Origin of the sequence: Streptomyces sp. NPDC056222 (assembly GCF_042264065.1) — a bacterium.
Classification (GTDB): Bacteria; Actinomycetota; Actinomycetes; order Streptomycetales; family Streptomycetaceae; genus Streptomyces.
The window spans coordinates 1-84,240 of sequence record NZ_JBHJTL010000029.1 but is presented as its reverse complement, the minus strand read 5'-3'; the positions used below and the strand labels follow the sequence as shown (position 1 = coordinate 84,240).

The 84,240-nt window shown below is 71.3% G+C and carries 76 protein-coding genes and 1 pseudogene; 43 read left to right on the top strand and 34 right to left on the bottom strand.

The annotated features are described in order from the left end of the window. Positions 1–1,297 precede the first annotated feature (1,297 nt). Positions 1,298–1,990: an FG-GAP repeat domain-containing protein gene (locus ACFC0D_RS16500; RefSeq protein ID WP_376435675.1), complete on the bottom strand. Its 693-nt coding sequence runs from the start codon at positions 1,988–1,990 to the stop codon at positions 1,298–1,300. Positions 1,991–2,073: 83 nt separating this feature from the next. Here ACFC0D_RS16500 and ACFC0D_RS16495 point away from each other — a divergent pair. Next, a pseudogene (locus ACFC0D_RS16495) lies at positions 2,074–2,450 on the top strand (transposase family protein); the annotation flags it as partial. Between the two features lie 2 nt (positions 2,451–2,452). On the opposite strand, the gene ACFC0D_RS16490 reads toward ACFC0D_RS16495, so the two are convergent. Both ACFC0D_RS16490 and ACFC0D_RS16485 read right to left on the bottom strand, forming a co-directional pair. After that, on the bottom strand, positions 2,453–2,608 hold the full coding sequence (locus tag ACFC0D_RS16490) for a hypothetical protein (protein ID WP_376435672.1): 156 nt from the start codon (positions 2,606–2,608) through the stop codon (positions 2,453–2,455). Between the two features lie 313 nt (positions 2,609–2,921). Beyond that, positions 2,922–3,854, bottom strand: a complete 933-nt coding sequence (locus ACFC0D_RS16485) for a hypothetical protein (protein WP_376435670.1) — start codon at positions 3,852–3,854, stop codon at positions 2,922–2,924. Between the two features lie 533 nt (positions 3,855–4,387). On the opposite strand from ACFC0D_RS16485, the gene ACFC0D_RS16480 reads away from it, so the two are divergent. Continuing rightward, complete coding sequence (locus ACFC0D_RS16480; protein WP_376435667.1) at positions 4,388–8,647, top strand: CHAT domain-containing protein; 4,260 nt, start codon at positions 4,388–4,390, stop codon at positions 8,645–8,647. A gap of 156 nt (positions 8,648–8,803) precedes the next feature. Here the strand turns inward: ACFC0D_RS16480 and ACFC0D_RS16475 are convergent, their stop codons facing one another. From ACFC0D_RS16475 to ACFC0D_RS16465, 3 genes are all read right to left on the bottom strand, one after another. Next, positions 8,804–9,214, bottom strand: a complete 411-nt coding sequence (locus tag ACFC0D_RS16475) for a hypothetical protein (protein ID WP_376435664.1) — start codon at positions 9,212–9,214, stop codon at positions 8,804–8,806. Between the two features lie 204 nt (positions 9,215–9,418). Beyond that, entirely contained in the window at positions 9,419–10,564 is a 1,146-nt protein-coding gene (locus tag ACFC0D_RS16470; protein ID WP_376435662.1) for an ABC transporter substrate-binding protein, read from the bottom strand. A 122-nt stretch (positions 10,565–10,686) separates the two neighbouring features. After that, positions 10,687–13,353: a SpoIIE family protein phosphatase gene (locus ACFC0D_RS16465; RefSeq protein ID WP_376435659.1), complete on the bottom strand. Its 2,667-nt coding sequence runs from the start codon at positions 13,351–13,353 to the stop codon at positions 10,687–10,689. A 318-nt stretch (positions 13,354–13,671) separates the two neighbouring features. On the opposite strand from ACFC0D_RS16465, the gene ACFC0D_RS16460 reads away from it, so the two are divergent. The 5 genes from ACFC0D_RS16460 (at position 13,672) to ACFC0D_RS16440 (ending at position 18,779) form a co-directional block, all read left to right on the top strand. Then, positions 13,672–14,844, top strand: a complete 1,173-nt coding sequence (locus tag ACFC0D_RS16460; RefSeq protein WP_376435657.1) for a PP2C family protein-serine/threonine phosphatase — start codon at positions 13,672–13,674, stop codon at positions 14,842–14,844. Positions 14,845–15,612: 768 nt separating this feature from the next. Then, positions 15,613–16,038, top strand: coding sequence for an aspartate 1-decarboxylase (gene panD, locus ACFC0D_RS16455; RefSeq protein ID WP_376435655.1), 426 nt, complete (start codon positions 15,613–15,615; stop codon positions 16,036–16,038). 23 nt (positions 16,039–16,061) lie between these two features. After that, positions 16,062–16,406 (top strand): GNAT family N-acetyltransferase, encoded by a 345-nt coding sequence (locus ACFC0D_RS16450; protein ID WP_376435652.1) that lies wholly within the window; start codon positions 16,062–16,064, stop codon positions 16,404–16,406. After that, positions 16,403–17,044, top strand: coding sequence for an aspartate/glutamate racemase family protein (locus ACFC0D_RS16445; RefSeq protein ID WP_376435649.1), 642 nt, complete (start codon positions 16,403–16,405; stop codon positions 17,042–17,044). The genes ACFC0D_RS16450 and ACFC0D_RS16445 overlap by 4 nt, the downstream gene beginning before the upstream one ends. 379 nt (positions 17,045–17,423) lie before the next feature. Further along, complete coding sequence (locus ACFC0D_RS16440; protein ID WP_376435647.1) at positions 17,424–18,779, top strand: transglycosylase family protein; 1,356 nt, start codon at positions 17,424–17,426, stop codon at positions 18,777–18,779. On the opposite strand, the gene ACFC0D_RS16435 is transcribed toward ACFC0D_RS16440, so the two are convergent. Together ACFC0D_RS16435 and ACFC0D_RS16430 are read right to left on the bottom strand one after the other, a co-directional pair. After that, entirely contained in the window at positions 18,660–19,643 is a 984-nt protein-coding gene (locus ACFC0D_RS16435; RefSeq protein WP_376435645.1) for a DMT family transporter, read from the bottom strand. The genes ACFC0D_RS16440 and ACFC0D_RS16435 overlap by 120 nt on opposite strands. 117 nt (positions 19,644–19,760) lie before the next feature. Next, positions 19,761–20,477: a carbonic anhydrase gene (locus tag ACFC0D_RS16430; RefSeq protein WP_376435642.1), complete on the bottom strand. Its 717-nt coding sequence runs from the start codon at positions 20,475–20,477 to the stop codon at positions 19,761–19,763. 323 nt (positions 20,478–20,800) lie between these two features. On the opposite strand from ACFC0D_RS16430, the gene ACFC0D_RS16425 reads away from it, so the two are divergent. The 3 genes from ACFC0D_RS16425 to ACFC0D_RS16415 all read left to right on the top strand — a co-directional run bounded on the left by ACFC0D_RS16425 (position 20,801) and on the right by ACFC0D_RS16415 (position 23,549). Next, complete coding sequence (locus ACFC0D_RS16425; protein ID WP_376435639.1) at positions 20,801–21,553, top strand: (2Fe-2S)-binding protein; 753 nt, start codon at positions 20,801–20,803, stop codon at positions 21,551–21,553. 63 nt (positions 21,554–21,616) lie between these two features. After that, the gene (locus ACFC0D_RS16420) at positions 21,617–23,101 is read left to right on the top strand and encodes an SDR family NAD(P)-dependent oxidoreductase (protein ID WP_376435636.1); all 1,485 of its coding nucleotides are present in this window, start codon (positions 21,617–21,619) and stop codon (positions 23,099–23,101) included. Positions 23,102–23,378: 277 nt separating this feature from the next. Continuing rightward, on the top strand, positions 23,379–23,549 hold the full coding sequence (locus tag ACFC0D_RS16415) for a hypothetical protein (RefSeq protein WP_362355075.1): 171 nt from the start codon (positions 23,379–23,381) through the stop codon (positions 23,547–23,549). 73 nt (positions 23,550–23,622) lie between these two features. Here the strand turns inward: ACFC0D_RS16415 and ACFC0D_RS16410 are convergent, their stop codons facing one another. The 4 genes from ACFC0D_RS16410 to ACFC0D_RS16395 form a co-directional block, all read right to left on the bottom strand. After that, positions 23,623–25,044 carry a lipase maturation factor family protein gene (locus ACFC0D_RS16410; RefSeq protein ID WP_376435633.1) on the bottom strand — a complete coding sequence of 474 codons (1,422 nt, stop codon included), beginning with the start codon at positions 25,042–25,044 and terminating at the stop codon, positions 23,623–23,625. Between the two features lie 24 nt (positions 25,045–25,068). Next, entirely contained in the window at positions 25,069–25,242 is a 174-nt protein-coding gene (locus tag ACFC0D_RS16405) for a hypothetical protein (protein WP_376435631.1), read from the bottom strand. 65 nt (positions 25,243–25,307) lie between these two features. Continuing rightward, positions 25,308–25,853 carry a DUF1990 family protein gene (locus ACFC0D_RS16400; RefSeq protein ID WP_376435628.1) on the bottom strand — a complete coding sequence of 182 codons (546 nt, stop codon included), beginning with the start codon at positions 25,851–25,853 and terminating at the stop codon, positions 25,308–25,310. Next, positions 25,841–26,722 (bottom strand): YndJ family protein, encoded by an 882-nt coding sequence (locus ACFC0D_RS16395; protein WP_376435626.1) that lies wholly within the window; start codon positions 26,720–26,722, stop codon positions 25,841–25,843. Before ACFC0D_RS16395 ends, ACFC0D_RS16400 begins: the two co-directional genes overlap by 13 nt. A 193-nt stretch (positions 26,723–26,915) precedes the next feature. Between ACFC0D_RS16395 and ACFC0D_RS16390 the strand changes: the two genes are divergently transcribed. The 8 genes from ACFC0D_RS16390 (at position 26,916) to ACFC0D_RS16355 (ending at position 36,540) form a co-directional block, all read left to right on the top strand. Next, positions 26,916–27,404: a hypothetical protein gene (locus tag ACFC0D_RS16390; protein ID WP_376435623.1), complete on the top strand. Its 489-nt coding sequence runs from the start codon at positions 26,916–26,918 to the stop codon at positions 27,402–27,404. Positions 27,405–27,513: 109 nt separating this feature from the next. After that, positions 27,514–29,619 (top strand): SpoIIE family protein phosphatase, encoded by a 2,106-nt coding sequence (locus ACFC0D_RS16385; RefSeq protein ID WP_376435621.1) that lies wholly within the window; start codon positions 27,514–27,516, stop codon positions 29,617–29,619. A 62-nt stretch (positions 29,620–29,681) separates the two neighbouring features. Beyond that, complete coding sequence (locus ACFC0D_RS16380; protein ID WP_376435619.1) at positions 29,682–31,040, top strand: wax ester/triacylglycerol synthase family O-acyltransferase; 1,359 nt, start codon at positions 29,682–29,684, stop codon at positions 31,038–31,040. Positions 31,041–31,077: 37 nt separating this feature from the next. Continuing rightward, positions 31,078–31,950 (top strand): Fpg/Nei family DNA glycosylase, encoded by an 873-nt coding sequence (locus ACFC0D_RS16375; RefSeq protein ID WP_376435616.1) that lies wholly within the window; start codon positions 31,078–31,080, stop codon positions 31,948–31,950. Between the two features lie 50 nt (positions 31,951–32,000). Continuing rightward, positions 32,001–32,756 carry a LytR/AlgR family response regulator transcription factor gene (locus ACFC0D_RS16370; protein ID WP_376435613.1) on the top strand — a complete coding sequence of 252 codons (756 nt, stop codon included), beginning with the start codon at positions 32,001–32,003 and terminating at the stop codon, positions 32,754–32,756. 101 nt (positions 32,757–32,857) lie between these two features. Continuing rightward, positions 32,858–33,277 (top strand): hypothetical protein, encoded by a 420-nt coding sequence (locus ACFC0D_RS16365; protein WP_376435611.1) that lies wholly within the window; start codon positions 32,858–32,860, stop codon positions 33,275–33,277. A gap of 15 nt (positions 33,278–33,292) precedes the next feature. Continuing rightward, positions 33,293–35,326: a cation acetate symporter gene (locus tag ACFC0D_RS16360; protein WP_376435608.1), complete on the top strand. Its 2,034-nt coding sequence runs from the start codon at positions 33,293–33,295 to the stop codon at positions 35,324–35,326. Beyond that, complete coding sequence (locus tag ACFC0D_RS16355; RefSeq protein WP_376435605.1) at positions 35,323–36,540, top strand: sensor histidine kinase; 1,218 nt, start codon at positions 35,323–35,325, stop codon at positions 36,538–36,540. The genes ACFC0D_RS16360 and ACFC0D_RS16355 overlap by 4 nt, the downstream gene beginning before the upstream one ends. Here ACFC0D_RS16355 and ACFC0D_RS16350 read toward each other — a convergent pair. The 3 genes from ACFC0D_RS16350 to ACFC0D_RS16340 all read right to left on the bottom strand — a co-directional run bounded on the left by ACFC0D_RS16350 (position 36,522) and on the right by ACFC0D_RS16340 (position 38,238). Continuing rightward, positions 36,522–37,028: a hypothetical protein gene (locus ACFC0D_RS16350; protein WP_376435603.1), complete on the bottom strand. Its 507-nt coding sequence runs from the start codon at positions 37,026–37,028 to the stop codon at positions 36,522–36,524. The two genes, ACFC0D_RS16355 and ACFC0D_RS16350, sit on opposite strands and share 19 nt — an antisense overlap. Positions 37,029–37,247: 219 nt before the next feature. Beyond that, positions 37,248–37,661 carry a PaaI family thioesterase gene (locus ACFC0D_RS16345; RefSeq protein ID WP_376435600.1) on the bottom strand — a complete coding sequence of 138 codons (414 nt, stop codon included), beginning with the start codon at positions 37,659–37,661 and terminating at the stop codon, positions 37,248–37,250. A 4-nt stretch (positions 37,662–37,665) separates the two neighbouring features. Next, positions 37,666–38,238: a sigma-70 family RNA polymerase sigma factor gene (locus ACFC0D_RS16340; RefSeq protein ID WP_376435597.1), complete on the bottom strand. Its 573-nt coding sequence runs from the start codon at positions 38,236–38,238 to the stop codon at positions 37,666–37,668. 259 nt (positions 38,239–38,497) lie between these two features. Here ACFC0D_RS16340 and ACFC0D_RS16335 point away from each other — a divergent pair, with 259 nt between their 5' ends. Together ACFC0D_RS16335 and ACFC0D_RS16330 are read left to right on the top strand one after the other, a co-directional pair. After that, complete coding sequence (locus ACFC0D_RS16335; protein WP_376435594.1) at positions 38,498–39,694, top strand: CapA family protein; 1,197 nt, start codon at positions 38,498–38,500, stop codon at positions 39,692–39,694. Positions 39,695–39,812: 118 nt separating this feature from the next. Continuing rightward, positions 39,813–40,685, top strand: a complete 873-nt coding sequence (locus tag ACFC0D_RS16330; RefSeq protein ID WP_376435592.1) for a polysaccharide deacetylase family protein — start codon at positions 39,813–39,815, stop codon at positions 40,683–40,685. 66 nt (positions 40,686–40,751) lie between these two features. On the opposite strand, the gene ACFC0D_RS16325 is transcribed toward ACFC0D_RS16330, so the two are convergent. Then, positions 40,752–41,414: a class F sortase gene (locus tag ACFC0D_RS16325; protein ID WP_376435589.1), complete on the bottom strand. Its 663-nt coding sequence runs from the start codon at positions 41,412–41,414 to the stop codon at positions 40,752–40,754. A 368-nt stretch (positions 41,415–41,782) separates the two neighbouring features. On the opposite strand from ACFC0D_RS16325, the gene ACFC0D_RS16320 reads away from it, so the two are divergent. Continuing rightward, on the top strand, positions 41,783–42,334 hold the full coding sequence (locus ACFC0D_RS16320) for a hypothetical protein (RefSeq protein WP_376435586.1): 552 nt from the start codon (positions 41,783–41,785) through the stop codon (positions 42,332–42,334). A 125-nt stretch (positions 42,335–42,459) separates the two neighbouring features. On the opposite strand, the gene ACFC0D_RS16315 is transcribed toward ACFC0D_RS16320, so the two are convergent. Together ACFC0D_RS16315 and ACFC0D_RS16310 are read right to left on the bottom strand one after the other, a co-directional pair. Then, on the bottom strand, positions 42,460–43,020 hold the full coding sequence (locus ACFC0D_RS16315; RefSeq protein ID WP_376435583.1) for a hypothetical protein: 561 nt from the start codon (positions 43,018–43,020) through the stop codon (positions 42,460–42,462). A 167-nt stretch (positions 43,021–43,187) separates the two neighbouring features. Further along, the gene (locus ACFC0D_RS16310) at positions 43,188–43,952 is read right to left on the bottom strand and encodes a DUF4239 domain-containing protein (protein ID WP_376435580.1); all 765 of its coding nucleotides are present in this window, start codon (positions 43,950–43,952) and stop codon (positions 43,188–43,190) included. 69 nt (positions 43,953–44,021) lie between these two features. Between ACFC0D_RS16310 and ACFC0D_RS16305 the strand changes: the two genes are divergently transcribed. From ACFC0D_RS16305 to ACFC0D_RS16290, 4 genes are all read left to right on the top strand, one after another. After that, positions 44,022–44,441: a hypothetical protein gene (locus ACFC0D_RS16305; protein ID WP_376435578.1), complete on the top strand. Its 420-nt coding sequence runs from the start codon at positions 44,022–44,024 to the stop codon at positions 44,439–44,441. 305 nt (positions 44,442–44,746) lie between these two features. Then, entirely contained in the window at positions 44,747–45,733 is a 987-nt protein-coding gene (locus ACFC0D_RS16300) for an SCO0930 family lipoprotein (protein ID WP_376435575.1), read from the top strand. Between the two features lie 269 nt (positions 45,734–46,002). After that, positions 46,003–46,815: an SAM-dependent methyltransferase gene (locus ACFC0D_RS16295; RefSeq protein ID WP_376435572.1), complete on the top strand. Its 813-nt coding sequence runs from the start codon at positions 46,003–46,005 to the stop codon at positions 46,813–46,815. After that, a complete protein-coding gene (locus ACFC0D_RS16290; protein WP_376435569.1) occupies positions 46,812–48,974 on the top strand; it encodes a putative bifunctional diguanylate cyclase/phosphodiesterase in 2,163 nt (720 codons plus the stop codon). The genes ACFC0D_RS16295 and ACFC0D_RS16290 overlap by 4 nt, the downstream gene beginning before the upstream one ends. Positions 48,975–49,672: 698 nt before the next feature. Here ACFC0D_RS16290 and ACFC0D_RS16285 read toward each other — a convergent pair. Beyond that, positions 49,673–50,551 (bottom strand): LysR family transcriptional regulator, encoded by an 879-nt coding sequence (locus ACFC0D_RS16285; protein ID WP_376435567.1) that lies wholly within the window; start codon positions 50,549–50,551, stop codon positions 49,673–49,675. 72 nt (positions 50,552–50,623) lie between these two features. On the opposite strand from ACFC0D_RS16285, the gene ACFC0D_RS16280 reads away from it, so the two are divergent. The 3 genes from ACFC0D_RS16280 to ACFC0D_RS16270 are packed head-to-tail and all read left to right on the top strand — an operon-like array spanning position 50,624 to position 54,037. Further along, entirely contained in the window at positions 50,624–51,346 is a 723-nt protein-coding gene (locus tag ACFC0D_RS16280; RefSeq protein WP_329113211.1) for a succinate dehydrogenase, read from the top strand. Position 51,347: 1 nt separating this feature from the next. Further along, positions 51,348–53,291 (top strand): fumarate reductase/succinate dehydrogenase flavoprotein subunit, encoded by a 1,944-nt coding sequence (locus ACFC0D_RS16275; protein WP_376435564.1) that lies wholly within the window; start codon positions 51,348–51,350, stop codon positions 53,289–53,291. Continuing rightward, complete coding sequence (locus ACFC0D_RS16270) at positions 53,288–54,037, top strand: succinate dehydrogenase/fumarate reductase iron-sulfur subunit (protein ID WP_376435562.1); 750 nt, start codon at positions 53,288–53,290, stop codon at positions 54,035–54,037. Before ACFC0D_RS16275 ends, ACFC0D_RS16270 begins: the two co-directional genes overlap by 4 nt. 170 nt (positions 54,038–54,207) lie before the next feature. Here ACFC0D_RS16270 and ACFC0D_RS16265 read toward each other — a convergent pair whose 3' ends face one another. Then, positions 54,208–55,062, bottom strand: a complete 855-nt coding sequence (locus ACFC0D_RS16265) for a helix-turn-helix domain-containing protein (RefSeq protein ID WP_376435560.1) — start codon at positions 55,060–55,062, stop codon at positions 54,208–54,210. A gap of 101 nt (positions 55,063–55,163) precedes the next feature. Between ACFC0D_RS16265 and ACFC0D_RS16260 the strand changes: the two genes are divergently transcribed. Continuing rightward, positions 55,164–55,715 (top strand): YceI family protein, encoded by a 552-nt coding sequence (locus ACFC0D_RS16260; RefSeq protein WP_376435558.1) that lies wholly within the window; start codon positions 55,164–55,166, stop codon positions 55,713–55,715. A 14-nt stretch (positions 55,716–55,729) separates the two neighbouring features. Here ACFC0D_RS16260 and ACFC0D_RS16255 read toward each other — a convergent pair whose 3' ends face one another. Next, complete coding sequence (locus ACFC0D_RS16255) at positions 55,730–58,084, bottom strand: ATP-binding cassette domain-containing protein (protein WP_376435556.1); 2,355 nt, start codon at positions 58,082–58,084, stop codon at positions 55,730–55,732. A gap of 26 nt (positions 58,085–58,110) precedes the next feature. Continuing rightward, the gene (locus tag ACFC0D_RS16250; RefSeq protein WP_376435552.1) at positions 58,111–59,124 is read right to left on the bottom strand and encodes an LLM class flavin-dependent oxidoreductase; all 1,014 of its coding nucleotides are present in this window, start codon (positions 59,122–59,124) and stop codon (positions 58,111–58,113) included. 462 nt (positions 59,125–59,586) lie between these two features. Here ACFC0D_RS16250 and ACFC0D_RS16245 point away from each other — a divergent pair, with 462 nt between their 5' ends. After that, complete coding sequence (locus ACFC0D_RS16245; protein WP_376435550.1) at positions 59,587–60,075, top strand: hypothetical protein; 489 nt, start codon at positions 59,587–59,589, stop codon at positions 60,073–60,075. Positions 60,076–60,084: 9 nt separating this feature from the next. Here ACFC0D_RS16245 and ACFC0D_RS16240 read toward each other — a convergent pair whose 3' ends face one another. Genes ACFC0D_RS16240 through ACFC0D_RS16230 form a run of 3 tightly spaced genes read right to left on the bottom strand, consistent with a single transcriptional unit; the run spans position 60,085 to position 61,897 of the window. Next, positions 60,085–60,300: a dodecin gene (locus ACFC0D_RS16240; RefSeq protein ID WP_376435547.1), complete on the bottom strand. Its 216-nt coding sequence runs from the start codon at positions 60,298–60,300 to the stop codon at positions 60,085–60,087. Positions 60,301–60,333: 33 nt separating this feature from the next. Next, entirely contained in the window at positions 60,334–61,098 is a 765-nt protein-coding gene (locus tag ACFC0D_RS16235; protein ID WP_376435544.1) for a GntR family transcriptional regulator, read from the bottom strand. A 31-nt stretch (positions 61,099–61,129) separates the two neighbouring features. Next, positions 61,130–61,897, bottom strand: a complete 768-nt coding sequence (locus ACFC0D_RS16230; RefSeq protein WP_376435681.1) for a GntR family transcriptional regulator — start codon at positions 61,895–61,897, stop codon at positions 61,130–61,132. Between the two features lie 173 nt (positions 61,898–62,070). Here ACFC0D_RS16230 and ACFC0D_RS16225 point away from each other — a divergent pair, with 173 nt between their 5' ends. From ACFC0D_RS16225 to ACFC0D_RS16190, 8 genes are all read left to right on the top strand, one after another. After that, on the top strand, positions 62,071–63,330 hold the full coding sequence (locus ACFC0D_RS16225) for an extracellular solute-binding protein (protein ID WP_376435542.1): 1,260 nt from the start codon (positions 62,071–62,073) through the stop codon (positions 63,328–63,330). Beyond that, positions 63,327–64,232: a carbohydrate ABC transporter permease gene (locus tag ACFC0D_RS16220; RefSeq protein WP_376435539.1), complete on the top strand. Its 906-nt coding sequence runs from the start codon at positions 63,327–63,329 to the stop codon at positions 64,230–64,232. Before ACFC0D_RS16225 ends, ACFC0D_RS16220 begins: the two co-directional genes overlap by 4 nt. Next, a complete protein-coding gene (locus ACFC0D_RS16215) occupies positions 64,229–65,062 on the top strand; it encodes a carbohydrate ABC transporter permease (RefSeq protein ID WP_376435536.1) in 834 nt (277 codons plus the stop codon). Before ACFC0D_RS16220 ends, ACFC0D_RS16215 begins: the two co-directional genes overlap by 4 nt. A 9-nt stretch (positions 65,063–65,071) precedes the next feature. Continuing rightward, complete coding sequence (locus ACFC0D_RS16210; protein WP_376435533.1) at positions 65,072–66,574, top strand: beta-N-acetylhexosaminidase; 1,503 nt, start codon at positions 65,072–65,074, stop codon at positions 66,572–66,574. Beyond that, positions 66,571–68,013 carry a cellulose binding domain-containing protein gene (locus tag ACFC0D_RS16205; protein ID WP_376435531.1) on the top strand — a complete coding sequence of 481 codons (1,443 nt, stop codon included), beginning with the start codon at positions 66,571–66,573 and terminating at the stop codon, positions 68,011–68,013. Before ACFC0D_RS16210 ends, ACFC0D_RS16205 begins: the two co-directional genes overlap by 4 nt. A 203-nt stretch (positions 68,014–68,216) precedes the next feature. After that, on the top strand, positions 68,217–69,467 hold the full coding sequence (locus ACFC0D_RS16200) for an extracellular solute-binding protein (RefSeq protein WP_376435678.1): 1,251 nt from the start codon (positions 68,217–68,219) through the stop codon (positions 69,465–69,467). A gap of 138 nt (positions 69,468–69,605) precedes the next feature. Further along, positions 69,606–70,502 (top strand): GNAT family N-acetyltransferase, encoded by an 897-nt coding sequence (locus tag ACFC0D_RS16195; RefSeq protein ID WP_376435528.1) that lies wholly within the window; start codon positions 69,606–69,608, stop codon positions 70,500–70,502. Next, a complete protein-coding gene (locus ACFC0D_RS16190) occupies positions 70,499–71,383 on the top strand; it encodes a lysophospholipid acyltransferase family protein (RefSeq protein ID WP_376435525.1) in 885 nt (294 codons plus the stop codon). Before ACFC0D_RS16195 ends, ACFC0D_RS16190 begins: the two co-directional genes overlap by 4 nt. Here ACFC0D_RS16190 and egtD read toward each other — a convergent pair. The 4 genes from egtD to egtA are packed head-to-tail and all read right to left on the bottom strand — an operon-like array spanning position 71,278 to position 75,564. Beyond that, on the bottom strand, positions 71,278–72,243 hold the full coding sequence (egtD, locus tag ACFC0D_RS16185; RefSeq protein ID WP_376435522.1) for an L-histidine N(alpha)-methyltransferase: 966 nt from the start codon (positions 72,241–72,243) through the stop codon (positions 71,278–71,280). The two genes, ACFC0D_RS16190 and egtD, sit on opposite strands and share 106 nt — an antisense overlap. Then, complete coding sequence (gene egtC, locus ACFC0D_RS16180; protein ID WP_376435520.1) at positions 72,240–72,992, bottom strand: ergothioneine biosynthesis protein EgtC; 753 nt, start codon at positions 72,990–72,992, stop codon at positions 72,240–72,242. Before egtC ends, egtD begins: the two co-directional genes overlap by 4 nt. Next, positions 72,992–74,308 carry an ergothioneine biosynthesis protein EgtB gene (gene egtB, locus ACFC0D_RS16175; protein ID WP_376435517.1) on the bottom strand — a complete coding sequence of 439 codons (1,317 nt, stop codon included), beginning with the start codon at positions 74,306–74,308 and terminating at the stop codon, positions 72,992–72,994. Before egtB ends, egtC begins: the two co-directional genes overlap by 1 nt. Beyond that, complete coding sequence (gene egtA / locus ACFC0D_RS16170) at positions 74,305–75,564, bottom strand: ergothioneine biosynthesis glutamate--cysteine ligase EgtA (protein ID WP_376435515.1); 1,260 nt, start codon at positions 75,562–75,564, stop codon at positions 74,305–74,307. Before egtA ends, egtB begins: the two co-directional genes overlap by 4 nt. A gap of 132 nt (positions 75,565–75,696) precedes the next feature. Between egtA and ACFC0D_RS16165 the strand changes: the two genes are divergently transcribed. Further along, positions 75,697–76,527, top strand: coding sequence for a TIGR02452 family protein (locus ACFC0D_RS16165; RefSeq protein WP_376435512.1), 831 nt, complete (start codon positions 75,697–75,699; stop codon positions 76,525–76,527). 4 nt (positions 76,528–76,531) lie between these two features. Here ACFC0D_RS16165 and ACFC0D_RS16160 read toward each other — a convergent pair whose 3' ends face one another. Next, the gene (locus tag ACFC0D_RS16160) at positions 76,532–76,948 is read right to left on the bottom strand and encodes a type II toxin-antitoxin system PemK/MazF family toxin (protein WP_376435509.1); all 417 of its coding nucleotides are present in this window, start codon (positions 76,946–76,948) and stop codon (positions 76,532–76,534) included. Between the two features lie 115 nt (positions 76,949–77,063). On the opposite strand from ACFC0D_RS16160, the gene ACFC0D_RS16155 reads away from it, so the two are divergent. Further along, on the top strand, positions 77,064–77,228 hold the full coding sequence (locus ACFC0D_RS16155) for a hypothetical protein (protein WP_175439183.1): 165 nt from the start codon (positions 77,064–77,066) through the stop codon (positions 77,226–77,228). 117 nt (positions 77,229–77,345) lie between these two features. Here ACFC0D_RS16155 and ACFC0D_RS16150 read toward each other — a convergent pair whose 3' ends face one another. From ACFC0D_RS16150 to ACFC0D_RS16135, 4 genes are all read right to left on the bottom strand, one after another. Next, positions 77,346–78,764 (bottom strand): flotillin family protein, encoded by a 1,419-nt coding sequence (locus ACFC0D_RS16150; protein ID WP_376435505.1) that lies wholly within the window; start codon positions 78,762–78,764, stop codon positions 77,346–77,348. 82 nt (positions 78,765–78,846) lie between these two features. Beyond that, positions 78,847–79,065, bottom strand: a complete 219-nt coding sequence (locus ACFC0D_RS16145) for a hypothetical protein (protein WP_329113158.1) — start codon at positions 79,063–79,065, stop codon at positions 78,847–78,849. 14 nt (positions 79,066–79,079) lie between these two features. After that, positions 79,080–79,787 carry an alpha/beta fold hydrolase gene (locus tag ACFC0D_RS16140; protein ID WP_376435502.1) on the bottom strand — a complete coding sequence of 236 codons (708 nt, stop codon included), beginning with the start codon at positions 79,785–79,787 and terminating at the stop codon, positions 79,080–79,082. 32 nt (positions 79,788–79,819) lie between these two features. Beyond that, the gene (locus tag ACFC0D_RS16135) at positions 79,820–81,082 is read right to left on the bottom strand and encodes an MFS transporter (protein WP_376435499.1); all 1,263 of its coding nucleotides are present in this window, start codon (positions 81,080–81,082) and stop codon (positions 79,820–79,822) included. A 151-nt stretch (positions 81,083–81,233) separates the two neighbouring features. On the opposite strand from ACFC0D_RS16135, the gene ACFC0D_RS16130 reads away from it, so the two are divergent. The 3 genes from ACFC0D_RS16130 (at position 81,234) to ACFC0D_RS16120 (ending at position 84,053) form a co-directional block, all read left to right on the top strand. Then, the gene (locus ACFC0D_RS16130) at positions 81,234–82,256 is read left to right on the top strand and encodes a LacI family DNA-binding transcriptional regulator (RefSeq protein WP_376435496.1); all 1,023 of its coding nucleotides are present in this window, start codon (positions 81,234–81,236) and stop codon (positions 82,254–82,256) included. Between the two features lie 186 nt (positions 82,257–82,442). After that, entirely contained in the window at positions 82,443–82,712 is a 270-nt protein-coding gene (locus ACFC0D_RS16125; RefSeq protein WP_376435494.1) for a hypothetical protein, read from the top strand. Between the two features lie 153 nt (positions 82,713–82,865). Next, entirely contained in the window at positions 82,866–84,053 is a 1,188-nt protein-coding gene (locus ACFC0D_RS16120; protein ID WP_376435491.1) for a thiolase family protein, read from the top strand. Positions 84,054–84,240: the final 187 nt, after the last annotated feature.

The following is an 84,240-nucleotide window of genomic DNA, read 5'->3' as shown; positions in this document are numbered from 1 at the left end:
GGGGACGTGGTGTCCACGTCCCGCCCCGGGGCTTTCGATTACGGCTTCACAGAGGGTGGGCCAGATCCCGAGTTTCGACAGCCCTTGGGCCCACTGGACGTTTGACCTTGGACGCTGAGCCGCTCATGGCCCCGCAGCCGGGCGGGGGTCGCGCTGTGCTGGGTTACGAGTACACCTGCCACCAGCGGTCCGCCTCGGCGCATACTGACTCGCGTTGAAATGGAGCTCCGGTGGAGGGTAAGGGTTGACTGCGAGCGGGGAAGGCTGCGGCACCTCCCAGCCCAGCCTGTGCACTGCACGATCTCCCCGAACCGCTACACGACCACGGCCACGAAGCCGCATCAGTCACCGGTGCGGTCCGGTTTCCCCAGATCCAGGCGGCGCGCCTCACCCGTTGCCTGAAGAAGGCTGGGGCGGCCGGCCGACAGCGCAACAGTCGCGTACGGTCCGCGACCGCCTGCGCCGCGGTCTAACCCTCTCTTCCTCGTCCGCCGCCCAGGGCGAGCCGCGCGTCACGCGGCCCAGATCTCCGACCACTACGCAGCTCGACCCGCGACGACTGCGAACTTGCCGCAGAACAGCAGCCCTTTCCGGTCTCGAGGCGCCGCTTTCCCCGTCATGCTCCGTTTTCTTGATCTCGACCCGGAACTGGTCCCAAGAGCAGAGGACGCGGTCGCTCAAGCGGTACTAGCGCAGTGGCGCAATCCGGGCCCCCAAGATGGGATGCACGACGGCGACTCCGCGCGGGACCACCTTGTTCCCCGACGACGGCCTATTCCGCGTGAGCGGGACCGCTCGTTTCGTGTCAGCTCGGGGCCCACGCCTGGGCCACTTCGATCGAGATGCGGCCGAGCCTTCGGACAGGCTGTATGCGTAGACCTTGGCCCAGGCGCGAATGCTGACGAAGCCCGCGCACGTCAGTGGCCGTCAATGTCAGGCGGCCAGCACGCGGCAGTTGAGGCAGAGCTTTGCGAGGTGGATAAGCGGTTCCGCGGCCGGTTGGCGGGAATCTGCGTAGTCGGCCCTGATCGTCTTTGGCGGCGGAGGACTGTCCATCGCGCCTTGAACGATGCGATCTGCGGCGGCGTCAAATCCTGCGTACGATCCCGGATCCCAAGGATCAGCGGTCAACCGCTGAGGCCGCGGCACTGGGCCCTACTCGGACCTGGTTCCTGGAAAGCGTCCGCCCTGCCGACCGGAAGCCGGCAGGGCGGAGATGGCTGCCTGTCCCGGATTGACCAGCGGATCACGTGGTCTTCCGGGGCGTTGGTTTGTTCAGCTCACGGGATGGGTTGTGTCAGTAGGTGTAGGGCCGCAGGAAGGTTCCACGTGAGAACTCCCATTGGGCACCCGTCGAAGCCCAACTGCCCTTCGCTGTGCTGAACGAGGCTGTTCTGCTGGAGAGGTGGGTCCACATGCGGACTGTGCCGTCGGAGTAGCCGGCCTGGCTGCCGATGTCGTCACGGCCGTCGCCGTCGTAGTCGCCGGGCACGATCTTTATGCTCGAGTACGTCCAGTTTCCGGCGGCGGACTGCCAGGCGGGTGGGGGTGGCATGGTGCTGAAGCCGCCGTCGCGGTTGCTGTTGGCGGGCACCATGATCATGGCGTCGTGGCCGTCGGCGTAGTCGTACCAGAACGTGATGTCGTCCAGCCCGTCGCCGTTGAAGTCACCACCGTGTGGATAGGTACGGCTCCAGGATCCCCAGGTGGTCGCGTTGCCTTGCCAGGAGGTGGTGGATCCGTTGAATCCGCCGTTGGGCTGGGCGAGGAATGTGTGCTGTTTCAGGTCGCCGTTGGGGTATCCGTACAGCGCGGCGATGTCGTCGCGGCCGTCGCCGTTGTAGTCCCCGGTGGTGTACTTCGCATCCTTCACGTCCCACCAGCCCGCCTGCAGCTGGTACGCGGGGAACGGCGCGTTGAAGCCACCACGGACATTGGCCGTGAAGGTGAACATGGTGTCGTGGCCGGCCCAGTACGAGTACCAGGCCATGAGGTCGTCGCGGCCGTCGCCATTGAAGTCGCCTGATTGCAGGGTCGTGCTCGAGGAGTAGTAGCCCCCCTTGCCTGAGGACCATGCAGGTCATCGCCGATCCGCAGGGCCGGATGCTGTGGGCTTCGCCCACCCTGCCGGGCGCCGTCCACGACATCAAGGCCGCCTGCACCCATGGCGTCATCGACGCCCATACCGACGCGGGCTTGGCCTGCTGGACGGACAAGGGCTACCAGGGCGCCGGCGGGACTGTCCGGGTACCCTTCCCGGCAGGTGGGAGCGGCTTTCCGCAGTTCAGCGAGCCGCCAACTTGTCCCATGCGCGTATTCGCGCGTTGGGCGAGCAGGCCATGGTTGCCCTGAAGCAGTGGCGGCTGCTGCGGAAGCCCCGGTGCAGCACAAACCGTATTACCGACACCGTGAAGGCCGTCCTGGTCCTCCACCTCGCTACTGCGGGCTGAGCTCAGCCTGCAGCATTCACCAGGGCCATCAGGTCGGCCTCGGTGGTCCCGGTTGGCACATGCACGTCGAAGCTATATCCCTCATCGCAGAACACCAGGTCAAGATGCATGGGTGTCAGCCTGCGGAAGGTGATCGCCAACCAGATCGCGTCCTCCACGAACGTCCACGTGCAGGCAGGTATCGTCCTCGTGCAGAAAAGCCTCACCCGGACCGTTCTCCGTATCGAGTCCCCAGACGAGACTGCGTACTGCACTACGGGCCGACGAATCGATTCCAATCATCAGGTTTTCCTGTGGCATCACGTAGTGGAGTCCTCGTCGGGCGCTAGACACAGCTTGGCAAGCCGGTTGGGCATCGGCGAGTCTCCATGCGGTGCACCACGACCTGGTAGACGAAGCCCCACGCATGGCCGCGCGCATCCTCAAGATGCATGGGGCAGGCGGAGGTCTCCGCTCGGGAATCGGCAGTAATCAGTGCGCATCCCTCGCGTTGTCCCTACTGGAGCTGCCCCTCAGTTGGTCTGTGATGGCATGGCCTGCGGCGACACGCGAATGTGCGGTCGGCAATCCGAGTCGTTCGGACAGGTCCGCGCTATGCAGATCCACAGCCGTCTCGATCAGAGCGGCCAGGTTCTCGGTGGTGGAGCGGGCCCGTACCGTGGCCACGGCGAAGACGACAGCGCCGAGGAGAGCGGCGGGCCACCACCATGTCGAGATTGCGAGGTACAGCATGCTCCAGCCAAACAGCCGTGCGGCATCACTGGTGCCGCCCCGAGCACCGGCTATCTCGGTGCGCAGCGAATCTGGGAGCACCGTCCACAACCGGGGCCAGACCAGGGCCAGGTCGTCCAGGCCGTTGACACGGCGCACGCGCTCGGCAGTTCGGACGTAGCGGTCCCCGATCCGGCTGGGCCGCACCGGGCGGGCCAGGCCCAGGCGGACGCGTTGTCGCTGACGCCGCAGGGCCAAGGCGTCGGTGCGTCCTGTGTCGGCCCTCTGGGCTTCGAGTTCGACGGCGTGCAGAACAGTCGTCCGCAGTCGACGTGTTGCCCAGTCCCATCGGCGGCGGCGCGCTGCGAGCAGCCAGGCGGCGGGCGGCAGGGCACCGGGAAGTGCCCAACAGCGCTCGACCAGACCGCCCAGGGCTCCCGCGAGAAGGCCGACCGAGCCAGCGGCGAGCACGGTCGTAACGGCCAGGAGAATGACCACGGCTGGCGTCTGCAGGGCGGGTTGCCGGGTAAGCCAGTCCAACCAGTCGTTGATCTGGTCAAGTTCGAAGGGTGTGTCCTGGCCCAAACGTGTTCCTGCAACCAGGACCGCAATCCACAGCAGCCCCGGCGCCACCAATGCCGTGAGCCAACGGTCCATCAGCCTGGTGGCCAACTCCACCAGGAACGTGTTCACCGTGCTTCCGGGTTGGGTGCGTAAGGGGTCATGGTGTTCGCGCCGGGGTCGGCAGCCGCGCAGACCGGGGGGCCCGCGCTTTCTCCGGCGAGCACCACACGTGTGCAGCGCGCCAGCGGGCAAGTCCATCCCAGAGTCTCGGGTCCGGCGGACATTCCGTGAGGCAGTGCAGGGATGGGGCCGCGTACTCTGCTCGTCAGGCCCGGCAGCCCGCGCTCGGCGGCGGCCCGACCGATCATGTCGAGCAGTTCCTCCAGTCGAGCCCGGGCGGGCTCCTCAGGGCCTCTCAGCAGAGTCAGTAGTGCGTCGAGAGCGCCTTCCGCTGCGCCCTCGCGAATGGTCTCCCGTATTGAGGGCCAGCGGCTGAGTTGGCTGCACAGCGCCTCGACCCGTTCGCGAACCTCCGTGTCCACGTTCACGTGCCTCCCCGTTCGACCATGGCTTCTCACGTACGAACGGGCCGGAGCGTACACCGCGTTGCCCATTCGCCGGATAGGATTCTGGTGACAAACGCCGATCGCGGGGGATCTGCAATGCCGGACCGTCTGGCGGCACTCGCCGCTCTTCAGCAATGCCTTGACCGCTCCGTCACGGATCTTGCCACGATCTTGGAGCCTGAAGCCAAACGCGCCGCCGACGGCCTCATGGCGGTCGTCGAACCGGAAGTAGACCTCGAGGCGGCCCGGCTACTGGGCTCGTACTACTGGTTACGGTCCCTGGCGCTCGCCGAGAGCGGCGCCATTGGCGACCTGGGCGCGGTCCTCCGGTTCATGCTGCCCGTCTATTGGGCCGATCCGGGGCTTGTACCGGAGCTGTTGCGCACAGCCTTCCGCGAGGATCCCGGGCTGGCACCGCTCGTGCGCGAGGGCCCGGAGGCGCTGGGGCGTCGCGCCGCCGCCATGGTGTTCGCGTTCCACCGCTCCGGCGAGCTTCAGGACCTGCGCACCGCTGCCACCTATTTCCGTGCGTCGGTTGCGCGCACGCCGCAGGGCCATCGAGATCGCCTCGTGCGCCTGAGCGACCTGGGTGTGTGCCTCCGGGACCTGCACGCACGCACCCAGGACCAGGACGTGCTGGCGGAGGCCATCACGACCGAGCGTGCGGCGCTGCGGCTCGCGCATGGACGTCCTGGCTACGCCGTGCGGGTGAGCAGCCTGGAGCACGTTCTCATGCTCCGGGCCGAGCGCACCGGCGAGCCGCGCGCCTACGCGGAAGCGGTCCAAGTCGTGCGGGAAGCGCTGAACGCCCTGCCGCAGAACTCCCCAGAGCGCGCCTCCGTACTGAGCTGCCTTGCTGGTGCTCTCGGTCACGAGTACCAGGCCTTCGGCCGACTCCATGCTCTGGACGAGTCGCTGCGGGCGATCCGCGAAGCGGTGTCCCTCACCCAGCCGGGCCACCCAGACCGCACCAAGTACCTGGTCAACCTCGGAATCGCCCTGACCACCGCGCACAAGCGCACCGCACGGCCGGGCCTGCTCGAAGACGCAGCTGAGACCGCACGGGAAGTGGTGAGGTGCACCCCGCCCGACGACCCGGCACGCATCGACCGTCTGGCAGGCCTCGGTGCCGCACTCCTCGAACTGTCCATGCGTGATCGAGAACCCGGCCTGGTGAAGGAGATGGTACGCATCCGGCGGGAGACACTGGCAGCCGTTCCGCAGGAGCACCCCGATCGGCTCAAACACCTGAACCACCTGGCGCTGGCCCTCCACTTGAGTTACGCGTACTCTGGCCACGCCGACGATATGGACGCGGCGGCTGAGGCCCTGCGCGAAGTGGTGGCCGGGACCCCGCGGAAGCACTCCGGCCGTACCGACGCGCTCAACCTCCTGACCATTACCCTTGAGGCCCTTTTTCACGTCCACGACCGGATGGACGTGCTGGAGGAACTCGTCGAGGCCGCTCGGGAGATGGTGACGGCCCTCCCGCCCGAGGAGCCCGAACGCGCCCAGCGGCTGGACCAGCTCTGCGCCATGCTGCAGACGCTGTTCGAGCGCACCGGCGATCCGGAGCGGCTCAAGGAGGCGGTGCGGTACGGGCGGGAGGCAGTAGGCACCACCCCTCAAGACCACCCTCGCCGCGCTGGCCGGCTGACGAACCTCGGAGGTGCCCTCGCCCAACTGCACGGGCAGATCGGCGGTGCGGACTCCCCGCACGCCGACGGGACCGACCTGCTCCGAGCGGCAGTTGCCTGCGAGCGCGAAGCTCTGGCGCTCACCCTGGTCGGCGAACCCAAGCGACCGCAATACCTGAACAATCTCAGCACCGCTCTGCAGCGTCTGTTCGCACGCACCGCGCACATGGCCGACCTGGAGCAAGCCGTGGAGGCCAGCCGGGAGTCCGTGGTTCTTGCCGACCCGGACGATCCCAACCGGCCCATGTACCTGACGAATCTCGGCGGAGCGGTCCGCGCCCTATACCTCCACGTCAGCCGGATCGAGCTGCTGGAGGAGGCGGTACAGGCCGAACGGGAGGCTATGGCTCTGATCCCGAGCAAGCACCCCCGACGCGCCATGTATCTGAACAACCTGGCGAGCACGCTGCAGGTCTTCTGGATGCGTACGGAGCAGCCGGATGTGCTCGACGAGGCGATCGAAGTGCAGCGGGAGGCTGTTCAGACCACGCTGGGCAGCCACCCCGCACGAGCCGGACGTCTGATCGGCTTGGTGAGCCTGTTGAGGATGCATTACGAGCGCACCGAGCGTATGGAGGTGCTCCGAGAAGCGGTAGCACGTGCGCGGGAGGCTCTGGCGCTCATTCCCCGGGACCACCCGGATGCCGCGGGGCACCTCAGCAACTTGGCGACCGTCTTGCTGATCGGGTTCAAGAACGCGGTGTCGTCCGTCGACGTCCAGGACGTCGCGCAGTTTGAGAACCCCATCAGAGGCGCCATGTCCCAGCTGCTCTCCTCTCTGCCGTTTCTCGGGGCCGAAGTCTTGGACGAAGCCGTTCTAGCCGCGCGTGACGCGGTGCGGCTTACCGCCCGCGATCACCCACAGCGCGGGGAGTTCCTGATCAACCTCGGGCACTCCCTCGAGGCCAAGGCCGAGCATGGCGGCCCCTCGGACCTGCTCGACGAGACGCTTCGCTGCTACCGTGAGGCCGGCGACAATCAAGCTGCTTCCACCTTCCTGCGCATCTCGGGGTATCGGCGGTACGCGAGGGCGGCCGGGCCCGTGCCCGACCGTGCCAGGGCTGGGCTCCAGGCCATTGAGGATGCCATTGAGCTGGTGGAGACGTTCGCTCCGCGCAGCCTCGTCCGGCCGGATCGGCAGCATCAGCTGAGCCAGTTGAACGAACTGCCCGGTGAAGCAGCGGCAGCTGCCTTGCACGCGGATCAGGCCGTTCGAGCAGTTGAACTGCTCGAACGAACGCGCGGGATTCTCGCCGCAGACGTCCTGGCGCAGCGGAGCCCCGAGCAGATCCGCCTGCGCGCACATGCACCCGAACTGGCCGCACAGCTTGACAGGTTGCGTACCCGATTCGCCGAGCTCGATCCTCCGATACCGGCGGCGGAGCGGGGGTCCCCTGACCGCGGTGATGGCGTGCCCGCCGGGACGTCGGCGCGGCAGCTGTCTGAGGAGCGCATCGCAGCCCACCATGCCTGGCAGGATCTGGTCGGGCAGATCAGACAGCGGCCGGGATTCAGTGATTTTCTTCGCGCGCCGACCGCCTCGCGGCTGGCGCGCCAGGCCCAAGACGGCCCTGTCGTCTTTGTCAACACCAGCAGCACTCGCTGTGACGCCCTCATCCTGACCGTAGATGCCGACTCGCCTGTCCAGGCCGTCCCCCTGCCGGGGCTGACGCAGGCGAAAGCGTACGAACAGGCGGACCGGCTGCGCGCGGCTCAATTGAATGCCGCGGACCCAGGGATCGATCCTCAGCGGCGGATTACGGCCCAGCGCGAGATCCAGAGCGTCCTGGAATGGCTGTGGGACGTCGTCGCCGAGCCGGTCCTGACCCGGGTGGGTCACACGTCCTGCCCCTCCGCCGACGAGCCATGGCCCAGGCTCTGGTGGTGTCCCGTCGGCATTATGGCCTTCCTCCCGCTGCATGCAGCCGGGTACCACGTGGAGCACCGCGGCCCGGGTCCGCGGGGGGCAGCGGGCCCGCGCACGGTCTTGGACCGCGTCGTCTCGTCGTACACCACGACGGTCGGCGCCCTGGAGCACGCACGCGCCCGGGGTGCTTGCGCGGACGCGCCGACGACCGTGGTTGTACCAGTGCCCGATACTCCTGGCAGCCCACTACCGGGAGTCCGCGGCGAGACGCGTGCCATCAGCGCGCTCATCCCTGACGCTCATCTGCTGGCCGATCCGACCCGCGACATGGTTCTGGAGGCCCTGTACGGACACCGGATCGCCCACTTCGCGTGCCACGCACTGGCCGATGGAACCGACCCCGGGCGCAGTCGGTTGATCCTGCCCGACCATGACCGCGCACCACTTACCGTCATGGACATCAGCAACCTTCATCTGAACGCCGCGCTGGCCTACCTGGCAGCCTGTGAAACCAGCGTCACCACCGCCCGACTGGCCGATGAGGCCCTCCACATCACGGCCGCATTCCAGCTCGCGGGCTATCGACACGTCGTAGGTACCCTGTGGTCCATCGACGACCGTACTGCCATCGAGCTGGCGATGGACTTCTACAGCCGTCTGACCGACGACGGAGCGATCCCACCCCGGGTCGAGCGCAGCGCACACGCCCTGCACCACGCCACGCGGCGCCTGCGTGACCGGTACCCCAGCACCCCCACGTTGTGGGCAGCGCACACCCATTCCGGTCCGTGAGCGCAGGCCGTACTCTCCCTCAGTCTCGACCAGCGGAGCGAGACGGTCTGTGCCGGAGCTCGCTCGCACGCGGGTAGTACGCCATGACGCCAATTGCATGTACGCGAGCCGTCCGCCGGTGCGGACAGCGGCACGACGGGCTGATCATCCGTAACGTCAGCCGGACGTGGTGGGAGCCGGCGGCTGGGTCGAGGTCGGGAGCGTGCAGAACTCGGCCGAGACGACGTTCTTGCCGCCGCCGACCCAGTCGCCGTTGCAGTTCAGGGCGATCACGTGCCAGCCGTCCTTGGTGCCAAAGGCCTGGGTCGATGGGCCGTGGATGCCGCCGGAGTGTCCCCAGACCTTGATTCCGCAGCTCGTTTCGTACTCGATGAGGCCCAGGCGTAGCGCTGGCACGGAAGGATTGCCCTCGGTCGGGACCGTGGTCGTCAACTGCTGGAGCCGGGCGGGGCAGTATGCCACTGAAGAGAGGGCGGTGTAGAAGCGGTTGAGGTCGGAGGGGTTGGTGACCGTTTCGCCCGCCGCCCGGGCCCAGGACGGCGGGCAGGCCGAGGTCGGCCCGACCACCCGCCGCCCCGACTGACCGCCCCGGAGGGCTCCTGCCGTCGGACTGTCCGGCCGGGCGTACCTGTGCCGGAGGGCAGGCGGATTCCTATGGCTTGGCGCGGCAGGAAAGGTGCGCGCCTGGCCGTGTGGACGTCCGGGACCCGCTTCAATTGCATGCTCGTGGGCAGGTGCGGGCGCACGCCCGGCCAGGACCGCCCCCGGTCCTCAGCCCGGGACGGCCTCGGCCCAGCCGCGGTTGACGGCCTCTCTCGCCTTCTCTGTCTGCGCCTCTGTCGGAAACGTCGGCGTGCCCTCGACCGTCGGCAGTTTCTCCGCGGCGGCCTTGTCGAGTGTGCCGTCCTTCTCCATGGCGTCCATGAGGACGGGGCGCGCATAGGCGCCGAGCCGGATGTTCTGGCCTTCCGGGCTGAAGACGTACTCCTGCCACAGACGTGCTGCCGCGGGGTGCGGGGCGTCCTTGTTCACCGCGTGCGCGTAGTACTGGGCGAAGCTGCCGTCGAAGGGGATGGCGGTCCGCCAGTCGACGTCCACGCCCTTCTCGCGGAACTCGTCGGCGTATCCGAGGTTGAGGAAGTCCCAGTCGATGCTGATCGGGGTCCGGCCGTTCGCGATCGTGGCCGGGGTGGATTCGACGGGGATGAAGTTGCCGTTCTCGCTGAGCTCGGCGAAGAAGTCGATACCGGGCTGGATGTCGTCGAAGGAACCCCCGTTTGCCAGGGCCGCCGCATACACGCCGGCGAAGGCGGAGCCGGATCTGGTGGGGTCGCCGTTGAGCGCGACCTGGCCCTTGTACTCGGGCTTGCGCAGATCAGCGAAGGTCGAGGGGCAGGTCTTGACGCGTTTGGCGTCACAGCCGATCGAGATGTAGCCGCCGTAGTTGTTGTACCAGCGGGCCTTCGGGTCCTTCTGTTCCTTGGGGATCTGGTCGTACAGGGCGACCTCGTACGGAGCGAGCAGACCCTGCCGGGCCGCGGACTGCGCGAACGAGCCCCCCACGTCGATCACGTCGGGGGCGCGGCCTTCGCCCCTGCGCTCCTTCAGAGCGTTGATCTCGTCCTGGCTGGTGCCTTCCGGGTTCTCCACCAAGACCTTGATCCCGTACTTCTTCTCGAAGCCGTCGATCAGTGCGCCGTAGTTGGCCCAGTCGCTCGGGAGCGCGATCGTGTTGAGCGAGCCCTCTCTCTCCGCCGCTGCGGTGAGTGCTGCCATGCCCCCGGCGTCTGCGGCGGAGGTGGCCACCGCGGGTGCTCTGGGCCCGGCGGTGGGCTTGTCTCCGCAGGCGCCGAGGGGCGCCGCCGCGAGGGCCAGACAGGCGGCGACGGAGGCTGTCCGGAGACGGGGTACGGGCACAAAGGCTCCATAACGGGCGGTCGCGTACTGATCGAGACCAGCGTACGTTCGGTGGCCTCGGCAGCGCAGTCCCAGCCGGTGGTGCCAGCTGCCTTCCCTGCGGCTGCCGTATCGGCGCGTTCTCAGAACGCCTCGTCGTCCCACTCGGCCAGGAGCGCATCCCCCAGATCCATCACGGGCGGTGCGGCCCCGTCGTGGAGGGCCTGCTCGCTCCAAATGATCTTGCCTCGAGCGGTGTAGCGGGTGCCCCAGCGCTCGGCGAACTGCGCGACGAGGAACAGGCCGCGGCCGCCCTCGTCGGTGGCCTCGGCCCGGCGCAGGTGCGGGGAGGTGCTGGATCCGTCGGAGACCTCGCAGATCAGGCTGCGGTCGTACAGCAGCCTCACCCGGATGGGCTCGGTGCCGTAGCGGATGGCGTTGGTCACCAGTTCGCTGAGGATGAGTTCCGTGGTGAAGGCGATGTCCTCGAGGCCCCAGTCCGCCAGTCGGCGGGCGCAGGCGTTGCGCACCGGGGACACCGCCGCGGGGTCGGGGGATACGTCCCACTCGGCGATCCGCTCGGGGTCCAGTCGGCGGGTGCGCGCCACCAGCAGCGCGACGTCGTCGCTGGGCCTGGTGGGCAGCATCGCGTCGATCACCACGGTGCAGGTTTCCTCCGGGGTGCGCCCGGGCCCGGCCAGAGCGGCGCGTAGCGCTGCCAGGCCCGCGTCCGGATCGCGGTCGCGGCTCTCGATCAGCCCGTCGGTGAACAGTGCCAGCCGGGAGCCTTCGGGCAGGGTGACCGTCATGGTCTCCATGGGCAGGCCCTCGCCCAGGCCCAGCGGCGGGGAGACCGGCACCTCGGGGAAGGACACGGTGCCGTCGGGACGGACCAGAGCGGGGCCCGGATGGCCGGCGGTGGCGGCCGCTACCTGCCCCGAGACGGGATCGTAGATGGCGCACAGGCAGGTGGCTCCGGTGATCCCCTGCCATTCCTGCTCGTCGGCGTCGATGTGGGTGACCAGCTCGTCCAGGTGGCTCAGGAGCTCGTCCGGAGGCAGGTCGAGGGTGGAGAAGTTGTACACGGCGGTGCGCAGGCGGCCCATGGTGGCGGCGGCGTGCAGGCCGTGGCCGACGACGTCGCCGACCACCAGGGCCACCCGGGCGCCCGGCAGCGGGATGACGTCGAACCAGTCACCGCCCACCCCGGCCTGGGCGGCCAGATAGCGGTGCGCGACCTCGACGGCGGACTGCTCCGGCACGCCGCGGGGCAGCAGGCTGCGCTGCAGGGTGACGGCCATGGTGTGCTCGCGGGTGTAGCGGCGGGCATTGTCGACGGACAGGGCCGCCCGGGCGGTCAGCTCCTCGGCGAAGGACACGTCCTCCTCGTCGAACGGCGGGGAGTCCTGCCCCCGCCAGTAGCCGGCCATCCCCAGCACAACACCCCGGGCCCGCAGGGGTACGGCGATCAGGGAGTGGATGCCGCGCTCCAGGATCCGCACGGCGTTGGCCGGGTCCTGGGCCCGCCAGCCGCGGGTGGCGCGCAGGTCCGCCTCCAGGACCCCGTGGCCGCCGGCCAGCCCGGCGGCCATGGGACTGGTGGGAACGAACCGGATCAGCTTGCCGACGGGGTAGAGGGGGTGGGCGCCCTGAAGGCCGACGGCGGCGGTGCGGCGCATCTCGGTGCTCGCTTCGGGCGGCTCCTCGCCGCGCAGCACCGGTTCCAGGAGGTCGACCGTGACCACGTCGGCGAACCGCGGGACCGCCACCTCCGCCAGTTCCTCCGAGGTGCGCTCCACGTTCAGCGTCGTTCCGACCTGCATCCCCGCGTCGTAGAGCAACTTCAGCCGCTCGCGGGCCACCTCGGCCCTGCCCGTGAGTGCCCGCAGCTCGGTGGTGTCCCGCAGCGTGACGACGGTCCCGGCCTGCCCGTAGGGGGCGGTGGGCCGGACGTTCACCGCCAGCAGCCGATCGGCCGCCATGTGCAGCTCGTCGGTCGCGGAACGGCCCGATGCGATCGGCTCGGCGATCCCCTCCTCCAGACCCAGGTCCGTAATGGGGCGTCCTTCCGCGTCCGCCGGCAGATCCAGCAGACGCCGCGCCTCGTCATTGGCCAGCAGCAGCCGTCCGCCGTCGCCGACGATCAGTACGCCCTCCCGCACCGCGTGCAGCACCGCGTCGTGGTGCTCGTACATCCTCGTCATCTCGGCCGGTCCCAGGCCATGCGTCCGGCGCAGCAGCCGACGGCTCACCAGAGCCGTCCCGCCCGCGGAGAGGGCGAGCACCGCGGCCGCGCTGCCGAGGACGACCGGCAGCTGCCGGTTCACCATGCTCTGGACGTTCTGGACCGTGACCGGGGAGGAGACGATGGCGATGACGGAGCCGTCGGAGTCCTTGACGGGGACCACCGAGACCACGGACCGCCCCAGGGACCCCTCGAACGTCTCGGTGAAGGACGTGCCGGCCGCAGCCTTGGAGAAGGGGCCGACGACGTGCTTCCCGATCTGTTCCGGGTCGCTGTGGGTGAGGGTGACCCCGTCGAGCGTGTACACGTTGATGCCGTCGACCCCGGCGATCTTCCGGGCCGCCTCGGCGCTCGGCTGTAGCACCGCGCTCGGATGGGGGCTGCGCAGGGCCGCGACGATTCCCGGAGATTCGGCGAACGTTCCGGCGGCGGCGAGCGTACGGTGCCGGGCGTCCAGCATGCCTGCGCTCCGGGCCTGCACCACGAGCGCCACCACCGCGGCGGCGACGAGAAGCACTACGACGGCCAGCTGCAGAAGGAACACCTCGCCGGCCACGCTGCGCACGCTCAGCAGGGAGGACAGACGCTGCGGCCGCCGCGCCCTTCCCTTGGGGGACGGGGGGTGCTCCTGACGCTCCTGGTGGTGTCCTGAGCGAGGACGCCGAGGGGGAGAGGAAGAGCTCGTGGTCCAGCCGAGCAGCCAACGCCGGAAATGTTCAAGTAGGTTGCTCATACTCCATTTTCTAACCTCTCTGGGTCGTAGGCAGCGGGGAGCGACGGTCGCCGAGCAGGAGCGATCACCGATTCCGGCAGCGACCGGACGCCCACGGGGACCGGTGAACCGGAGTGGCGGCCATCCGTCCGGGCGAGGCAGGCTGTACTCATGAGAGCGCCTTTGCGCTCGCCCCCGGGACCGGGAGCTGACGGCCACCACCAGGTCCTTTTCGCCCTCGCGGAGTGCCTGCCCTTCGCGGTCGCCCTGCTGGTGCTCCTCGTCGAGCTCACGCCGGCGCACGTCGTGTACACCGGACCCCTGCTGGTGGCGACACCCGCTCTGGCAGCGGTGACGATGGGTCCCAAGGGCACGCTCGCGGCGACGGGAGTGGCCGTCGGCGTCAGCGTGACCACCGCCACCCACAACCATGCCTGGGGCGGTCAGCAGGTCTACACGAACTTCCTCGCACTGTTCCTGGTCTCGGTGGCGAGCTTCATGATGAGCCGCACCGCGCGCACGCGCCGAGAGAAAGAGCTCAACCAGGTCCGCCGGATCGCCACGGCCGCCCAGGAGGTCCTGCTGCGGCCCGTGCCGGCCGAGCTGGGCCCTGTAAGGGCGGCCAGCATGTACCTGGCGGCTGAGACGGGCGCGCAGATCGGCGGCGATCTGTACGACGCGGTCCAGACCCGGTACGGGGTCCGGATGGTCGTCGGGGATGTCCGGGGCAAGGGACTGCCCGCCGTACGGGCTGCCGCGGTCGTGCTGAGCGCATTCCGGGAGTCCGTGCACTACGAGGACGACCTCGTGGAGGTCGTCAACCACTGCGAAGCGGCCCTGCGGCGGGACGCCGCGGGCGCGGGCGTGGACGGCAGTGACGACGCCCTTCTCGAGGGATTCGTCACCGCGCTCGTGGCCCAGATCCCGGACAACCCCCACGTTGAGGTGATCAACCGGGGCCATCCGCCGCCGCTGCTGCTGCGCAACGGCACGGTCCGGTCCTTGATGCCCACCGCCCCCTTGCCGCCGTTGGGTCTCGAGGAATTCATCAGCGGTCCTCCCGGGCGGATGGACAGCTATCCGTTCGCACCGGGGGACCGGCTGCTGTTGTGCACCGACGGCGTCACCGAGGCCCGCGACCGGGACAGCACCTTCTTCGACTTGCCCGAGGCCATGATGACCATGCGGGAACACACCCGGCAGGCGTTCCTGGAGGGCCTGCGCCAGGCATTGGTCCGCCACACTCAGGGCCGCCTGGCGGACGATGTGGCGGTCATCCTTCTCGACCGGCGCGAAGACGAGGGGCTCGGGTCGACCGGAGGCCCGGCCCAGGGTCCGCGGTAGGCCCCGTCGTCACGTCAAGCCCGCCCTGTGGCAGGTGGGCCGGAACCGGCTGCCGCGCCGATGACCGTTTCGGCCGCGGCGGAATGGGCCGCCGGCACGGCAGCCTGACCGAGTTCTCGGTCGCGGCCGGTTCCTCCTCGAACCGGCGGTGCCGTACCGCAGCGAACGCCGCTATCTGCCCGGCACGAACGTCCGGCCGAACCGGAGGCCCGGAACATCGTCGACCTGATCGCCGAGCGCTTCCCCGGCCCGATGCCGGCCCTCGACACGGCAGGCCCCCCAGATGATCTCCTCCCAGGACACCCACGAAGTCCTGAGCAGAGTCCGTGCCCGAATGCGGTGGAGCTGCACCGGCCCGGAGGAGCTCAAGCGGTGGCTGCCCGGCGCGCGCTCGCCGGGCCACGCGCACCCTGGGGTAGGCGCCTGCTGGGCAAGCGGCATGGGCGTCCGCCGGGGCGAGGGCCCCGAGCGATCGAGCTCGGGGGCTTCGCCCTGTCTCCGTCGATATCGACGGAGACAGGGCGAAGGCCATGGCCGAGGACGCCGAAGACATGGGGGCCTGGAGGAAAGGGGCCGACGCGGAAATCACAGGGCGTGGAAGAGCTGCTGCACCGTTCTGACGGTACGTCGGAAGAGTCAGCAAGCGGTCAGCGTGAGCCCTGCAACACCTGGGGACAGCTGACCGGACATGCGATGCGTTGTACGCTCCGAAGACCGCCTTTGACCTGCAGGAAGCAGGCAGGGAGCAGACATTTCGGGAGTTTCTTCATGTTCCGGACAATGTTCAAGTCCAAGATCCACCGGGCCACCGTGACCCAGGCCGATCTGCACTACGTCGGCTCCGTCACCGTCGATGCCGACCTCATGGAGGCGGCCGATCTGCTGCCCGGAGAGCTCGTGCACATCGTCGACATCGACAACGGCGCGCGGCTGGAGACCTACGTCATAGAGGGCGAGCGGGGGTCCGGGGTGATCGGGATCAACGGGGCGGCCGCTCATCTGGTCCACCCCGGCGATCTTGTGATCCTCATCAGCTACGCCCAGGTCGAGGACGCCGAGGCCCGCGCGCTCGTGCCGCGCGTGGTGCATGTGGATGCGGACAACCGGATCATTGAGCTCGGGGCCGACGCCTCCGCGCCGGTGCCCGGGAGCGACACCCGGCGCAGCCCGCAGGCCGTGCCGGCAGGCGCCTGAACCGTACGAGGGAGACGCATCGCATGGCCGATCCGGAGATCAGGGACGACCGGGAGAAGGGGCGCCTCGAGGCGTTCGAGGACGGCACCTACGTCGGTGTGATCGTCTACTTCGTCCTCGACGTCGAGCCTCACGCGCTCGTCGCCGTCCACACGATCGTGGAGGAGGGCAACGAGGGCAAGGGCATCGCCGGGTCGCTCGTGCGGGAGTTCTACGGGATGGCCGCCCGCGCGGGCGTCCCCGTCGTGCCGCTCTGCCCGTACGCCGCCAAGTGGGCCGAGAAGCACCCCGATGAGGCGCCCGTGCCCCCGGAGGACGTCGTCCGCGCCGCCAAGCGGCAGCTGAAGGCCACCCCGGGGCTCTGGTGACGCTCGCGCTGCTGCACACCTCCGCCGTTCACGTGCCCGTCTTCGACGGTCTGCGCGACCGGCACCACCCGGAGCTCGGCCTACGTCACCTCGTCGTCGAGGAACTGCTCGTACGCGCCCGGGTCGAGGGGCCGGAAGCCGTGGCCGCCGCCGTTCGTGACGCCCTCGCCGAGGCCGTCGCGGACGGTGCCCGCGCCGTGCTCTGCACATGCTCGACCATCGGCGGCGTCGCCGAGCGGAGCGCCGCCGAACTGGGCGTGCCCGTCTTGCGGGTGGACCGGCCGATGGCTGCCGAGGCGGTCGGGTCGGACCGGATCGTGGTGGTCGCGAGCGTGGAGTCCACCCTCGCGCCCACGCTGGACCTGCTCCGGGAGGAGTCGGGAGACAGGACTTCCTTCGTCACGACGCTCGTCGTGGACGGTGCCTGGGAGCGGTTCGAGGCCGGCGACCGGGACGGCTATCTCGACACGGTCGCCGCGGCCGTCGACCGTATCGACCCCGCCGACGGCGGTGTCGTCGTCCTCGCCCAGGCGTCCATGGCGGACGCCGCCGAGCGGACCACGACCCCGCTGCCCGTCCTCTCCAGCCCCCGCCTCGGCCTCGCCGCCGCGGCCGCGGCGGTGCGCCGACACGGATGAATGGCCCCGGCGGGCGCGGGCAGACGCTCCGGGAGAGCCTGGAGCCGTACGGCCCCGTCGACCGAGAGGCCCGTCATGACCCACCCGTACCCCGATCCGGTGCCGCCCTCGCCGATCCCGCCGCCGGGGCCGGTGCCGTCACCGCCGACCCCGGTGCCGGAACCGCCTCCCGTGCCGCCGCCGAACCCGGTTCCGGAGCCCCCGGGGCCCGCTCCCGTACCGGGACCCGAGCCTCAGCCCGAGCCCGGGCCCGCACGCTCCGATTCGTAGGTGACACAAGGGACTTGGGGTTTCGCCCCGGCCCTTGTCACGGCCTGTGACCTTCCCTTACCTTGGGCGACTGCCGATGCGCTTCCGCTGACGCGTACGAGGGGGGCCCATGGCCGTACGGGGACGACACCGCCGGTACCAGCCGAGCCGGATCAACCGCGCCTCGCTGACTGTCACGGCGGGCGGCGCCGGAATGGCGTTACCGCTGGTCGGTGCCGGGACGGCGCAGGCCGCCTCGCTCGACGTCTGGGAGAAGGTCGCCGCCTGCGAGTCCTCCTCCAACTGGCGGATCAACACGGGCAACGGCTATTTCGGTGGACTGCAGTTCAGTCAGTCCACCTGGGAGCGGTACGGCGGTACGCACTACGCGCCCCGCGCCGACCTCGCCTCCAAGGACCAGCAGATCGCCATCGCGGAGAAGGTCCTCAAGGGGCAGGGCCCGGAGGCCTGGCCGACCTGCTCCTCGCGGGCGGGACTGGGGCAGGCGCCCGAGCGGGCGGACGCGCGACCCGCGTCGGTACCGGCGCAGCGTGACGCGACAGCGCAGCGCACCGGACAGGCCCAGCGCACCGGACAGGCCCAGCGGCCCCCCGCGGGCGAGCCCCCGGCCGCGACTCCGACCACCGTGCCGACGATCCGCGAGATGTACACCGTCACCCCCGGCGACTCACTCTCCCGGATCGCCCGGGAGGAGCGGGTCAAGGGCGGCTGGCAGCGGTTGTACGAGGCGAATCGGACCGTGGTCGGCGGCGACCCCGACCTGATCCACCCGGGCCAGAAGCTGACTCTCCGGATCAGCGCCCCCGTCAAGCCGCCCAAGGATCAGCCCCCGGTCGCCAAGCCCGCGCCCACCGCGAAGCAGGCCACGGCCAAGCCGCCCACGACCCGGCCGACTTCGGCCAAGCCGGCTCCGGAGGCCACCAGGCCTCCCGCCGCCGCGCAGGTCAAGCCGGCCACGAGGCCCGCGGCCAGACCTGTCGCGAAGGCTGCGGCCAAGCCCGTGACCAGGCCGGCGGCCAAGCCCGTGACCAAACCGGCGGCCAAGCCCGCCTCGCGGGCCGACGACTTCAGCGCCCCCGTTGCCGCCTCCGTCGGCACCCGCTACCGCGTCTCCGGCTCCTCCTGGTCCAGCGGGTATCACACCGGCGTCGACTTCCCCGTTCCCACCGGCACGTCCGTGAAGGCCGTGGCCACCGGCACCGTCGTCTCCGCAGGTTGGGGCGGCGCGTACGGGTACGAGGTCGTCATCCGCCACGAAGACGGGCGCTACAGCCAGTACGCGCACCTGTCCGCGCTCACCGTCCGCGAAGGCCAGCGGGTCAACTCCGGGCAGCGCATCGCCCGTTCAGGATCGACCGGCAACAGCTCGGGACCGCATCTCCACTTCGAGGTGCGCACGGGTCCCGGGTACGGGTCCGACATCGACCCCCTGGCCTACCTCAGGGCGCGGGGTGTCGCGATCTGACACCAGCCGTTTCTCTGACACCGAGAGCGAGTCGCCGGAGGCCGTCAGTCGGTCCGTCGTGAGCTGGATCAGACCGCCCGCCGCCACCGCACCGCAGATCAGCGCGGCGACGGTGCCGGCCGTTCCGTACCGGAAGCTCTCGCCGAAGAGCGTGAGGCCCACCGCGGCGGCGACCACCGGGTTGACGACCGTGACGGTGGCCAGCGGTGCCGCGAGGCCCGCGCCCCGATAGGAGGCCTGGGAGAGCAGCAGCCCGGTGACCGCGAGCGCCGAGAGGACCAGCAGGCTCGTCCACTGGGCGAACGGCGCGTCCGGCGACCACTCCACGGCCACGGTCTTGGTGAAGACCGATGCGATGCCGAACGACACACCCGCCGCGGCGGCGAGCACGATGCTGCGCAGTACCGAGCGGCCCAGGAGATGTGCGGCGGTGAACAGGCCGCCCACCACGCCGAAGGTCCCCGCGGCGAGCAGCCAGCGCTCGGCGCCGCCCAGTGCCTGGGATTCGGCGCTGCCCGTCAGGCTGAGCAGCCCGGCGAGTCCGACCGTGGCCATGAGCGCGCCGCGCCAGGCCGTGTGCCCGGCCCGGCGGCCCACGAAGAGGGCCGCCATGGGCAGGGCGAAGACGATCGTGAGGGCGCCCAGCGGCTGGACCAGGCTGAGCGGACCGTAGGCCAGCGCCGCGACATGGAGCGCCGCACCGAGACCGTTGAGCAGCACGGACCCCCACCAGGCCGGGCTGCGCAGTGGTGCGTAGGTCGGGCCGCCGGCGGCGGCCGCGACGCGCTCCTGCACGATCGCCGCGGCCGCGTAGGCGACCGCCGAGACCAGTGACAGGAGTACGGACAGCAGGAGGGGGTTCATACATACAACGATCTCTCTTCCGGGCGTTCACGTCGTCGTACCTGGGAACGCCTTCGGACGTACTGCTTTCGCAGTACGGGACCGTCACGTACGCCTTGGGACGTACACCCGCGCAGGTCAGGACGGGTGGAAAGCGACCTTTCCGGTATCCAGGTCGAAGCGGGCACCGACGATCCGGGCCTTGTCGAAAGCCTCATCCCGAGCCAGTCGCCGTCGAATCCGGTCCACATTGGCCCGCACCGTGTTCTCCACCCAGTCGCCCGGCAGATCGCGGGCGGCTCGCGCCGCGGGCGCGAGCTCCTCCACGATCCTGGCGAGGTGTCCTTCGACCGGCTTGCCCGTCCGTACGTACTCCACGGCAGCGGTCGCGGCACCGCAGCGCTCGTGCCCCAGGACGAGGACCAGCGGGACGCCCAGCTCGTCGACGCCGAACTGGATCGAGCCGAGCACCGCCTCGTCGAGGGCCTGCCCGGCCGACCGTATCGCCAGCAGGTCCCCGAGCCCCTGGTCGAAGACGAGCTCGGGCGGCACCCGGGAGTCGACACAGCCGAGGACGAGCGCGAACGGGTGCTGGGACACGGCGACGGCGGCGCGGCGTGCGGCGTCCTCGTGCGGGTGGATCTGCCGGAGCGCCGCGAACCGGGCGTTCCCGGCCCGGAGTTCGGCCAGGGCCGCGGCGGCGGTGAGCGGTCCCTCGGGCCGGGGCCGGCGGGTCGGGGGTGTGGCGGCCCGGGCGGAGGCGGGGATGGCCGCCGTCGCGGCCGCGGCGGTCAGAGCGAGCACCGCGCGACGGCCGGGAACGGCGGAGGAGAAGGGGTTCGTGGGAGGCGTCATGCGGTCGAGCGTTACGGTGATCAGCGGTCGCGGAGCCTCACTTGGAGCGATCATGACTCGGAGATGACCATCCATGACCCGACGATGACCATGTGTGACCCGAACACGACCGGGCTTTTGCCGGGAGCCGGTGAACCCCGCAACCATGCGCCCCGAGGCCGTGAACGGGACAACCATGTACGCGGCAGCCGTGCGCGGGACAACGCTGCGCGGCAGCTGGGCGGGACAACCACCCACCCGGCAGCCGTGCACCGAGCAGCCATGCACGCGACGGCCGTGCAATCGACGCCGTACCCCGGCGACCGTGTCAGGAGGCAGTGACCGTGGATCTTGGTGCGAGCGGAGCGAGGTGGGGGTACCCCCGGCCGGAGGCTGGGGGAGGGTCGGTCGGCGGCTTTTTCGCGCTGCGGACGACCGCGCCGGAGACGGACGGCGCGCATGTGCCGCTCGCCCGCCTCTACGCGGGGGAGACCGGCCCCCTCTCCGCCCGCGTCGATCGCGTGGGCGCCCGGCTCCGGGCCCCCGAGCGGCGGGTCGCGGCCTCGATCGCCCACCTCGGGCTCGCCGCCAGGCTCTGGTCGACCGCCCTCGGTCCTGCCGCCCTCCATGGCGAGTTCCCGGCCGTCGAACCGGCGGACCTGTACTGGGACGGGTCCCTGACCTCGCCCGACGACCTGTGGTGGGCGGGCACGGACACCCGTCCCGCGACTGTCGACGACCTCCGCGAGGCCGTCCAGCTCGCCCACCTCGTCCCGCTCCACGACGCCCTTCGCCGTGACGGGCGGATCTCGCCCCGGCTGCTGTGGGGGAACGCCGGCTCCGCGCTGGCCGGAGCGCTGCGCGAGCTGACCCGCTGGGCGCGCGCGCAGGGCCGGCCCGAGGTCGCCCGCCGCGCCGCCGAACTCGTGACCGGGCTCCTCGACCACCCCGACCTGGCCCGCACCGTCCAGGGGACAGGCCTGCGACGCACCAGCTGCTGCCTCTACTACCGCTGCCCCGGCGGCGGACTCTGCGGCGACTGTGTGTTCGACCACGCTCCCGCCACGGGTTTGGAGACACGGCCTCCCGCTCCGTAAAGTTTCTCTTTTGAGGACATGGGCGCGCGCGAGCGTACGAGCGATCGAGGAACGACAGAGGCCATGACGGTGACCGAAGAAACCCAGGAGTACGGGCCGGGTATCGACCCCGAGCGCCTGGCCGTCTGCCTGAGCGTGCTCGACGAGCTCGACGAGCTGGAGGTCGACCACCCGGACGCGATCGCCGTCCGGCGTGCCACCGCCGGTATCTACCGCACGGTCAAGCAGCGCCGCCGTCAGGAGCGCCGCGCCGCGAAGACCGCGCACGACAAGGCGGTCACCGAGGCCACCGCGACCGGCTCCGCGCAGCGGATCGACGACGAGACCGAGGGAATCCTGCCCTCCTCCGTCACCGAGGCCGGCCAGATCGCCGGGATACTCCAGCGCCCCCGCTCCTGCTACACCTGCAAGACGCGGTACGTCGAGGTCGACTACTTCTACCACCAGCTCTGCCAGGACTGCGCGGCCCTGAACCGGGCACGGCGCGACGCCCGCACCGACCTCGCGGGCAAGCGCGCGCTGCTCACCGGCGGCCGGGCCAAGATCGGCATGTACATCGCGCTGCGGCTGCTGCGCGACGGTGCCCACACCACGATCACGACCCGGTTCCCCAAGGACGCCATCCGCCGCTTCAAGGCCATGGAGGACTCGGCGGACTGGATGCACCGGCTCGACGTCGTCGGCATCGACCTGCGCGACCCCGCGCAGGCGGTCGCCCTGGCCGATCAGATCGCCGAGGACGGTCCGCTGGACATCCTCATCAACAACGCCACGCAGACCGTGCGTCGCCTGCCCTCCGCCTACGCCGCCCTGGTCGAGGGCGAGAGCGCCCCGCTGCCCGCGGGCGAGCTCCCCGCCCACCATGTGATCGGCGCCTTCAACTCCGGCGCGGTCGGTGATCTCGGCGGGCCTTCCGCGCTGCCCGCCGGCGTCAGCGGCCTGGACGCGCAGCAGGTCGCCGACCTCGCGCTGGTCGCGGGCAACGCCAGTGTCGAGCGACACCGTGACGGCAGCGCCATCGACGCGGGCGGCCTGGTGCCGGACGTCGTCGAGTCCAACACCTGGGTGCAGACCATCGAGCAGATCTCCCCGGTGGAGCTGCTCGAGACCCAGCTGTGCAACTACACGGCGCCGTTCATCCTGATCAGCAAGTTGCGGCAGGTCATGGCCGAGGCCGCCAAGAAGGCGTCCAGCGGGCGGGCCTACGTCGTCAACGTCTCGGCGATGGAGGGCGTCTTCGGCCGCGGCTACAAGGGTGCGGGGCACCCGAACACCAATGCGGCCAAGGCCGCGATCAACATGGTGACGCGGACCAGCGCCCAGGAGATGTTCCAGGCCGACGGCATCCTCATGACCTCGGTCGACACCGGCTGGATCACCGACGAGCGTCCGCACTTCGACAAGCTGCGCCTCGCCGAGGAGGGCTTCCACGCCCCGCTCGACCTGGTCGACGGCGCCGCCCGCGTGTACGACCCCGTCGTGCGCGGCGAGGCGGGCGAGGACCTGTACGGCGTCTTCCTCAAGGACTACGCGCCGGGCAACTGGTGATCGGCTCTCGGTAAACCGATTTCGGCAACCAAGCCTCGGTAAACCGCCCAGATGTCCGAAATTCACTCGATCGCGTCACACTTCTGGGCCCCATAGAGCGCCCAGGCGCTCATTTGGTTAGTCTGATGTCCACGGTCGGCCACCGGGGTTTCACAAAACCCCCACGGCTTGCCTGGGGACTGGCCTGCCACCAAGGCCGCGGTCCCGCCCGAAGAACGGCGCCACCGCGACCGAAACGGCCATGTCCTCATTGGTACGCGACACAAGGGAGTGCGCGGTGACACCAGAATTGACGAAGCAGGAACAGCGACCGGCCGAACATCCGGAGCGGCCACGCCGCTCCGGTGAGCTGGGCAGCCTCGACGTGTGGGCCCATGCGGCTCCGATCCGGCTGGCGGGCTACGAGGACGACCTCGCGGAGCCGCACATCCTGCCCGGTATCGACTGAGTCGTAACTGTCGCTTCGCCCTGTGCCCCCGGCCGCCCCGCGACCGGGGGCACAGGCATGTCCGGGCCCGGCTTCAGCGCCGCGCCACGCTCCGCAGCTCGACCGGCGGCAGGTACTCCCGTACGAGCGTGCGGTGCCACCACGCCCCGGTCTCCCGCAGCTCACGCCAGGTCGTGTAGCGGTAGCGGTACAGGCGGGCCCTGATCCGGGCCGGCGGCGCGTCCGGGAAGGGGTTGTGGCGCAGCAGCCGCAGCGTGTCCCGGTCCCCGTCGAGGAGCCGCTCGACGAACGGTCCGAACCAGTCGCGGGCGTACGCGGGGGAGAGCGCCGCGAACCACATCAGCCAGTCGAGCCGCAGATGGTACGGGGCGAACTGGCGCGGCAGCCGGCGTGGATCGCCGGGCTTGCCCTTGAAGCCGTACTCCTTCCACTCCGCGTCCCCGTCCCGCAGCGGGTCGGAGGTGCCCTCGATGACGATCTCGTCCCGGATCCGGCCGACCGTGCCGAACGCGCCGTACGTGTTGACCAGGTGGAACGGGTCGTACGAGCGATTCATCGCCTGCCGCCGCGACAGCAGGTTGCGCACCGGTCGGTAGCTGCGGAAGAGGACCAGTGCGGTCACGGCGACGACCACGACCACGTACCAGATCGGCGGGGAGGGCTGCGGGTGCTCGCCGACGAGGAGCGAGCCGTCCATGGCGGAGAGCGCGAGGACGATCGTCAGCCAGTTCAGCCAGGCGAAGTTGCCCGAGAGCACCAGCCAGAGCTGGGTCGCCACCATCAGGCAGGCCGCCACCGTCGCCACCGGCTGCGGGGTGAAGAGCAGTACCGGGACCAGCAGTTGGACGACATGGTTCGCGGCCACCTCGACCCGGTGCAGCGGCCGGGGGAGATGGTGGAAGAACCAGCTGAGCGGGCCGGGCATCGGCTGGGTCTCGTGGTGGAAGTAGAGGCAGGTCAGATTCCGCCAGCAGGCGTCACCGCGGATCTTGATGAGTCCCGCGCCGAACTCGACGCGGAAGAGCAGCCAGCGCAGCAGCCACAGCACGAGGACCGGCGGCGCGGTGTCGTCGTTGCCGAGGAAGACCGCGAGGAAGCCCGCCTCCAGGAGCAGCGACTCCCAGCCGAAGCTGTACCAGGTCTGGCCCACGTTGACGATCGAGAGATACAGCGCCCAGAGCACCGCCCACAGCAGCATCGAGACGGCGAGCGGCACGGCGTCGCCCGCGCCCGCCACCAGCGCGAGGGCCACGGCCGCGCCGCTCCACGAGACCGCCGCGAACAGGCGGTCGGAGTAGTGCCAGTGGAAGAGGCTGGGCGCCTGACGCGGCTCCACCCGGCGCAGGTACTCCGGGACGGGGAGCATTCCGCGCTCGCCGATCAGGGCCCGGAACTGGAGAGCGGCCGAGAGGAAGGCCACGAGATAGAGCCCGGCGAGCCCCCGCTGGAAGACGATCCGGCTCAGCCAGTAGTCCGGTGCCGTGAACCACTCCATTGCTTCCAGTATCGGCCCGGGAGGTCAGCCCTTCCTCTCCTCCTCGTCCTGAGAGCGCAGCCCCTCCGCCTGGGACGGCGTGGTGCGGGCGGTCAGGGGGTGGCGGTGGTCCCGCTGCAGCGTGTCCATGTCCTCTTCGAGGCGCTCGCCCTCGGCCTGCGAGGGAGTGCTGTAGGTGTACTCGTCGTACTGGCTCACGGCCGCCTCCTGGGTCGGAACGTATGCCTACAAAGGGAGCGTAACCCCGTGCGTGACCCTGGGCGTCATCCCGTGACGAGGCGCTGGAGCGTGCGGCCGAGGCGGCGTGCGTAGGCGTGCTGGAGGACGGGGACGAGCGGTCCCGCGAGGCGGGTGTACCAGGCGGCGGGGCGGCTGAACGCGGTGACCGTGAACCAGACCGAGCCGTCGTCGTGCAGGTCGACGACGAAGGACTCCTCGCCCCGTTCGGGGTGCCCGGTGCGGGTGCCGTAGGCGAATCCGGTGCGGTCCTTCTCGTACGCGGTCCAGATCACCTCGCAGGGTGCGGCGAACCGGACCGGGCCGAGGCCCATCGAGACCTCGACGAAGACGCCGGGCTCGGCGCGGTCCGCCTCGCTGCGGACCCGGGCGCCCGAAGCGCGGTGCATCCGCCAGGTGGTGACGGCGGTCCCGGCGGTCTCGAAGGCGTCCCGGCCCCGCCCGACGCGGACCGTGTGGTGGAGGTGGTGGTAGCCGGCCGGAAGACGGTCCCGGCCGGTGGCGCCGACGTCCCGGTAGTTCAGCGGCGCGGGGGCGCTGGACGTGGCGAGGTCACGGATCAGACGGGCCATGATGCGGTCTCCTTCTTCGGGGCGGTCGCCCGCAGGCGGCGCCGGGCGAGCAGCGAGCAGAGCGCGAAACCGAGGGCGTTGCCGAGGCCGTGGGTGGCGGCCATCCAGGTCAGGTTCGGGTGGGGGAGGCCGGTCGCCTCGCCGAGCGCCCAGCTCAGGGCGAGCAGCATGGTCGCCACGAGCCCCACGGCCGAGACGGCGAGGAGGGCGTGGGTGACCGGGTCGTGGGCGTCGGTGCGCAGCTCCCGCCAGGTCTCCAGGGCGACGGCCCACATCCCGGCGGTGAGGACGAGCGCCCCGGCGAGCTCGGCCCAGTCGTCGACGAAGTAGCCGACCAGTACCAGCAGGGTGCCGAGCGGAACGCTGAGCGCGGCGAAGCGCGTGGCGGGTCCGTCGGATGTATGGCAGACCAGACCGGCCACCAGCGCGGCGGCGAAGCCGGCGAAGTGGAAGTGGGGCACGGTCAGGGCCAGGATGTCGAGGTCGAAGCCGAACAGCTCGTGTCCCGCGCGTTCGGCGACCAGGGCGAGGCCCGCGACCGCTGGGGTCACGAGCGCCGTGAGCACGGCGATCTCGGAGGGCGGGAGCGAGGGGAGCGACAGGCCGGTCCTCGGCCGGGGGAGCGCCGCGAGCCGCGCCGGGGCGCAGAGCGCCAGCGCGAGGGTGGCCAGCGCGTAGACCGTGGCGAGCGCGGCGGCGGTGGGGGAGCGCGGGAGCCACAGGGCGAGGGCGCCGGGGGCGGCGAGCAGCGGCCAGGCGCGGCGGAGCCGCCGAAGTCCGCGCGGCCGAGGGGCGTCGATGAGCCCCAGGCCCATGGGGACGATGACGAACATGCCGAGCATCACGATGAGATCGACCAGCACGGACATACCCCCACCCCCTGATTGAACGTGTTCAAACCTCAACGGGGTCGAGCGTAGGGCTTTCCTTGAACGTGTTCAAGTGCGTCTCTCGTGCGCGGCCGCCGACCGTCCTCCGGTCGGCCGCACTCCGCTTGCGGGCCGCCGTGCGGTGCGACAGACATGAAGGAATGTCTCGGGTGGAAAGAGGCGGGAGATCCACGTGCGCTCACCCATACGCCGGCCGCGGCGCCCTCACGTCGCCGCACTCGCCGCGCTGGTCTCGACGCTGGTGCTCGCGGGCTGCTCGTCCGACGGCGGCGGCGGCGCCGGAACGGCCGCCGCCTCGCAGGACGCCTTCCTCCAGCCTCCCGCACCCGACCGCGGTGCCTCCGTGAGCCCCGACCGCTCCACCGTCCCCGGAGACGACGCCTCGCCCGACGATTCCACCCCGTCGCCGAGCGACTCCCAGTCCATGACCGCTTGCCCGTCGTCGCCGTACGAGAGCCCGACCGGCACACCGGACACGACGACTCCCGACCCGGCCTCCCCGAGCCCGTCCGTCCCTCCGGGCTGCCCCACCCCGACCTGGTCGGAGCCGGCCTCCCCGGATACGCCGGTCGAGCCGGATTCCGAGTCGGACCCGCCCTCCTACGAGGACCTGTTCCCGGGCGAAACCGGCGCCCAGCAGCCGGAAACCTTCGAGGGATGAGGCGTGTCCCCACCCGGACTCCCACCTGGATCCCGGGCCCGAACCTCCACCCGGATCCCCGGCTCCTCTCCGCCGTGCGGGCCGCCTGGCCTGCGCCTAGCGTGGCCCCATGAGCGCGGGCACGGGGGGAGGCGAAGCGGCGGACCCATGCCGCTGCGCATCAGGAGCAGGGGGTGTGACGTGCTGCTTCCTCCGTGACTACGGTCGTGCGTTCCGGATGGGAAGCTTCGACTGGGACCTGGTCGCCGGGACGCTGGCCATGGACGAGAGCGCCCTCAGGGTCTTCGACCTCAGGCCCGATGAGTACGACGGGAACCCGCTCACCCTCGCCCCCCGGGTGATGGCCGACGAAGGACGGCAGCTCGACACCCTGGTCTCCCACGCGCTCAAGGACGGCAGCGAACACTACGGCGCCTACTTTCGCGTCCGGCTGCGGGACGGGAGCCCGCGCTGGTCGCACACCGAGGGCCAGATCCAGCGCGACGAGACCGGCCGCCCCGTCCGGATCGTCGGCATCATCCGGGACGCCTCGGAGGAGGTGTCCGAGCAGGCCGCCCGGCTCGGCCTGGACGAGGGGCGGCGCAGACGCACCAGCGTCGTGGAGGGCACCACCGCGGCACTGGCGCACGCCCGGACCGTGCAGGACATCATCGATCTGCTCGGCGCCTCGCACGGCCTCCAGTACTTCGGTGCCACCAGCCTGGTCATGGGACTCCTGGAGGCCGGCCGGATCCATCTCGTCGCCGAGGGGCCCACCGGCGCCTTCGTGCCCGGCACGCGATTCACCCGGGTGGACGAGCCGTACCCGATGAGCGAGGTGGTCCGGACCCTGCGCCCGCGGTTCATCGAGTCGCCGAAGGACTTCGCCGAGTCGTACCCGATCCTGTGGCCGCACATCAGCGGACTCGGCATCACCTCGGCGGCCTATCTGCCGCTGATCGCCCAGGCCCGGCCGATCGGCGCGCTCGGACTGCTCTACAGCGACAAGACCGGCTTCAGCGCCGACGAGCGCAATCTTCTGGTGGCCCTCGGCAGCAGCATCGCGCAGAGCCTCCAGCGCGCCATGCTCTACGAGCAGGAGCACGACCTGGCCGAGGGGCTCCAGCAGGCGATGCTGCCGCGCCGTATCCCCGACGTGCCCGGCGCCCAGATAGCGGTCCGCTACCGCTCGGCCCGCCTCGGCCGCGACATCGGCGGCGACTGGTACGACGTCATCCCGCTGCCCGGCGGCCGGGTCGGCGCCATCATCGGAGACGTTCAGGGACACGACACCCATGCCGCGGCCGTCATGGGGCAGCTGCGGATCGTGCTGCGGGCCTACGCCGCCGAGGGGCACACGCCGGCGACCGTGATGGCCAGGGCCTCCGTCTTCCTCCATGAGCTGGACACCGACCGCTTCGCCACCTGCACATATGTCGAGGCGGACCTCGCCACCGGCGTCGTCCAGGTGGTGCGCGCCGGACATGTCGACCCGCTGCTCCAGGACAACGACGGCAGTTGCCGACGGCTGCCGGTGGAGGGCGGACTGCCCCTGGGTCTCTCGGCCGAGTTCGGTCGCCTCGACCATCCCGTGACCACCCTGGAGCTGTCCCCGGGACAGACCCTGCTGCTGTACACCGACGGCCTGGTGGAGAAGCCCGGCTCGGATCTCGACGAAGGGCTGACATTGCTCTCCTCGCTGGTCAGGAACGGGCCGCGGGACCTTCAGGAACTGGCCGACCACCTCTGCGAGGTCGTGGACGAGCGGGGCGGTGAGGACGACGTGGCGATCCTGCTGCTGCGTCGCCAGGGGTCGTACTATCCGCAGTCCGGCGGCCGGCTCCAGCAGCATGTGGCGCAGAGCGACCCGGAGGCGCTGAGCTCCGCGCGCCACATGATCCGGGCGGCGGTACGGGCCTGGGGCGCCGGGGAGCGCTCGGACGAGATCGAGCTGGTCTCCGACGAACTGATCACCAACGCGCTGATGCACACCGACGGCGGCGCGATCGTGACCCTGCGGATGCTGGCGGGCCCGGAACGACGGCTGCGGGTGGAGGTCGAGGACCGCTCCAGCGCGCTGCCGCGACGGAGAGAGGCGGGGGAGTCGGGCGTGTCGGGGCGGGGTCTGATGCTCGTGGACCGGATCTCGGACGTCTGGGGCGTCGAATCGCGCGGCAGCGGCAAATGCGTCTGGTGCGAATTCATTGTTAACCCTGCGTACATCGATCGTACTTGACCGTAACCGACCGTACGCGATTGACTGCGATCCCCTGCCATCCTCTGAGGACATGTGATCACTTGAGCAGTGAGCTTCTGGCGCCTCTTGATCTGGCGTTCTGGCACCTCGAATCCTCCGACCACCCCATGCACCTGGGCGCGCTCGCCCATTTCGGCCCGCTCCCCGCCCACGGCGATCCGTCCACCGTCCTGGACCTGCTCGCGCGCCGCGCCGCCGCGATCCCCCGGCTGCGCATGAAGGTCCGCGACGTCCTGCTGCCCGTCGGCGGCGCCGCCTGGACCACGGACAAGCAGTTCGACGTACGACGCCACGTCCGGGAGATCGCGCTGCCCGGCGCCGACTTCGCCGCCGAAGCCGCCGGGCTCGCGGGCGAACTCATGGAACGGCCGGTCGAACGCGGGCTGCCGCCCTGGGAGATGTATCTGCTCACCGGCGCCCCCGACGGCTCGTTCGCCGTCCTCGTCAAACTGCACCACGCCCTCGCCGACGGCATGAGGGCCGTCGCCATCGGAGCCGGGATCTTCGACGAGATCGCCGCGACCCGCAGGTACGGAGGGCGCCGCGCCCGCAACGTACCGCCGCGCTCCTGGCTCCCCGGTCCCGGCCGGATCATGGGCGCGGCCAGGGAACGCATCGAGGACATCGGCCGGGCCGTCGACGTCGGCGCCTCCGTCGTCGGCGCCTCCTTCCTTCGCGCAGGCCAGATCGACGTCCGGGCCCCCTCCGCCCTCGCCGCCCACTCCAGCGGAACGCGCCGCGTCGCCACCGCCGTCCTGGACCTGGAACGCGTCCACCAGGTGCGCCGCACCACCGGCGGAACCGCCAACGACGTGCTCCTCGCCGTCGTCGCCGGAGCCCTGCGCCGCTGGCTCGACGGACGCGGCGAACCGCTCCCCGCCGCCGATCCGCGCGCCCTCGTCCCCGTCTCCCGTCGGCGCCCCGGCTCACCCGCCGGCTCCGGCAACAGCCTCTCCGCCTACCTCCTCGCCCTCCCCGTCACCGAGCCCGACCCCGCGACCCGGCTGGCTTCCGTACGGCGGGCCATGGACCGCAACAAGGCCGACGGGCCGATGCGCGGCGCCGGAGCCGTCGCCGTACTCGCCGATCAACTGCCCTCGCTCGCCCACCGCTTCGGCGCGCCGCTGGCCTCCGGAGCCGCCCGGCTCCTCTTCGACGTCCTCGTCACCAACGTTCCGCTGCCCCGCTCGGCACTCTCCCTCGGCGGCGCCCCGCTGCGCGAGCTCTTCCCGATGGCCCCGCTCGCCCGCGGCCAGGCGCTCGCCGTCGCCATGTCCCCGTACGCCGGCCGGGTCCACGTCGGCCTGGTCGCCGACGGCAAGGCCGTCCCCGACATCGAGGCCCTGGCCGCCGCGATCGGCGACGAACTCGACCTGCTCGAAGACCTCGGGGGTGTCTGAACGCGCATCCTGACGGCCCGTGCGGGAAGGTGGAGTCATGCCCGAACTGCCCGAGGTGGAAGCGCTGCGCGAGTTCCTCGACGAGCATCTGGTGGGCAAGGAGATCGCCCGCGCGCTGCCCGTCGCGATCAGCGTGCTGAAGACGTACGACCCACCCCTCGGCGCCGTCGAGGGCGCCACCGTCACCGGAGTCGCCCGGCACGGCAAGTTCCTGGACATCACCACCGGCGGCGAGGCGGGCGAGCTCCATCTCCTCGTCCACCTCGCCCGCGCGGGCTGGCTCCAGTGGAAGGACCCGCTGCCCTCGGGGCCGCCGCGCCCCGGCAAAGGGCCGCTCGCCCTGCGCATCGCGCTCACCGAGGGCGACGGCTTCGACCTCACCGAGGCCGGCACCACCAAGCGGCTCGCCGTCCACCTCGTCCACGACCCGCAGGACGTGCCGGGCGTCGCCCGCCTCGGTCCCGACCCGCTCGCCGACGACTTCGACCTCGCCGCCTTCACCGCCCTGCTCGCCGCGGAACGACGCCAGATCAAGGGCGCCCTGCGGGACCAGAGCCTGATCGCCGGCATCGGCAACGCGTACAGCGACGAGATCCTGCACGTGGCGAAGATGTCCCCCTTCAAACCCACCCAGAACCTCACCGAGGAGGAGACCGCCGCTCTCCACGAGGCGATCCGCACCACCCTGAGCGAGGCCGTCGAGCGCTCCCACGGCCTGGCCGCGGGCAAGCTGAAGGCCGAGAAGAAGAGCGGCCTGCGCGTCCACGGCCGGACCGGTGAGAAATGCCCGGTCTGCGGTGACACCATCCGCGAGGTGTCCTTCAGCGACTCCTCCCTCCAGTACTGCCCCACCTGCCAGACCGGCGGCAAACCGCTCGCCGACCGCCGGATGTCGAAGTTGCTCAAGTAGCCGCCCGAGCTCGGAAAGCCGGTCGCGGCCGCTCGCATAGACTCCGCCGCATGGTGCGCGTACTGGCCGTCGACGACGAAGAGCCGGCCCTCGGAGAGCTGCTCTACCTCCTGCGTGCCGATCCGCGGGTCCGCAGCGCCGAGGGCGCCACCGACGCGACCGAGGCGCTGCGCAGGATCGGCCGCGCCCTCGACGCCGGGCCGGACGGCGACGACGCCATCGACGTCGTCTTCCTCGACATCCACATGGCCGGCCTCACCGGCCTCGACCTCGCCCGGCTGCTCGCCGGCTTCGCCCGGCCCCCGCTGATCGTCTTCGTCACCGCCCACGAGGGCTTCGCGGTCCAGGCCTTCGACCTCAAGGCCGTCGACTACGTCCTCAAGCCGGTACGGCGCGAGCGGCTCGCCGAGGCCGTCCGCCGGGTCCGCGAGCTGGTCCATGCCTCCGCCGTACCCGCGGCCCCACTCACGGCGCCGGAGCAGATACCGGTCGAACTCGGCGGGGTCACCCGCTTCGTGGCCGTCGACGACATCGCGTACGTCGAGGCCCAGGGCGACTACGCCCGCCTGCACACCGACGACGGCAGCCACCTGGTCCGCATCCCGCTGTCCACGCTGGAGGAGCGGTGGGCCGATCGCGGCTTCGTCCGTATCCACCGCAGCCATCTCGTCGCCCTCGGCCGCATCGACGAACTGCGGCTCGACGGCGGCGCCACCTCCGTCCGGGTCGGCAGCACCGAGCTGGCCGTCAGTCGCCGCCACTCCCGCCAACTGCGGGACCTCCTCATGCGCCGCGCGGGCGGCTGACGGCAGCGGGGCCGTTCCCCGGAAGCCGGCCGACGCCTCTACCCTGCGTCATCACCGCTGCGTAGACTCCGTTCCCTCCACAGCCCCTGCGAGGTCGACAGATGACGGAGCGGACACCGACGTCCGAGCAGCCACCGCCGCGCCGGCCCCGGCGCGAGACGGTCACGCGCGCCTCCGCCCTCCGCGACCGTGCGGGCGGCCCGCCCCCGCGGTACCCGCACGGTCGTCCGCCCGGTCATCCCCCCGCCCGCTCCGAGATCAGCGAGCAGACCAGCCTCGGCCACACCTATGTGCGCTCCCTGATGCGGAGCCAGCTGAAGGCCGCCCTCACCGCCCTCGTCGCCCTCGCCCTCCTCGTCGGCCCGCTGCCGCTGCTCCTCGCGCTCCCCGCACCCGAGGCCGTCGTCTGGGCGACGCTCGGCGTCGGCGTCTACCCGGTCATCTGGGCCGTCGCCCGCTGGTACGTCCGCCGCGCCGAACGCAACGAACGCGACTTCACCGGCCTCGTCGAGGGCCGCTGACCGCGGGGGCCGGACGTGAACCACACCTACGCGGTGGCCGCCGTCACCGTCGTCGTCCTTGCGACCGTGCTCATCGGCGCCCTCGGCCTGCGGATATCCCGCACCACCTCCGACTTCTACGTCGCCTCCCGCACCGTCCGCCCGGGTCTCAACGCCGCCGCCATCAGCGGCGAGTACCTCTCCGCCGCCTCCTTCCTCGGCATCGCGGGTCTCGTCCTCGTCCAGGGCCCGGACATGCTCTGGTATCCCGTCGGCTACACCGCCGGTTATTTGGTCCTGCTTGTCCTGGTCGCCGCCCCGCTGCGCCGCTCGGGTGCGTACACCCTCTCCGACTTCGCCGAGGCCCGGCTCGAGTCCCCGCCCGCTCGCCGGCTCGCCAGCCTCTTCGTCGTCGGCATCGGCTGGCTCTACCTCCTCCCGCAGCTCCAGGGCGCCGGGCTCACCCTGGAGATCCTGACCGGAGCTCCCGACTGGGTGGGGGGACTGCTCGTCGCCCTCGCCGTCACCGGGATCGTCGCGGCGGGAGGGATGCGCAGCATCACCTTCGTCCAGGCCTTCCAGTACTGGCTCAAGCTCACCGCCCTGCTGGTGCCGGCCCTCTTCCTCGCCGCGGCCTGGTTCGGCGACGACGCTCCGCGCGTCCGCTTCGACGCCCCCGCGGTCTTCCGCGAGCACACCGTCGTGCGCGTCGCCGACACCGTACGGATCGATGTCGACGCGCCGCTCACGCTCACCGTCACCGGCCGCGTCGACGACACCGCGTACGAGCGGCGGACCCTCACCCTCGACAAGGGCGCCCACCGCGTCGAGGGCGGCACCGAACTCGCCTTTCCCGCGGGCGCGCCCGTCCCCGCCCGGGCCTCCACCGGCGCCGACCCCCTCGGCTGGTCCCAACCGCTGGCCGGCGGGCGCGACGGCCATCAGCTCTACGCCACCTACGGACTGATCCTCGCCACGTTCCTCGGCACCATGGGGCTGCCCCACGTCGCCGTCCGCTTCTACACCAGCCCGCACGGCCGCGCCGCGCGCCGCACCACCCTGGTCGTCCTCGGCCTGGTCGGCGTGTTCTATCTGCTGCCGCCGGTGTACGGGGCCCTGGGCCGGATCTACGCGCCCGAACTGGCCCTGACCGGAGCCGCCGACGCCGCCGTGCTCGTCCTGCCGGACCGGATGCTCGGTGGGGTCCTCGGTGATCTGTTGGGTGCGCTGCTCGCCGGCGGTGCCTTCGCCGCGTTCCTGTCCACCGCGTCGGGGCTCACGATGTCGGTCGCCGGCGTCCTCACCCAGGACGTGCTTCCGTCCCGTGGGGTACGGCACTTCCGGCTCGCGGCCCTGCTCGCGACCGCCGTCCCGCTGGCCGTCGGGGTCCTCGCCTCGAAGGTGCCGGTCGCGGACGCCGTCGGCCTCGCCTTCGCCGTCTCGGCCTCTTCGTTCTGCCCGCTGCTCGTCCTCGGCATCTGGTGGCGACGGCTCACCCCGCCCGGCGCCATGGCCGGACTGCTGCTGGGCGGCGGTTCCGCGCTCGCGGCGGTGATGGCGACGCGTGCCGGGCTGCCCGAAGAGGGCTGGCCGCACACCCTGATGGCCTGGCCGGCGGTCTGGTCGGTGCCGCTGGGCTTCCTCACGATGATCCTGGTGTCGCTGGCCACCCCACGTCACATCCCGGCCGGCACCCCCGCCCTGCTCGCCCGGCTGCATCTGCCGGAGGAGTTCACCGGGCGCACGGTCCCGAGGGACGAGATCCCCGGGACGGAGCTCCGGACGGATCCGGAGCTCAGGGCGGAATCCGAGCCCGAGGCCGAGTTCCTGCGCGGGACGGAGTCCCCGCGTGGGGCGGAATCTCCGCGTGGGGCGGCCTCCGCGCGGGGGACGGAATCCGGGCACGGGGCGGAATCTCCGCGTGGGGCGGAATCCGCGCGTGGGGCGGAATCCGCGCGTGGGGCGGCCTCCCCGCGTGGGACGGAATCCGAGCGTCGGACGGAGGCCGTGCCGCGGCCCGACGAGCGGTTTCGCGCGGCCGATCACCGGCCGGGAGGGCGGGAGCGATGACCCCGATCGTGTACGCCGCGGCCACCGCCGCCGGGGCCGTTCTCCTGGCGGTCGGCTTCGTCCTCGGCCGACTCGCCGCCCGCCGCGGGGCCGCGGATCTCGACCTCGGCACCCCCGTCGAGCGGGCCACCTTCCACACCCTGCACGCCGCCTCGCTCGCCGCGCCGCCCCTGCGCGGCGGACTCACCGAGGACACCGCGCGCAAGGCCGTCCGACGGCTGCGCTCACTCCTGGGGACGGAGGCGCTCTGTCTGACCGACCGCTCCGCCCTCCTCGCCTGGGACGGGCCCGGCGAGGGGCACCACCGCGAGCACGTCATGGACCAGGTCGCCGGGATCCTCGACTCGGGCCGCAGCAGGTCGGAGCACACCGGCTGCACCGATGTCGCCTGCCCGCTGCGCTGGGCGGTGATCGCCCCGCTCACCGGCGAGGACGGGGTGCTCGGCGCGCTCGTCGCCTACGGTTCGCGGGAGTCGGCCGTGCTGGTGCGGGCAGCGACCGAGGTCGCCCGCTGGGTCTCCGTACAGCTGGAACTGGCCGAGCTGGACCGCTCGCGCACCAGGATCGTGGAGGCGGAGATCCGCGCCCTGCGAGCCCAGATATCACCGCACTTCATCTTCAACTCCCTCGCCGCCATCGCCTCGTTCGTCCGTACCGACCCCGAACGGGCGCGGGACCTGCTGCTCGAGTTCGCGGACTTCACCCGCTACTCCTTCCGCCGGCACGGGGAGTTCGCCCAGCTCGCCGACGAACTGCGCGCCATCGAGCAGTACTTGGCGCTGGCGGGGGCCCGCTTCGGCGACCGTCTCAAGGTGACGCTGCAGATCGCGCCCGAGGTGCTGCCGGTCACCCTGCCGTTCCTCTGTCTCCAGCCGCTGGTGGAGAACGCCGTCAAGCACGGCCTCGAGGACAGCGTGAACGTCTGCCGGGTCACGATCTCTGCGCGGGACGCGGGCGCGGAGGCCGTGGTCGTGATCGAGGACGACGGCGTGGGCATGGACCCGGCCGTCCTGCGCGCGATCCTGCTCGGGGAGCGGCCCACCGGCTCCGGGATCGGCCTGTCCAACGTCGACGAGCGGCTGCGCCAGGTGTACGGGGCGGAGCACGGGCTCGTCATCGAGACCGGGGTCGACGCGGGGATGAAGGTGACGGTACGGATCCCCAAATACCACTCCGGGGTGCACCGTACGACTCCTCAGCCGCCCGCGCCGTAGAGGTGCAGGGCCAGATGGCCCAGCGGGAGCCCCAACTTCCAGGCAGGCAGCCACACTTGCTCGGACTCGTCGACCTGGGGGAAGGACCCGGTCGACGTCAGCCCGCCCAGATCGGCCGCGCGGATCTGCGTCGCCTCCAGCAGGCGCCAGGTCTCCCTCGCCATGGCGAGGTCGGGGCCCTCCTCGCCCGCCCGGCTCCGCGCGGCGAGCCGCTCGCGGACCCACTGCGGCCAGGGGTGGTCGTAGGAGGTACGGGACAGCCACTCGTCGATGAGGCCCGCGGACCACGACCCGGAGGAGGCGTCCGCTTCGGCGCAGAGATGGATGGTGAGGGCCAGCGTCTGCCGGCCGGCCCGGTACTCCAGCGTGCCGGGCGCGACCAGGCACCCCGTACGCAGGAGATCGTCCGCGGTGAACTCGGCACACAACCAGGCCATCGGGACGGCGAGTCCCCCTCCGCTGGTGCCGTTCGTACTTTCGGGCAGCAACGCTCCCACCTTCTCCCGGACATGTCGGTCGACGACCCCCGACCACGAGCCTCCACCGAGGAAGACGCGTCCGGGTCGCACTTTGCTCAACTCGCCCGTGTGGTTTCGGATACGTTTCTCCGCCGGATCGGTGCCGGTGGGAAACATGAGGACACGGGAGGCGTCCGGGGAGGATGGGGCGGTCGCGCGCCGGGGGTGGGGACGGGGCGCGGACCGGCCTCAGCCGAGCAGCGCGTACACCGCCGTCGCGTGGGCGGCCGTCTCGTCCGAGCCCTCCGCCGTCATCGTGATGTCGGCGAACGCCATCCGCTTGCCCGCCTTGGTGAGCCGCGCCCGCACCAGGACGTCCGCGGCGACGACCGCCCGCTGGAAGCTGATGGACTGCTGCACCGTCGTCATCGGCACGAAGCCGCCGCGGGCCGCCGCGACCGCGATCACGGTCGCCGTGTCGGCGGCGGCCATCAGCGCCTGACCCGAGAGACCGCCGCCCTCCCGGGCGAGCCGATCGGACCAGGGCAGACGCAGGACCGCCTCCTGCCCGTCGAGCGCGACCACCGAGAGCCCCAGATCGAGCACCCAGGGGGCGAAGTTGTCGGCGAGAACCTTTTCCGCGGCGGTGAGAGTCAGCGTCACGCGGTCATTGTGCGGCCCTGGCCCGTGGACGGGCAACGGTACGGCGCCCGGTGCGGTAGCCCGGCAGGCAGTGCCCGAGCTGCCGCAGCGCATAGTGCGAGCGGGACTTGACGGTCCCGGCCGGGATGCCGAGATCGGCGGCGGCCTCGTTGACCGTCAGGCCGTGGAAGTAGAGCCGGACCAGGACCGCGCGGTGTTCGGGGCTGAGGCCCCGTACGGCCGCCCGGACGTCCACCGCCGCGACCGCGGACTCCGTGGCGTCGGCCGGGTCGGGGGTGGCGGCCAGCATCCCGTCGCCGATCTCGGTGGGCCGGGCTAGCCGGGAGCGCCGGGCGTCGATGGCCAGGCGCCTGGCCACCGTGAACAGCCAGGGGCGCATCGACTCGTAGGGCCCGTCGAACGCCTCCGGGTGCAGCCAGGCGCGGACCAAGGTCTCCTGCACCAGGTCCTCCGCGCGCTGCCGGTCACCGTAGGTCAGGCCGAGCAGGAAGCCGAGCAGGGCCTGACCGTGGTCGCGCTGCAGCTCCGCGAGGGCCCGCTCGTCCGTCGTCGTCGCCGTCGTCGTCGCCGTTGTCATGCTCCACACCTTCCTGCCGGCTCGTCGTCCCGGGCGTATCCGAACGCATGTGGGCGGCAAGGGACAGGGAACGCGCACCTGTCTGCGACGAGCGGTCGCACACTGCGGCGAATGGTGCGGCGAACGGTCAGGCGGAGGCCCTTCGTCCGTTTCGGCAGGGTTTGGCGTTTACTGCGGCTTTGACTCTTGACTGCGGCTTATATGCCCTGTGAATTCGTCTGTAGAGATGTTCATAGGACTAATTGGGCGGAGTCGGCGGATGACGCAGCGTACGAGACAAGGGGCGGTGACCTTCCTCGCCGTCCTGCTCACGGCGGCCACCGGCTGTGCCGGGGACGCCGGCACCTCCCGGAGCCCGTCCGGGGGGAGGGATCCGGCGAGCCCCGCATCCCCCTCGTCGGTCGGCGGCGCGCCGTCCGGGCGGACCGGCTTCACGCTCGTCGCCTCCGGCGACGTCCTGCCGCACGAGTCGATCATCCGCCGGGCCGCCATGGACGCGAACGGTCAGGGCTACGACTTCCGTCCCATGCTCTCCGGCGTGAAGAGCGTGGTCGCCGGGGCGGACCTGGCGATCTGCCACATGGAGACGGTGTACGGATCGGAAGGCGGGCCGTACACCGGCTACCCCGCCTTCAAGTCGCCGCCCGAGGTCGCCGCCGCCCTCAAGGAGACGGGGTACGACTCCTGCTCCACCGCTTCCAACCACACCCTGGACGACGGCCCGGCCGGCCTTCGCCGCACGCTCGACGTCCTCGACAAGGCGGGTGTCCGGCACGCGGGATCGGCCCGGACGGCCGACGAGGCGGCCCGCCCGACGCTGATGAGGGCGGGGCCCGCGACCGTCGCCCAACTCGCGTACACGTACGACACCAATGGCTTCCCGCTGCCCGAGGGGCAGCCCTGGGCGGTCAATCTGATCGACGAGCGGAAGATCATCGCCGACGCGCGGGCCGCCCGTGGAGCCGGCGCCGATGTCGTCGTGGTCAGCCTCCACTGGGGAACCGAGTGGCAGACGGCCCCCGACGACCGCCAGCTCACCCTCGGGCGCTCCCTCACGTCCTCGCGGACCGGTGGCAGGCCCGACATCGACCTGATCATCGGCACCCACGCCCATGTCCCCCAGGCGTACGAGAAGGTCAACGGCACCTGGATCGTCTACGGCATGGGCGACCAGATCGCCGGCGACATGGTCAACTACGAGGGCGCCTTCGACCCGCGAGGCAACCAGGGAACGCTCGGGCGCTTCACCTTCACCCCGCCCACGGCTCCCGGTGGGCGCTGGGAGGTCACCCGGGCCGAGTTCCTCCCGCAGTGGTTCGACACCGGCCGGGGCCGGGTGATCAACCTCAACGCCGCCATCAGGAAGGGCGAACCCCTCACCGCCGTACGCGACACCATCCGCGACGTCGTCCTGGGGCGGGGTGCGGCCAAGGACGGACTGGCGATGGGGGAGTAGGGAGGGCCGTGCCTCGCGGGCGCTGACCCCTGCCAGGTTGTCCGCCCATCGAGTGTTTTCGGGCGGACCGTCGGTGTGGGTGAGGGGCGTCGGCGTTCGGCCGTGCGAGCTATTAGTCATGAAAAAGGATCAGATGCCCACCGGGCGGCGGACCGTGCTGCGCATCGCCGCCGCCCTCGGGGCCACAGCCACGGTCGGAGTACTCACGGCGGATCGTTTCGGCGCACCGCCGGGCGCGCCATCGAGCGGCCGTCCGGACGTCGCCGGAGGGCCCGCTCCCGGCCAGGGGCCGGCGGCGGGCGCGCCCGCGAACCCCCGGCTCAAGCCCTCCGCGTACCGGCTCCAGCCGATGACGGCCGACGCACCCCCGGCCTTCCGCAAGGCGCTCCCCCCGGTCCGGCAGCGGCCGTTCCTGAAGATGGCCGGCGTGGGCCGTTCGATGGTGCTCACCTTCGACGACGGGCCGGACCCCCGCTACACCCCGGAGATCCTCGCCACCTTGCGCCGCTACCGCTGCCGGGCGATGTTCTTCGTCTGTGGCGAGATGGTCGCCGAGAACCGGGACCTGGTCCGGGAGATCGCCGCGGACGGGCACGTGGTCGGGAACCACTCCTGGTCCCACCCGCTGATCCCCAAGCTGCCGCCCTCCCGTATCCGGGACGAGCTGGGCTCCACCAGCGAGCTCGTCGAAAAGGTCCTCGGCTCGGCCCCGCTCTGGTACCGCGCCCCGTTCGGGGCGTGGAACCGGCACTCCTTCGAGATCGGCGCCCAGCTGGGCATGGAGCCGCTCGCCTGGACCGTCGACACCCTGGACTGGAAGGAGCCGGGTACCGACAGCATCGTGCGCCGGGTCCTGGACGGCGCGGCGCCCGGTGTCGTCGTCCTCTCGCACGACGCGGGCGGGAACCGCTCGCAGAGCGTCGCCGCGCTGAGGCGGTACCTGCCCGAGCTGCTCGACGCCGGGTACAGCATCACGGTGCCCCGGCGCTGAGTCCGTACGGCGAAGGCCCCCGGCGCGGAGCTGCGCCGGGGGCCTTCGTGCGGACCTGCCGACCCCTCAGGTGGAGCCGATCATGCGTGCGTAGACGACCACGTTGCCCTCGTAGCCCTGTGCCCGGGAGTAGCCGCCGCCGCAGGTGATGACCCGCAGCTCGGGCTCGCCGGTGTCGGAGTAGACCTGGACCCCGGGGAAGTTGTTCTTCGAGTACACCTCGATGCCGTAGATCTCGAAGACCGCGACCCGGCCGTCGTACCGCTCCACCTCGATGTGCTGGCCCTTCTCCAGCGATCCCAGGCCGTAGAAGACCGCGGGGCCCGCCGCGTTGTCGACATGGCCGACGACGACGGCCGTGCCGCGCTGACCGGGCGCGATGCCGTTCTGGTACCAGCCGGCCAGGTTGGCGTCCTGCGGGGGCGGCGCCTCGATCCAGCCGGCCGGGTCGAGACCCACGTCCATGATCGGCGCGGCGACCCTGATCGAAGGGATCCTGATGCGCGAGGCCGGGGCGTGGGGCAGCGGCTCCACGCCCGTGGACATGGGGGGCGGAGCCCCGATCATGCTCGCGTCGGGAGCCTCGGCGGCCGCGGGCTGCGGCGGGCCGAGCTCGACGTCCACTCCGTTGCGCATCATCGCCAGACCGGACAGCATGACGAGAGCCAGGACGCCCCACGGTGGGCGTCTTCTTCTCGGCTCAAGGACGCTGAAGTCCTTGGGGCTCATGGTTCTCCCTTCGTGGCGTCGTCAGAACGGTAAGTGCGGCGGACCGAACCGGCGATCAGAGCGGGGCGAACGGGTGGCGGCCGGCTGCCGGGGAGCGGAACGGGACCCGCCCGCCCCTTCGTACCCGAGGGCAGGCCGGGTGACGGGGACGATGGCCCATCCGAGTAATCATCTGACAATCGCCCTGACGGTCTGTGACCTGCGGCTCCGTCAGATTCAGGGCCGTTTCCCCGGCGTGTCGCCTCACCGGGGTGGCCCAGTGCCGAAATGCGCAGGTCGCCGCTGCTTGTGAGGGTTCGTCATGGAAGGCGTACTCGTCGAATCTCCCGGAGCACCGCTTTGGGGCGTCTTCCACTGGAGGTTCAACCATGCGTGCTGCACGCACTCTGGCGGTGACCGCCACCGCGTTCGCGGCGGTCGGGCTCGCAGCCCCTCTCGCCGCCGCCCACGGACCCAGCAACCTGGCCGTCAGCTCCTACCAGGTCGACCAGGGTGGTGATGGTCGGGGTGGTGACGGTCGGGGTGGTGACGGTGCCAACAGCGTCACCGTCTCTCCGTTCGCCGTCCACCAGGGGGCGACCCTCACGATCACCGTCAGGGGTTGCGCCGGTGGCACGGTCACGTCCAACGCCTTCCCGACGGTCACCCTCTCCGGCAATGTCAACGGCGTCTCCACCGCCACTGCCCGCATCCACAACAACGCCACCCCCGGCCAGTACAACCTTGCTGTCCAGTGCAGCGGCCGGACGCTCACCCAGACGTTCCGCGTGCTGGCCGGTCAGGGCGCACTGGGCGGCATCGGCGGCTCGCTCGCGCCGAGCTCCGCGGAGATGGCCGTCGGCGGTTCGCTCGTCGCCGCGGCCGCGCTCGGCGGTGGTCTCTTCATCGCCCGGCGCCGTATGAGCAGCGGAAGGGCCTGACCGGCCGAACCTCCCGGTCGGCCGTATACGCCCGTCGCCCCCGAGTCCTCAGGACTCGGGGGCGACGGGCTTGTGCGGGTGTTGCGCGTTCGGGCGCCGGCCGGTGGGAGACACCGTCGCCGCCGTCAGTGACGCCGGCCCCGGTCGGGGTTCATCCGGCGCCGCACGACGAACACGGTTCCGGTGGCCGCGGCGAGGACCAGGCCCGCTCCGGCCGCGAGCGCCGCCGTGTCGACTTCCTCGACCGAACCGCCGATACCGCCCTGGACGCCCCGTGGGGTGGTCAGGATGGTCGAGCTGGTGGTCGCGGACGCCGTGGTGCCGCTGATGGTCAGGGTGACGGTGTCGGTGATGCCGCCGGTGCAGTTGAACGCGACCGTGTAGACGGCACCGCGCCGGGCGTCCGTGTCCACTGTTGCGGTGGCCGAGGATCCGGGGGCGATGGAAACCGTGTCGAAGATGCCCGACGACGCCAGCGTCGTACTGCGGCAGCCGGGAGCGGTGAGCGTCACCCGCCCGCCCGGCGCCACCAGTGAGGGTGTCACGACGAAATCGCCCGGTGCCTTCGCTCCGGCGGCATTGGGGTTCGGTGCGGGTGCGCCGTCCGCCGCGGAGGCGACGGGAGCGGCCAGGGCGAGAGTGGCCGCCCCCAGCAGGGCAGTGGACACGGCACGTATCGCGCGCATGGAATCCTCCGGGTCCCCGAGGAGCAGCCGCGGAAGGGGTTTCCGCGCAAGGACAGGGCGTGCACCTCGATACCCGAAACGCTAGGAGCGCACTACCACGGCCGCGATCCCAGACGGGCGAATGGGGTATTCATGTCACCCGTGCGGCCCACTCGTGTCGCCCCCGGCTAGCGGGTGAGGTGCGGGAACAGGTCGGTGAACGGCGTGGCCGTCGCCGAGATCCCGCGTCCGAAGGGTGCGTCGAAGTCCCAGATCAGGAAGAGCAGGAAGGCGATGAGCGCGCTGAACAGACCGGCGAGGAGCAGTTCGCGGCCGGTGCGCCGGATCTGCAGGGTGAAGATGAGGCCGACCGTCACCAGCGCTCCGATGATCAGGCCGAACCACACCACCCCGGGCATGGTCGCCCCCGCGTTCTGGCCCCGGGCGCCCCGAGTGTCGTCCACCACCGCCACCTGGTCCACGAGCGGCTGGTACGCCTGCCCCTCGTGGTCGTTGGCCGGCCGGTAGTCGGTCACGCTCCGGCGCACCTGCTCCAGGAGCCGGGTGCCCTCCTCGCTGAGCTCGCCGTGCTCGGACATGTGGCTCCACTCCTCGTCGACCACGTACGAGACGTACGCGTCGACATCGGCACGGATTCGGGTACGGACGTCGACCGGGTACACCTCGACCCGGGCCGAGATCTCGTGCAGCGCCTGGGCCTCCTGGCGCACGGTCTCCTGGGCGGCGCCCCGCGCCTCCCAGACGCCGGCGATGGCGAGACCGAGCACGATCGCGTAGATCACGCCGATCATCATCGTCATGTACTCCATGACGTCGGGGGTCTCGCTGGGATCGTCGTCGTCGGGGACCCTGCGGTTGTTGATGACGACGATGGTGAGGACGACCGCGCAGGCGGCGGCCATCGCGATGGTCAGGACAAGCCATTCGGACATGGTGCTTCCTCCGGCGGGGCTCAGCGGGAGCGGGGGCGCAGGATCGCGGTCGCGAGCACCGCGGGGGCGGTGACAAGCAGCATCATCGACACGAGCGAGGGACCGCTCCTGGGTTCGGGCCGCGCGGCGCGGCGGTACGCGGGCAGAGCGACGGGGGTCGCGGCCGGTGGGCGCGGGCGCAGCGAGGGAGCCGGGGGCGGCGTCGTGGGCGGCGCGGGGGCCTCGGGCGCCGGTACGGGCCGCGGCGGGGCGGGCTTGGGGGGCTCCTGCCTCGGCGGAGGCGGGGGATCCGCGCGTACGGGAGGGGGCGGCGGCGTCGTGGGCTTCGGGGTCGGTGGCGGCGGTGGAGGTGGCGGGGGCTTCGGCGTCGGCGTCGGCGTCGGCTCGGGCACCGGTGACGGCGGGGGCGGAGCCGGGGTGGGCGAGCACGCCCCCGGCCCGACGACCGCGACCGACGTGTTCGAGCCGCCGGGCCCGGTCGTGGCGTAGGCACAGGCATCGGCGGCGGCGGGCGCCGGTGCGGCCAGGAGCCACAACAGCGCGGCGGCCGCCAAGGGCCGCGCGAGAGACGATCCGTACAGAGACACGCCGAAGAGCATGATCACAGCTCGGGGGCAGCACGCCGTGAAACGGCCCTGATTCCCCGGATGGTGGGGATCTCGCGGGGGGTGGGTTTGACATTCCCGCGGAAAATTCTTCGCCCCCGTTGAGTGCGATGCCGACGCGCTCCGTATTCAAGGCCGGGAACGGCGTCAGACGCCGCACCAACTAGCCAGGAACAAACGGGAGTTGACATGAAGACCTGGGGCAACGCGGCACTCGCGCTCACGGCGGCGGCCATGCTGGCGCTGACGACGGCGTGCGGTCAGGAGCAGGGCGAGTCGTCGCTCGGCGGCCAGCCCGCCGGAGCGGCGAACCCGGCCGGCGCCCCGGCCGACAATGGCTACAGCTCCGGCGGTTACGCCTCCGGGGGCTATGGATCCGACGCGGGTGCCGGCGCCGCGGCCGAGCCCGCCGGGCAGCTGGCGGTGGCGGACACCAAGCAGCTCGGCGAGGTCGTCACCGACAGCGAGGGTTTCACCCTCTACCGCTTCGACAAGGACTCCGCCTCCCCGCCCAAGGCCACCTGCGAGGGCGACTGCGCCAAGGCGTGGCCCGTGGTGAGCGCCTCGGGCGCCAAGGCCCCGGCCGGCGTGGCCCCCTCGCTGCTCGGCGAGGTCACCCGGACCGACGGCACCAAGCAGCTCACCCTCGACGGCTGGCCGATGTACCGGTACGCCAAGGACACCAAGCCCGGCGACATCAACGGCCAGGGTGTCGGCGGCACCTGGTTCGCCTCCGCCCCCGACGGGAAGAAGGCCGCACCGGGCGAGGGCGGCGGGGCCGACGAGGGCGGTGGCGAGGAATCCGAGGTGGATGCCGCCGGGCTCTCGGTGCGCAAGGACCCCAAGCTCGGTGACATCGTGGTGGATTCGCGAGGAATGACGGTTTACCGCTTCAAGAAGGATTCCGCCTGGCCCATGAAGACGGCGTGCACCGGCGCCTGCCTTGAGAAGTGGCCGGTTGTCGCCCCCGTCGAGAAGAACGACACCAAGGGCATCACCAAGAAGGGCTTCGTGACCTTCAGCCGCCCCGACGGCATCAAGCAGCAGACGATCGACTGCTGGCCCCTGTACACCTTCGCCGGCGACGAGGCGCCCGGAGACACCAACGGCCAGGGTGTGGGCGGCACCTGGTACGCCGTGTCCCCCGAGGGAAAGCTGGTCGGAGCGCCCAAGTAGGTCCCCCGCGCCGCGCTCCCGGCCTGTCGGCCCGCCGTCACTCCTCTCGCGTGACGGCGGGCCGGCGCACGTCCATATGCACGTGAATTTGCACGAGCGGTAGGCGTGAATCCTGCGTTCCGCATGCACGTGCCAATGGCGTGTGACCAAGAACGGACCGCGAATTTCCGTTTCTACTCGCTCTCCTGGCGGGCTATCAGTAGCCTCGGCTCGAACACCGGCCGCGAACACATGGCCGTATCCCCCGTGGCGACTTGATGGAGACATTGATGGAGCGTCCCGCCTGGGCCCCGCCGGGTATCGATATTTCGGTGCCGAGCGTGTCCCGTATGTACGACTTCTATCTGGGCGGCTCGCACAATTTCGAGGTGGACCGGGAAGCGGCCCGCAAGGCCATGGAGTTCATGCCGGGACTCCCGAAGATCATGCAGGCGAACCGGGCCTTCATGCGCCGGGCCGTGCGCTTCGCCGTCGACAGCGGCGTCACCCAGTTCCTCGACATCGGCTCCGGCATACCGACGTTCGGCAACGTCCATGAGGTGGCCCAGGCCGCGTCCCCCGACGCGAGAGTCGTCTACGTCGACCACGACCCGGTCGCCGTCGCTCACAGCCGGGCCGTGCTCGAGGGCGAGGACCGCGCCGCAGTCCTCGCGGCCGACCTCCGCAAGCCGCTCGAGATCCTGCACAGCCCCGAGGTCCGCCAACTCCTCGACATGGACAAGCCGGTGGCGCTGCTGCTCGTCGCCGTCCTGCACTTCCTGGAGGACGAGGACGAACCCGAGAAGGCCGTCGCGGAGCTCGTCGATGCCCTCGCGCCCGGCAGCCTGTTGGTGCTGACCCACGCCTCCTACGAAGGCATCCCGCTCTCGCAGGACGAGGCCGAGGGCACCGTCGGCGTCTACCGGAACATCCGCAACCCTCTCGTCATGCGCTCGCACGCCGAGATCAGCCGCTTCTTCGAGGGCTGCCCGCTGGTCGAGCCGGGTCTGGTGTCCATGCCCGAGTGGCGGCCCGAAAGCCCGGCCGACGAGGAGGATCCTTACGCCTTCTCCGGCTTCGCAGGGGTGGGGCGCAAGGCGTGAAGGTGCCGTCACAGCCGTCCGGTTGCGGCGCGGAACCGGACGGTCTCGAGGACAGACTCAGGCGGTTCGTGACCATCTGGAGCAGGGCCATCTTTCCGGTCACGGCCACCTCGATGACCCGCGCCGAGTTCGAGCAGCATCTGCTGCCGCTCGCCCGCGAGTTGCGCACCGCGCTGCACGCCCGGACCTTCGACACCGCCCCCGCGCACCGCGCGGGGGCCGCGCTGGTCGGCGTCCACTGCACGGACCCCGACGCGCTCAGCCGCACCCTCGGGGTCATCGACGCGTACCTGGTGCTCTACTGCGGCGAGGACGGTACCTCCACCGAGGAGCTACGGGCCCGCTGTTCACGGCTCCAGCACGCCATGGCGGCCGGCTTCGCCCAGGCCCTGCGCGAGCGAACCCGCCTGGAGCAGGAGGCCATCGCCCGCTCCGCGCTCAGCGCCCGCACCGCCGCCGAAGTCGCCCTGCACACCACCGAGAGCCGCTTCCGGGCGGTCTTCGACGGAGCGGCGGTCGGGATCGGGATCGCCGACCTCGAGGGCAACGTCCTGGAGGTCAACGAGACCCTCACCAGGATGTTCGGCGGCCTGGACCAGCAGATCCGCAGCCGCAAGGTCAACGAATGGGCCCATCCCGAGGACGGGCCGCACGTCTGGAAGCTCTACGACGAGCTGGTACGCGGCGAGCGCGACCACTACCGCGTCGAGAAGCCGTACTACCGGGGCGACGGCACCGTCCTGTGGACCAACCTCACCGTCTCGCTGCTGCGCGACGCCGAGGGCTTCCCCCAGTACCAGCTGGCGCTGATGGAGGACACCACCGAGCGGCGGCTGCTCAATCTGCGGCTGCGGTACGAGGCCACCCACGACGCGCTCACCGGGCTGCCCAACCGGACCCTGTTCTTCGAGCGCCTGGAGAAGGCGCTCGCCCCGGCCGACGGCGCCCGCTTCGGGCTCTGCTACCTCGACCTCGACGGCTTCAAGGCCATCAACGACAGCCTGGGACACTCGGCCGGGGACCGGCTCCTCGTCGAGGTCGCCGACCGGCTGCAGAGCTGCGCCACGGCCCCGGGCGAGATGGTGGCCCGGCTCGGCGGGGACGAGTTCGTCGCGCTCACCACCGGACCCGGCACCGAGCGCGAGGTCGTCGAGCTGGCGAACCGTATCCTCGCCGCGCTCGCCTCGCCCGTACGGATCGACGGCCGTGAACTGACCGTGCGGGGCAGCGTCGGTGTCGTCGAAGGGCCTGCGGGGGAGCGGACCCCGGCCGAGGTGCTGCGCAGCGCCGACATCACGATGTACCGCGCCAAGTCGGCGGGCGGCAACCGCTTCGAGTTCGCCGACGCGGAGGCCGACGCGCGCGCGATCACCCGGCACGGACTGACCACCGCGCTGCCGGCGGCGCTGGAGCGCGGCGAGTTCTTCATCGAGTACCAGCCGCTGGTGCACCTCGGCGACGGCAGTGTGCACGGCGCGGAGGCGCTCGTACGGTGGTGCCACCCGCAGCACGGGGTGCTCGGGCCCGACCGGTTCATCCCGCTCGCCGAGAACACCGGCCTGATCGTGCCGCTCGGCCGCTGGGTCCTTCAGGAGGCGGTCCGCCAGGCCCGCTTCTGGCAGACCCGGCACTCCGACGGCGGCCCGCTGCGGATCAACGTCAACCTCTCGCCGACGCAACTGCACCACCCGCGGCTGGTCGCCGACACGGTCGACGTCCTGGAGCGCTCGGGGCTGGAACCGGGGGCCCTGTGCCTGGAGGTCACCGAGTCGGCGCTGATCGGCGCGGACGACGACCTGCTGAAGCCGCTGCGGCAGCTCGCCGAGATGGGCGTGGACATCGCGCTGGACGACTTCGGCACGGGGTACTCGAACCTGGCGAACCTGCGCCGGCTGCCGGTGAGCGTCCTCAAGCTGGACCGCTCCTTCACACAGGGGATGCAGCAGCACCCGGCGGACCCGGTCGACGTCAAGATCGTGGAGGGCATCGTCGGGCTGGCGCACAGCCTGAAACTGGCGGTGACGGTGGAGGGGGTGGAGACGGGGGCGCAGGCGCAGCAACTGCGTGAACTGGGCTGCGACACGGCGCAGGGCTGGTACTACGCCCGCCCGGGCGCGCCGGACCGAATCCACACGCTACTCCTCGCGGACGCGGTGTAGTTCCCCCGTGGGTGTGGGCAACCCTCCGCCGGGGCGGTGCCCACCACCTCGTTCCGGCATCCCCGTTGTGGGCACCCGTTGCCGCTGGGGCGGTACCACCCGCCCCTCGCCCACCACCCCCGTTGCGGGCATGCGTTCCGCCGGCCCGGCGCCCACCCTCACGACCTCGCCCATTCACCCCCGTTGTGGGCAACTGTTCCGCTGGGGCTGGGGGTCCCCCCGGACGGAGTCTGGGGGAGGGTGGGCACAACGGAACGGCGCCCTTGCCGGGCCCAGGCTCCCGGTCCGTACGGTGCGCACGGGTGCGGCGCCGTTGTCGGCTTGTGCCCACCCGTTCCGCCTTGCGGAACGCCTGCCCACAACCGGGGTGAGCGGGGGTTGAGGGGTGGGCGCCGTCCTGCGGTACGCCTGCCCACAACGCGCGGGGAGCGGGGTTGAGGGGTGGGCGCCGTCCTGCGGAACGCCTGCCCACAACGCACGGGGAGCGGGTTGAGGGGTGGGCGCCGTCCCGCGGAACGCCTGCCCACAACGCGCGGGGAGCGGGGTCGAGAGGTGGGCACCGTCCTGCGGAACGCCTGCCCACAACGCGCGGGGAGCGGGGTCGAGAGGTGGGCACCGTCCTGCGGAACGCCTGCCCACAACCCGCGGGCGGACCGTGGCGGCCCGCACCCGGGGGCGACGGACACGTCGCGTGACGGTCACGTGGAGTGGAGGAGCAGGCGCTGGAGCTCCCGTGCCGCCCGTGGTGGTGCCACGTCGCTGCGGTGGGCCAGGGCGATCGTGCGCCGCAGGCCCGGGCGGGCCAGGGACGTGACCCGGAGGTCGCGGCCCGCGCGCGCCGCGACCATCGCCGGGACCACCGCCACCCCGAGACCCGCCCGTACGAACCCCAGCACCGCGTCCATCTCGCCGCCCTCCACCGTGAACGACGGCTCGAAGCCCTCCGCCCGGCACGCCGCAACGGTCAGCTCCCGCAGGTCGTAGCCGTGCCGGAACATCACCAGCGGCTGGTCCCGCAGATCCGCGATCCGCACCGGCCGCCCCGGCGCCGGCGCCGCCGCGCTCGACACCACCACCAGATCCTCACGCAACAGCTCCACCGTCGTCAGCGCCGGTGACGGCGTCGGCAGCGGCAGCACCACCAGCGCCAGGTCCAGCGCGCCGCGCGCCAGCTCCCGTACGAGATCGTGCGAGCCGCCCTCCTCGATGAGGAGCTGGATCCCCGGGTGCAGATCGTGGAAGGCGCGCAGCACGTCCGGCAGCAGACCCGTGCACAGGCTCGGCGTCGCGCCGAGCCGCACCCGCCCGCGCTTCAGCTGCACCAGCTCCTGCACCTCGTGCCGCGCCGTGTCCGTGTCCGCGAGGATCCGCCGCGCCAGCGGCAGCAGCGCCTCGCCGGCGTCCGTCAGCGCGATGTTCCCCCGCGCCCGGCTGAAGAGCTCCGCCCCCAGCTCCTGCTCCAGGGCCCTGATCTGCTGCGAGAGCGAGGGCTGGGAGACGTGAACCCGCTCGGCGGCCCGGGTGAAGTGCCGGGTCTCGGCCACGGCCACGAAGTACAGAAGCTGCTGGAACTGCATAGGCTAAGCCTATCGAGATGAGCCGGACCATGTCTTGGACCTCTTGGGCCCTTCGGCCCTACCGTCGGTTGCATGGCTCTGGCAACGAAGACGGCACCGACGGAACGACCACCGTCGCCCACGCGCTCGCGCGGCTTCTGGGCATCCACGATCGGCAAGAAGACGGTCATGGCCGTCAGCGGCCTGCTCATGCTCGGCTACCTCGTGGCCCACGTCGCGGGCAACCTCAAGGTCTTCTTCGGCCCCGAGGAGTTCAACGCGTACGGTCACTGGCTGCGCACCATGGGCGACCCCGTCCTGCACTACTCCTGGGCCCTCTGGCTCGTCCGGATCGTGCTCCTCGCCGCGGTCGTCGCCCATGCCGTGTCCGCGTACCAACTCAGCCGGCGCGACATCAAGGCCCGCCCCACCGCCTACGTCCACCGGCGCAAGCGGTCCTCCTACGCCACCCGCACCATGCGCTGGGGCGGGATCATCGTCGCCCTGTTCATCGTCTGGCACATCCTGGACCTGACCACCGGCACCCTCCACCCCGGCGGCTTCCAGGAGGGCCACCCGTACCAGAACGTCGTGGACACCTTCTCCACCTGGTACGGCAACGTGATCTACATCGTCGCCATGCTCGCCGTCGGCCTGCACATCCGCCACGGCTTCTGGAGCGCCGCCCAGACCCTCGGCGTCGGCAGCGCCCGCCGCGAGCGGCTCCTCAAGGCGCTCGCGAACGGCCTCGCGCTCGTCCTGACCGTGGGCTTCATCTCCGTACCCGTGGCCGTCATGACCGGAGTGGTGAGCTGACATGAGCTACCTCGACTTCGCGACCGGTGAGCCGGTCGTCGACCACAAGGCCCCCGCCGGACCCATCGCCGAACGCTGGGACACCCGCCGCTTCCAGGCGAAGCTGGTCAACCCCGCCAATCGCCGCAAGCACACGGTCATCGTCGTCGGCACCGGCCTCGCCGGCGGTTCCGCCGGCGCGACCCTTGCCGAACAGGGCTACCACGTCGTCCAGTTCTGCTATCAGGACTCCCCGCGACGCGCCCACTCCATCGCCGCACAGGGCGGAATCAACGCCGCGAAGAACTACCGCAACGACGGCGACTCCATCCACCGTCTCTTCTACGACACCGTCAAGGGCGGCGACTTCCGCGCGCGTGAGTCCAACGTCCACCGCCTCGCGCAGATCTCGGTCGAGATCATCGACCAGTGCGTCGCCCAGGGCGTCCCCTTCGCCCGCGAGTACGGCGGACTGCTCGACACCCGCTCGTTCGGCGGCGTCCAGGTCTCTCGTACCTTCTACGCCCGCGGCCAGACGGGCCAGCAGCTGCTCCTCGGCGCGTACCAGGCGCTCTCCCGGCAGATCGCGGCGGGCAATGTCGAGATGCACGCCCGCACCGAGATGCTCGACCTGATCGTCGTCGACGGCCGGGCGCGCGGCATCGTCGCCCGCGACCTGATCACCGGTGAGATCTCCACCCACTACGCGGACGCGGTGGTCCTCGCCAGCGGCGGCTACGGCAACGTCTTCTATCTGTCGACGAACGCCATGAACTCCAACGCCACCGCCGTCTGGCGGGCCCACCGGCGCGGCGCGTACTTCGCCAATCCCTGCTTCACCCAGATCCACCCCACCTGCATCCCCCGTACCGGCGACCACCAGTCCAAGCTGACGCTGATGAGCGAGTCGCTGCGCAACGACGGCCGCATCTGGGTCCCCAGGGCGAAGGGCGACACCCGCCCCGCCACCGAGATTCCCGAGGACGAGCGCGACTACTACCTGGAGCGCATCTACCCCTCCTTCGGCAACCTCGTCCCGCGCGACATCGCCTCCCGCGCCGCCAAGAACGTCTGCGACGAGGGCCGGGGCGTCGGTCCGGGCGGCCAGGGCGTGTACCTCGACTTCGCCGACGCGATCCGACGGATGGGCCGCAAGGCGGTCGAGGAGAAGTACGGCAACCTCTTCGACATGTACGAGCGGATCACCGCCGAGAACCCGTACGAGGTCCCGATGCGGATCTACCCCGCCGTGCACTACACGATGGGCGGACTCTGGGTCGACTACGACCTCCAGACCACCGTCCCCGGTCTCTTCGCCATCGGCGAGGCCAACTTCTCCGACCACGGCGCCAACCGGCTCGGCGCCTCCGCGCTCATGCAGGGCCTCGCCGACGGCTACTTCGTCCTGCCCTCGACCATCAACGACTACCTGGCGCGCCACCCGCACGCGGAGCCGGTCACCGACGACCACCCGGCGGTACGCGACGTGCTCGCCGAGACCGAGGACCGGCTGAACCTGCTGCTCTCGGTGGACGGCGACCGGACGCCCGACTCCTTCCACCGCGAACTGGGCGAACTGATGTGGGAGTTCTGCGGCATGGCCCGTACGGACGAGGGCCTGCGCAAGGCGCTCGACCGCATCCCCCAGATCCGCGAGGAGTTCTGGCGCCGCATCAAGGTCCCCGGCACGGGCGAGGAGTTCAACCAGTCCTTGGAGAAGGCCAACCGGATCGTCGACTACCTGGAGCTCGCCGAGCTGATGTGCCTCGACGCGCTGAACCGGGCCGAGTCCTGCGGCGGCCACTTCCGCGAGGAGTCCCAGACGCCCGACGGCGAGGCCGCGCGGCGCGACGAGGAGTTCTCGTACGCGGCGGCCTGGGAGTTCAACGAGGGCGCCGCCCCCGTCCTGCACAAGGAAGACCTCGTCTTCGAGTACGTCCACCCCACCCAGCGGAGCTACGCATGAAGCTCACCCTGCGCGTCTGGCGCCAGAAGAACGCCGACGCCCCCGGCGCCATGTCCACGTACGACGTGGACGGCATCTCCTCCGACATGTCCTTCCTGGAGATGCTCGACACGCTCAACGAGGAGCTCATCCTGCGCGGCGAGGACCCCGTCGCCTTCGACCACGACTGCCGCGAGGGCATCTGCGGCGCGTGCAGCCTGGTCATCAACGGCGACGCCCACGGCCCGGAGCGCACCACCACCTGCCAGCTCCACATGCGGTCCTTCCGGGACGGCGACACGATCGACATCGAACCGTGGCGCGCCTCAGCCTTCCCGGTCGTCAAGGACCTGGTCGTCGACCGCTCCGCCTTCGACCGCATCATCCAGGCAGGCGGCTACATCAGCGCCCCGACGGGCGCGGCCCCCGAGGCCCATGCGACCCCGGTCCCGAAGGCCGACGCCGACTTCGCCTTCGAGCACGCCGAGTGCATCGGCTGCGGCGCGTGCGTGGCGGCCTGCCCCAACGGCTCGGCGATGCTCTTCACCTCGGCCAAGATCAACCATCTGAACGTCCTGCCCCAGGGCGCCCCGGAGCGCGAGACCCGCGTCCTGGACATGGTGGGCCAGATGGACGCCGAGGGCTTCGGCGGCTGCACCCTCACCGGGGAGTGCGCGACGGCCTGCCCGAAGGGGATCCCGCTGCCGTCGATCGCGGCCATGAACAAGGAGTGGCTGCGGGCGACGCGCAAGTCCGGCCGCCGGTAGGGATACGGCATCCGCACGTCACACCATGCCGACCCCGGCCGGTCCGCGCCTGCTCGACCTCGGCATCGCGGACCTGGTCGACGGCACCGGACTCACCCGGACCGGCGCCGGACCGGCGACCGAACCGACCCGACGTCGCGACCCGAACCGACCCCGACGTCGTGGACCGCTCAGCCGCCGACCGCCCGCAAGGTCCCCGGGCGGCGGCCCATCAGGCCGTCGAGAGCCGACGACGTCGGCTCGTCGGCCGGCAGGTGCACCACCATGTGCTGGCCGTCGGTCTCCGGAAGCTCCAGTACCTCGTACGCGAGCCGCAGTTCCCCCGCCTCCGGATGGACGAAGCGGTCGACGCCCGAGCGGGCCCGCAGCAGCCCCGGCGATCGCAGCCGGTCGGAGAACGCCGGGCCCGCCGTCACCGTCAGCTCCTGGGCCAGCTCCGCCATGTGTGTGTCGGAACCGGTCACCGCGAAGGACAGCGCCCCCACCTGCTGATCGGCCACCCGATCCCAGTCGGGGAACACATCACGGGCACGCGGATCGGTGAACACGAAGCGCAGACGGTTCGGCGGATCCCCGTCCAGCAGCCCCACCGGACCGGCCAGCCGGGCATAGCCGTCGCTGTACGCCACGGTCTCGCCCAGCATGTTCTCCACCGCGGCCGGCGTCGGACCCAGCCGGTCCAGCAACGCCCGGACCGTCGCCCGCACCTCGCGGGCCGGACCGGGCGTCACCGCGCACATGTGCCGCTGCATGCCCGACTTCATCAGGTTGCGCAGATGCACCCGGGCGTCCAGCGGCAGCCGGAGCGCCTCACTGAGCGCGCCCAGGACCTGCGGGGACGGATTGCGGTCCCGGCCCTGTTCCAGCCGCGCCAGGTACTCGACGCTGATCCCGGCCAGCATCGCCAGCTCCGTCCGGCGCAGGCCCGGCGTCCGCCGCCGCGAGCCCGCCGGAAGCCCGGCCTCCGCGGGAGTCATCGCCTCGCGTCGGGCGCGCAGGAACGCCCCGAGTTCGTTGTCGCTCATCCACCGATCGTACGAGCGCGGGACGAGCGGAGGGTGGCCCTGTCACTACCAGCCTCGGCACGGCCTTCCTCGCGTCCGGGCCAGGCGGCAGCGTGGAGCCCATGACCACCGAATCGCAGAGCAGCACCACCGTCCTTCCGCTCGTCCCCGGCGACTGGGTCTTCGACCCGCTGCACTCCTCCGTCGGCTTCACCGTCCGCCACCTCGGCATCTCCAAGGTGCGCGGCCGCTTCAACGAGCTCACGGCCGGACTCGTCGTCGGCGACACCCTCGACACCTCCTCCATCACCGCGACCGTCGCCCTCGCCTCCATCGACACCGGCAACGCCGACCGTGACGCCCATGTGCGCGCAGCGGACCTCCTCGACGTGGAGAAGCGGCCGACGATGAGCTTCCGCTCCACCCGCATCGCCGGCGCCGGCGAGGACTGGACCCTGGAGGGCGACCTCACCATCGGCGAGGTGACCCGGCCCATCACCTTCGACGTCGAGTTCGGCGGCGTCGTCGACGTCCCCATGGACGGCAGCAGGCACGCGGGCTTCGACGCCACCGGAGAGTTCCGTCGCAGCGACTTCGGGCTCGACTTCGCCCCCGGCTTCCTCGGCGACGTGATCAAGGTCAACCTGGAGGTCCAGTTCGTCGAGCCCCGGTAGGCGCGGACGGATTCTCAGGTGTCGAGTCGGGCCGCCAGATACGGTGCGGTCCGACTCGACGCGACGCGTACCACCTCCGCCGGCGGCCCTTCGGCGACGATCAGGCCACCGTCCTCGCCACCGCCCGGCCCGAGGTCGAGCACCCAGTCGGCCGTGGCGACCACGTCCATGTCGTGTTCGACGACGATCACCGAATGTCCGGCGTCGACCAACCCGTGCAGCTGGCTCATCAGCACCTCGACATCGGCCGGGTGCAGGCCGGTCGTCGGCTCGTCCAGGACGTAGAGGGTGTGGCCGCGGCGCACCCGCTGGAGCTCGGAGGCGAGTTTGATGCGCTGTGCCTCGCCGCCGGAGAGCTCGGTCGCCGGCTGACCGAGCCGCAGATAGCCGAGGCCGACGTCGAGCAGGGTGCGCAGGCTGCGCGCGGCGGCCGGTGTGTCCGCGAAGAACCCGGCCGCGGCCTCGACCGTCAGGTCGAGCACCTCGGCGATGGTGAGCCCGCGCAGCCGGACCTCCAGGGTCTCCGGGTTGTAGCGGGCCCCGTGGCAGTCCGGACAGGGCGCGTACGTACTCGGCAGGAAGAGCAGCTCGACCGAGACGAACCCCTCGCCCTGACAGGTCTCGCAGCGCCCGCCCGGCACGTTGAAGGAGAACCGCCCCGCCTTGTAGTCACGGGAACGAGCCTCCTCGGTGGCCGTGAAGAGCTTGCGCACGACGTCGAAGAGGCCCGTGTACGTGGCGAGGTTGGAGCGGGGAGTCCGTCCGATCGGCTTCTGGTCGACCGTCACCAGGCGTTCCACACCGGCCAGTTCCTCCGACAACGCGCCCACCAGCGTCGACTTGCCCGATCCCGAGACACCGGTCACGGCCGTCAGGACCCCGAGCGGGAAGGCCGCGTCCAGGGCCCTGAGGTTGTGGCGCGTGATGGGGCCGGTCCGCAGCCAGCCGGCGGGCTCACGCACCGCCCGCTCGGCCACCGCCGCGCGGTCGAAGAGGAACCGGCGGGTCGCCGACTCCTCGACGCCCGCCAGCTCGTGCGGTGGGCCACTGTGCAGCACCCGGCCGCCGTGCACCCCCGCCCGCGGGCCGACATCCACGATCCAGTCGGCATGGCGCATCACGTCGAGGTGATGCTCGACCACGAACACCGAGTTCCCGGACGCCTTGAGCCGGTCCAGGACCACCAGGAGCGCCTCGGTGTCGGCCGGGTGGAGTCCCGCGGACGGCTCGTCGAGGACGTACACGACGCCGAAGAGCCCGGAACGCAACTGGGTGGCGAGCCGCAGCCGTTGAAGTTCGCCGTTGGACAGGGACGGGGTGGTGCGGTCCAGGCTCAGATAGCCGAGGCCCAGCTCGGTCACCGTGCCGATCCGCGCGAGCAGGTCCTCGGTGAGGACCCGCGCGGTCTCCGAGTCGTCGTGCCCCGCGAGGAGCACCGCGAGTGAAGTCAGCGGCAGTGACGCCAGCTCGGCGATCGTACGACCCGCGAACGTGACGGCGAGGGCCTCCGGGCGCAGTCTGCTGCCGCCGCACACCGGGCACGGCTCGCTGGTCAGGAAGCGCTCCGCCTTCGCACGCAGGGTCGCGCTCTTGGAGTCGGCGAAGGTGTGCATCACATAGCGCCGCGCGCTCATGTACGTTCCCTGGTACGGGCGTTGGATGCGTCCCGCCTCCCGTACCGGATGGACCGTGACGACCGGCTGTTCGTCCGTGAAGAGGATCCACTCCCGGTCCTGTGCGTCCAGCTCCCGCCACGGCCGGTCGATGTCGTGCCCGAGGGTGTCGAGGACGTCGCGGAGGTTCTTGCCCTGCCAGGCACCGGGCCAGGCGGCGATCGCCCCCTCCCTGATCGACAACTCCGGGTCGGGGACGAGCAGTTCCTCACTGGTTGCGTGCACCCGGCCCAGACCCTGGCACGCGGGGCAGGCGCCGGCCGCGGTGTTCGGCGAGAACGCGTCGGAGTCGAGCCTCTCGGCCCCGGCCGGATACGAGCCGGCGCGGGAGAACAGCATCCGGAGCGAGTTCGACAGGGTCGTGACCGTGCCGACCGACGAGCGGGCGTTCGGTGACGAGCGGCGCTGCTCCAGCGAGACCGCGGGCGGCAGACCGGTGATCTCGCCGACCTTCGGCGCGCCCACCTGATGGATCAGCCGCCGGGCATAGGGCGCGACCGACTCGAAGTAGCGGCGCTGGGCCTCCGCGTAGATGGTGCCGAAGGCGAGCGAGGACTTGCCGGAGCCGGACACCCCGGTGAAGACGGCGATCGCGTCACGCGGAATGTCGACATCGACGCCCGCGAGATTGTGCTCGCGGGCGCCGCGGACGCGGACGTACGGGTCATGACGGTGGTCGTCGGAGCTCTCGGGCATTCCCCGATACTAGGCGTTTGCCCTGGTCAGGCCGGTATGAGACCCGCGACACGGGCGAGCCGGCGGTAGGAGTCGCGCAGCGCCTCGCGATCGTACGTACTGGTCGTCACCAGCACCTCCTGCGCCCCGCTCTCCTTCACCGCCTGCTCCAGCGCGTCGGCGACCTGCTCCTCCGTGCCGTACACATGCCCCTCCAGGCCCGACTCGAAGAAGCCCCGCTGCTTCTCCGTCATCGTGAGCTCCTCGATCCGCTCGACGGGCAGGAGCGGCGGGAACACGCCTTGGGTGCGCGAGTACGCGAGCGACCACGCCTCCGGGACCAGCAGGCGCCGGGCCTCCTCCTCGGTCCCGGCCACGGCGACCGTGCCGGCGACGACGACGTACGGCTCCTCGGACCAGGGGGAGGGGCGGAAGGCGGAGCGGTAGGTGTCGATCGCGCGCAGCATCCGCTCCCGGCCCCGCAGATCCCCGATGACCATCGGAAGGCCGGCCTCCGCGGCGATCGTCGCGCCCTCGCCGGTCGCGAGGACGTACGGCGGCACGCGCAGACCCTCGGCCGGGCGGGCGTGCACCTGCGGGTGGGCCGTCTGTGAGCCGGTGAACCAGCCGAGCAGCTCGGTCAGCTGCTCACCGAAGCGCTCGGCGTCGTCCTTGTCCCGGCCGAGCGCCCGCCGGATGCCGTCCGTGAAGCCGACCGAGCGGCCGAGCCCCATGTCGATCCGGCCGGGGAACAGCGACTCCAGGACGCCGAACTGCTCGGCGACGACCATCGGCTGGTGGTTGGGAAGCATCACCCCGCCGGTGCCGACCCTGATCGAGGACGTGGCGCCGGCGACGGCGGCGGCCAGGACCGCGGGGGCGGAGCCGGCCACGCCGGGCACGCTGTGGTGTTCCGAGACCCAGAACCGGTGGTAGCCGAGCGCCTCCGCCTCCCGGGCGAGATCCACGGTGGCGCGCAGGGCGACGGACCCGTCCTCGCCCTCCCGGGTCCGGGAGCGGTCGAGGACGGAGAGACGGATGCCGTCGAGAGAAAGGGCCACGATGGGTTCAACGCCCGAGCGCGGGGAGGATTCCCGCACGGGCGGATCACCGGCGCGTCGGGGTGGGGTCGTCGTGTGCGCCGCGGGCCGGGGGCCGTCGTGTGCGCTGCGGGCGCGGGGGCGTCGCTTTCCGCGGGCCGGGGGCGTGTGCGCCGGGCCAGGGGATATGCGTATGGGCCGCAGGCTCGGGGATCGTCGTGTGCGCCGGGCCCGGGTCGTCGTGTCTGCCGCGGGCCGGGGGGCGTCGTGTGCGCTGCGGGCGCGGGTGCGTCGCGCTTGCCCCGGCCCGGGCGTCGTCGTGTGTGGTGCGGCCCGGTCGTTGTGCGCGCCGGGCGGGCCCGCGCTCCTCGAGGCCCCCGCGCTCCTCGAGGCCCCCGGGGCCTCGCTCCCACCCCCGTCCGGCCCGCCCGCTCGGGAGGGCCGGTCGTCGGCGTTCGACCTCGCACTGCCTACGCTGTCCGGGTGACGCGAATCAGCAGGCCCATAGCCGTCTTCGATCTCGACAACACTCTCGCCGGCACCGCCCACCGCCAGCACTTCCTGGAGGCCCGGCCGCGCGACTGGAAGGGCTTCTTCGCCGCCGCGCCCCAGGATCCGCCGCTCGCGCAGGGCGTGGCCATGTGTCTCGAGGCCGCCGAGGAGTGCGAGATCGTCTATCTCACCGGGCGCCCCGAGCGCTGCCGCAAGGACACCGTGGCCTGGCTCGCCGCGCAGGGACTGCCCGAGGGCCGGATCCACATGCGCAGCAACAGCGACTTCCGTCCCGCGCGCCACACCAAGCTGGAGATCCTTCGCCGGCTCGGCCGCGACCGCGAGATCCGCATGCTGGTCGACGACGACGAGCTGGTCTGCGACGCGGCCGCCCAGGCGGGCTTCCGGGTCGTCCGCGCCCGCTGGGCCGCGGCTTCGGAGGCCCTCAAGGACGCCCAGGAGAGGGAGGGCCGGACCTGACCGACCGGGTCAGTCGCCGTCCTCCAGCCGGAAGCCGACCTTCAGTCCGACCTGGTAGTGCGCGATCGCCCCGTCGACGAGGTGACCGCGCACCTGTGTCACCTCGAACCAGTCGAGGCCGCGGAGCTTCTGCGAGGCCCGGTCGATGCCGTTGCGAATGGCCTGGTCCACGCTCTCCGTGGAGGTGCCGACGATCTCGGTGACGCGGTAGGTGTGGTTCGACATGAGGGCCGAACTCCTCTCCTTGGACCTTGGGGGTCACTCCACCGTGCCCCACCACGCCCCGGTCCGCGACACGTCGGGCGCCGGGTGGTCGGCGGCACCGTCGGAGAGGGCGAGCCGGGAGACGATCCGGTAGCGGTCGCCCCGGTACAGCGAGCGGACGCACTCCACCGGCCGCCCGCCCGTGTCCGAGGTGACGCGGTCGAAGAGCAGGGCGGGGGAGAGCACGGGGACGCCGAGCAGTTCGGCCTCCTCCTCGCTCAGGACGGTCGGCTCGATCGACTGGACGGCGTGCGCCGTCCGGATGCGGCACCTCTCGCGCAGATGGGCGTAGAAGCCGCTCTCCATGTCGGCGGGGGTCAGGCCGGGCACCAGATCCGCGGGGACGTGCAGATGCTCCAGGGCGATCGGAGCCCCGTCGACGTGCCGCAGCCGCGCCACGTACACCAGCTCGGCCGCGGGGGAGACCTTCAGCTTCCGTCCGATCCGCGCGCCCGCCCGTACGGTACGGAACTCCAGCACCGTGCTCGTCCAGCTGCCGCGGCTCCGGGGCGCGCCCGCCGCGTGGTCCTCGGCGACGAGCTCCTGGGTGATCTTGGCCGGTGCGACGAACATGCCGCGCCCGTGCTCCCGTACCAGCACGCCCGTCGCGACGAGTTCGTCGACGGCGGCGCGCAGGGTGGGGCGCGAGACACCGAGCGTGGCGCACAGGGTGCGTTCGGAGGGGATGGCGTCGCCGGGGCGGCGCCCGTCGACCACGGCCAGCAGATGCTCCCGTACCCGCTCCCGCTTGAGCCCCATCGCATGTCCTCCCCGGCCTGTCGTCCGCCGGTCAGTATGCATCCCCGGCCGTCGAGGAGGTCACGACGCCGTCGCGGGTGAAGTCGAGCCGGGAGACGATCCGGTAGCGGTCGCCCCGGTACACCGAGTGGACGTACTCCACCGGTCGGCCCGAGGTGTCGAGGGTGAGGCGCTCGATCAGCAGCGCGGGGGAGAGGACGGGGACGTCCAGGAGGGCCGCCTCCGCCTCGCTGACGACGGTGGGCTCGATCGACTGCGTCGCCTCCCGGACATGGACGCGATGGTGGTCCCTGAGATGGTCGTAGAGATCGCCGGCCTCCAACTCCTGTGCGGTGAGCGCGGCGGGGACGAGATCCGCCGGGATGTGGAGGTGCTCGATCGCCATGGGGGAGCCGTCGACCAGGCGGAGGCGGGCGATGTAGAGCAGCTCGGCGGCGGGGGAGAGGCGGAGCTTGCGGCCGATGCGCGCGCCGGCCCGGAGCCTGGCGGACTCGAGCACCGTGCTGGACCAGCTTCCGGAGGCGCGGGGAACGGTGAAGGCCGCGTCGTCCGGGGCGAGTTGCTGGGTGATCTTGGCCGGCGCGACGAACATGCCGCGCCCGTGCTCCCGTACCAGCACGCCCGTCGCGACGAGTTCGTCGACGGCCGCGCGCAGGGTGGGGCGTGAGACGCCGAGCGCGGCACACAGGGTGCGCTCCGAAGGGATCGGTTCACCGGGGCGGCCCGCCTCGATCAGACCCAGCAGATGCTCCCGTACGCGCTCTCTCTTCAGCACCCCGCCCGAGGGGCCGTCCTTCATGTGCTCTCCCTGACTGGTCAACTGGTAAGTCTCATCCTAACCAGACCTCCTCTCCGACGATTGGGTGAACAGCGCATATTTTTCAAGGGGTTGACGGTCACATTGGTCCATGCCACCTTCTGGTCACGCATCTGACCACTTGACCAATTGGTCAACCATCCATCGAGGTGCCCGTGAAGATCCGCCCCCTCGCCGGCCCCGTCGCGCTCATGGCGACCCTGGCTCTCTCTGTCACCGCCTGCGGTTCCACCGACGACCCCGCGAACGCCGACGGAGCCGCGAAGGTCACCGTCTGGATCATGAAGGACAGCGTCACCGACGACTTCCTCACCCGCTTCCGCACCGACTTCGAGGCGACGCACCAGGGCACCACCCTCGACATCCAGATCCAGGAGTGGGACGGCATCGGCGAGAAGGTCACCGCGGCCCTGGCCAGCAAGGACGCCCCCGACGTCATCGAGGTCGGCAACACCCAGGTCGCCCAGTACGCGGCGAGCGGCGGCGTCCGTGACCTCAGCGCCAAGGTCGCCGAGCTGAACGGCGCCGACTGGCTGCCCGGCCTCGCCGAGCCCGGCAAGGTCGACGGCAAGCAGTTCGGCATCCCCTGGTACGCCGCCAACCGTGTCGTCATCTACCACAAGGAGCTCTTCGCCAGGGCCGGCGTCACCGCCCCGCCGAAGACCCGTGCCGAGTGGCTCACCGTCACCGCGAAGCTCAACAAGGGCTCCACGCAGGGCATCTACCTCCCCGGACAGAACTGGTACACCCTGTCGGGCTTCATCTGGGAGGAAGGCGGCGACCTCGCCGTGCAGAACGGCAAGGAGTGGAAGGGCGCGCTCGACACCCCGCAGGCCCTCGCGGGCATGGACTTCTACCGGCAGCTCCAGGCCCTCGGCAAGGGCCCCAAGGACTCCGACGAGGCCAAGCCGCCGCAGGCCGATGTCTTCGCCAAGGGTGACATCGCCCAGATCATCGCCGTGCCCGGCGGAGCGAAGATCGTCGAAGAGGCCAATCCGGCGCTCAAGGGCAAGCTCGGCTTCTTCCCGATCCCGGGGACGACGGCGGACAGGCCCGGCGCGGTCTTCACCGGCGGCTCCGACCTCATCGTCCCCGAGGCCTCCGCCCACCCCGACGCCGCCTACGAGGTCGTCAAGGCGCTCGCCGGCGAGAAGTGGCAGACGGAGATGGCCAGAACGATGAGTTACGTCCCCAACCGCACCTCGCTCGCCCATGTGATCCAGGACGACGAGGGCACAGCGGCCATGGCCGCCGGCGCCGCGCAGGGCCGCGCCACGCCCAACTCCCCGCAGTGGGCCGCCGTGGAGGCCACCAACCCGATCAAGCAGTACATGACCGCCGTGCTCACCGGCACCGACCCGGCGCGGGCCGCCAAGGACGCGTCGGAGAGCATCACCAAGACCCTCGGCTCGTGAGCGGGCCGCGTCGCGGGGCCGCCGCCCTCTGGCCATACCTCCTCGTCGCCCCGACCGTCCTCGGCGGCGCCCTGCTCCTCGGCTACCCCCTCGTCCGCAACCTGCTGATCTCCTTCCAGCGGTACGGAATGGGCGAACTCATCCGGGGCGGCGCCGGGTTCGTCGGCTTCCAGAACTACCGGACGGTCCTGGCCGACCCGGAGTTCTGGGAGGTCGTCCGACGCACCTTCTGGTGGACGCTCGTCAACGTCGTCCTGATCATGGTGATCGGCACGCTCGTCGCGCTGATGATGCGGCGGCTCGGCCGGCGGATGAGGATCCTGGTGACGAGCGGGCTCGTCCTCGCCTGGGCCAGCCCGGTCATCGCCACCACCACCGTCTTCCAGTGGCTCTTCGCCTCCCGCCTCGGCATCGTCAACTGGGTACTCGTACGCCTGGGATTCACCTCCTTCGAGGGGTACTCCTGGCTCGCCGACGGCACGGCCGCCTTCACCGTCCTCGTCCTGCTCGTGGTGTGGCAGTCGGTCCCCTTCGCCGCTATCACCCTGCACGCCGCCCTGCTGACCGTCCCCGAGGAGCTGTACGAGTCCGCCCGGCTGGACGGAGCCGGCGCCTTTCGGATCTTCCGCTCGATCACCCTGCCGCTGCTCCGGCCGATCTTCGGTCTTGTCCTGTGCCTCGAAGTCATCTGGGTCTTCCGCTGCTTCGCCCAGATCTGGGCCGTCACCCGGGGCGGCCCCGGCGAGGCGACGACCACCCTGCCGGTCTACGCGTACCGGATCGCCCAGTCGCTCCACCGCTACGACCTCGGCGCGGCCGTCTCCACCCTGACGGTGCTCATCCTCGTCGCCGTGCTGATCGCCTACTTCCGTCAGATGCTCCGGCAGGAGGCCGACCGGTGAATCCCCGCGCGCTGCGCCGACTCCCCCTGAACACCGCCGCCGCGACCGTCTTCGCGCTCGCCGTCTTCCCGGTGTACTGGATGGTCTCCACGGCCTTCAAGCCCACCCCCGACATCCAGGCCGAGACCCCCGTCCTGCTGCCGACCTCCCTCACCCTGGAGCACTTCGCGCACGCCGTCGAGGCGGACGGATTCTGGCTCTTCTGGCGCAACAGCCTGATCGTCACCGCCGGTTGCGTCCTGCTCGCGCTGGTGGTGGCGCTCGGCGCCGCCTTCGCCGTCGCCCGGATGCGCTGGCGCGGCCGGCGCGCCTTCGTCCTCATGGTCTTCATCGCGCAAGTGGCGCCCTGGGAAGCGCTGTTGATCCCGATGTACGTCATCGCCCGGGACGCCGACCTGCTCGACCGGCTCGGAACCCTGACCCTGATCTACTTCATGATCACCCTGCCGTTCACCGTCGTCACCCTCCGCTCCTTCCTCGCCGCCGTCCCCGCCGAGCTCGAGGAGGCCGCCCAGGTCGACGGCTGCACCCGCGCCGAGGCCTTCCGCCGCGTGACCCTTCCCCTGCTGGCCCCCGGTCTGCTGGCCACCTCGCTCTTCGGATTCATCACCGCCTGGAACGAGTTCGCCTTCGCCAACATGCTCATCATCAAGAACCAGGACGACCGGACGCTGCCCGTCTGGCTCTCCTCCTTCTCCAACGTCTTCGGCACCGACTGGGGCGCCACCATGGCGGCGTCCACCCTCTTCGCCCTGCCCGTCCTCGTCCTCTTCCTGGTCCTGCAGAGCCGGGTCGCCGCCGGGATGACCGGCGGAGCCGTGAAGGGATAGCGCGCCGTCATGCCCGTGCCCCAGCTCGTTCCCCACCCCACCCAACTCACCGTTCTGTTCGGCAGGTTCACCTTCGACGCCGATACCGCCCTCAAGATCGCCCCCGGTGCCCGGGTCGCCGCGGAGCTGCTCCGCACCCTCCTGGGGCCGGCCACCGGACTCCGGCTGCCCGAGCGCCCGGACGGCCCCGTCGTCCTCGCCCTCGACCCGGCCCTCGGCGGCCTCGGTGACGAGGGATACGGCCTCACCGTCGGCCCCGAGGGCGTCCTGCTGCGCGCCGCCCGCCCCGGTGGCCTGCTCGCCGGAGTCCAGACACTCCGTCAACTCCTCCCCGTCCAGGCCCTTCTAGACGAACCCGTCACCGGCGTCGACTGGTCCGTGCCCTGCGTGCAGATCACCGACGTGCCCCGGTTCTCCTGGCGCGGAGCCATGCTCGACGTCGCCCGCCACTTCAGGCCCGTCTCCTTCCTCCGGAGATACGTCGACCTCCTCGCCCTCCACAAGCTCAACGTCCTCCACCTCCACCTCACCGACGACCAGGGCTGGCGCATGCCGATCGCCGGCCGCCCCCGGCTCACCGAGATCGGCGGCCTCCCGCACGGCGGTGCCTACACCCGCTCCGAACTCGCCGGTCTGGTAAGGCACGCGGCCGAACGGGGCGTCACCGTGGTGCCCGAGATCGAGATGCCCGGCCATGCCCGAGCGGCCCTGGCCGCCTACCCCGAACTCGGCAACCGACCGGACCGCGCCCTGGACGTCTGGGACCGCTGGGGTGTGTGCGACACCGTCCTCGGAGTCCACGACGGGGTCCTCGACTTCTGCCGCGACGTACTCGACGAAGTCCTCGACGTCTTCCCCTCGCCGCACATCCACATCGGAGGGGAGGAGTGCCCGACCACCGAATGGCACGCCTCGCCCGTCGCCCGCCGGCGCGTCGCCGAGGCGGGACTCGACGGCCCGGACGCCCTGCACGGCTGGTTCATGGAACAGATCGGGCGCCATCTCCTCGACGCCGGCCGCCGACCGCTCGGCTGGACCGAGACCGGCGCCGACCTCCCCCCGTACTTCACCGTCATGCCCTGGCGGGACACCGTCCACGGGCGCACGGCGGCCCGCCGGGGCCACCAGGTCGTCATGGCTCCCCACCGCTCCACGTACCTCGACTACCCCCAGTCGGCCAGGTTCGACGAGCCGCCCGGTCAGCCGGGCGCCGTCGTCGATCTGCGCGCCGTCCACGGCACCGACCCCGCCCCGGCCCACTGGAGCCCGGAGGAGACCGCGCGGGTCCTCGGCACCCAGGCGCAGCTGTGGACCGAGTTCGTCCCCACCGCCGCGCACGCCGAGTACCTGACCTTCCCCCGGCTCTGCGCCCTGGCCGAGACCGCCTGGACCGGGCGCCGGGACTGGCCGGGCTTCCAGGCCCGGCTGTGCCACCACCGGACCCGGCTCGACACCCTCCGGGTGCCGCGCCGCCTTTCCCCCACCTCCGTCCAAGGAGAGGAACCCCGATGAGCAACCGACCGATGAGTGCCCGACCGATCGGTGCCGGCCTGCGGATCCGCGCCGCACTCGCCGTCGCCGCCGTGACCGGCCTCGGTGCCACCGCGCTGACCGCGCTCCCGGCCGCCGCGGCCGGCGAGGCCGTCACCGTCCAGTACCGACAGAGCTCCACCGGGAGCGACCAGGTGGAGCCCTGGCTCAAGGTGGTCAACACCGGTTCGTCGAGCGTCCCGTTGAGCCAGGTCAAGGTGCGCTACTACTTCAAGGCCGATCCGGGAGCCTCGTACACCTACGCCTGCTCCTGGGCGGTGAAGGGCTGCGCCAATCTGACCGGAACGTTCGGCACGCTCGCGAATCCCACCGCGACCGCCGACCGCTATCTGGAGGTCGGCTTCACCGCCGGTGCCGGCAGCCTGGCCCCGGGCGCCGACACGGGCGACATGCAGCTGCGCTTCCACCGCTCCAACTGGCAGCCGCTGAACCAGAACGACGACTACTCCTTCGGCCCGGCCCAGACCACGTACGCGAACTGGAGCAAGGTCACCGCCACGGTCGGCGGCGCCCCGGTCTGGGGCACCGCGCCGGCGGGGAACGAGCCCACCCCGACGCCGACCGACCCGACCACCCCGCCGCCCACCGGCGGTTCCGCGCTCTTCGACGACTTCGACTACACCGGCCACACCGACCCGGCGATCGCCGCCCACGGCTGGAGCGTGCGCTCCAACTCAGGCGGACCGGGCGTGCCCGGCGCCGGCTGGGCGCCCGAGAACGTGACCTTCGCCAAGGAGGGCACGAACTCGATCATGAACCTGAGGACCTCGACGGCCGGGACCGCCGAGTCCACCAAGCAGACAGAGATCCTCACCCGGTCCATGAAGTTCAAGAACGGCACCTACGCCGCCCGGGTCCGCTTCTCCGACGCGCCGCTCTCCGGGCCGGACGGCGACCGTCTCGTCCAGACCTTCTTCACCATCAACGACCTCAAGGCGCCGATGGCGGACGACTACGCCGAGTACGACTTCGAGTACCTGCCCAACGGCGGCTGGGGCGAGCCCGCGAACATCCTCTACACCACCTCGTGGGAGACCTACCGGCCCGACCCCTGGGAGGCGGTCAACCAGCACTCCGAGGTCCGGGCGAGCTACGCCGGCTGGCACGACCTCGTCCTGACCATCGACGACAACACGATCGTCTACTACGTCGACGGCCAGGAGTTCGGCCGCCACGACGCCCGCTACCTCCCCGAGCGCCCGATGTCCATAAACTTCAACCAGTGGCTGATCGACCTCGCCGGCCAGACCTCCACCACGGCGCGGTCCTACGACCAGAAGGTCGACTACGTCCTGCATGTGAAGGACCAGGTCCTGACCCCGGCCCAAGTGGCCGCCAAGGTCGCCGCGTACCGCACGGCGGGCACGGCCTTCGAGGACTCCGTACCGGCCGTCCCGTAGCACCTGCCCCGCCCGTACCGGGCATAACGGGCGGGCGTGCCCGGCACGCCCGCCCCGAACCGGATCGTTCGGGACTTGACCGGTTGGTTGGTCCAGACCAGAATCCAGGCCACATACCCGCGCGAACACGCCGTTCGGTCCCCCCACGACGGGTCAGCTCCCCATGCCGCACTCCATTTCATGGAACGCAGAAGGTGACCTACGTGAAGAACCGCCATCTCGTCTGTCCGCTGGCAGCCGCCACCGCCCTCGCCCTCGCGGGCTGCGGCCTCCTGCCCGGCGCCGCCGAAAGCACCCGCACGGTCGACGTCTGGCTGATGCGCGACAGCGTCAGCGAGGACTTCCTCGCACGCTTCACCGAGGCGTACGAGGCCGAGCACGAGGGCATCGAACTGGAGTTCACGTTCCAGGAGTGGACGGGGATCGGCAAGAAGGTCACCGAGGCGATCAGCGGCGAGGGCGGCCCCGACGTCATCGAGGTCGGCAACACCCAGGTCGCCCAGTACGCGGACACCGACAAGCTCTACGACCTCACCCTGGAATCCGTGCGCGACCTCGGCAGCGAGGACTGGCTGCCCGGTCTCGCCGAGCCCGGCAGAATCAGCGGAGCCCAGTACGGCATCCCCTGGTACGCCGCCAACCGTGTCGTGATCTACCACAAGGACCTCTTCCAGCAGGCCGGCATCACCAAGCCGCCCGCCGGCCGGGCGCAGTGGCTCGAGGACACCGAGAAGCTCAACCGCGACGGCTCCCAGGGCATCTACCTCGCGGGACAGGACTGGTACACCCTGGCGGGGTTCATCTGGGACGAGGGCGGCGAACTCGCCGAGGACAAGGGCGGCGACTGGATCGGTGCCCTCGACAGCCCGGCCGCGCTGCGCGGCATGGAGTTCTACAAGGAGCTGCAGTCGCTCGGCTCCGGACCGAAGAACGCCGACGAGCAGACCCCGCCCCAGGCCGAGGTCTTCGCCAAGGGCGATGTCGCCCAGATCATCGCGACCCCCAGCGCCGTCGCCGCCATCACCAAGGCGAACCCGGCGCTCGAGGACAAGCTGGGCTTCTTCCCCATACCCGGCAAGAAGGCCGGACAGCCGTGCGCCGTCTTCACCGGCGGCTCCGACCTGATCGTCCCGGAGAACGCGCCCGAGCGGAACGCGGCCATCGACGTCGTCAAGGCGCTGGCCGGGGAGAAGTGGCAGGCCGAACTCGCCCGTGCCATGAACTACGTCCCCAACAAGAGCTCCCTCGCCTCAGTCGTCGAGGGCCAGGAGGCCACCGCCGTCATGGCCGTCGGCGCGGCCCGCGGCAGGGCCACCCCCAACTCCCCGCAGTGGGCCGACGTCGAGGCGTCCAACCCCATCAAGCCGTACATGTCCGCGGTCCTGGAGGGCGAAGACCCGAAGAAGGCCGCCGAGTCGGCTTCGGAGCAGATCACGCGGACCCTCGCCGAATAGCATTCAGCGACCGCACACCCGCGATCCCCCGAACGGTCATGTCGAATCCAGTCGGTCACGGAAGAAGTAAGGAGCCGGACCACCGCTCACCCGGTCCGGCCCTCACCGTCCCCCTTCCGTACGCCGGAGGAGCCCGACATGCCCGCACCGTCGCCCGCAGCCGCCGCGGCCCCCGCTGTCCCCGTCCCCGCCGGTCTCCCCGTTCCCGCGGGTGCCCCGTCGGGTGCCACCGCCACGGCCGTCCCGTTCGCCGGTGTCCCGGCCCAGCCGCAGCCCCGGTCCGCGGTCCCGGCCGCCGACCCGGAGCCCCGCTACGTCGTCTGTCTCGCCCGCACCCAGGAAGACGTCCGCGCCGCCCAGCGCCTGCGTCACCAGGTCTTCGCGGGCGAGATGGGCGCCCGACTCGACGGACCCGAGCCGGGCCTCGACATCGACGCCTTCGACGCCTACTGCGACCACCTCCTGGTGCGCGAGGAGGCCACCGGAGAGGTCGTCGGCACGTACCGCGTCCTGCCGCCCGACCGCGCCCGGATCGCCGGACGCCTCTACTCCGAGAGCGAGTTCGACCTCGGCCGGCTCGCCCCCGTCCGCGACGACCTCGTCGAGGTCGGGCGCTCGTGTGTCCACCCCGCCCACCGCAACGGCGCCGTCATCGCCCTGATCTGGGCCGGGCTCGCCCGCTACATGACCCGCACCGGCCACAACTGGCTCGCCGGGTGCTGCTCGATCCCGCTCGCCGACGGCGGCAGCCTCGCCGCCGCCACCTGGGACACGGTCAAGGCCAAGCACCTCGCCCCCGAGGAGTACTGGGTCACCCCGCACAAGCTCTGGACCCCCGACGGGATCACCCGCCCCCAGGGCCGCGTCGAGCTCCCGCCGCTGCTCCGCGGCTATCTGCGGCTCGGCGCATGGGTCTGCGGCGCACCCGCCCACGACGTCGACTTCGGCGTGGCCGACCTCTACGTCCTGCTGTCGCTGCGCAACACCAACCCCCGCTACCTGCGCCACTTCCTCTCCCTCGCGCCGGCGCAGTGACCGCCGCCGGTTCCGCCTCCGCCTCGCCCTGGCTGCCGACCTCGCCGTGTGCCCCCGATCCCTGCGCACGGCACACGGATCCGACCGCCGGGCCCGTACGGGCAGCGGCCCGGCTTGCCGGGGGCGTCGCCGCCGTCCTGGTCGGGGTGCTGCTCGCACCCCTGGCGGCGCCGCTGCCGCCCGCCGGACGACGGGCGCTCGCCCGCCGCTGGTGCCGAGTGGTGCTCCGGGCCTTCGGCGTCCGTCTGAAGGTCACCGGAGTCCCCGCCCCCGCCGACGGGCCCCTGCTGATCGTCGCCAACCACATCTCCTGGCTGGACATCCCCCTCGTGGCCGCCGTCCTGCCCGGTCGGATGCTCGCCAAGAAGGAGATCCGGGGCTGGCCGGTGCTCGGGCCGCTCGCGGCCCGGGGCGGCACCCTCTTCATCGACCGCGACCGGCTACGGGCCCTGCCCGCCACCGTCCGCTCGATGGCGCGGGCACTGGCGGGCGGCGGCCGGGTGATCGTCTTCCCAGAAGGGTCCACCTGGTGCGGCCGGGGCGGAGGAGCCTTCCGGCCGGCCGCCTTCCAGGCCGCCCTCGACGCCTCCGTCCCCGTCCAGCCGGTACGGCTGGAGTACCGGCCGACCGGGCCCGCCGCGTTCGTGGGGGACGATCCGCTCGCCGCCTCGCTCTGGCGGATCGCCGCGGCCCGCGGGCTCACCGCGGAGATCCGGATATTGGATCCGATATCCAACGTCCAATATCCGGACCGCCGCTCCCTGGCCCGGGCGGCTCAGAGAGCCGTCGCCAGCGACAGCGCGAACCGCCCCTCCTTGTCCGTCCACCAGCGGGTCAGATCCAGCCCGGCCTCCGCCAGCTCCGCGCGCACGCCCGCCTGACGGAACTTCGCCGACACCTCGGTCCGTACCTCCTCGCCCGCCTCGAACGGCACCACCAGATCCAGCTCGGGAATCTTCACCGTGAGCGCGTGGCGCGCCCGCAGCCGCATCTCGATCCACTCCCGTTCGTGGTCCCAGAGCGCCACATGGTCGAAGTCGTCCGGCTGCACATCCGCGTCCAGCTCGCGGGCGATCACCGCCAGCACGTTCTTGTTGAACTCCGCCGTCACCCCGGCGGAGTCGTCGTACGCGGCGACGAGCGTCGCCTCGTCCTTCACCAGGTCCGTGCCGAGCAGCAGGGCGTCGCCCGGCGCCAGCATCGCCCGCACCGAACGCAGGAAGACCTCGCGCTCGTGGGGCAGCAGATTGCCGATCGTGCCGCCCAGGAACGCCACCAGACGCGGCCCCGGTGTGCCCGGCAGGGCCAGCCCCCGGGTGAAGTCGGCGACCAGGGCGTGGATGTGGAGCCCGGGCCGCTCCGCGAGCAGCGCCTCCGACGCACCCCTCAGCGCCGACTCGCTCACGTCCACCGGTACATAGCTGTCCAGCTCGGGCAGCAGCGCGTCGATCAGGAACCGGGTCTTCTCGGAGGAGCCGGAACCCAGCTCCACCAGCGTCCGCGCCACCGTCGCCGCGGCTATGTCGTGGGCACGGGCGATCAGGATCTCCCGCTCCGCGCGGGTCGGGTAGTACTCGGGGAGCCTGGTGATCTCCTCGAACAGTTCACTGCCGCGCGCGTCGTAGAACCACTTCGGCGGCAGTTCCTTGGGCAGGCGGGTCAGACCGTGCAGGACGTCGGCGCGCAGATCGGCGTCCGTGGCGTCCTCGGGAAGGGTGCGGGTCAGCTGGAAGGGGCTCACGAGGAGGGCTCCTTGAGCGAGGTGAGGGTGACATCGGCGCGGGTGGCGGTCAGCAGGGTGCGGTCCGGCACCTCGCGCCAGAGCGGATCGTCGTCGTACGGCTCCGAGCCGACGACCGTGCGATCGGGGCGTTTCAGATACCAGAGGGAGTTCCCCCAGCTGGTCGCGGTGATCTCGGTGCCGTCGGTGAGCAGGAGGTTGAGCCGGGACTCCGGGTCGGCCTCGGCGACCTCCCGTACGGTGTCGGCGAGCGCCCGCCCGGGCGCGTCGCCGGCCCGCAGCCGGTGCAGTACGAGACCCCACACCAGCGCCGAGTCCGTGCGGGCCTCCAGGGCGAGAAGTTCCCCGGCGGTCAGCGACGCGGCCAGCGGAGTGAGCGAGTCGGGCCAGCCCGCCACCGCTCCGTTGTGGCTGAACAGCCACGGCCCCGCCGCGAACGGGGCCGCCGCGGCCTCCCCGTCCGCGCCCGGCCGGGTGGCGCCCCGGACCGCTGCCAGCAGCGCCCCCGTGCGCACCACCCGCGCCAGATCGGCCAGGGAGCGATCGCCCCAGATGGGTGCGGCCCGGCGGTAGCGGGCCGGCACCGGGTCGCCGTCGGCGTACCAGCCGACGCCGAAGCCGTCCGCGTTCACCACCCCACTGACCTGGCTGCGCGGCTGCCAAGCCTGCCGCTCCAGCGAGTGCGGCGGCCGCAGCAGCAGCTCGCCGAGTGGCACCGGATCGCCGAGAAAGGCGATATGACGGCACATCAGGCGAGCTCCGCATCCCGCGCGGTCCGGAACCCGGAGAAGATCTGCCGGCGCACCGGCAGGTCCCAGTTCCGGAAGGTACCCCGGCAGGCCACCTCGTCCACCGCGAAGGACCCACCGCGCAGCACCTTGTGCGCCGGACCGAAGAAGACCTCCGAGTACTCCTTGTACGGGAAGGCCGTGAATCCCGGATACGGCAGGAAGTCGCTGGACGTCCACTCCCACACGTCCCCGATCAACTGCCGTACCCCGAGCGGCGAAGCGCCCTCCGGATAGCTTCCCGCCGGGGCGGGCCGCAGATGACGCTGGCCGAGATTGGCGTGCTCGGGCGCAGGGTCGGCGTCGCCCCACGGATAGCGGCGCGAGCGCCCGCTCGCCGGATCGTGCCGGGCCGCCTTCTCCCACTCGGCCTCGGTGGGGAGCCTGCGTCCGGCCCAGCGGGCGTAGGCGTCCGCCTCGTACCAGCTGACATGCACCACCGGCTCGTCCTCGGGCACCGGCTCCGTCACGCCGAACCGGCGCCGTGTCCACTGGCCGCCGTCGCGCCGCCAGAACAGCGGTGCGGCGATGTCGTGCCTACGGATCTGCTCCCAGCCCTCCGCCTGCCACCAGCGCTCGTCCGTGTAGCCGCCGTCCGCGACGAACGCCATATAGGCGCCGTTGGTGACCGGGACGGTGTCGATGAAGAACGCCGGGACCATTCGGGCGTGCGCCGGACGCTCGTTGTCCAGCGCCCAGGGCTCGTCCGACGTGCCCATCGTGAACGACCCGCCGGGGACCAGGACTTCGGCGGTCAGCCCGCCGACGCCGGTGGCCGGCGGTGGGGGAGCGGTCAGAGCCTGCGGTCCCTTTCTCAGCTGATGGGTGATCAACATGGTCTCGTCGTGCTGCTGTTCGTGCTGGGCGATCATCCCGAAGGCGAACGCCGCCTCGACGAGCGGCCGGCCCTCCAGCGGGGTGGTCGCCAGCACGTCCAGGACCCGGCCGCGTACATCGGAGGCATAGGCCCGGGCCTCGGCCGGAGGCAGCAGGGGCAGGGTCGGCCGGCTGGCGCGCGGGTGCTCGAAGGCGTCGTAGATCGAGTCGATCTCCGGGCGCAGCGCGTCACGCCCCGCGACCGCCCGCCACAGCCACTGCTCCTCCTGGTTTCCGATGTGCGCCAGGTCCCACACGAGTGGAGACATCAACGGGGAGTGCTGCGCGGTGAGTTCGTCGTCCTCGACACAGGAGGTGAGCAGCGCGGTACGCTCCCGCGCCGTCGTGAGCGCGTCGAGAGCACGCCGACGCAGGGCCGAGGGATCCGTCGTCACGGTCATGACGCCACCTCCTGGAGTTCGTCGGCGGGACAGCTGCCGGGGAGTACGTACCGTTCGTGGAAGGCGGCCACCGCCTGCTGCACGGCCGGGCTCGCCCCGATCCGGGGGAGCGCCTCCAGCGCGGCGGGGAACGCCACGAGGGCCGCGGTGTGCAGGTCGGGGTCGGTGAGCCCGTCCCTGGCCGCGGCCAGCCAGAGCGGGTTCCGCGGAGCCGCCTGCGGACCGGCCCGCTCGGCCAGGGGCTTGACCGCCCGGTACACGCTCTCGGCGGCTTCCGGATCGTCGAACAGCGCGGCGGCCACGGCCACCGGCACGATCCAGCCGTCCGGACCGCGCTGCGCGTCGACCATCCGCAGCTCCAGATGCCCTCGCGGCCGCACCGGCGGGAAGAGCGTCGTCAGGTGGTACCGCAGATCGTCCTCGTCGGCCGGTCGGGGGAGGCCGGTGCGCAGCCACTTGCGGAAGGTGAGCCCCTCCGGCACCTCCCACGGTGCCTCATCGCCCCGTACGCACATCACCGGGGTGTCCAGCACATGCTTCGCCCAGGCAGCCCGGGGTTCTCCGTCCGGGGCCGGGGCGAGCGCCCGGGCCGGGTCGAGGTCGGTCCAGAGCGCCTGCCGCGTCGACCGCCAGCCGGTGCGCCGCCCGCCGTGGACGGGCGAGTTGGCGAACGCGGCCACAAGGACCGCGCCCAGCAGATGGGCCAGCTGCCACCGGCGGTGGTAGCCGAGCGGTCCCGGCTCCTCCTGACCCGCGTCCAGACAGATCTGGACCGACGCCGAGTCGCACATCATGGCCCGGCCGGACGGTCCCGTGCGATCGAGAGCGGCCTCCATCGCGTCGTACCGGGGCTCGCGGAGCAGCCGGTCACGCGGCGCGTTCCAGGGATCGACCCCGTATCCGCTGAGGGAGAGTCCGAGGGGGGAGAGCGCGTCACGTACGGCGCGGAGATCGGCCGAGAGTGTGTCGACGCACCCCATGAGCGAGGCGGCGGGCGGCGAGCTGAGCTCCAGCTGTCCGCCGGGTTCGAGGGTGATGGCCGAGGCCAATGGCAGGGACCGTACGGTGTCGACGGCCGAGGCCAGCCGCTGCGGTCGGACGGGAAGCCGCGGGTCACGCAGCTCGTGGACGAGCCATTCCACCTCCACCCCGAGCGCGCGGGGTGGGCCCGTCTTGAAGCAGATACATCGCAGCAGGTCCTCGGCCTCGTCCTCGGTGAGGGCGGAACCGCTCTGCGGTATGCCGCTCGACGACATGTCGTTCCTCCTGTCTCGGAAGGCGCTGATTCCACCTAAAGCCACGTCCGACCGGCGTGCAAGAGCGCCCCCTCGGCAGCACGGTGAATATCCCGTTGCCCCGGAGGAGCCGATTCGATCAAGCTTGCGCGCATGAGTGCACGACTGCGGGGGATCGCGAAGCAGACCGAGGAGATCGTCGAAGCGGGCCGATACCGGGCTCCCGGCGGCCGGATGGTCTCGATCGAGGCGGAGCTGAGCGCGGCCGTCGCCGGGACCCGGCTCCACGGCCCCGAGCCCGTCCCCGTCCCCCTCGCCCCGGACCCCCACCGCACCACCGTCATCACGGTCACCGACGAGAGCAGCCTGGTCGCCGCACGGCGGCTGACCAGGGACGGTGCCGCCCCGGTGGCCGTCCTGAACTTCGCCTCCGCCCGCAACCCCGGCGGCGGCTACCTGAACGGCGCCCAGGCCCAGGAAGAGGCCGTCTGCCGCGCCTCCGCCCTCTACACCACGCTCCTGCGCGCCCCGGAGTACTACGCGCACCACCGGGCCGAGAGGGACGCCTTCTACACGGACCGGGTGATCCTGTCGCCCGGCGTCCCCGTCTTCCGCGACGACCGCGGAGAGCTTCTGAGCGAGCCGTTCACGGTCGGGTTCCTCACCTCGCCCGCGCCCAACGCGGGCGTGATCCGCCGGCAGAACCCCGAGCTCGCCGACCGCGTCCCCGCCGCGCTCGCGGGCCGCGCCGAGCGCGTCCTGGAGACCGCCGTGGCGGGCGGCTACCGCCGGCTCGTCCTCGGCGCCTGGGGCTGCGGCGTCTTCCAGAACGACCCCGCCGAGGTCGCCGGCGCCTTCCGGGCGCTGCTGACGGACGGGGGCCGCTTCGCCGGCCACTTCGACGAGATCGTCTTCGCGATCCTCGACCGCACCAAGGACCGGGCCACGCTCGGCGCCTTCCAGCGGGTACTCGCGGGCGCCTGACCGGCTACGACCAGCCGTAGCGCTCGATCAGGCGCTCCACCACGCGGTCGAATCGCGGCCGGTCCAGGGCGCACGCCTCCCGGCGCATCCCCGCCTCGTGGACCCGCAGCACCCGGTCCAGATCGACCCAGGACTCGCGGCGCGCGCTGTCCCAGTCGCCGACCCCGATCGCCACCCACTCGCGATCGCTGTCATGGCGCTTGCTGGACAGCTGGACGGCGAGCAGCGTCCCGGCCTCCTCCCGGGCCACCACCAGCACCGGACGGTCCTTGCCCCGCCCGTCGTTCTCCTCGAAGGGCACCCAGGTCCACACGATCTCCCCGGGATCCGGGGCGCCGTCGCGGTCGGGGGCGTAGGACGTGCGGACGGGGCCGATCGCGTGCGGGTCGGCCTCGGTCGTGGAGTACTGGAAGGTCGTCACGGGACCACCGTAGGGCCCCGCCCGGGCGCGACGTCCCTGACATGCGGTGTTCGTACCCGCGTGCGAGGCTGAAAACGGCCCCAGCGTCCGATTCTCGCTGTCAGGAGGCACGATCGTGGGCAAGAAACAGACCCGGGTGAACCGCGGTGCCCGTACGGGCGGTCATGAACACAGGACCGAGGCGACGGCGAAGGAACAGACCCCTGCCGTACGTGAGACCCCGCGGCCGATCATCGAACAGGTCTCCCACAAGAAGGAGCGGAAGTTCGGCCACAACTGACTTCCGTACCACCGACTTCCACACGACTGGACATCCGACGGATCTGCCGCGGACGCACGACCGGGGCCCGACGCCAGTACGGCGCCGGGCCCGGCCTGTCGTCGTGCTGCGGAGCGGCTAGTCCTGGTCGTCCCCGACCGGGATCGCCTCCGCCCGGGGAGCCGGCGGCGCCGCCCCGTTCACCGAGGGCGCCACCGCGGTCCGGGCGTCCGGACCCATCGTCGAGAGCAGCTGACGGGCCAGACCGAGGCCCGTCCCGCCCATGGTCAGCGCCTTGGCGAACATCTCCGCCATGCCGTCGGCGCCGTTCAGCAGGACCATCTGGTCCACGTTGCCGAAGGCGGACGCGCCCGCCTCGACGATCTCCGGCCACTTCTCGGCCAGCTGCTGGGCGACCACGGCCTCCTGGTTCTCGGCGAGCGCCGCGGCCCTCGCCTTGATCGACTCGGCCTCGGCCAGACCCTTGGCCCGGGTCGACTCGGCGATGGCGAGCCCCTTCGCCTGCTGGGCCGCCGCCTCCGCCTCACCGGTCAGCCGGGTCGCCGTCGCTTGCGCGGCACTGGCCAGCTCCGTCTCCTTGGCCTCCGCCTGCGCCGCCGAGATCCGGGCGTCGCGTTCGGCCTCGGCCCGCGTCCGGGTCTTGTACGCCTCGGCGTCCGCGGGTTTGCGGACATCCGCCTGGAGCTGCTGCTCCTTGCGGTGCGCCTCCAGCTCGGCGACCCGGGTCTCCTGGACGACGACCTCCTGACGCGCCCCGGCCTCGGCCAGCGGACCGGCCTGCCGGGCCTTCGCGGACGCCTGGTCCCGCTCGGCCTGATAGCCGGCCTGGAGGATCTCGCTGTCGCGGGTCGCCTCCGACATCCGCGCCGCGGCCTGCTGTTCGGCCTCGGTCGCCCGCCGGTTGGCCTCCGCCTGCGCGATACGGGCGTCGCGCTGGACCGCCGCGGCGTGCGGCGCGGCCAGGTTCTTGATGTACCCGGTCGGGTCCTCGATCTCGTGGATCTGCAGCGAGTCGACGATCAGACCGAGCTTCTCCATCTCCGTGCCACAGGCCGAACGGGCCTGCCCGGTCAGCTTCTCCCGGTCACGGATCATGTCCTCGACCGTCAACCCGCCGACGATGGCGCGAAGATGACCGGCGAAGACGATGTGCACCCGCTCCGACATCAGCTTCTGCTGGTCGAGGAAACGGCGGGCCGCGTTGGCGATCGACACGAAGTCGTCGCCCACCTTGAAGATCACCACACCCCGGACCTTGAGCGGAATGCCCTGGTGGGTGACGCACTCCACCTGCAGCTGGGTCTCGTTGAGGTCGAGCGACAGCTTCCGTACCGCCTGGACGCCCGGCAGCACGAGCGTGCCGCGCCCGGTGACGATCCGGAAGCCCATCCCCTCGCCGAGCCCCTCCATCTTGTGGTTGGAGCCGGAGATGATGAGTGCTTCATTGGGTTCCGCGACGCGCCACATCAGTTTGAACAGTGCGATGAGAACGAGGACGGCGGCGATCGCGCCGCCCGCAAGGATGCCGATGCCCATGGGCAGCTCCCCCTTCACCGGAGCCGTGCGGATCCGGTGAAGGGAGTGTGCGCCTCCTCACGGCAGGCGCTCAATGGATCGGTCAACTGTCGTACGCGGCTGTGACATAGACGGTGCGTGGAGGGAGATGTTCCATGACCATCACCACCGTTCCGGTCTCGATCCGCTCCTTGGGATTGGCGGCGTGGGCGAGGAAGTGCTCCGCGCCGCCCCGGATCCGGACGATCACCTCGCCGACGAGGCCGGGTCCGACGGTGCCGGTGACCCGGCCGAGCATTCCGACCATCGAGACGTCGTCCATGACCAAAAGGTACGTCAGATCCAGCCGTCCAGGGCGGTCATGAACCCTTCGAAGTCGTCCCGGTGGATCGTATGACCCGCGCCCACGACCGTACGGAGTTCGAACCCGCGCTCCTTGAGCATCCGGGCCTTGTCGGCCGGGATCAGGAAGCTCGGGTCGGCCAGCGTGATCAGTGACGGGACGAACGGCCGCACGGGCCACATGTCCCGGCCGACGACGTCGACCAGACCGTGGGCGGTCCGCTCGTCCCAGAGCTTCACCGTCTCGACCTCGATGTCGAGATCCACCTCCGCCCAGCGGCGGTTGAGGATCCTGATGTGCTCGCGGGTGAGGGACTTGCCCTGGGTGAACAGCTCCGGGCGGTAGCCCTCCTCCCCGGCCGGCAGATGCCAGGCCGGGTCGGAGTAGACCGCGCGGCGCGGCGCGAGCCGCTCCACCGCGGCCGCGAGGGCCAGTGCGCCGAGCGAGTGACCCACAGCCAACTCGGCCCCGGCGGGCAGGGTTTCGACGAGGTCGTCGGCGTAGTCCGACGGGCGGTAACCCTCGGGGCCCTCGGCGCGCGGGCTCACGCCGTGACCGCGCAGGTCCACGGCGATCACCCGGTAGCCGCGCTCGGCCAGGGCCGGTCCGACCTGCCGCCACGTGCGGTGGTCGGCCATGATGCCGTGGACCAGCAGCGCGATCCGGTCACCGGATCCCCAGGTGGTGGTGTTCAGTCGCACGTCGATGCCTCTCGGGTGTCGTCTTCTCGTCTTCAGCGCACGGTACGGATCGGGCGCACGGCGAGCGCCCCGAGCACCGACAGTACGGCGGCGACCAGGAAAAGCGCGGTGTATCCGCCACTCGTCGAGACGATGAGCGAGGCGACGAACGGCGCGACGATCTGCGGCCCGGCGTTGGCGACGTTGAGCACGCCCATGTCGCGGGCCGCGTCCTCGGCCTTCGGCAGCACCATGGTGACCAGCGCCGTGTCCACGGCCATGTAGCAGCCGAAACCGAGACCGTTGACGGCGGAGAAGGCGAGCATCGCTGCCCAACTCGTCGACACCGCCGGGATCGTGAGGGCGACGGCGGCGAGCGCGGCCGAGGCGCCGACGAACAGCTTGCGACGGTCGTAGCGGTCGGAGAGCCAGCCGCCCAGCACCGTGGAGACGACCATGGCGACCGCGTTGAGCGGCATCAGGACCGCCACGGCCTCCTCGGCCGTGAGCCCGGCCGGCAGGTCGGTGTGGTCCTTGAGGATGTACAGCTGGAAGCCGGCGACCGCGAAGTAGCCGAGGATCAGCAGCGCGCGGCCGATGAACGCCCAGCGGAAGTCGTGGTCCTTCAGCGCGCCGCCGAAGACGGCGATCTGCTGCTTCACGGGCAGCGGGGCCTTGGCGGGCATCCGCTGCTCGCGGGCGCAGGTGGTGAACAGGACGGCGGCGGCCGCCACGATCACGCCGAAGACCAGATAGCCGGTGCGGTAGTCCTCCGAGAACGCGGCGCCGATCAGCGCGCCGATGGTGGAGCCGATGGGCAGGCCGAGCCCGACGGCCGCCGACGCCTTGCCGCGCGAGGCCATCGGCACGCGGTCGGGCACGACCGAGGTGATGGCGGCCTGGTAGACGTTCATGACGGCCTGGCCCAGACACCAGGCGATCATCACCAGCAGGATCGTGTGCACGCTGCCGAGCAGGAACATCACGGGTATCGCGAGCAGGCCGCCGGCCAGGATCCAGGGGTTGCGCCGCCCCGAGCGGTCCGAGAGCGCGCCGGCCACCGGGTTGAACACGGTGGCGAAGATGGCGGAGACGCCGGAGACCAGGCCGAAGTTGGCCACCTTGTTCGCCGGATCGATGTCCTCGATCTGGAGCGCGAGGAGCATCCCGGGGACACCGACGTACAGCGCGTACATCGCCGTGTTGCCGGTCAGGAGCAGGGACAGCAGACCGCGGGTCGGCCCGGGGGCCGAGGGGGAGCCGACGCCGGGGGTGGTGGAGGCGGTGGTGCCGGAGCCCGGGGAGGAAAGGGCCACAGTGCCCTCCTGAGGAGATCGCCCGTGCGGGGCGAGGAGCGGATCGAGGGTGGGTGACACGTGTCAGTGACACGTGTCAGCACTGTGTAGCACTCGATTCCGGCCATCCGCCAGACCTTGGGCCGGATTGGTCTGGAAGGATGCCGGAGCGATGAGCCAGTCACCCAGACAGTCCGCCGAACGTGCCGTCCCGACCAGTGCCGATGTCGCGCGCCTCGCGGGCGTCTCCAGAGCGACCGTGTCGTACGTGCTGAACAACACCGCGGCCGTACGGATCAGCGAGCCGACGCGCCAACGGGTGCGCGAGGCGGCGGAGGAGCTCGGCTACGTGCCCCACGCCGCGGCCCGCAGCCTGCGCGCCGGCCACAGCCGGATGGTCCTCCTGCCCACCGCGCAGGTGCCCATCGGCCCGCTCTACAGCACCTTCTTCAACGAACTCCAGTGGGCCCTGCGCCGCCTCGACTACACCGTGGTGCAGTACGGCAGTCTCGGCCTCGACGGAGACGAGGCCGCCCGGGCCTGGGCGGAGCTCCGCCCGGTCGCGGTGGTCTCCTTCGGCGAGGTCGAGCTGACGCCGAACGGCGTCGAGATCCTCAAGCGCTCCGGGGCGAAGGCCGTGATCACCGTCGGCCCTCAGCGGGTCGCGGGAACGCACGCCCTGGTCATGGACCAGGGGAGGGTCGGCCGCGTCGCCGCCCAACATCTGCTCGAGCGGGGCCGGCGCCGGATCGGCGTGGTGGTTCCCGAGGAGCCGGGTCTGGAGATGTTCTCGGGCCCCCGGCTGGACGGCGCGCGGCAGGCGGTGGTGGGAACGGACGCCGCTGTCGTACCCCTGCCGCTGCGATACGAGGAGGATTCGGCGAACGAGCTCGCCGGGCGGTGGCGTGAGCTCGGGCTGGACGCCGTCTTCGCGTACAACGACGAGTACGCGATGCTGCTGATGCGTGCCCTGCAGGATGCGGGGATCTCCGTCCCGGAGGAGACGGCGGTCGTCGGATCCGACGACCTGCTGCTCGGGAGGCTGCTGCGGCCCAGGCTGACAACGGTCCGGATCGACATGGTGATCGGCCGGCGCCTCGCGGAGCTCGTCGACAGCGCGGTACGCGATCCGGAGGGCACTCCGGAGGCACGGGAGCTGATGGCCTCGCAGGTCGTGCCCCGGGAGTCCAGCTGAGCGCTCGACTCCGGAAGTCGAGCTCGGTGCTCACCCCCTGGGGTCCCGCTGAGCGCTCGGCTTCGGGGGGTCGAGCTCGGCGCTCGGCCTTCGGGGCCCAATGAATGCTTGGGTCCGGGGTCCCGCTGAGTGCTCGCCCCGGCGGTCGGCTGAGCGCTCGGGGCCGCGGCGGCTTAGCGTCGAGGCATGAGCACCTTTCCGAGGCGTTTCGAGATCCTTCTCGTTCCCGAGCACGTGGAGGACCGGGGCGGACGGTCCGTCGAGGACAGCGCGGTCCGGTCGGCGGTCGTCGAGGCCACCGGCCGGACCGGCTCTTCGGGGTATCCGCGCTACGAGGGCCACGGCCTGGCCGCGGACATCGACCCCGAGACCCGCACCGTCGAGGCGCTGCTGGTCGACGGCCGCGAGCTGGACTACGGTCTGACGGCGCTGATCCGGCACGCGACGGGGGAGTGACCCGCGGGTTCCGGTGGTATCGGTTCATCCGCCACGCATCGATGTGGGGGACCGTTGACATGAGGCGCCGCCCGACGGAGACTCGGCGCGCACGAAATGAAGGAAAATTCACCAGACGAACGCCGCATCCGAAGGTCACGTGGGAGAGAACCGATGAGCATCCGCGACGTCTACATCGTCGACGCCGTCCGTACGCCGATCGGCAAGTTCGGGGGCGCGCTCTCCTCCGTGCGGCCCGACGACCTCGCCGCACACGTGGTGAAGGCGCTCGTGGATCGTACGCCCGACCTCGACCCGGCCCGGATCGACGACGTCTACTTCGGCGACGCCAACGGCGCGGGCGAGGACAACCGCGACGTGGCCCGCATGGCCGTCCTGCTCGCCGGGCTCCCCACCTCCGTCCCGGGCGTCACCGTCAACCGCCTCTGCGGCTCGGGTCTCGAGGCGGTCATCCAGGCCGCCCGCGCCGTCGCGCTCGGCGACGCCTCGGTGGCGATCGCGGGTGGTGTCGAGTCGATGTCCCGCGCCCCCTGGGTCCTGCAGAAGCCCGAACGCGCCTTCCCGGCCGGCCACCAGCAGCTCCACTCCACGACGCTGGGCTGGCGCATGACCAACCCGCGGATGCCCGCCGAGTGGACGGTCGGGCTCGGCGAAGGCGCGGAGCTCGTCGCCGACAAGCACGGCATCACCCGCGAACAGCAGGACGCGTTCGCCCTGGCCAGCCACCAGAAGGCCGCCGCGGCGTGGGGCAAGGGGCTCTACGACGGCGAGGTGGTGCCGTACACGGGCGTGGACCTCGCTCGCGACGAGTGCATCCGCGACACCACCTCGATCGAGGCTCTCGCCAAGCTGAAGCCCTCGTTCCGGAGTGAGGGCGGCACGGTCACCGCGGGCAACGCCTCGCCGCTCAACGACGGCGCCGCGGCCCTCCTCCTGGTCGACGAGGACGGGCTTCGGGAGACCGGCCGCGAGCCGCTGGCGCGCATCCGCGCCTCCGCCGTCACGGGGATCGAGCCGCAGCTCTTCGGCCTCGGTCCCGTCGAGGCGGTCCGGCGCGCCCTCGAGAAGTCGGGACGCTCCTTCGCCGACCTCACGACGTTCGAGCTGAACGAGGCCTTCGCTGCCCAGTCGCTCGGCTGCCTCGCCGAGTGGCCGGAACTCGACCCCGAGATCGTCAATCCGCGCGGTGGTGCCATCGCCATCGGCCACCCGCTGGGTGCCTCCGGCGCGCGGCTCGCCGGCTCGGTGGCCCACCAGCTCGCCGCAGCGGGCTCGGGCACCGGCCTCGCGGCCCTGTGCATCGGCGTCGGCCAGGGGCTGGCGCTGGTCCTGGAGCGCTGAGCTTGCGGGTCTGAGCCGGCGGAGCTGAGTCGGCAGGGCTGAGCCTGCGGGGCTGGGCCGGCGGCGCTGAGCTTGCGGGGCTGAGTCGGCTGGGCCGGGCCGGCGGAGGGTGAGCCAGGGCGCTCGGCCTTGCACGTCCGCGTGACCGCGGAATGCCGGAGGGGCGGTACGGGAGATCCCGTACCGC

Excerpts from the sequence above, each read along its gene's own strand:
- ACFC0D_RS16500 (WP_376435675.1), bottom strand. The coding sequence starts at position 1,990 with ATGGCCTGGTACTCGTACTGGGCCGGCCACGACACCATGTTCACCTTC.
- ACFC0D_RS16480 (WP_376435667.1), top strand. The coding sequence starts at position 4,388 with ATGCCGGACCGTCTGGCGGCACTCGCCGCTCTTCAGCAATGCCTTGAC.
- ACFC0D_RS16460 (WP_376435657.1), top strand. The coding sequence starts at position 13,672 with ATGAGAGCGCCTTTGCGCTCGCCCCCGGGACCGGGAGCTGACGGCCAC.
- panD (WP_376435655.1), top strand. The coding sequence starts at position 15,613 with ATGTTCCGGACAATGTTCAAGTCCAAGATCCACCGGGCCACCGTGACC.
- ACFC0D_RS16450 (WP_376435652.1), top strand. The coding sequence starts at position 16,062 with ATGGCCGATCCGGAGATCAGGGACGACCGGGAGAAGGGGCGCCTCGAG.
- ACFC0D_RS16440 (WP_376435647.1), top strand. The coding sequence starts at position 17,424 with ATGGCCGTACGGGGACGACACCGCCGGTACCAGCCGAGCCGGATCAAC.
- ACFC0D_RS16435 (WP_376435645.1), bottom strand. The coding sequence starts at position 19,643 with ATGAACCCCCTCCTGCTGTCCGTACTCCTGTCACTGGTCTCGGCGGTC.
- ACFC0D_RS16430 (WP_376435642.1), bottom strand. The coding sequence starts at position 20,477 with ATGACGCCTCCCACGAACCCCTTCTCCTCCGCCGTTCCCGGCCGTCGC.
- ACFC0D_RS16420 (WP_376435636.1), top strand. The coding sequence starts at position 21,617 with ATGACGGTGACCGAAGAAACCCAGGAGTACGGGCCGGGTATCGACCCC.
- ACFC0D_RS16410 (WP_376435633.1), bottom strand. The coding sequence starts at position 25,044 with ATGGAGTGGTTCACGGCACCGGACTACTGGCTGAGCCGGATCGTCTTC.
- ACFC0D_RS16400 (WP_376435628.1), bottom strand. The coding sequence starts at position 25,853 with ATGGCCCGTCTGATCCGTGACCTCGCCACGTCCAGCGCCCCCGCGCCG.
- ACFC0D_RS16395 (WP_376435626.1), bottom strand. The coding sequence starts at position 26,722 with ATGTCCGTGCTGGTCGATCTCATCGTGATGCTCGGCATGTTCGTCATC.
- ACFC0D_RS16385 (WP_376435621.1), top strand. The coding sequence starts at position 27,514 with ATGAGCGCGGGCACGGGGGGAGGCGAAGCGGCGGACCCATGCCGCTGC.
- ACFC0D_RS16375 (WP_376435616.1), top strand. The coding sequence starts at position 31,078 with ATGCCCGAACTGCCCGAGGTGGAAGCGCTGCGCGAGTTCCTCGACGAG.
- ACFC0D_RS16370 (WP_376435613.1), top strand. The coding sequence starts at position 32,001 with ATGGTGCGCGTACTGGCCGTCGACGACGAAGAGCCGGCCCTCGGAGAG.
- ACFC0D_RS16365 (WP_376435611.1), top strand. The coding sequence starts at position 32,858 with ATGACGGAGCGGACACCGACGTCCGAGCAGCCACCGCCGCGCCGGCCC.
- ACFC0D_RS16355 (WP_376435605.1), top strand. The coding sequence starts at position 35,323 with ATGACCCCGATCGTGTACGCCGCGGCCACCGCCGCCGGGGCCGTTCTC.
- ACFC0D_RS16340 (WP_376435597.1), bottom strand. The coding sequence starts at position 38,238 with ATGACAACGGCGACGACGACGGCGACGACGACGGACGAGCGGGCCCTC.
- ACFC0D_RS16335 (WP_376435594.1), top strand. The coding sequence starts at position 38,498 with ATGACGCAGCGTACGAGACAAGGGGCGGTGACCTTCCTCGCCGTCCTG.
- ACFC0D_RS16330 (WP_376435592.1), top strand. The coding sequence starts at position 39,813 with ATGAAAAAGGATCAGATGCCCACCGGGCGGCGGACCGTGCTGCGCATC.
- ACFC0D_RS16325 (WP_376435589.1), bottom strand. The coding sequence starts at position 41,414 with ATGAGCCCCAAGGACTTCAGCGTCCTTGAGCCGAGAAGAAGACGCCCA.
- ACFC0D_RS16320 (WP_376435586.1), top strand. The coding sequence starts at position 41,783 with ATGCGTGCTGCACGCACTCTGGCGGTGACCGCCACCGCGTTCGCGGCG.
- ACFC0D_RS16315 (WP_376435583.1), bottom strand. The coding sequence starts at position 43,020 with ATGCGCGCGATACGTGCCGTGTCCACTGCCCTGCTGGGGGCGGCCACT.
- ACFC0D_RS16310 (WP_376435580.1), bottom strand. The coding sequence starts at position 43,952 with ATGTCCGAATGGCTTGTCCTGACCATCGCGATGGCCGCCGCCTGCGCG.
- ACFC0D_RS16300 (WP_376435575.1), top strand. The coding sequence starts at position 44,747 with ATGAAGACCTGGGGCAACGCGGCACTCGCGCTCACGGCGGCGGCCATG.
- ACFC0D_RS16295 (WP_376435572.1), top strand. The coding sequence starts at position 46,003 with ATGGAGCGTCCCGCCTGGGCCCCGCCGGGTATCGATATTTCGGTGCCG.
- ACFC0D_RS16285 (WP_376435567.1), bottom strand. The coding sequence starts at position 50,551 with ATGCAGTTCCAGCAGCTTCTGTACTTCGTGGCCGTGGCCGAGACCCGG.
- ACFC0D_RS16280 (WP_329113211.1), top strand. The coding sequence starts at position 50,624 with ATGGCTCTGGCAACGAAGACGGCACCGACGGAACGACCACCGTCGCCC.
- ACFC0D_RS16275 (WP_376435564.1), top strand. The coding sequence starts at position 51,348 with ATGAGCTACCTCGACTTCGCGACCGGTGAGCCGGTCGTCGACCACAAG.
- ACFC0D_RS16270 (WP_376435562.1), top strand. The coding sequence starts at position 53,288 with ATGAAGCTCACCCTGCGCGTCTGGCGCCAGAAGAACGCCGACGCCCCC.
- ACFC0D_RS16265 (WP_376435560.1), bottom strand. The coding sequence starts at position 55,062 with ATGAGCGACAACGAACTCGGGGCGTTCCTGCGCGCCCGACGCGAGGCG.
- ACFC0D_RS16260 (WP_376435558.1), top strand. The coding sequence starts at position 55,164 with ATGACCACCGAATCGCAGAGCAGCACCACCGTCCTTCCGCTCGTCCCC.
- ACFC0D_RS16255 (WP_376435556.1), bottom strand. The coding sequence starts at position 58,084 with ATGCCCGAGAGCTCCGACGACCACCGTCATGACCCGTACGTCCGCGTC.
- ACFC0D_RS16240 (WP_376435547.1), bottom strand. The coding sequence starts at position 60,300 with ATGTCGAACCACACCTACCGCGTCACCGAGATCGTCGGCACCTCCACG.
- ACFC0D_RS16235 (WP_376435544.1), bottom strand. The coding sequence starts at position 61,098 with ATGGGGCTCAAGCGGGAGCGGGTACGGGAGCATCTGCTGGCCGTGGTC.
- ACFC0D_RS16230 (WP_376435681.1), bottom strand. The coding sequence starts at position 61,897 with ATGAAGGACGGCCCCTCGGGCGGGGTGCTGAAGAGAGAGCGCGTACGG.
- ACFC0D_RS16210 (WP_376435533.1), top strand. The coding sequence starts at position 65,072 with ATGCCCGTGCCCCAGCTCGTTCCCCACCCCACCCAACTCACCGTTCTG.
- ACFC0D_RS16205 (WP_376435531.1), top strand. The coding sequence starts at position 66,571 with ATGAGCAACCGACCGATGAGTGCCCGACCGATCGGTGCCGGCCTGCGG.
- ACFC0D_RS16195 (WP_376435528.1), top strand. The coding sequence starts at position 69,606 with ATGCCCGCACCGTCGCCCGCAGCCGCCGCGGCCCCCGCTGTCCCCGTC.
- egtC (WP_376435520.1), bottom strand. The coding sequence starts at position 72,992 with ATGTGCCGTCATATCGCCTTTCTCGGCGATCCGGTGCCACTCGGCGAG.
- egtB (WP_376435517.1), bottom strand. The coding sequence starts at position 74,308 with ATGACCGTGACGACGGATCCCTCGGCCCTGCGTCGGCGTGCTCTCGAC.
- egtA (WP_376435515.1), bottom strand. The coding sequence starts at position 75,564 with ATGTCGTCGAGCGGCATACCGCAGAGCGGTTCCGCCCTCACCGAGGAC.
- ACFC0D_RS16165 (WP_376435512.1), top strand. The coding sequence starts at position 75,697 with ATGAGTGCACGACTGCGGGGGATCGCGAAGCAGACCGAGGAGATCGTC.
- ACFC0D_RS16150 (WP_376435505.1), bottom strand. The coding sequence starts at position 78,764 with ATGGGCATCGGCATCCTTGCGGGCGGCGCGATCGCCGCCGTCCTCGTT.
- ACFC0D_RS16145 (WP_329113158.1), bottom strand. The coding sequence starts at position 79,065 with ATGGACGACGTCTCGATGGTCGGAATGCTCGGCCGGGTCACCGGCACC.
- ACFC0D_RS16130 (WP_376435496.1), top strand. The coding sequence starts at position 81,234 with ATGAGCCAGTCACCCAGACAGTCCGCCGAACGTGCCGTCCCGACCAGT.
- ACFC0D_RS16125 (WP_376435494.1), top strand. The coding sequence starts at position 82,443 with ATGAGCACCTTTCCGAGGCGTTTCGAGATCCTTCTCGTTCCCGAGCAC.
- ACFC0D_RS16120 (WP_376435491.1), top strand. The coding sequence starts at position 82,866 with ATGAGCATCCGCGACGTCTACATCGTCGACGCCGTCCGTACGCCGATC.